The organism is Hoeflea prorocentri, from assembly GCF_027944115.1.
Lineage (GTDB): Bacteria > Pseudomonadota > Alphaproteobacteria > Rhizobiales > Rhizobiaceae > Hoeflea_A > Hoeflea_A prorocentri.
The window spans coordinates 4,411,370-4,526,712 of record NZ_JAPJZI010000001.1; the positions used below are offsets into that span (position 1 = coordinate 4,411,370).

General features: G+C 58.7%; 100 protein-coding genes, 1 tRNA gene and 2 pseudogenes (2 of these 103 running past the window's edge). 61 read left to right on the forward strand and 42 right to left on the reverse strand.

Features of this window, described 5'->3' with window-relative positions; translation table 11 throughout:
- From OQ273_RS20765 to htpX, 3 genes are all read right to left on the reverse strand, one after another.
- Nucleotides 1-660: the 5' portion of a heparinase II/III family protein gene (locus tag OQ273_RS20765; protein WP_425493398.1), read on the reverse strand. The gene continues 1,050 nt to the left of window position 1, outside the view; the window shows 660 of its 1,710 coding nt (coding positions 1-660); its start codon is at nucleotides 658-660; its stop codon lies off the left edge, out of view.
- Nucleotides 661-754: 94 nt separating this feature from the next.
- Entirely contained in the window at nucleotides 755-2,125 is a 1,371-nt protein-coding gene (locus tag OQ273_RS20770; RefSeq protein ID WP_425493433.1) for an RsmB/NOP family class I SAM-dependent RNA methyltransferase, read from the reverse strand.
- A complete protein-coding gene (gene htpX, locus OQ273_RS20775) occupies nucleotides 2,116-3,057 on the reverse strand; it encodes a zinc metalloprotease HtpX (RefSeq protein WP_267992834.1) in 942 nt (313 codons plus the stop codon). The genes OQ273_RS20770 and htpX overlap by 10 nt, the downstream gene beginning before the upstream one ends.
- A 163-nt stretch (nucleotides 3,058-3,220) precedes the next feature.
- On the opposite strand from htpX, the gene OQ273_RS20780 reads away from it, so the two are divergent.
- The 4 genes from OQ273_RS20780 to OQ273_RS20795 all read left to right on the forward strand — a co-directional run bounded on the left by OQ273_RS20780 (nucleotide 3,221) and on the right by OQ273_RS20795 (nucleotide 8,491).
- Nucleotides 3,221-3,388: a DUF1674 domain-containing protein gene (locus OQ273_RS20780; RefSeq protein WP_267993171.1), complete on the forward strand. Its 168-nt coding sequence runs from the start codon at nucleotides 3,221-3,223 to the stop codon at nucleotides 3,386-3,388.
- Nucleotides 3,389-3,825: 437 nt separating this feature from the next.
- Nucleotides 3,826-5,274, forward strand: coding sequence for a VWA domain-containing protein (locus tag OQ273_RS20785; protein ID WP_267992835.1), 1,449 nt, complete (start codon nucleotides 3,826-3,828; stop codon nucleotides 5,272-5,274).
- Nucleotides 5,275-5,587: 313 nt separating this feature from the next.
- Nucleotides 5,588-7,009, forward strand: a complete 1,422-nt coding sequence (locus tag OQ273_RS20790) for a TadE/TadG family type IV pilus assembly protein (protein ID WP_267992836.1) — start codon at nucleotides 5,588-5,590, stop codon at nucleotides 7,007-7,009.
- A gap of 180 nt (nucleotides 7,010-7,189) precedes the next feature.
- Nucleotides 7,190-8,491: an SAM-dependent methyltransferase gene (locus tag OQ273_RS20795; RefSeq protein WP_267992837.1), complete on the forward strand. Its 1,302-nt coding sequence runs from the start codon at nucleotides 7,190-7,192 to the stop codon at nucleotides 8,489-8,491.
- Between the two features lie 51 nt (nucleotides 8,492-8,542).
- Here OQ273_RS20795 and acs read toward each other — a convergent pair whose 3' ends face one another.
- Nucleotides 8,543-10,492, reverse strand: coding sequence for an acetate--CoA ligase (gene acs / locus OQ273_RS20800; RefSeq protein ID WP_267992838.1), 1,950 nt, complete (start codon nucleotides 10,490-10,492; stop codon nucleotides 8,543-8,545).
- Between the two features lie 243 nt (nucleotides 10,493-10,735).
- Between acs and OQ273_RS20805 the strand changes: the two genes are divergently transcribed.
- The 3 genes from OQ273_RS20805 to OQ273_RS20815 all read left to right on the forward strand — a co-directional run bounded on the left by OQ273_RS20805 (nucleotide 10,736) and on the right by OQ273_RS20815 (nucleotide 13,060).
- Nucleotides 10,736-11,437, forward strand: a complete 702-nt coding sequence (locus OQ273_RS20805) for a DUF1013 domain-containing protein (protein ID WP_267992839.1) — start codon at nucleotides 10,736-10,738, stop codon at nucleotides 11,435-11,437.
- Nucleotides 11,438-11,605: 168 nt separating this feature from the next.
- Nucleotides 11,606-12,418 carry an SDR family NAD(P)-dependent oxidoreductase gene (locus OQ273_RS20810; RefSeq protein ID WP_267992840.1) on the forward strand — a complete coding sequence of 271 codons (813 nt, stop codon included), beginning with the start codon at nucleotides 11,606-11,608 and terminating at the stop codon, nucleotides 12,416-12,418.
- 189 nt (nucleotides 12,419-12,607) lie between these two features.
- Nucleotides 12,608-13,060: a chemotaxis protein CheW gene (locus OQ273_RS20815; protein WP_267992841.1), complete on the forward strand. Its 453-nt coding sequence runs from the start codon at nucleotides 12,608-12,610 to the stop codon at nucleotides 13,058-13,060.
- On the opposite strand, the gene OQ273_RS20820 is transcribed toward OQ273_RS20815, so the two are convergent.
- The gene (locus OQ273_RS20820) at nucleotides 13,031-13,288 is read right to left on the reverse strand and encodes a hypothetical protein (RefSeq protein ID WP_267992842.1); all 258 of its coding nucleotides are present in this window, start codon (nucleotides 13,286-13,288) and stop codon (nucleotides 13,031-13,033) included. The genes OQ273_RS20815 and OQ273_RS20820 overlap by 30 nt on opposite strands.
- Nucleotides 13,289-13,299: 11 nt before the next feature.
- Here OQ273_RS20820 and OQ273_RS20825 point away from each other — a divergent pair, with 11 nt between their 5' ends.
- Nucleotides 13,300-15,201, forward strand: a complete 1,902-nt coding sequence (locus OQ273_RS20825; RefSeq protein ID WP_267992843.1) for a methyl-accepting chemotaxis protein — start codon at nucleotides 13,300-13,302, stop codon at nucleotides 15,199-15,201.
- Nucleotides 15,202-15,427: 226 nt separating this feature from the next.
- Complete coding sequence (locus tag OQ273_RS20830) at nucleotides 15,428-15,961, forward strand: AAA family ATPase (protein WP_267992844.1); 534 nt, start codon at nucleotides 15,428-15,430, stop codon at nucleotides 15,959-15,961.
- A gap of 5 nt (nucleotides 15,962-15,966) precedes the next feature.
- Here the strand turns inward: OQ273_RS20830 and OQ273_RS20835 are convergent, their stop codons facing one another.
- Nucleotides 15,967-17,514, reverse strand: coding sequence for an AbgT family transporter (locus tag OQ273_RS20835; protein WP_267992845.1), 1,548 nt, complete (start codon nucleotides 17,512-17,514; stop codon nucleotides 15,967-15,969).
- Between the two features lie 258 nt (nucleotides 17,515-17,772).
- Between OQ273_RS20835 and OQ273_RS20840 the strand changes: the two genes are divergently transcribed.
- The 3 genes from OQ273_RS20840 to OQ273_RS20850 are packed head-to-tail and all read left to right on the forward strand — an operon-like array spanning nucleotide 17,773 to nucleotide 23,481.
- A complete protein-coding gene (locus OQ273_RS20840) occupies nucleotides 17,773-18,621 on the forward strand; it encodes an ImuA family protein (RefSeq protein ID WP_267992846.1) in 849 nt (282 codons plus the stop codon).
- Entirely contained in the window at nucleotides 18,521-20,131 is a 1,611-nt protein-coding gene (locus OQ273_RS20845) for a DinB/UmuC family translesion DNA polymerase (RefSeq protein WP_267992847.1), read from the forward strand. The genes OQ273_RS20840 and OQ273_RS20845 overlap by 101 nt, the downstream gene beginning before the upstream one ends.
- Nucleotides 20,128-23,481 (forward strand): error-prone DNA polymerase, encoded by a 3,354-nt coding sequence (locus OQ273_RS20850; RefSeq protein ID WP_267992848.1) that lies wholly within the window; start codon nucleotides 20,128-20,130, stop codon nucleotides 23,479-23,481. Before OQ273_RS20845 ends, OQ273_RS20850 begins: the two co-directional genes overlap by 4 nt.
- Nucleotides 23,482-23,783: 302 nt before the next feature.
- Here the strand turns inward: OQ273_RS20850 and OQ273_RS20855 are convergent, their stop codons facing one another.
- Together OQ273_RS20855 and OQ273_RS20860 are read right to left on the reverse strand one after the other, a co-directional pair.
- Entirely contained in the window at nucleotides 23,784-24,176 is a 393-nt protein-coding gene (locus OQ273_RS20855) for a YbaN family protein (RefSeq protein WP_267992849.1), read from the reverse strand.
- Nucleotides 24,176-25,600, reverse strand: coding sequence for a pyridoxal phosphate-dependent decarboxylase family protein (locus OQ273_RS20860; RefSeq protein ID WP_267992850.1), 1,425 nt, complete (start codon nucleotides 25,598-25,600; stop codon nucleotides 24,176-24,178). Before OQ273_RS20860 ends, OQ273_RS20855 begins: the two co-directional genes overlap by 1 nt.
- Before the next feature lie 277 nt (nucleotides 25,601-25,877).
- Between OQ273_RS20860 and OQ273_RS20865 the strand changes: the two genes are divergently transcribed.
- On the forward strand, nucleotides 25,878-26,705 hold the full coding sequence (locus OQ273_RS20865) for a sugar phosphate isomerase/epimerase family protein (protein WP_267992851.1): 828 nt from the start codon (nucleotides 25,878-25,880) through the stop codon (nucleotides 26,703-26,705).
- Between the two features lie 9 nt (nucleotides 26,706-26,714).
- Here OQ273_RS20865 and OQ273_RS20870 read toward each other — a convergent pair whose 3' ends face one another.
- From OQ273_RS20870 to OQ273_RS20885, 4 genes are all read right to left on the reverse strand, one after another.
- Entirely contained in the window at nucleotides 26,715-27,695 is a 981-nt protein-coding gene (locus tag OQ273_RS20870) for an aldo/keto reductase (protein WP_267992852.1), read from the reverse strand.
- 191 nt (nucleotides 27,696-27,886) lie between these two features.
- Nucleotides 27,887-28,801, reverse strand: coding sequence for an NAD(P)/FAD-dependent oxidoreductase (locus OQ273_RS20875; RefSeq protein WP_267992853.1), 915 nt, complete (start codon nucleotides 28,799-28,801; stop codon nucleotides 27,887-27,889).
- A gap of 251 nt (nucleotides 28,802-29,052) precedes the next feature.
- Nucleotides 29,053-31,284: a hypothetical protein gene (locus OQ273_RS20880; protein ID WP_267992854.1), complete on the reverse strand. Its 2,232-nt coding sequence runs from the start codon at nucleotides 31,282-31,284 to the stop codon at nucleotides 29,053-29,055.
- Between the two features lie 477 nt (nucleotides 31,285-31,761).
- On the reverse strand, nucleotides 31,762-32,454 hold the full coding sequence (locus tag OQ273_RS20885; RefSeq protein WP_267992855.1) for a Crp/Fnr family transcriptional regulator: 693 nt from the start codon (nucleotides 32,452-32,454) through the stop codon (nucleotides 31,762-31,764).
- A 221-nt stretch (nucleotides 32,455-32,675) separates the two neighbouring features.
- On the opposite strand from OQ273_RS20885, the gene OQ273_RS20890 reads away from it, so the two are divergent.
- The 3 genes from OQ273_RS20890 (at nucleotide 32,676) to OQ273_RS20900 (ending at nucleotide 39,086) form a co-directional block, all read left to right on the forward strand.
- Entirely contained in the window at nucleotides 32,676-34,352 is a 1,677-nt protein-coding gene (locus OQ273_RS20890) for a S8 family peptidase (protein ID WP_267992856.1), read from the forward strand.
- Nucleotides 34,353-34,446: 94 nt separating this feature from the next.
- Nucleotides 34,447-35,289 carry a hypothetical protein gene (locus OQ273_RS20895; RefSeq protein WP_267992857.1) on the forward strand — a complete coding sequence of 281 codons (843 nt, stop codon included), beginning with the start codon at nucleotides 34,447-34,449 and terminating at the stop codon, nucleotides 35,287-35,289.
- A 2-nt stretch (nucleotides 35,290-35,291) separates the two neighbouring features.
- Nucleotides 35,292-39,086, forward strand: a complete 3,795-nt coding sequence (locus OQ273_RS20900) for a hypothetical protein (RefSeq protein ID WP_267992858.1) — start codon at nucleotides 35,292-35,294, stop codon at nucleotides 39,084-39,086.
- 11 nt (nucleotides 39,087-39,097) lie between these two features.
- On the opposite strand, the gene OQ273_RS20905 is transcribed toward OQ273_RS20900, so the two are convergent.
- Nucleotides 39,098-41,986, reverse strand: coding sequence for an ATP-binding protein (locus tag OQ273_RS20905; protein ID WP_267992859.1), 2,889 nt, complete (start codon nucleotides 41,984-41,986; stop codon nucleotides 39,098-39,100).
- A 430-nt stretch (nucleotides 41,987-42,416) separates the two neighbouring features.
- Between OQ273_RS20905 and OQ273_RS20910 the strand changes: the two genes are divergently transcribed.
- Together OQ273_RS20910 and OQ273_RS20915 are read left to right on the forward strand one after the other, a co-directional pair.
- On the forward strand, nucleotides 42,417-44,717 hold the full coding sequence (locus OQ273_RS20910) for a methyl-accepting chemotaxis protein (protein ID WP_267992860.1): 2,301 nt from the start codon (nucleotides 42,417-42,419) through the stop codon (nucleotides 44,715-44,717).
- A 32-nt stretch (nucleotides 44,718-44,749) separates the two neighbouring features.
- The gene (locus tag OQ273_RS20915) at nucleotides 44,750-46,261 is read left to right on the forward strand and encodes an alpha/beta hydrolase (protein WP_267992861.1); all 1,512 of its coding nucleotides are present in this window, start codon (nucleotides 44,750-44,752) and stop codon (nucleotides 46,259-46,261) included.
- A 151-nt stretch (nucleotides 46,262-46,412) separates the two neighbouring features.
- Here the strand turns inward: OQ273_RS20915 and OQ273_RS20920 are convergent, their stop codons facing one another.
- Nucleotides 46,413-46,976, reverse strand: a complete 564-nt coding sequence (locus OQ273_RS20920) for a TetR/AcrR family transcriptional regulator (RefSeq protein ID WP_267992862.1) — start codon at nucleotides 46,974-46,976, stop codon at nucleotides 46,413-46,415.
- A 142-nt stretch (nucleotides 46,977-47,118) separates the two neighbouring features.
- Between OQ273_RS20920 and OQ273_RS20925 the strand changes: the two genes are divergently transcribed.
- The 4 genes from OQ273_RS20925 to OQ273_RS20940 are packed head-to-tail and all read left to right on the forward strand — an operon-like array spanning nucleotide 47,119 to nucleotide 50,823.
- Complete coding sequence (locus OQ273_RS20925) at nucleotides 47,119-47,577, forward strand: (2Fe-2S)-binding protein (protein WP_267992863.1); 459 nt, start codon at nucleotides 47,119-47,121, stop codon at nucleotides 47,575-47,577.
- 1 nt (nucleotide 47,578) lies between these two features.
- A complete protein-coding gene (locus OQ273_RS20930) occupies nucleotides 47,579-49,819 on the forward strand; it encodes a xanthine dehydrogenase family protein molybdopterin-binding subunit (RefSeq protein ID WP_267992864.1) in 2,241 nt (746 codons plus the stop codon).
- 10 nt (nucleotides 49,820-49,829) lie between these two features.
- On the forward strand, nucleotides 49,830-50,465 hold the full coding sequence (locus OQ273_RS20935) for a hypothetical protein (RefSeq protein ID WP_267992865.1): 636 nt from the start codon (nucleotides 49,830-49,832) through the stop codon (nucleotides 50,463-50,465).
- 16 nt (nucleotides 50,466-50,481) lie between these two features.
- Entirely contained in the window at nucleotides 50,482-50,823 is a 342-nt protein-coding gene (locus tag OQ273_RS20940; protein ID WP_267992866.1) for a hypothetical protein, read from the forward strand.
- On the opposite strand, the gene OQ273_RS20945 is transcribed toward OQ273_RS20940, so the two are convergent.
- The 3 genes from OQ273_RS20945 to OQ273_RS20955 all read right to left on the reverse strand — a co-directional run bounded on the left by OQ273_RS20945 (nucleotide 50,820) and on the right by OQ273_RS20955 (nucleotide 52,406).
- Complete coding sequence (locus OQ273_RS20945; RefSeq protein WP_267992867.1) at nucleotides 50,820-50,972, reverse strand: DUF3096 domain-containing protein; 153 nt, start codon at nucleotides 50,970-50,972, stop codon at nucleotides 50,820-50,822. The two genes, OQ273_RS20940 and OQ273_RS20945, sit on opposite strands and share 4 nt — an antisense overlap.
- 172 nt (nucleotides 50,973-51,144) lie before the next feature.
- The gene (locus OQ273_RS20950; protein WP_267992868.1) at nucleotides 51,145-51,489 is read right to left on the reverse strand and encodes an MmcQ/YjbR family DNA-binding protein; all 345 of its coding nucleotides are present in this window, start codon (nucleotides 51,487-51,489) and stop codon (nucleotides 51,145-51,147) included.
- Between the two features lie 80 nt (nucleotides 51,490-51,569).
- Nucleotides 51,570-52,406 (reverse strand): helix-turn-helix transcriptional regulator, encoded by an 837-nt coding sequence (locus OQ273_RS20955; protein WP_267992869.1) that lies wholly within the window; start codon nucleotides 52,404-52,406, stop codon nucleotides 51,570-51,572.
- A 208-nt stretch (nucleotides 52,407-52,614) separates the two neighbouring features.
- Here OQ273_RS20955 and OQ273_RS20960 point away from each other — a divergent pair, with 208 nt between their 5' ends.
- A complete protein-coding gene (locus tag OQ273_RS20960; protein WP_267992870.1) occupies nucleotides 52,615-54,150 on the forward strand; it encodes a YjjI family glycine radical enzyme in 1,536 nt (511 codons plus the stop codon).
- A complete protein-coding gene (locus OQ273_RS20965; protein ID WP_267992871.1) occupies nucleotides 54,122-54,988 on the forward strand; it encodes a YjjW family glycine radical enzyme activase in 867 nt (288 codons plus the stop codon). Before OQ273_RS20960 ends, OQ273_RS20965 begins: the two co-directional genes overlap by 29 nt.
- Before the next feature lie 24 nt (nucleotides 54,989-55,012).
- Here OQ273_RS20965 and OQ273_RS20970 read toward each other — a convergent pair whose 3' ends face one another.
- Entirely contained in the window at nucleotides 55,013-55,726 is a 714-nt protein-coding gene (locus OQ273_RS20970; protein WP_267992872.1) for a TetR/AcrR family transcriptional regulator, read from the reverse strand.
- Nucleotides 55,727-55,811: 85 nt separating this feature from the next.
- Nucleotides 55,812-56,360, reverse strand: coding sequence for a hypothetical protein (locus OQ273_RS20975; protein WP_271292124.1), 549 nt, complete (start codon nucleotides 56,358-56,360; stop codon nucleotides 55,812-55,814).
- A 293-nt stretch (nucleotides 56,361-56,653) separates the two neighbouring features.
- On the opposite strand from OQ273_RS20975, the gene OQ273_RS20980 reads away from it, so the two are divergent.
- The 7 genes from OQ273_RS20980 to OQ273_RS21010 are packed head-to-tail and all read left to right on the forward strand — an operon-like array spanning nucleotide 56,654 to nucleotide 64,530.
- Nucleotides 56,654-58,642 carry an acetoacetate--CoA ligase gene (locus OQ273_RS20980; protein ID WP_267992874.1) on the forward strand — a complete coding sequence of 663 codons (1,989 nt, stop codon included), beginning with the start codon at nucleotides 56,654-56,656 and terminating at the stop codon, nucleotides 58,640-58,642.
- Complete coding sequence (locus tag OQ273_RS20985; protein ID WP_267992875.1) at nucleotides 58,639-59,802, forward strand: thiolase family protein; 1,164 nt, start codon at nucleotides 58,639-58,641, stop codon at nucleotides 59,800-59,802. The genes OQ273_RS20980 and OQ273_RS20985 overlap by 4 nt, the downstream gene beginning before the upstream one ends.
- Nucleotides 59,799-60,230: a Zn-ribbon domain-containing OB-fold protein gene (locus OQ273_RS20990; protein WP_267992876.1), complete on the forward strand. Its 432-nt coding sequence runs from the start codon at nucleotides 59,799-59,801 to the stop codon at nucleotides 60,228-60,230. The genes OQ273_RS20985 and OQ273_RS20990 overlap by 4 nt, the downstream gene beginning before the upstream one ends.
- On the forward strand, nucleotides 60,227-60,679 hold the full coding sequence (locus OQ273_RS20995) for a MaoC family dehydratase (protein WP_267992877.1): 453 nt from the start codon (nucleotides 60,227-60,229) through the stop codon (nucleotides 60,677-60,679). The genes OQ273_RS20990 and OQ273_RS20995 overlap by 4 nt, the downstream gene beginning before the upstream one ends.
- A gap of 2 nt (nucleotides 60,680-60,681) precedes the next feature.
- Nucleotides 60,682-61,881 (forward strand): MFS transporter, encoded by a 1,200-nt coding sequence (locus tag OQ273_RS21000; RefSeq protein WP_267992878.1) that lies wholly within the window; start codon nucleotides 60,682-60,684, stop codon nucleotides 61,879-61,881.
- 25 nt (nucleotides 61,882-61,906) lie between these two features.
- Complete coding sequence (locus OQ273_RS21005; protein ID WP_267992879.1) at nucleotides 61,907-63,331, forward strand: aldehyde dehydrogenase family protein; 1,425 nt, start codon at nucleotides 61,907-61,909, stop codon at nucleotides 63,329-63,331.
- 23 nt (nucleotides 63,332-63,354) lie between these two features.
- Nucleotides 63,355-64,530: an acetyl-CoA C-acetyltransferase gene (locus OQ273_RS21010; protein WP_267992880.1), complete on the forward strand. Its 1,176-nt coding sequence runs from the start codon at nucleotides 63,355-63,357 to the stop codon at nucleotides 64,528-64,530.
- A gap of 95 nt (nucleotides 64,531-64,625) precedes the next feature.
- On the opposite strand, the gene OQ273_RS21015 is transcribed toward OQ273_RS21010, so the two are convergent.
- Nucleotides 64,626-65,537 carry a LysR family transcriptional regulator gene (locus OQ273_RS21015; RefSeq protein ID WP_267992881.1) on the reverse strand — a complete coding sequence of 304 codons (912 nt, stop codon included), beginning with the start codon at nucleotides 65,535-65,537 and terminating at the stop codon, nucleotides 64,626-64,628.
- A 151-nt stretch (nucleotides 65,538-65,688) separates the two neighbouring features.
- Here OQ273_RS21015 and OQ273_RS21020 point away from each other — a divergent pair, with 151 nt between their 5' ends.
- From OQ273_RS21020 to OQ273_RS21030, 3 genes and pseudogenes are all read left to right on the forward strand, one after another.
- On the forward strand, nucleotides 65,689-66,672 hold the full coding sequence (locus tag OQ273_RS21020) for a zinc-dependent alcohol dehydrogenase family protein (RefSeq protein WP_267992882.1): 984 nt from the start codon (nucleotides 65,689-65,691) through the stop codon (nucleotides 66,670-66,672).
- An 84-nt stretch (nucleotides 66,673-66,756) separates the two neighbouring features.
- Nucleotides 66,757-67,191, forward strand: coding sequence for an MAPEG family protein (locus tag OQ273_RS21025; RefSeq protein ID WP_267992883.1), 435 nt, complete (start codon nucleotides 66,757-66,759; stop codon nucleotides 67,189-67,191).
- Nucleotides 67,192-67,292: 101 nt separating this feature from the next.
- Nucleotides 67,293-68,048: pseudogene (locus OQ273_RS21030) on the forward strand (IS5 family transposase).
- A gap of 281 nt (nucleotides 68,049-68,329) precedes the next feature.
- Here OQ273_RS21030 and OQ273_RS21035 read toward each other — a convergent pair.
- Nucleotides 68,330-68,791 carry a hypothetical protein gene (locus tag OQ273_RS21035; RefSeq protein ID WP_267992884.1) on the reverse strand — a complete coding sequence of 154 codons (462 nt, stop codon included), beginning with the start codon at nucleotides 68,789-68,791 and terminating at the stop codon, nucleotides 68,330-68,332.
- 12 nt (nucleotides 68,792-68,803) lie between these two features.
- On the reverse strand, nucleotides 68,804-69,511 hold the full coding sequence (locus tag OQ273_RS21040) for a hypothetical protein (RefSeq protein WP_267992885.1): 708 nt from the start codon (nucleotides 69,509-69,511) through the stop codon (nucleotides 68,804-68,806).
- A 91-nt stretch (nucleotides 69,512-69,602) separates the two neighbouring features.
- On the opposite strand from OQ273_RS21040, the gene OQ273_RS21045 reads away from it, so the two are divergent.
- Nucleotides 69,603-70,457, forward strand: coding sequence for a hypothetical protein (locus OQ273_RS21045; protein ID WP_267992886.1), 855 nt, complete (start codon nucleotides 69,603-69,605; stop codon nucleotides 70,455-70,457).
- Between the two features lie 478 nt (nucleotides 70,458-70,935).
- Here the strand turns inward: OQ273_RS21045 and OQ273_RS21050 are convergent.
- A tRNA-Gly gene (locus tag OQ273_RS21050) sits at nucleotides 70,936-71,010 on the reverse strand.
- Between the two features lie 200 nt (nucleotides 71,011-71,210).
- On the opposite strand from OQ273_RS21050, the gene OQ273_RS21055 reads away from it, so the two are divergent.
- The 7 genes from OQ273_RS21055 to OQ273_RS21085 all read left to right on the forward strand — a co-directional run bounded on the left by OQ273_RS21055 (nucleotide 71,211) and on the right by OQ273_RS21085 (nucleotide 76,754).
- Entirely contained in the window at nucleotides 71,211-71,729 is a 519-nt protein-coding gene (locus OQ273_RS21055; RefSeq protein ID WP_267992887.1) for a prolyl-tRNA synthetase associated domain-containing protein, read from the forward strand.
- 86 nt (nucleotides 71,730-71,815) lie between these two features.
- On the forward strand, nucleotides 71,816-72,799 hold the full coding sequence (trxA, locus tag OQ273_RS21060) for a thioredoxin (RefSeq protein WP_267992888.1): 984 nt from the start codon (nucleotides 71,816-71,818) through the stop codon (nucleotides 72,797-72,799).
- A 69-nt stretch (nucleotides 72,800-72,868) separates the two neighbouring features.
- Nucleotides 72,869-73,702, forward strand: a complete 834-nt coding sequence (locus OQ273_RS21065) for a helix-turn-helix domain-containing protein (RefSeq protein ID WP_267992889.1) — start codon at nucleotides 72,869-72,871, stop codon at nucleotides 73,700-73,702.
- An 85-nt stretch (nucleotides 73,703-73,787) separates the two neighbouring features.
- Nucleotides 73,788-75,182 carry an amidase gene (locus OQ273_RS21070; RefSeq protein ID WP_267992890.1) on the forward strand — a complete coding sequence of 465 codons (1,395 nt, stop codon included), beginning with the start codon at nucleotides 73,788-73,790 and terminating at the stop codon, nucleotides 75,180-75,182.
- Nucleotides 75,183-75,257: 75 nt separating this feature from the next.
- Complete coding sequence (locus OQ273_RS21075; RefSeq protein WP_267992891.1) at nucleotides 75,258-75,935, forward strand: LON peptidase substrate-binding domain-containing protein; 678 nt, start codon at nucleotides 75,258-75,260, stop codon at nucleotides 75,933-75,935.
- 28 nt (nucleotides 75,936-75,963) lie between these two features.
- Nucleotides 75,964-76,188 carry a Trm112 family protein gene (locus tag OQ273_RS21080; protein WP_267992892.1) on the forward strand — a complete coding sequence of 75 codons (225 nt, stop codon included), beginning with the start codon at nucleotides 75,964-75,966 and terminating at the stop codon, nucleotides 76,186-76,188.
- Entirely contained in the window at nucleotides 76,185-76,754 is a 570-nt protein-coding gene (locus tag OQ273_RS21085) for a TetR/AcrR family transcriptional regulator (RefSeq protein WP_267992893.1), read from the forward strand. Before OQ273_RS21080 ends, OQ273_RS21085 begins: the two co-directional genes overlap by 4 nt.
- Nucleotides 76,755-76,763: 9 nt before the next feature.
- Here the strand turns inward: OQ273_RS21085 and OQ273_RS21090 are convergent, their stop codons facing one another.
- From OQ273_RS21090 to OQ273_RS21110, 5 genes are all read right to left on the reverse strand, one after another.
- Entirely contained in the window at nucleotides 76,764-77,891 is a 1,128-nt protein-coding gene (locus OQ273_RS21090; RefSeq protein WP_267992894.1) for an ABC transporter permease, read from the reverse strand.
- 3 nt (nucleotides 77,892-77,894) lie between these two features.
- On the reverse strand, nucleotides 77,895-78,845 hold the full coding sequence (locus OQ273_RS21095; RefSeq protein WP_267992895.1) for an ABC transporter ATP-binding protein: 951 nt from the start codon (nucleotides 78,843-78,845) through the stop codon (nucleotides 77,895-77,897).
- Nucleotides 78,835-79,791, reverse strand: a complete 957-nt coding sequence (locus OQ273_RS21100) for an HlyD family secretion protein (RefSeq protein ID WP_267992896.1) — start codon at nucleotides 79,789-79,791, stop codon at nucleotides 78,835-78,837. The genes OQ273_RS21095 and OQ273_RS21100 overlap by 11 nt, the downstream gene beginning before the upstream one ends.
- Nucleotides 79,788-80,441, reverse strand: a complete 654-nt coding sequence (locus tag OQ273_RS21105) for a TetR/AcrR family transcriptional regulator (protein ID WP_267992897.1) — start codon at nucleotides 80,439-80,441, stop codon at nucleotides 79,788-79,790. Before OQ273_RS21105 ends, OQ273_RS21100 begins: the two co-directional genes overlap by 4 nt.
- 114 nt (nucleotides 80,442-80,555) lie before the next feature.
- Entirely contained in the window at nucleotides 80,556-81,782 is a 1,227-nt protein-coding gene (locus OQ273_RS21110; protein WP_267992898.1) for a ubiquinone biosynthesis hydroxylase, read from the reverse strand.
- 118 nt (nucleotides 81,783-81,900) lie between these two features.
- Here OQ273_RS21110 and tesB point away from each other — a divergent pair, with 118 nt between their 5' ends.
- The 7 genes from tesB (at nucleotide 81,901) to xth (ending at nucleotide 90,703) form a co-directional block, all read left to right on the forward strand.
- The gene (gene tesB / locus OQ273_RS21115) at nucleotides 81,901-82,767 is read left to right on the forward strand and encodes an acyl-CoA thioesterase II (RefSeq protein WP_267992899.1); all 867 of its coding nucleotides are present in this window, start codon (nucleotides 81,901-81,903) and stop codon (nucleotides 82,765-82,767) included.
- 306 nt (nucleotides 82,768-83,073) lie between these two features.
- The gene (locus OQ273_RS21120) at nucleotides 83,074-83,412 is read left to right on the forward strand and encodes a P-II family nitrogen regulator (RefSeq protein WP_267993172.1); all 339 of its coding nucleotides are present in this window, start codon (nucleotides 83,074-83,076) and stop codon (nucleotides 83,410-83,412) included.
- A gap of 20 nt (nucleotides 83,413-83,432) precedes the next feature.
- On the forward strand, nucleotides 83,433-84,776 hold the full coding sequence (locus OQ273_RS21125) for an ammonium transporter (RefSeq protein WP_425493399.1): 1,344 nt from the start codon (nucleotides 83,433-83,435) through the stop codon (nucleotides 84,774-84,776).
- 275 nt (nucleotides 84,777-85,051) lie between these two features.
- The gene (locus OQ273_RS21130) at nucleotides 85,052-86,275 is read left to right on the forward strand and encodes an ammonium transporter (RefSeq protein WP_267992900.1); all 1,224 of its coding nucleotides are present in this window, start codon (nucleotides 85,052-85,054) and stop codon (nucleotides 86,273-86,275) included.
- A gap of 154 nt (nucleotides 86,276-86,429) precedes the next feature.
- A complete protein-coding gene (locus OQ273_RS21135) occupies nucleotides 86,430-89,033 on the forward strand; it encodes an FtsK/SpoIIIE family DNA translocase (RefSeq protein ID WP_267992901.1) in 2,604 nt (867 codons plus the stop codon).
- A 70-nt stretch (nucleotides 89,034-89,103) separates the two neighbouring features.
- Nucleotides 89,104-89,766 carry an outer membrane lipoprotein carrier protein LolA gene (locus OQ273_RS21140; RefSeq protein ID WP_267992902.1) on the forward strand — a complete coding sequence of 221 codons (663 nt, stop codon included), beginning with the start codon at nucleotides 89,104-89,106 and terminating at the stop codon, nucleotides 89,764-89,766.
- Between the two features lie 124 nt (nucleotides 89,767-89,890).
- The gene (gene xth, locus OQ273_RS21145) at nucleotides 89,891-90,703 is read left to right on the forward strand and encodes an exodeoxyribonuclease III (protein WP_267992903.1); all 813 of its coding nucleotides are present in this window, start codon (nucleotides 89,891-89,893) and stop codon (nucleotides 90,701-90,703) included.
- A 17-nt stretch (nucleotides 90,704-90,720) separates the two neighbouring features.
- Here xth and OQ273_RS21150 read toward each other — a convergent pair whose 3' ends face one another.
- Both OQ273_RS21150 and OQ273_RS21155 read right to left on the reverse strand, forming a co-directional pair.
- Nucleotides 90,721-91,194: a cyclic nucleotide-binding domain-containing protein gene (locus OQ273_RS21150; protein WP_267992904.1), complete on the reverse strand. Its 474-nt coding sequence runs from the start codon at nucleotides 91,192-91,194 to the stop codon at nucleotides 90,721-90,723.
- A gap of 43 nt (nucleotides 91,195-91,237) precedes the next feature.
- Nucleotides 91,238-91,921, reverse strand: coding sequence for a response regulator transcription factor (locus tag OQ273_RS21155; RefSeq protein ID WP_267992905.1), 684 nt, complete (start codon nucleotides 91,919-91,921; stop codon nucleotides 91,238-91,240).
- Nucleotides 91,922-92,046: 125 nt separating this feature from the next.
- Here OQ273_RS21155 and OQ273_RS21160 point away from each other — a divergent pair, with 125 nt between their 5' ends.
- The gene (locus tag OQ273_RS21160; protein WP_267992906.1) at nucleotides 92,047-92,595 is read left to right on the forward strand and encodes a L,D-transpeptidase family protein; all 549 of its coding nucleotides are present in this window, start codon (nucleotides 92,047-92,049) and stop codon (nucleotides 92,593-92,595) included.
- On the opposite strand, the gene OQ273_RS21165 is transcribed toward OQ273_RS21160, so the two are convergent.
- Genes OQ273_RS21165 through tsaD form a run of 5 tightly spaced genes read right to left on the reverse strand, consistent with a single transcriptional unit; the run spans nucleotide 92,592 to nucleotide 96,097 of the window.
- A complete protein-coding gene (locus OQ273_RS21165) occupies nucleotides 92,592-93,245 on the reverse strand; it encodes a class I SAM-dependent methyltransferase (protein ID WP_267992907.1) in 654 nt (217 codons plus the stop codon). The genes OQ273_RS21160 and OQ273_RS21165 overlap by 4 nt on opposite strands.
- A gap of 18 nt (nucleotides 93,246-93,263) precedes the next feature.
- Nucleotides 93,264-93,692 carry an EVE domain-containing protein gene (locus OQ273_RS21170; protein ID WP_267992908.1) on the reverse strand — a complete coding sequence of 143 codons (429 nt, stop codon included), beginning with the start codon at nucleotides 93,690-93,692 and terminating at the stop codon, nucleotides 93,264-93,266.
- Between the two features lie 2 nt (nucleotides 93,693-93,694).
- Nucleotides 93,695-93,988: a YciI family protein gene (locus OQ273_RS21175; protein ID WP_267992909.1), complete on the reverse strand. Its 294-nt coding sequence runs from the start codon at nucleotides 93,986-93,988 to the stop codon at nucleotides 93,695-93,697.
- A gap of 19 nt (nucleotides 93,989-94,007) precedes the next feature.
- Complete coding sequence (locus OQ273_RS21180) at nucleotides 94,008-95,003, reverse strand: NAD(P)H-dependent glycerol-3-phosphate dehydrogenase (RefSeq protein WP_267992910.1); 996 nt, start codon at nucleotides 95,001-95,003, stop codon at nucleotides 94,008-94,010.
- Nucleotides 95,000-96,097, reverse strand: coding sequence for a tRNA (adenosine(37)-N6)-threonylcarbamoyltransferase complex transferase subunit TsaD (gene tsaD, locus OQ273_RS21185; RefSeq protein WP_267992911.1), 1,098 nt, complete (start codon nucleotides 96,095-96,097; stop codon nucleotides 95,000-95,002). The genes OQ273_RS21180 and tsaD overlap by 4 nt, the downstream gene beginning before the upstream one ends.
- A gap of 72 nt (nucleotides 96,098-96,169) precedes the next feature.
- Between tsaD and hemC the strand changes: the two genes are divergently transcribed.
- From hemC to OQ273_RS21215, 6 genes and pseudogenes are all read left to right on the forward strand, one after another.
- Nucleotides 96,170-97,099, forward strand: a complete 930-nt coding sequence (hemC, locus tag OQ273_RS21190; protein WP_267992912.1) for a hydroxymethylbilane synthase — start codon at nucleotides 96,170-96,172, stop codon at nucleotides 97,097-97,099.
- Nucleotides 97,100-97,102: 3 nt separating this feature from the next.
- Complete coding sequence (locus OQ273_RS21195) at nucleotides 97,103-97,849, forward strand: uroporphyrinogen-III synthase (protein WP_267992913.1); 747 nt, start codon at nucleotides 97,103-97,105, stop codon at nucleotides 97,847-97,849.
- Between the two features lie 108 nt (nucleotides 97,850-97,957).
- Complete coding sequence (locus OQ273_RS21200) at nucleotides 97,958-99,457, forward strand: mitofilin family membrane protein (RefSeq protein ID WP_267992914.1); 1,500 nt, start codon at nucleotides 97,958-97,960, stop codon at nucleotides 99,455-99,457.
- A 1-nt stretch (nucleotide 99,458) separates the two neighbouring features.
- Nucleotides 99,459-101,045: pseudogene (locus tag OQ273_RS21205) on the forward strand (heme biosynthesis HemY N-terminal domain-containing protein); the annotation flags it as partial.
- A gap of 441 nt (nucleotides 101,046-101,486) precedes the next feature.
- Nucleotides 101,487-101,954 carry a tellurite resistance TerB family protein gene (locus OQ273_RS21210; protein WP_267992916.1) on the forward strand — a complete coding sequence of 156 codons (468 nt, stop codon included), beginning with the start codon at nucleotides 101,487-101,489 and terminating at the stop codon, nucleotides 101,952-101,954.
- Entirely contained in the window at nucleotides 101,954-102,730 is a 777-nt protein-coding gene (locus OQ273_RS21215; protein WP_267992917.1) for a glutamine amidotransferase, read from the forward strand. Before OQ273_RS21210 ends, OQ273_RS21215 begins: the two co-directional genes overlap by 1 nt.
- Nucleotide 102,731: 1 nt before the next feature.
- Here the strand turns inward: OQ273_RS21215 and OQ273_RS21220 are convergent, their stop codons facing one another.
- On the reverse strand, nucleotides 102,732-103,970 hold the full coding sequence (locus OQ273_RS21220; protein WP_267992918.1) for an MFS transporter: 1,239 nt from the start codon (nucleotides 103,968-103,970) through the stop codon (nucleotides 102,732-102,734).
- Between the two features lie 151 nt (nucleotides 103,971-104,121).
- Between OQ273_RS21220 and OQ273_RS21225 the strand changes: the two genes are divergently transcribed.
- The 4 genes from OQ273_RS21225 to OQ273_RS21240 all read left to right on the forward strand — a co-directional run bounded on the left by OQ273_RS21225 (nucleotide 104,122) and on the right by OQ273_RS21240 (nucleotide 106,533).
- Complete coding sequence (locus OQ273_RS21225; protein WP_267992919.1) at nucleotides 104,122-104,412, forward strand: YggT family protein; 291 nt, start codon at nucleotides 104,122-104,124, stop codon at nucleotides 104,410-104,412.
- 41 nt (nucleotides 104,413-104,453) lie between these two features.
- Nucleotides 104,454-104,735, forward strand: coding sequence for a DUF167 family protein (locus tag OQ273_RS21230; protein ID WP_333781706.1), 282 nt, complete (start codon nucleotides 104,454-104,456; stop codon nucleotides 104,733-104,735).
- An 80-nt stretch (nucleotides 104,736-104,815) separates the two neighbouring features.
- Complete coding sequence (locus OQ273_RS21235) at nucleotides 104,816-105,181, forward strand: BlaI/MecI/CopY family transcriptional regulator (RefSeq protein WP_267992921.1); 366 nt, start codon at nucleotides 104,816-104,818, stop codon at nucleotides 105,179-105,181.
- Nucleotides 105,178-106,533 (forward strand): M23/M56 family metallopeptidase, encoded by a 1,356-nt coding sequence (locus tag OQ273_RS21240; RefSeq protein WP_267992922.1) that lies wholly within the window; start codon nucleotides 105,178-105,180, stop codon nucleotides 106,531-106,533. Before OQ273_RS21235 ends, OQ273_RS21240 begins: the two co-directional genes overlap by 4 nt.
- Before the next feature lie 18 nt (nucleotides 106,534-106,551).
- On the opposite strand, the gene ppa is transcribed toward OQ273_RS21240, so the two are convergent.
- The 4 genes from ppa to typA all read right to left on the reverse strand — a co-directional run bounded on the left by ppa (nucleotide 106,552) and on the right by typA (nucleotide 111,117).
- Nucleotides 106,552-107,079, reverse strand: a complete 528-nt coding sequence (gene ppa / locus OQ273_RS21245; RefSeq protein ID WP_267992923.1) for an inorganic diphosphatase — start codon at nucleotides 107,077-107,079, stop codon at nucleotides 106,552-106,554.
- A gap of 101 nt (nucleotides 107,080-107,180) precedes the next feature.
- A complete protein-coding gene (locus OQ273_RS21250) occupies nucleotides 107,181-108,371 on the reverse strand; it encodes a hypothetical protein (RefSeq protein ID WP_267992924.1) in 1,191 nt (396 codons plus the stop codon).
- A 108-nt stretch (nucleotides 108,372-108,479) separates the two neighbouring features.
- Nucleotides 108,480-108,986 (reverse strand): GNAT family N-acetyltransferase, encoded by a 507-nt coding sequence (locus OQ273_RS21255; protein ID WP_267992925.1) that lies wholly within the window; start codon nucleotides 108,984-108,986, stop codon nucleotides 108,480-108,482.
- A 307-nt stretch (nucleotides 108,987-109,293) separates the two neighbouring features.
- Nucleotides 109,294-111,117: a translational GTPase TypA gene (typA, locus tag OQ273_RS21260; protein ID WP_267992926.1), complete on the reverse strand. Its 1,824-nt coding sequence runs from the start codon at nucleotides 111,115-111,117 to the stop codon at nucleotides 109,294-109,296.
- A gap of 424 nt (nucleotides 111,118-111,541) precedes the next feature.
- Here typA and OQ273_RS21265 point away from each other — a divergent pair, with 424 nt between their 5' ends.
- Nucleotides 111,542-113,131, forward strand: coding sequence for a globin-coupled sensor protein (locus OQ273_RS21265; protein WP_271292125.1), 1,590 nt, complete (start codon nucleotides 111,542-111,544; stop codon nucleotides 113,129-113,131).
- On the opposite strand, the gene OQ273_RS21270 is transcribed toward OQ273_RS21265, so the two are convergent.
- Both OQ273_RS21270 and OQ273_RS21275 read right to left on the reverse strand, forming a co-directional pair.
- Nucleotides 113,128-115,179, reverse strand: coding sequence for a M3 family metallopeptidase (locus tag OQ273_RS21270; protein ID WP_267992927.1), 2,052 nt, complete (start codon nucleotides 115,177-115,179; stop codon nucleotides 113,128-113,130). The two genes, OQ273_RS21265 and OQ273_RS21270, sit on opposite strands and share 4 nt — an antisense overlap.
- Nucleotides 115,180-115,275: 96 nt before the next feature.
- Nucleotides 115,276-115,343, reverse strand: partial view of an argininosuccinate synthase gene (locus OQ273_RS21275; RefSeq protein ID WP_267992928.1) — the end only. It continues 1,150 nt past the right edge of the window; 68 of the gene's 1,218 nt are visible here — the last part of the coding sequence; its start codon lies off the right edge, out of view; the stop codon is at nucleotides 115,276-115,278.

The window sequence follows — 115,343 nt, forward strand, 5'->3', positions numbered from 1 at the left end:
GAGATTTCGGGCGGCGGTTTTGATTGCCGCCGGCCTTGCCGGAAGCGCAAGCGTTGCCATGGCGAGCGCTATGCGCACACGGAACCGTTTTTCGCCGTCGCGCATGGCGGGGGCGACCTGGCGAAGATAGCGGATCTGAAGCGCGAGGCTCTTGATGAAACGCCGGTAAAACCCGCGATCCTGATTTTTCAGGATAATGGGTGAGTGGGAAAGCCATGCTATGACACGCTGTGCGGTGACGTTGGCATCCCAGGCGACACCAACATATTGCCGGCCCCAGAGGCTGATCCAGTCTTCGGTCAGCGACCGCGCGTCAGCGAATGCCTCCGGCGTATTGTCCGCCCGCAAATGCCGCAGCCAGCGAAAACTGTGCAGCATTTCGTCAAACCCGAGAGACGGTCCGGTGTAGAGAAAGGGTGATTTGCCATCCGTTTCGAGAACACGCCCGGCGAGCGGGAAACGACCGTGATGGACCTCGTGCGCTATATAGGGATCGGCAATGCGCAGATCCGTCGGCGCGACAACCAGCCGATCCGGTGCCGCACCCATGAAACGCCAGGGATTCAGGCGGCCGACTGCAATCCGGCGGGATACACGACGCCAGCTCTCACGGAAATACAACGGCAAAAATTGCCGGAAATGCACCAGTACTGCCGCCAATCCTAGTCCCCGTATACCCCATTCCTGGGGCCCCTTGGCTCAACTATACCACAAGACCATATGACCCGCAGGTATAATTTTCAGATACGAACAATCATTCCGGGCGGGCGATAACACAGGCAAAAAACCCATCCATTCCCGACAGTTGCGGATTGTCATCAGGGAGCATGTCGGGTGTTGTTCTTATGTCGCCCGCAGCCGTCACCATGCCCTCCAGGCCGCTCCACTGCTGTGCTTTGACGGGCAGGCGAACGGCCTGCGGATGAGAGGTCAGAACGCGCTGCACGACAGCTTCGCCCTCCAGGGGATCGAGCGAGCAGTTGGAAAAGACGACAACGCCGCCGGAACGCACGAGGGTCAGCGCGTGGCGCAACAAGCGCTCCTGAAGAGCGGCGAGTTTCTCTATGTCCTCGAGGCTCTTGGTCCATGGAATATCCGGATGTCTGCGGACCGTGCCGGTGGAAGAGCAGGGTGCGTCGAGTAAAACCGCGTCAAACGGCTCTTCGGGCTGCCAGTCAAGGACGTTCGTTTGCACGCACTGCGCTTCAAGCCCGAGGCGCTCCAGGTTTTCACGCAGGCGGCCGAGCCGGTTGTGCGACAGGTCTACTGCGGTGACCTTAGCGCCGGCCAGCGCAAGCTGGGCGGTTTTTCCTCCGGGGGCCGCACAAAGGTCAGCAACCCGTTGGCCGTCGATCCTGCCAAACAGGCGCGCGGGAATGGAGGCGGCTGCATCCTGAACCCACCATTGTCCTTCCGCAAATCCCGGAAGTTCGGTCAATGGTCCTTTCAGCGCGGGAAGGCGCACCGATCCGGTCGGCAGCACAATGCCGCCCAGACGGTCGGCCCAGATTTCCGGATCCTGTTTTGTTGTCAGATCAAGCGGCGGCTCTGTCGCGTGCGCGGCCAGAATGGCCTCCACTCGGTCGCCATAGGCTGCGGACAGTCTCTCGATGAACCAGGCCGGTGCATTCCGGGTGGACGACACGATCCGTGGCAGGAGTTTTTCCTTTTCACGCGCCAGACGTCTCAGAACAGCATTGACCAGGGCGGCGAAGCGGCGGTTTCTCGGATCGGACTGGGCCTGCTCTACGGCGAGATCGACAGCCGCCCGATCGGGAACATCCAGGTAGAGGATCTGTGCGGCGGCCACATGAAGCAGATGAGAAAGAGCCCTTGCACCGGCTGGTAACGGCCGATCGAGCATCTGCGACAGGGCCGCCTCGATGTGGCAGCGATGGCGCAGGGCCGACAGGAGAATGGCGCGCACAAGACTTCGGTCGACCGGCTCAAGCGCACGGAATGCCGGATTGCCGCCCGCTGGATCGAGCAGACCGTCCAGAGACGTTTTTTTGTCGACAACCGTCGACAACAACCGGGTCGCGGCCTTGCGGGCTGCAAGTCCCGGTTTGCTGTCGGGGCTGTGCGATTTGGGCCGAGACCCCAGCCTGGTCTTGTTCACGACCAGGGGCCCTTTTGCGGTCCGCTGTCGCGGTTGCGGCCCCAGGGGCCGCTGCTGGTTCCGGTATCGGGCGTTGCGGCGGAAGGAGTTGGCGCATCGCGGAACTCGGCTTCCATCTGCCTCAGTGCGGCAATCCTGTTCTCGGTTGCCGGATGGGTGGAAAAAAGCCCGTCCATGCGCTGTCCATGCAGGGGATTGATGATGAACATATGGGCGGTGGCGGGGTTGCGTTCGGCATCTTCATTGACAACCCGGCCAGCGCCGCCGGCGATTTTGGCCAGGGCAGAGGCAAGCCACATCGGGTGGCCGCAGATTTCGGCCCCGCCCCGGTCAGCGGAATATTCCCGTGTGCGGCTGACAGCCATTTGAACCATCATCGCGGCAAGCGGCGCAAGGATCATTGCCGCGAGCATGCCAATGAGGCCAAGCGCGCCGCTGCGGCCGCCGCGGAAGAAAAACGCAAAATTGCCGAGCATGGAAATGGCGCCAGCCAGCGTGGCCGTGATGGTCATGGTGAGTGTATCGCGGTGCTTCACATGGGCAAGTTCGTGCGCCATGACTCCGGCGACTTCCTCATGGCTGAGCATATGCAACAGGCCGGTCGTGGCCGCAACGGCCGCGTTTTGAGGGTTCCGTCCGGTTGCGAAGGCATTCGGCTGATCGTTCTTGATCAGGTAGACCTTGGGCATCGGCAGGTCTGCGCGTTCAGCCAGTTGCCGGACAATGCCGTAATATTCCGGAGCGCTGCGTTCATCCACTTCGATGGCATGATGCATCCGCAACACCATCTTGTCGGCGTTCCAATAGGAAAACATATTCATTGCGGCCGCGATCGCCAGGGCAATGAGCATTCCGCCGGTTCCGCCAATCAGATATCCGATTGCCATGAACAGCGCCGTCATGAAGGCGAGCAGCATTGCGGTACGCACCATATTCATGCATCTACTCCAAACTGCGGGCCGATGACCGGTCGGCCGCTTTCCCTATATGTTGGGAATATATTGCGACAGTTCAATGTGCGATCGGGAACCTGCGACCATGAATGACAAGCTGCAAACGCAAGATGGCCACAATGAAGGCGGCAAGAGCGGTGGGCGACGCATGGAAGATCTTCCGCCGGCAGCCCAGCGAGCTCTGAAAGAGGCCGAACAGCGTCGTCGCGCCGAACAGACGAATCCGCAGCCTGAAAGTGAGGTGGGCGGTCGCGGTGGCAAGGACCCGGCGCGTTATGGTGACTGGGAAATCGATGGTCGCGCAATCGATTTTTGACAGGCGAATAATCACCGGTAGCCGGTGATCCGCTGCGAAGAATTGCAGATGACGTTAATATTTGCGCAATCTGGCTGCGGTACACATAGCTCATTGACAACAGGTACGGATATTGGCGGGTTTTCCGGCTCAGGCGTTTGCCGTCTGTTTTGACAGGGACCTCGCCCTACACCATACGGGACAGAGTTTGCATAGGTGATTATGTGAAGGCGCGAATTACGGTCTGCGACTGATGGGATCCTCGCCGTAATTTAAAAGGGCCGTTTGCGGCCACCAACTATCAGAACAAATACATAAGCCGCAGGTCAGGCACATGCGTGACATGCGGCAGTATCGGGGCGAGTGTTCTTCAGACGTGGGACTATCTGAAGATGTACACCGACACGTTAAAACTGAATATTAGCCGGCTAATTAAGGATAAATCCGGCAATTTTGTGATGCTGTTCGCCTTGGCCATTGGCGTCGTTTTTCTTGCGACCGGTCTTGCCGTCGACTACTCCATGGGCCTTCTCAACAAGACTCGTGTCAACAACGCGCTGGATGCCGCGACCATTGCAACGGCCCGGGCCATTGCCGCCGGCGATGTCGATCCGAGCGTGTCCAATGAGGCTGAGAATTACCTGAAGGCCGTATTTGCCGCGAATCTGGGCGTTGATGATGTCGATGCAAGCAAATATGACGTGTCTGATATTGTCGTCGATACCGCCAGTCAGGAAGTCTCTGCGAAAGCCAGCGTGAACCAGGGGCTTTATCTGACGCAGGTTAAACTCGATGAAGATGCCATCAAGGTCGCCAGTTCTTCAGGCGTCAGCTACGGCATATCCGAGGTCGAGGTCGCCATGGTGCTGGACGTTACCGGGTCCATGAAAGGCAGCCGTTTGAAGAGCCTTAAAAAGGCAGCGCAAGATGCCGTTGAGACACTGCTGGCCGTTAACACGCCGACCGATACAAAGGTGCGGATCAGCATTGTTCCCTATGCGATCGGCGTCAATGTCGGCGCGGATCTTGCCGATTATGTCTATGCCGATTCCTTCAAGGCAAAAAGTGATGCGCCCGTTTATGACGCGTCGCAATACAGTGCCTCCAACAAAGCCTACTACGATGTCGAGGATTTCCAGGACGGTTATTCGACATGTCACAATTGGGATGTGGCGTACAAATCAGGCGGCTACTTCTATGATGGTTCTGCCGATGATTGCTGGCCGTTCGTCACCGAGTCGTCGGATAACAGCAACTCGGATTATTGTGCTTCGGAGAGAAAAGCGCCGCTGAGTTCGGGTAAGACCAACTATCAGTATACGGACAAGAACCCTTCTTTCGGGCTGATCAGCCGCGACGCCAGACTTAATGAAGACTGGTGCCCGTCTTCGCCGGTGGTTCTTTTGTCGGACAGTGAAACAACCCTCGACAATGCGATCACGGGCTTCAGGGCCAATGGCTGGACTGCCGGTCATATCGGTCTGCAATGGGGCTGGTACACCATATCCCACAACTGGTCAGACTATTTTCCCGCAGGTTCGAAGCCCGCCGATCACAAGGACCCGGATGAAGACGTCAGCAAATACATCATCATGATGACGGACGGCGTATTCAACACGGCCTATTCAGGCATCAATTCCTACGGTTTTTATTCCGGTTACCAGTCGGCAACGGCGTATGATCATTTCGAGTCGCTGTGTTCGCAGATCAAAAGTGATGGAATCACGATCTTTTCCATCGGTTACGGCTTGTCGGACGGAAGCACGGCAGAAATGGAGCTTGATGATTGTGCAACGGATGATACTGCGCTCACCCAGTATTTTTACGATGCCGATACATCGACAGAACTTGCAGCGGCATTTGAGGGTATCGCCGATACGATCCAGAACCTGCGGCTGACCCATTAGCAGCAGGACGGGGGTTCGGTTCCCGGTGATCCGGCCCCTTTCTCTTTCTTCCGTTCTGAGAAATAACTGCAACGCCGGCTATTAAAACCCTGAATAGGGGCTGATGCCGGCAGTGGAAAGCCCCTCAGGCGTGTTCTTGCTCATGAAAAAACAATTAAAAACAACATCTTGTGCATTTAACTAAAATGCAAGCATAAATTTTAATCCGGTTTCAATGCTGTGATGCCCATAATTCGCGATTGATGTTGCCCTGTCCGCGCCAGGAGGCCTGACGGGGAAGTGGTGTAATCGATTCGACCCTGGGAAGATGATCATGGGCAAGAAAAAACTGAGCGCATTGGGCAGAAAGTTCCAGCGCGACGAAAACGGCAATTTCTTGATGATGTTTGGTCTTGCGACCGCTGCAATATTCCTGACGATTGGCTTGTCAGTCGAATACGCGCAGTCAATCAACATGAAGACACGCGTGACCAATTCGCTGGATGCAGCGACGCTGGCAACGGCGCGTGCGCTGTCAATTGGCGATATCACGGAAGCGCAGGCGGAGAACTATCTCGAAGCGGTCTTTATCGCCAATATCGGTGTGGACAACATCGATGCAAGCAGGTTCAAACTCGACGACGTGACTGTCGATCCGGTGGCGAACACGGTATCTGCGAAGGCGAGCTTCGATCAGGATCTCAGATTCATAAGTGTCGGCACGTCAAGTGACAAGCAGGTTGTCGGCAGCCAGTCCGGTGCCACATACGGTATTTCGGATATCGAGGTCGCCATGGTGCTCGACATCACCGGTTCAATGGGCGGTTCGAAGATCGTGGCGCTGAGGCAGGCCGCAAACCTGGGTATTGAAGAGCTTTTGAGCGTCAATACACCGAACGACACCAAGGTGCGTATCAGCGTCGTACCGTACAGCTATGCGGTCAATGTCGGCAGCGATTTGTCGAAATATGTCTACCTGGATTTCCCCTACAGGAGGAGCCCCGCGCCCGCCTTCAGTTCGGCGCTCTACGATCAGACCGGTACCGGTTACGACGTCTCGGAATTTCTGGAGTATGGCAATATCAATCATCTCAATCCCAGAGATGGATATGCGGACGACCATTGCGCAACGGACCGCAAGCGGGCCAACCGTGGCGGTACCAACTACCAGTATACCGACGCCAATCCCGGATCGGCGATGATCCCGCGCGATTCTCGTCTGAATACCAGTTGGTGCCCGTCCGCAGCGCTGATGCCGCTCAGCGACGATGAAACGGCTCTCAAAAACCGCGTCAACAGCCTTGGCGCCAGCGGTTGGACTGCTGGTCAAATCGGATTGCAGTGGGCCTGGTATATGCTGTCGCCGAAATGGGCTGATTATCTGCCGGCAGGCTCAAAGCCCGGCGATCCGATTGCTGATGACGATCTGCAGAAATATATCATCCTGATGACGGACGGCCAGTTCAACACTGCCTATGCGGATGTCAGGCGCAGGAACTGGCGGGCCGGTTCTCAGGGTTCGACGTCGAGGACGCACACGGACAATCTGTGTGACAATGTGAAGAGCAACAAGATCAAGATCTTCACCATCGGGTTCCAGCTCTACAATTCAACCGCGCTCAATATGCTCAAGGATTGTGCGACGCCGGATGAGGGTGACGTTACCTATCATTACGAGCCTGAAACCGCTTCCGAACTTAAGGAAACCTACGAGGATATCGCACGCACCATTCAGACCCTGCGTCTTATCAACTAGGACCAGCAGGCAGAGTGTCTCGAACCGGCCGCCCTGTGCGGCCGGTTTTTTATTTGCTTTTTCCATATGATGCCACGTATGTGCATGACCGTTGACTACGGGCCGCCGGCAAATGCTTCCATTTAAATCAGGCGCGCTCTAGTTTCGGCGAAGCTTGATCGATCAAACGGAGCGTAGAATATGGGCGCCAAAGGCAGGCTGAAGTCGCTGGGAAGACTTCTCGGGCACGCGCGCGACGTCATGCAGATCGATGTCGGTTTTATCCTGTGGGACGGATCGACCGTTCCGGAAGACCTGGCGGACGATGCATTTGCCGTCAAACTCGCCGATGAAGGTGTTGTCTCCAGCCTGATGCGCAAGCCGCGTATGGAGACGTTGCTCAATCTATGGGTCTCCAAGCGGATCGACCTCGTAAACGGCAGTATTTTCGATTTGACGGCACAGAAGCCGAAGGTGCGAACGCGCGAGATCCGCAGCAAGCTGAGCAAGTGGACGGCCTTCAACGCCTTGCGCAAGTTCCTGTTTGTCGGGCGGGGCGGCCCCTGGCCGCTGGAAGACCAGTCCGACGATAAAACCAGCGACGGAAGCCGCGAGGAAAACGAAAAGAACATCCAGTATCACTACGATGTATCGAACGCGTTCTACGCGCTTTGGCTCGATGAGGAGATGGTTTACACCTGCGGCTATTGCACCGATTGGGACAATGATCTCGACCGCATGCAGCGCGACAAGCTGGAGATGATCTGCCGCAAACTGAGGCTCAAGCCGGGCGAAACGATGCTGGATATCGGCAGCGGCTGGGGCGCCCTTTGCATCTACGCGGCACAGAATTACGGTGTGTCGACACTGGGTGTGACGCTGTCGGAAGAACAGATCGAATATGCAAAGGCCAAGGCGGAACGGCTTGGCCTTTCCGACCGCGTCAAGTTCGAGCTGATCGATTATGCCGCGGTCCAGGGCCAGTTCGACAAGGTGGTTTCGGTCGGTATGCAGGAGCATATAGGTCTTGAGAACCATCCAACCTATTACGGGACCGTCAAACGGGTCCTGAAGCCGGAAGGGCTGTTCCTGAACCATGCCATTACGCGTCAGGCCCGCAGGGACGACAAGGCTTTTCGCAAGAGAAACGAAGAAACCAAGCTGATCACCAAATACATATTTCCCGGCGGCGAACTCGATCATATCGGGAACACGCTGGTCAATATGGAGCGGGCCGGTTTCGAGGTGCATGATGTCGAGGATTGGCGCGAGCACTACCAGCGGACCTGCCGGCACTGGCACGACCGGCTGCTGGCCAATTACGATGCCGCCGTTGCCGAGGTCGGTGAAGTCAAGACGCGCATGTGGCTGCTTTATCTGGGCGGATGTTCAATCACATTCGAACGCAATGGAATGAAGATCTACCAGACGCTCATATCGCACAAGCGGCGCGGCCCGAGCGGTTTGCCGCCGACGCGGGCCGATCTTTATCAGGACGACTAGAGCGTTTCCGGTGTAATTGGAATCATCTGATCCAACCAAACCGGATTTGCTCTAATGCCGGTTTTGCCGGTTCTTTATCAGATCATCGACAACAGCGGGTTCTGCCAGCGTCGACGTATCACCGAGGGAGCCGAAATCGTCTTCGGCGATCTTGCGCAGGATACGGCGCATGATCTTGCCGGAGCGGGTTTTCGGAAGTCCCGGCGCGAACTGGATTTTGTCCGGCGAGGCGATCGGGCCGATCTCATGGCGTACATGGGTGATCAGCTCCTTGCGCAGCTTCTCGCTTTCCTTGTCGCCGGCCATCAGGGTGACATAGCAGTAAATGCCCTGCCCCTTGATGTCATGCGGATAACCGACAACGGCAGCTTCCGATACCTTTTCATGGGCCACAAGTGCCGATTCGACTTCCGCAGTCCCCATACGGTGTCCGGAGACATTGATGACGTCATCGACGCGACCGGTGATCCAGAAATAGCCGTCTTCGTCGCGCCGGCAGCCGTCACCGGTAAAGTACTTTCCCTTGTAAGAGGAAAAATAGGTCTGAACGAAACGTTCATGGTCGCCGTAGACGGTTCGCATCTGACCGGGCCAGGAGTCGACGATGCAAAGATTTCCGTTGGTTGCGGTTTCCAGCACATTGCCGTCGCCGTCGACGAGTTGAGGCTGGATGCCGAAGAAGGGAAGTGTGGCGGAGCCGGCCTTCAGATCGGTGGCGCCCGGCAGAGGCGTGATCATGATGCCACCGGTTTCGGTCTGCCACCAGGTGTCGACGATCGGGCATTTCCTGCCGCCGACAACGTCGTAATACCAGTCCCAGGCCTCCGGATTGATGGGTTCGCCGACAGAGCCCAGCGTGCGCAGGGATTTGCGCGATGAGCGCAAGACGAATTCATTGCCGGCACCCATCAGGGCGCGGATTGCCGTCGGCGCGGTATAGAAGATGTTGACCTGGTGTTTATCGACAATATCCCAGAAGCGTCCGGCATCCGGATAATTCGGCACGCCTTCGAACATAAGGGTCGTCGCACCGTTGGCGAGCGGTCCGTATACGATGTAGGAGTGGCCGGTCACCCAGCCGACATCGGCGGTGCACCAGTAAATATCGCCCTCGTGGTAGTCGAAAACATATTCATGCGTCATCGAGGCGTAGACGAGATAGCCGCCGGTCGTGTGGAGGACGCCCTTGGGTTTGCCGGTCGATCCGGACGTATAGAGGATAAAGAGCGGATCCTCGGCTTTCATGCGGGCCGGGGGGCAATCCGGTTTGGCTGCCTGTATCGCCTTGTGATACCAGATATCGCGGTCGTCCGACCAGCCGATTTCAGCGCCGGTGCGCCGGACAACCAGCACGGTATCGACCTCGACGCCCTGTTTTTTGGCGATCTCGATAGCTTCGTCGGTGTTTTCCTTCAGAGGAACAACTCTGCCGCCGCGAATTCCCTCGTCGGCGGTGATGATGACGTTTGAATCGCAGTCGACGATGCGACCTGCAAGCGCGTCCGGAGAGAAGCCGCCAAAAACAATCGAATGGATTGCGCCGATGCGCGTACAGGCGAGCATCGCGTAGGCCGCCTCCACGATCATTGGCATGTAGATGGTGACACGATCACCCTTCTTGACGCCATTGGCCTTCAGCACATTGGCAAGACGGCAGACCTGTTCGTAAAGTTCGTTATAGGTGATCTTCTTGTCGTCATAGGGGTTGTCGCCTTCCCAGATGATCGCCACCTGATTGCCGCGCTTTTTTAAGTGCCGGTCGATGCAGTTGTAGGAAACGTTGGTGACGCCGTCCTCAAACCATTTGATGGAAACCTTGCCGGAAAAGGAGGTGTTCTTAACCTTGGTATAGGGCTTGAACCAGTCGATCCGCTTGCCGTGCTTTCTCCAGAATTTTTCCGGGTTCTTGATGCTTTGGCTATACCAGTCCTCGTAGATCTCTTTATCGATGAACGCCCGTTTTTTCGCGGCCTTGCGGACCCTGTGGATCTTTGCAGTCATATAATTCTCCTCCTTCGGCGTTCCGATATCAGCTTTCCGGCGCTGGATCGGATAGCACACCGACTGTCTCTTCATAACAGGTGTTTTTTCAAGAGCAATTAGACTAATGGGCTGATGCAGGCGTGATCGGCTTCCAGATTGCAATTTGCAGCGAACGGCGTTATAGAAGCGCCAATTCCCGGAAAATGTGGAGATACCCACGGCCCGCGCTCCGGAGCGGGCGGACAGGAGAGCTTTATTCCCATGGCCCAACAACTGCTGATGCCAAAGGCCACTGCCGTGTGGCTGGTCGACAATACCGCGCTGACCTTCGATCAGATTGCCCAGTTCTGCAAGCTGCACACGCTTGAGGTCAAGGCGATCGCAGATGGAGAATCGGCACAAGGCATCAAGGGGCTCGATCCGATACAGACCGGGCAGCTTTCGCGTGACGAAATTGCCAAGGCGGAAGCCGATCCGGCGTACAAGCTCAAACTGTCGAACCCGAAAGTCCATGTGCCGGAACTCAAGCGCAAGGGTCCCCGTTACACGCCGGTGTCCAAGCGCCAGGACCGCCCGAATGCGATCCTGTGGCTGGTACGCAACCATCCCGAACTACGCGATGCGCAGATCTCACGACTGGTCGGCACGACGAAGTCGACCATCGAGCAGATCCGCGAACGTACGCACTGGAACTCGGCCAACCTGACGCCGCTCGATCCGGTAACGCTCGGCCTTTGCAGCCAGATCGACCTTGATATGGAAGTGGAAAAGGCTGCCAAGGACCGGCCTTCCGAGGTTGTGGTACGCGAGGAGGAAACCTTGCTTCCGGCGCAGGAAACCGAAGGCTTTGCCTTCGACACGCCTCCGCCACCGAAAAAGGAAGAAGACGAGATCGATGCCGATGCCGTCTTCGCCAAGCTCAATTCGCTGAAGACAGACAAGCCGGAAGGCGACAGCGAGTAGGCGTTGCCGATCCGGCTCCGTGGCGCTCGATCTATATTCGGGCGTCACTTTTTACCAAAATCCCTTTAGACGTGATTTCAAACCTGTCCTCTTCCGCCGTCCTGTGATTGGCATGACGACCGGCGTGCGCCAGGCAATACGCCGCGTATCTGCAAAGGAGACCTGGCCTTGAAGAAAACTGTTCTGATTACCGGCTCAACCGATGGCATTGGACTGGAAACGGCCAGAATGCTTGTGTTGCAGGGTCATACGGTTCTTCTGCACGGGCGCAATGCGGACAAGCTGAAGACGGTGGAAGACGAGCTGCGGGCATTGCCGGGGGCCGGAAAAGTACACGGTCACGTTGCGGATTTATCGCATCTGCCGGATGTCGAGCGGCTGGCCAAGGCTGTGGCGCATCACCACGACGCGCTCGATGTGCTGATCAACAATGCGGGCGTCCTTGGTCCTGGCGGAAGCAGCTTTGAGGATGGTCTTGATGTGCGCTTTGTGGTCAATACCATTGCCCCCTATATGTTGACCTTGCGGCTTTTGCCGTTGATCGGCGTCGACGGACGCGTCGTCAATGTGTCGTCTGCGGCTCAGTCGCCGGTCGATCTGCCCGCATTGAGGGGTCAGGCAAGACTGGCCGATATGGACGCCTACGCGCAAAGCAAGCTGGCGCTGACCATGTGGTCGGCGCATATGGCCGCCCGACGGGAGGATGCCGGCCCGGTTGTCGTGTCCGTGAATCCGGGTTCGCTGCTGGGCACCAAGATGGTGAAGGACGGGTTTGGCGTCGCCGGCAGCGATATCCGCATTGGTGCGGATATTCTTGTCCGCGCCGCCCTGTCGGATGAATTCACCGACGCGTCCGGCAAGTATTTCGACAATGATTCCGGTAATTTCGCGTCGCCACATCCCGACGCCCTCGATCCGGCGAAATGTGACGAAGTTGTGGGCGTCATTGAGAGAATCCTTGCCGACAAGGCGTCGGCGTAGCAGGACAAAGCCAGTGCATCCGTTTTGTGATGAGATCAGGACGCTCAAGCCGGGCGTGACAGTTCCCGCTATTGCGGGAAGATCTCTCAAATTCAGCCAAAATTAACCGCCATCTGAAACCATAGGCTGAAATCAGAGTTGACCCGATTGCACGCTATTGATGCAGCGGGACCCTTAGGAGCACCGGCTATGGATGAACATGCGGAAATTATTTCATTTCGTTTAGGCGATCAGGATTTCTGTGTTGATATTGGCTCGATTAGAGAAATCCGGGGGTTTGCCCAGGCGACCGCGCTGCCAAATGCTCCCCGCCATGTGCTGGGTGTCATCAACCTGCGTGGATCGGTGATCCCGGTTGTGGATCTGGCGGCGATGCTTGGGTTTGCGACGATTGAGCCCAATGAACGCTGCGCCATCATCGTTACTGAAATCAGCGGAAAAATGGTCGGTCTCCTGGTGGAAAACGTTTCCGATATGGTGAGTGTTTCTGCTGACCAGATACAGCCGACACCCGATGTCGACGACGGCTTCGACCACCACAGCATCAAAGGTGTCGTGGCATTGGAAGACCAGCTTATTTGTTTCCTTGATCTGGATGTCCTCTTTCCCAGCTCAAACAAGGACTTTGAGGCCGCCGCCTAGAATTGATCGAAAAACTTCTCCGCGCTGCTTAGAAATCCCCGCCAAACCAGCGGGGATTTCTTTTGACCCATCAACCAGAAATAGAAGCTGGCTAAGCATATAATTAGCAATTGCTTTACCAATAGAAATCAAATTCAGGTTGCAATGCCAGTATTCCAATGCACGCCAAGATGAGCTTTGGTGGCCGAATTCGGTGAGCTTGCAAGTGCCTTTGACAGTATTGTTCATGGAACCCGATGATGCTTCGCAGCTTATCTATAGGTAAAAAATTTGCATTCGCCTTTGGCGCACTCATTACTCTCTTTCTCTTGATTTCCGGTTATTCACTCTATTCATTTACGCAGTTGAAGAACGCGGATGAATGGAACTCACACACATATGAGGTTCTTGATCATTCGGGCTCACTGATCGCGGCAATCGTGAATCAGGAGTCGGGTGTTCGCGGTTTCCTCGTCTCGGGCGACGAGAAGTTTCTCGGACCCTACATTTCGGGGGAAAAGACCTTCGAAACAGAGCTGAATACACTTCTGACACTGACATCCGACAATGCCAGCCAGCAGGAGCGCTTGCGGCGCATCCAGGCCGGCGCCGAGAAATGGCACAGGGATGTTATCGATCAGGAAATTGCGTTGGGCAAGAACCCCGATACGCTTAATGAGGCACGCGCAATTGCTGCGTCCGGAGCCGGCAAGGCCATAATGGATTCGATCCGTGCGGCTCACGCGGAATTCGAGGAAGCAGAACGCTCATTGCTGGTGACACGGTCCGCGACCAAGGACGAAACCATGCTGATCGCCACCATCGCACTGGTCGCCGGAAGTCTGGTTATCCTTTTCGTGGCGAGCGCCATGGGCTGGTTCCTGAACCGCAACATCGGAGGCGCGGTGTCGGATATGACGGTAGCCATGGGCGAGCTGGCAAGCGGCAACAATTCAGTCGAGATTCCCCATGCCCACCGGCAGGACGAACTCGGTGCAATGGCCGCAGCCGTTCAGGTCTTCAAGGACAATGCTTTGCGCAACGAGGAGCTTGTCAAAGAACAGGAAGCGCAAAAGGAACAGGCTGAGGCCGAGCGGCGACGCGCGCAGGAAGAGGCTATCCAGTCGGAACGCGCCATGGTCGTCGAAAGCTTCGGTACTGCCTTGTCGGCTATCGCCAACAAGGATTTGTCATCCAGAATTACCGATGATCTGCCGGCGGCCTATGAGGAGCTGAAAAGCGACTTCAACAAATCAATTGCCAATCTTGAAGAAGCGCTCGTCCAGGTTGGCTACAGTGCGGAAAGCATCAAAGGCGGAACCCATGAAATCCGTTCTGCCTCGGACCAGCTTTCCAGGCGCGCCGAGCAGCAGGCCGCATCGGTCGAAGAAACGGCTGCCGCTGTCGACGAGATAACGGCAACGGTCAAAACCACTGCTGAGCGGGCAGGTGAAGCCGGCTCGCTGGTTGTGAAAACACAGCAGGCTGCGACGGAATCGGGCGAGGTCGTTCAAGATGCAATCTCGGCGATGGGCGAGATCAAGGAATCTTCCGACCAGATCGCCAGTATTATCGGTGTGATCGATGATATCGCGTTTCAGACCAATCTTCTGGCTCTGAATGCCGGCGTTGAGGCCGCAAGAGCCGGGGACGCCGGCAAAGGTTTCGCCGTTGTTGCTCAGGAAGTACGGGAACTGGCTCAGCGTTCAGGCACGGCGGCCAATGAGATCAAGGAACTGATTACAAAATCAGGTGTTCAGGTTCAAAACGGCGTGGAGTTGGTTGACCGGACCGGATCGGCACTGCAGACGATTTTAGCCTCGGTGACCGAAGTTGCTGATCATGTCCGCGCCATCGCACAGGCGTCCCAGGAACAATCCAGCGGACTTCAGGAGATCAACTCGGCGATCAACTCCATCGACCAGGGCACGCAGCAAAGCGCTTCCATGGTTGAGGAGACCAATGCGTCCAGCCACACGCTCAATTCGGAAGTTGGGTCGCTTACCGGTCTGCTCGATTCTTTCCAAACCAGTTCCGAGCCGCGGCGCAAACCGATCAGTACAGCGGCGCCGGAAGTCCGGGAGGTCAAAAAGACAAATGTCTCCAGCTTTCCGATCGATGGAAACGCAGCGCTGGATACGGATAACTGGTCCGAATTCTGACCCGGACCGGATTACCCCAGAGTTAAAGCCGGGCAATTGCCCGGCTTTTTCTGTTGCTGCAGCTGATCAGGTTGAGCACAGCGGTTCTGGAGAGCTTGTCGCGGAGGTTTGAACAATCGTACAACGCGGTGGGACATGTATGTCACTTGCGGATTTGCGTGTGTCGATACTGACGTGCTGTTTGACGCCCATGTCCGGGTTGTGACGCCGCTAATTGGGACGGATCATGAAAGCCAACCGGTTTATTTTGATTTCGGGGTGCTCAAGCGGGGGCAAGTCGACGCTGTTGAGCGCGCTGCAGACGAAGGGTTATGCCGTGGTGGAAGAGCCGGGCCGCCGTATTGTCGAGCAGGAGACGAAGGGAGACGGTTCGGCGCTTCCCTGGGTCGATATGCGGGCCTTTGCGCGTCGCGCAGTCGAGATGGCGCGTTCGGATTTGGCTATGGCGGAAAGACAGTCAGGTCCGGTGTTTTTTGACAGAGGTCTGATCGATGCGGCTGTCGCACTTGAACATTCGGCCGGTGTGTCGCTGCGTGAGACGCTTGGCGATCGGCAATACTATTCCAGCCCCGTTTTTCTCGCGCCGCCCTGGCCTGAGATTTATGTGACGGACAATGAGCGACCGCACGATCTGGCCGAAGCGACCGCGGAATATGAGAGGCTGATCGTGGGGCTCGGCTCACTCGGATATGAGACGCTGATCCTGCCCAAGACGCCGGTTAAGGAGCGCGTCGAATTTGTCCTCGATGCGCTCAGCTAGGACCATTACCTGCCCGTTAAGGTGAAGTCGACCATCGCACCCGGCCCGAGCGGAATGTTAAGCGCTGTCCAGGCGATAATCATGATAACGCCGCTGATCATCAGCCAGATGGAATAGGGGATCATCACGGCCATCAGGCTGCCGATGCCGAATTCCTTGTCCCAGCGCTGACAGAAGATCAGGATGAGCGGGAAATAGACCATCAGGGGCGTGATGATATTGGTTGCCGAATCGCCGATGCGGTAGGCGGCGGTGGCCGTTTCGGGGCTGATACCGAGGAGCATCAGCATCGGCACCAGAATTGGCGCAAGCAGAGCCCATTTTGCCGATGCCGAGCCGACAAATAGATTGATGAACCCCGACAGGATGAGAAGGCCGGCAAGCAGAAGCGGGCCCGGCAGCGCCGTCCAGCGCAGGAATTCCGCACCGTCGATGGCCAGGATCAGGCCAAGGTTCGACCAGACGAACATGACAACGAAGTGGGCGGCGGCAAAGGCCAGAACGAGATAGTAGCCCATCTCGGACATGGATTCCTTCATCAGCCGCACAAGGTCGCGGTGATTGGCGATCACGCCGGTGATATGGCCGTAAACCCAGCCGCTGAGTAGAAACAGGAAGAAGAAACCGGCGACAAGCGACTGGTAAAACGGCGTCATGCGGGCTTCCGGCCGTGCATCATGGTCGATCAGCGGCGTACCCGGACCAATGGTCAGGAAAACCCATACGGCAATCACGGCAAGGATTGTCAGGGCGCCCCATATGAGGCCTTTGCGCTCATCATCAGTCAGCGGGCCGGAAATGGGTTCATCGGTATCCGCGACGGTGCCGCCTTCCCATTTGCCGAGGCGCGGCTCGACCTGACGGTCGGTGACGTACCAGATCACCGGCAGGTAGACGAAGAACAGCGCCATGATCAGATACCAGTTGCCGGCGATGTTGGCGTTCCATTCCGGGTCGAGGATTTCCGCGCCGGCCTCGGTGATGCCGAAGAGCAACGCGTCGAGCTGCCCCGGGAACAGATTGGCGGAAAAGCCGCCCGATACGCCGGCAAAGGCGGCGGCGATGCCTGCGACCGGGTGGCGCCCGGCTGCGGCGAAAATGACCCCGGCCAGCGGAATGAGGACCACATAGGCGGCGTCGGCGGCAAGGTTTCCGATCATGCCGACGGCAACGACAATCGGGGTCAGAAGCATTTTCGGCGCATTGCTGACGCCGGCGCGCATGGCCGCACCCAGAAAGCCGGTGCGTTCGGCAACGCCGGCGCCCAGCATGACGACCAGCACATAACCGAGCGGATGGAAATGGGTGAATGTCGTCGGCATGTCGGTGACGAGGCGGCGCAGATTGTCCGCCGAAAGCAGGCTTTTTGCGTCGACGGGATCGCCCGTGACCGGATGTATTGCCGAGAGACCGGCAAGCGAGGCGATGAGGCTTACCACCATGAGGATGCCGATCAGCCAGATGAAGATGAAGACCGGGTCAGGCAGGCGGTTTCCGGTGCGCTCAATGGCGGCGATGAAGCCCTTGTTAGGTTGGGTGGGGATATCGCTCATTGCTGTTCCAGTGCGGGTGTACCGGTTATTCCCGGCGGCCTCGGTGAGGACGATTTGAAGCTGTGGTAGAGCCGCATTTGGCAGAACCTGAAGGCAGTTTAACCGCTATCGTGCGGAGCGGGCAACGGCTGGTGACATTACCATTTCGTCACTTTGTCTTTTATCGCCGGGTTGCATTTCATCTCTTGGTGGTTGCTTGACTCCCGGTTTGTTTTTTGGAATCTATTGTGGAACAAAGCAAGAACATGTGGAAAAACAATGCAGGGCAGTCACGCGCGGCAAAGGATGGAGGCATTGCAGGATGCCGTGTCGAAGATCGACCGGCGCCATGCTGCTTTTGCACGTCATGAACGCTTGCGCGGAGAGGAAACGGGCGGTGTGGCCGCCTTTGGCATCGACAGCGTCGATGCGGTCTTCAAGGACGGGTTTCCGATCTTTGCTCTGCATGAGGTGCGTTGTGCGCTGACCCGCGATATTGCGGCGGCGTCCGGGTTCCTCGCCGGGCTGATCGCCGGCTGCATGAAGCGCCGCACGGGCCGCATCGTCTGGGTTTGCGATCCGGCCTGCCGGCTTGACGGCGGCCAGCTCTTTCCCGCCGGGCTTGCCATGTTCGGGATCGATCCGTCGCGGTTGCTCATGGTGCGGCCGCTGGACTTCAAGACATCGCTTTGGGCAAGCGACGAGGCGGCCAAATGCAGCGACCTTGCCGCCGTCGTCTTTCAGATCAAGGGCAACCAGCCGGCTTTCGACATGACGGCAACGCGGCGGCTGATGCTCAAGGCGCAGCAGAACGGCCTGTTTGTATGCATCCTGCGACAGGGTGGTGAAGAGGAGGCCAATGCGGCGGCAACCAGATGGCGCGTCAGTGCAGCGCCATCGGCGGCCGATCCGCAGCTTGAAAACGGCATAGGGCTTGTGCGGCTCGGTCTTGTGCTTGAACGCAACCGCAATGGTCAGACGGGGCAATGGACCATTCAATGGAACCATAACAGACACGGTTTTGAACATGTCCCAGCGGATCATGTCGATCGCCCTGCCGCAGCTTTCCACCGACCGGGTGGCGCGCCGCAAATGGGGCAGGTCATGGCGTTTGAACGGGCGTCCTGACGCCCCGCCCCTTGCCGCGATCGCAAAAGTCAAAAATGCCATGCGCCTCGTCGCGTTGGACGGCCATGGCCACAAGGCCGGTCTGAGGATCGAGCAGACGCTGAGCGATGCGCGCGCGTTGTTTCCCGATCTCGATGTTTTCGATCACGATATCAAGGCCGATGCGGCGCTGCTTGAAGCGGTTGCCGCCTGGTGCGACCGTTATACGCCGCTGGTGGCTGTTGAAGCGCTTTCGCCAAATGTTGCGGGGCAATGCGCCGGGCTTTTCCTGGATATTTCCGGCTGCGCCCATTTGTTCGGCGGCGAGGAGGCGATGCGCGAAGATCTTGTTGCCCGGCTGCGTGCCGCCGGTCTTCTGGCGCATGCCGCGGTCGCCGACACGCCGGGGGCGGCCTGGGCCTTTGCCCGTTATGGCGAGGCCGGGGTGGTTGCAACGGGCGAACATGACAAAGCGCTGCTCGATCTGCCGCTTGCGAGCCTGCGCCTTGAAACCGAATTGCTCGACATGTTGCGCAAGCTTGGCCTGCGCTCGGTCGGATGCATCGCCTCGTTGCCGCGCGCGCCGCTTTCCGCCCGGTTTGGCAATGGCCTTCTCCTGCATCTCGATCAGGCGCTTGGACGGCAGGAAGAAGCCATCTCGCCGCGCCTTCCAGTGCCTGAATTGTCATCGGAGCGTGTTTTTGCCGAGCCGATTGCCTTGCAGGACGATATCGAGCGCACCGCCGCGCAGCTTGCCGGCAATCTTAAGCCGCGGCTCGATGAACGGCAGTTGGGAGCCCGGGCGCTGGAGCTGAAATTGTTCCGGGTCGACGGCCATGTGGTGACCATTTCAGTGCGTGCCGCGAGCCCTGTCTATCATCCGGACCGCATCGTCATGCTTTTTCGCGAGCGCATCGCCGGCTTTCATGAGGATCTCGACGCCGGGTTCGGTTTTGACCTTGTGCGTCTGAATGTGACCGCCAGCGAGCCGCGCCCGGTGGAACAGGCCGATCTCGGCCGTGGCGGCGAAGGCAATGGCGAAGCCTTTGTCAGCCTTGTCGACAGGCTGGGCGCGCGTCTCGGCACAGACCGGGTCCAGCGTTTTGCCGCCGCCGACACCCATATCCCCGAACGCAGTTTCGGTCTTCTTGCACAGGCTGCCGGCGGCAGCGATGGGTCGTCTTTCCTGCCCGCCGGCGACGCCACGCTGCTGGACGGTGAAGCTCCGGTTGCGGTGCTGACCCGTCCGATGGTGCTGTTTGAAAGGCCCGAGCAGGTTGAAGCGATTGCCGAGGTGCCGGATGGTGCGCCGATCCGGTTCCGCTGGCGGCGCACGCTCTACCGGGTTGCGCGTTCCGAAGGGCCTGAACGTATTGCCTGCGAATGGTGGCGTGACGGGCGTGGCGGTCACAGCCGGGACTATTTTCGAGTCGAGGATGAAGAGGGCCACCGGTTCTGGATCTTCCGACAGGGGCTGTTTGAGCGCGAGACCGATAACCCGAAATGGTTCATGCACGGGCTCTTCGCATGAGCGCACGTCCTGATGAACCCGGCTATGTGGAACTTGCCGTCACCAGCAATTTTTCTTTCCTGCGCGGTGCTTCGCATCCCGAAGAGATGGTGGTCGAGGCCGCCCGGCTCGGCCTCAAGGGGCTGAGTGTCACCGACCGCAATTCGGTTGCCGGTCTGGTGCGGGCGCATATGGCGGCCAAGGAGGCAAAGATTGCCTTCGCGCCGGGTTGCCGGCTTGTCTTTTGCGACGGCACGCCCGACATTCTGGTATGGCCGCGCGACCGTGCCGCCTATGGCCGGTTGTGCGAATTGCTGACGGTGGGTAAACGCCGCGCGCCCAAGGGCGAATGTCATCTGTCGCTGACCGATCTCATCGACCATGGCGAAGGGCTGATCATGGCCGCCCTGCCAATGCCTGTCCTGCCGCTTGCGGTGCCGGATTGTCTTGAGACGCTAAAAGTCCACTTTGCCGGCGATCTCTATCTGGGGGCATCCTGGCGCTACGGGGCCGCCGATCAGCGCATGCTTGCGGCCATGGCGGAGCTTGCCGAACAGGCGAGCCTGCCGCTCCTGGCTGTCGGCGATGCGCTTTATCACGCGCCGGAGCGGCGGTTCCTGCAGGATGTGGTCACATGCATACGCGAACATCTGACGCTGCGCTCCGCCGGCCGGCAGCTTGAACCCAATGCCGAACGGCACCTGCGCGATGCCGTGCAGATGTATCGCCTCTTTAGAGGCTACGAGCAGGCGGTTTGGGAGACGGAAGCTCTCTTTAGCCGGCTTTCATTCTCCTTGGATGAGCTTCGTTACCTTTATCCGGAAGAGCCGACCGGTTCGGATGCACCGCCGCAGGATACGCTGGAACGGCTGACGGCCGAGGGATTGAAACGGCGCTATCCGGACGGTGCGCCGCAAAAGGTGCTGGATGCCCTCGATCACGAGCTTGGGCTTATCCGCGAACTGGACTACGCGCCTTATTTCCTGACTGTCTACGATATTGTGCGCTTTGCGCGCAGCAAGCATATTTTATGTCAGGGTCGCGGTTCGGCAGCCAATTCCGCCGTTTGCTATTGTCTTGGGATCACCGAGGTGAAGCCCGACAAAGTCGACCTGCTCTTCGAGCGGTTCATCTCCAAGGAACGCAATGAGCCGCCCGATATCGATGTCGATTTCGAGCATGAGCGGCGCGAAGAGGTGATCCAGTACATCTATGAGAAATACGGGCGCGACAAGGCGGGGCTTGCCGCCACGGTCATTACCTATCGCGGCCGTTCGGCGCTGCGCGAAGTGGCGAAGGTGTTTGAGCTTTCAGACGATGTGATCACGGCGATCTCCGGCACCCGCTGGGGATCTTCATCCGCAAAACTTGACGAGGAGGATGCACGCCGGGCCGGGCTCGACCCGCATGACAAATATCTCATGCAGGCCCTCGACATGGCGAGCCAGATCATCGGCTTTCCGCGTCATCTTTCCCAGCATGTCGGCGGGTTTGTCATCACACGGGACCGGCTCAGCTCGGTCATTCCCATCGAGAACGCGGCGATGGAGGACCGCACCGTCGTTGAATGGGACAAGGACGATCTGGAAAGCCTCGGCATGCTCAAGATCGATGTTCTGGGTCTCGGCATGCTGAGCTGCATCCGCAAGGCATTCGAGTTTCTGGAGAAGCATTACGGGCGAAGCGAAACCCTGTCTTCCCTGCCCGAGGAAGATCCAAGGGTTTATGACATGATCTGCCGGGCCGATACGATCGGTGTTTTCCAGATCGAAAGCCGGGCGCAGATGTCGATGCTGCCTCGGCTCAAGCCGCGATGTTATTACGACCTCGTTATCGAGGTGGCGATTGTGCGGCCCGGGCCGATCCAGGGCGACATGGTGCATCCCTATCTGCGGCGCAGGCAGGGCAAGGAAAAGGTGAGCTATCCTAAAAAGGAGCTTGAAGGTGTCCTGAAAAAGACGCTCGGCGTGCCGCTGTTCCAGGAACAGGCGATGAATATCGCCATTGTCGCGGCCAATTTCGAGCCGGGCGAAGCCGATAAGCTGCGCCGCGCCATGGCAACATTCCGCCGGGTCGGCACGATCCAGAATTTCCGCGTCAAGATGGTCGAAGGCATGGTTGCCAATGGTTACGAGCGGGAATTTGCAGAACACTGTTTCAGCCAGATCGAGGGCTTCGGCGATTACGGCTTTCCCGAAAGCCATGCCGCCAGCTTTGCGCTGCTCGTTTACGTGTCCTGCTGGCTGAAATGCTATTACCCGGATGTCTTTTGCGCGGCGATCCTCAACGCACAGCCCATGGGCTTTTACGCGCCGGCCCAACTGGTACGCGACGCACGCGAACACGGTGTCGAGGTGCGGCCTGTCGATATCAATGAATCAAACTGGCTCTCGACGCTGGAAGAAAACGATGTGACGAAGATAAAGCTGGCCCCACGCCATTCGGACATGGCGAATGTGGTGAAAAACAGATGCGCGGTGCGTCTTGGCCTGCACCGTGTCAAAGGCTTTGGCGAAGAGGAAGCGGATCTGCTCATCAAAAATCGCGGCGAGGGCTATGACAGCGTGCGCGATCTGTGGATGCGCTCCGGCCTGTCGCGCCGCGCCATGGAAAAGCTCGCGGATGCGGATGCCTTTTCCTCCATCGGATTGTCGCGCCGCGATGCGATCTGGGCGGTCCGGGCGCTTGATCCGCTGGGCGCTGCCGAACGTCTGCCCCTCTTTGCGATCGCCGATTCAAAGTCATTGCAACGGGAGCCGGAAGTCCATCTGCCGCCCATGCCGCTTGGCGAACAGGTCATCAATGATTACCGCAGCCTTTCCTTTTCGCTAAAGGCGCACCCGGTGTCCTTTGTCCGCGACCGGCTGAAAAAGGCAGGCTATGTGAAGACGGCCTGCCTGCCGGATATCCGCGCCGGCCGATTTGTTTCGGTTGCAGGGCTGGTTCTCGTGCGCCAGCGTCCGGGATCGGCCAAGGGCGTCGTTTTTGAAACGCTGGAGGATGAAACGGGCGTTGCCAATGCTATTGTCTGGCCGAAGATTTTCGAGCGTTACCGGACCATCGTCATCGGCAGCCGTTTTGTCGGTATCCGCGGGCCGCTGCAGTCGCAGGACGGGGTGATCCATGTGGTCGCCCGCCAGCTTGAGGATTTGACGCCGCTGCTTTCGGGCATTTCCGATATCGATGCGCCCGTTGACGGGCTGGCGCGGGCCGATGAGGTCAAGCGCGAACCGATCGATCCGAGACAGCGCAAGAAGCCGGCCTCACGCATTGGCCATCTCATCGAGCAGGCTCCGCAATTGCGCACTGTCGGCAATCAACATCATTCCGCTGCCCGCCGCATCCTGCCGAAGGGGCGGAATTTTCACTGATGTTCTGTCCTCACGGTTGAGCGCGGCTTCGCCGCTAACCTCCGGACGGGGCGGGCCAAAAGGCCTGATGCGCGGTCGCGCTTGCTGTGCTCCGCACCGAGTTCCTGTTCCATGATGTCTTTGCAAGGGAAAACAGTTCGAAGCTCGCAGGGCTTCGCAAGGCTGACCGGCCGTCGCCGCTCATGCGGCGCGCCCGCGCAGGCCAGCCGTGTAGCGGCGGTGCGGCCGTGAGCGATAAAATCAAGGCTCAACCGTGAGGACATAAATAAAACTGCGGTACGGCCGTGAGCGAAAACAACCCCCTAATTCCACCGCTCGTGCGGCGGATGCGGGCGGGTCAGGATAAAGAGGCTGACGGCGGACAGGACCACCGCCTGAATGGCGATGACATAGGTGGCGACGCCGGCGACGATGCTGATCAAGAAAACCGCGACGATGGCGATCATTGCCAGTGTTTTGCCGCGCTTTGATATGGCGCGGTAGGTTTCCCAGTCACGGATCGGCGGGCCGAGGCGCGGATGTTCGACCAGCCAGCGGTGCAGCTTGCGTGAGCCGCGGGCAAAACAGAAGGCCGCCAGAAGCAGAAAGGGTGTTGTCGGCAAGAGCGGGAGCGCGATGCCGATGATACCCAAAACCAGGCTGACAAGGCCGCCCGCCATCCAGAGCAGACGCATCAGCCGGTTGCGCCTTAGCATCAGGCGGGTTCCTGTCCTAGCGAGCGGGCAATGGTGCAAATCACCTCATAGGCCATGTCCGCATCGCGCTCCTGCATGTCGAAGGATCCGGCGGTGAAGCGGATCACCTGCCGGCCGTCATGCAACGTCTGGGTGAGATAGATGCGCCCGTCATCATTGATCGCATTGATAAGATCCCGGTTCAATGCGTCGAGGTCGCCATCAAAACCCGCCGGTGCGTAGCGGAAGGAAAACAGCGACAGGAGCGGTGGCGTGGTGATCTCGAAATCCGGCTCGTTTCCAAGGCGTTCCGCCAGGTTTTGCGACCAGGCGACATGGTCGCGGATGCGGCTGCGCAGGCCATCAAGGCCGTAGGCGCGCAGCAGGAACCAGATTTTCAGGGCGCGGAAGCGCCGGCCGAGCTGGATCGACCATTCGGAGAAATTGACCAGCCCTTCTTCGCCATAGGTCTTGAGATATTCCGGATGCATGGCGAGGGTACGGATGAGCTCTTCCGGACGGCGTACAAAATGCGCGGAACACTCCATTGGTGCGCCCAGCCATTTGTGCGGGTTGAAGACGATGCTGTCGGCTTCCTCAATGCCTTGCCACAGATGCCTGAACTCCGGGCAGATCATGGCGGAGCCTGCCCATGCGGCATCCACATGGATGTACAGATCATGTTCCTTTGCGACCGCGCAAAGCGCGGCGACATCATCCGTCGCGCCCGTTGACGTTCCGCCCACACAAACGACGAGCCCGGCAGGCCTGTGGCCTTTTTTCCGGTCGGCTATGATGGCCTCGGCCAGAAGGTCCGTTTGCATGGCCCCGTGCTCGTCGACGGGAATATGGACAAGATTGTCTTGTCCGAGACCGGAAATCCACATGGCCTTGTCGATTGAACTGTGCGTGCCCTTCGATGCATAGACACGCAAGGGAGCCTGTCCGAACAGGCCGGTTTTGTTCCCCGTCCATCGAAGCGCGCGTTCGCGCATCGTCAGGATGGCGCAGAGCGTCGCCGTCGAGGCCGTATCCTGGAACGTGCCGCCGAAACCGTCCGGCAGTCCGACCGCCTGACGCAGCCAGTCGATCATCTTGACTTCCAGCTCGGTGGCCGCCGGCGATGTCTGCCACAGCATGCACTGGGCGCCGATCGCGGTGGCCAGCTGCTCGGCAACCACGGCGGCGGGCGCGGCGTTGCTGCTGAAATAGGCAAAAAAGCGCGGATGTTGCCAATGGGTCATGCCGCCCGGAATAATCCGCTCGAAGTCTGCGAAAATGGTCTCCATATCCTGGGCATTTTCCGGCGCGGTCTGGTCGATCATCCGCGCGATATCGCCCGGTCTCACCTGGGCGCGAACCGGACGCTCCGCCAGCGTCTCACGATAGTCGGCGGACCAGTCACTGGCCCTGTGCGACCATTTGCGGAAATCGGAATCATCCATCGGCATCGTTCCCTTGCGGCCCGGCGAGACTACAGACGCACAGCATGCAAATCCATCCCGAATGTTGACCCGGCATGAGCAGTTCCGATGTGCGTATTGTTACGTCCGAAACGCAGAAAATAGGCCCGGTCATCCGACAGTCAAATCGGATGGCGTTGAAAACAAAGCGAGGTCTTCCGGTCGCAAACCTTCACGGGATTTTTTGCCGGTTTGCATGCTTGTCACAGATCCGTGCTCTGAAGGATGATGGTGTATCGATTTCTGGAAGGAGAATGTTTTGGAACAGGTTCAAAAGGATATTCCGGTGCTTGGCGCGGCATTGACGTTGCGCACGGCCTCGCATCTGAAAGAATGGCTGTTTGAAAGCGACCGCGATCTCGAAATCCAGGACTTTGTCCTGCCGCAGCTCCTCAATGGCAACTGGCAGGCCATTGCCGGCGAATACAAAAAGCTCCTCGACGGTTATCGCGGGCGTGTCGGCATCCACGGGCCCTTCTACGGTTTCGACATTGCGAGCAATGATCCAGAAATTCAGGCCATCATCGAAAAGCGCCTGCTGCAGGGCTTAAGCGTGTGCGAAGCGCTGGGCGCTACCCATATGGTGGTCCACAGCCCCTTCACCTTGTGGCAGCATAACAATTTCGGCGATGATCCGGGCTCGCGCGAGCGGCTCATCGGCCATTGCCATGTGACCATGAAAGAAGCGGTGCGGCGGGCCGAATCCATCGGTTGTGTTCTGGTGATTGAGAATGTCGAGGATGTCGACCCGCGCGAACGCGGCCTCCTTGCCGACTCCTTTGACAGCGAAGCAGTACAGATCTCGCTGGATACGGGCCATGCTCACAGTACCGGCGGGGCGCCGCCGGTGGACTATTTTGTCGAAGCTGCGGGGCACCGGCTCGCGCATGTGCATATCCAGGATACCGATGCATATGCCGATCGGCACTGGCTACCCGGAGACGGCACCATAAGCTGGCGCGCGTTCTTTGATGCGCTTCGGGTCCACGCGGACAATCCCCGACTCATCATCGAGGTCGGCAGTGCGCTTCAGGAGCGTATTCCCGCCTGTGTCCGCCGCCTGGAAAGCGAAGGCCTGGCGCGGTAGCCGTCCTCGTCAGGCCTGCCCTCCGGCCTCCTCCGACCGGTCGGTTGCGGGCGGCGGGGCCGGCGAAAAGGCCGCGATGCGCTGATAGAGGTCGGGCGTCATGTCGATGTCCAGTGCATCGAGGCTCGGCTTTATTTGATCGACGCTGCGGCCGCCGATGATCGGTGCGGTGACGGCAGGATGCGCGGCCACCCAAGCGATTGCCAGGGAAACGGGTGAATAGCCTTCCGATTTGGCAAAATCGCAGAAGTCGATGGCCGCCTGCGCCATCCAGTCTTGTCCGTATCGTGCCGCATAGCGTGCATCATCGGCCAGGCGTCCAATCCCGATTGGAGCGCCGCCGGCATATTTGCCTGTCAACAATCCGCCTCCGAGCGGGCTGTAGGTGATGACGCCGAGTTCCTCGGACAGCGCCATCGGCAGGATTTCAACTTCGGCCTGACGTTTGACGAGATTATACATCGGCTGAATGACATCGAAACGGGACCAGGCATTGCGGGCCGAGATCCCGAGCGCCTTGGCGACCTGCCAGGCGGCAAAGTTCGATGCGCCAAGATAGAGGACTTTGCCGGATGAGACGAGATCGTCCAATGCCCGCAGCGATTCCTCGAGCGGTGTGTGTGCGTCCCAGTGATGGATAAACAGAATGTCGAGCCGGTCTGTCTTCAGCAGCTTCAGGCTCTGCTCGACTGCGAGGACGGCATGCCGTCGGCTCGTGCCGCTTGAAGCGGGGCTGCCGGGCAGGCGGTAGCCGAACTTTGAGGTGATCACCAGCTCATCGCGTTCCGAAGCGATCAGATCACCGAGAATATCTTCCGAACGGCCATCATTATAGATGCGAGCGCAATCGAAGAAGTTGATGCCCCGCTCGCGGCAGGCGGCAAAAAGGGAGGCAGCGGTTTTGGCGTCCGCATCGCCTCCGAATGACATTGTGCCGAAGCACAGGCGAGAAACGTCAACGCCGGTCCGTCCAAGAATCCGATAATCCATCATGTCTCCATCGATTTACCGCGCTGCGTGAGGGTCGCGGCGGCCACAAGAAAGACGATATGCCGTCAGGCAGGGGGCGATTTCAACTGGAAAATGACGTTTATGGAGACGGGCTGTTCATGTCGAAGCCGCCACTCCAGCGGGGGCAGGGCTCATGAGCGATAAGGGGCTGCAAGCCGGCCCCCTATCGCTCAGGCAGGTTCCGGTACCCGTGTCTGACACAGGTCGAAAACCAGCCAGGCCGCCGCCATGTTGCCCATATGGATTGCGGTATTGGCGTTCTGATGGCCCCCATAGGTCAGATCGCCCGCGGCATAGATGCCGTTGCGGCCGGTGCGGTAGCAGTCGTCGATCTCCACATAGCCACCCTCACGAAGCGGCAGATCGAGAGATTTGACCAGGTCGCATTGTGTCTGGTGAGGCCACACAAGCAGTACTTCGCGATCGACCTTGACGCCGTCGCGAAGCACTACCTGCGTCAGCGCTCCTTGGGAGGACTGCAGCGCTTCAATGGATCCATTCACAATGCGAATATCGAGGGCTTCGATTTCTTTTGCCCGTTCCGCGGGAACATCGACCCGTGGATCGACAAACAGAACAAGATCACGTGTCCAGTTGCGGTAGATTTCGGCGGCTGCGAGAATTTCCGGCCGGTGGACATAGATGCCCCAGGGACGGTCCTTGAATTCGTATCCCTGACAGAAGGGACAATTGATGACAGAGGTGCCCCACAACCGGTTAAGGCCGGCGATCGGCGGGAAAATGTCCACCATGCCGGTTGTCAGCAAAATCCGCTTGGCGCTAAAGCGCGACCCGCCCTGTGTTGAAAGGACAAAGCCGTCACCATCGGGGACGGCGGATGAAATTTCGGCGGACTTGATCTGGGCGTAGCCGTATCCCTTGATTTCCTCGGCGATCCTTTCTCGCACCTGGGCGGGTGAGGACATGTCCATGCCGGGGAAGCCGCCGACATGCCGCGCCGCGTCGTTGCGCGGGGGCAGCGGGGAATCAAATACGATTGTACGCATCATCGAGCGCGATAGTGTCAGAGCGGCAGCAAGTCCTGCCGGCCCGCCACCGATGATCGCGACCTGATAATCCGTCATGGCGAGGACCTCCTTGACGTCTTGGCGGGGCGCGTATGTCGTCCCTTGTATCGCTGGGAGAATAGCAAAGTCGGTGTGTGATGTGCCATTTGGCTGTGGAAAACCGGCAATTGCCGGTGGATATTTTGACGGAAGTCGTGCGGCGACCCCACAAAATTATCCTGCTCCCCGAATTTATCGCATCCGAGGAATCACATTTTCAGATTTGGCGTATGAAGCGTCGCGCGCAGCTTGACCGCACGCGGCTCCTCTTAGCGCCGCCGTTCGAACCGGCGTGTGCTTGGTCTTTGCAGGCCGCTTCGGCCTCCGGAAAAAGATTCACGCCGCGATTCAAACCGCTGTGTGCTGCGCTGGCGCGAGATCTGTTGCCGGTCAAGCGACTGGCGCAGTTCCTTGACCCGCTCGGGGCGGGTCTTTGCGGACTTGTCACGTTCAGCCGCTGACTTGATGTTTTCCCAGGAGCCCTTGTTGTGCTGCTTCCAGTTGCCGTTTTCCTTGCGGAAGACATTGCCGTCGCGATCGGCGAGAATGTTCTGGCCGCGAGCGGATGATGTTTGTCCGCTTTTGCGTTTTTGCCATTGGCCCTGGGCTTTTGACGCGGTGTTTTCCCGCGACCACCTGCTGTTTGTGGTCACGCCGCGGTCCCAGGACTTGTAGATATTGCCGTTGACATCCGCGACCCAGTACCGGTTGCCGCCGGGCCCGCGAACCGCAATGTAGCCGGCCTGGTTGTAAGGCCCCCAGGCGCGCGCGCCGCGGATATAGCCGCCGGTGTTCTGGTTGTAGATGCCGCCTGCCGCGATGCCGCCATAGGGGCCGTATGCGCGGCCGTAGTGAGCCGTGAATGTGCCGCGTCCGGGCAGATAATAGGTTCCCGAGCCGTAGGTGACGCGCCATGGCCGGTAGATGGGCGGATAGCCGGGTGTATAGACCCAGTAGGGCGGGTAGTAATATCCGGTGCCGTAAATCAGCGTACCCCAGGCCAGGAATGCCCAAAGATAGCCGGAGGTGTACCCGTAGACGACATAATCCGGGGTCGTCTCGTAAACGCGGACATAGGTGACGTTGTAGACCGGCGACGAGGGTGGAATGGTGTACATCTCATCGGGAACCGTGTCGGCAACGGTGAACGGACCCGTCGGTGCGTCGCCGATGAACCAGACACCGTTGTAGAGCACGAAATATTTGCCGCCGACGAGGATGACGGTGAAGTTGGTGTTGACCGCATAGGCCATGTCGGTGCCCGTAATGCGCTCGAATTTGGGATCGCCGAAATAGGTCACGTCGACGCTGACATCGGAACGGCTGACACGCGCCGTTGTCGGGATCGATGCCGTCAGCCGCGCCTCCTGGCTTTCCGACGTGCCGGGGACGGAGGCGCGGACAATGGAATAGGGCTCGCCGTCGGGGATGTTGCGAAAATCATCCGGCAGGTTTTCTGAGGCAAAGGACCAGGGTCCCTTCAGGTCCGACGCGCTGAACCAGCGGCCGGAGGTCAGGAAATACCAGGTGTTGTTCGCGGTATCGCGAAACAGATCTGTGTTTGCGTTCGAGACCCATTCCAGATCCGTGCCGGCAATGGGCTGCAAAGCCGGTTCACCGTCAATGACGACCAGTTCCGCCGGCTTGTCTGAATAGTAGACGACAGGCACCGCATCGTCGGCAAGCGGCGCAGGTGGCATCGCCTCACGGGCCTCTTTCCAGTTCTCATCATCGGGCAGCTTTGCAAAGTCCGAGGGAAGTTCGCTGACGGGTTCCCAGGTGCCGTCGATCTTCTTTGACGTCAGCCAGCTCTTGTCGACACGAAGGTAATAGGTTGCCGGATCACCGACGGCCAGGAGATCCCAATTCGTATTGATGACGAATTCTAGGCCGCTTACGCCTTTTACGGGTGCTGTGGTTGGCTTGCCGTTGGTTTGCAGGAGGACCGCCGGTTTCTCGGAGACGAAAATGGTCGGAGCATCGGCGGTGAATCCGGGCGCATCCTGCAGGCGTTCATAATTTGCCAGGCTCGCCGTCAGGCGCGTCAGGGACAGGGTGAGGGTCTCGGGCGGCAGGAGCTTGCCGATCTCCAGCGAGGCGTCCGACAGCTGGTTGCGCGTAAGCGTTGAGAAATTGATGTTGGCAACGGTGAGATCCGACAGGGTGACCTCGTCATTTTCGCGGTCGGCGGCCGTTTTCGCGGTGACTTCGATAACGCCATAGGCCGGCTCTTGACTGCCCTTGGCCTTGTACTCGCTGGCGATCAGCGCGGTCATGCTGGTGTAGTTCTTCCATTCGGTCACCTGCGGCTGATGCAGCGTCATGATTGCGCCGGCGGGTGTCTCATAGTTGCGCGGCCAGGGCTCGGATGCCTGCGCGCCGGCCGGATTTTGCTGAGCGGCGCCCGTTTGCGCCTGGGCAAATCCGGGTCCTGTTCCGCTGACGGCAAGAAGCGCGGCAAGACCCAAACGAAGAAGGGACGATGCGGTAAGGCGGACCATCGGGTATCTCCTCATAGAAGCATAGTGGCTCAGCATACACCTTATTGAAGGATTCTATGCTGCCACCGTCATTTTTATCTTGAAATCTATTGGTCAGGAGAGTGGCGATACTTGGGCCGGTTTCAAGCCCGCCCGACGCACAATCGGTTCGCCAGCCGGCGCGCCGAGCGGCTCCCATCCGCGCGAGACTGGAGCATCACGCGGATGGGAGAGGCTTGGGAGTCGACTAAAGCAGGGGGCAAAACCTGCTCCGACCGGTCGCGCAGGGCTGCTGTCCGGTGCGGACTTCAAGCCTCCAGACCGGCGCATCGTTCGTGTTTGGGCTCACGGAGCGATGCGGCAATCGGTCTGAAGTCCCCCAATCGATGCGGTTTGACTGTGACTCCCTCAGCGCCATTTCGCTGTGGGAATTGTCACAATGTGCGAAAATGGGTGATGATCAGCCGGGGCGATGCGCCGAGGGCCTGAAGAGCGTGATTAATGGAACCCGGATTGCGCCATCTGCCGAAGCCGCTCAAGGTCGAGCACCTCGATTTTGCGCCGGCCGGAATTCACAATGCCGAGTTTTGACAGCCGTGCCAGTTCCTTGCTGACCGCTTCGCGGTGGGTGCTCAGCTTGGTGGCGATCTGATAATGCGAGGGCGCCGGCTCGATAAGATAGGGTCCGCCCGACGCGCTGGTTTCGATCATGCGCAGCAATTCCGTACAGATGCGCTGATGGACGGCCATGGTGCTGTATTCGAACATCCGATCCGTCAGGCTGCGGTTCTTGCGCACAAGCAGTTCGGCAAGTTTCAATCCAAGGGGCGGGTAATCGACAATAAGAGTGCGAAACTGCGCTGATTCCAGCCTTGCGAGATAGCTTTCTTCGAGTGCCTCAACCGCCGCAGAACGCGGCCGCTGGTCTATGGCGGAGAACTCTCCAAACACCTGGCCGGCCGAGATTTCGGCATAGGTGACTTCCTTGCCCTCCACGGAATAGCCCTTCGCCGCAACGCTGCCCTCGACGATGAAATAAACATCAGTCGTTTGCTGGTTCTGGCTGATGACTTCCTGTCCCTTTGAAACGCGAAGCCATTCGCAATGTTCGCCGATTTCGTTGAGTTGCCGTACATCCAGATCCGACAGCAAGTCGACCAGATACAATAGATTTTTCGCGCCCGGTTTCATCCACCTCACCCTGGATCAAGCTACCATAATCAAGATTAGCGTCATTGTTGAACGTATGCAGCAAGTTTTTCCGCAATTGCCCGATGTAACGGCGGGATTATCGCCTTTGTGAGGATTCTCACATTTTGCCCGATTGAACTGTGCCATGGATGAAAAATCGCCGGCATAGAGGCCATCCGGACCCGTCGGCAACGAAAAACGGGAACATCAGGCGCATGCATATGATGTCGTCAACGCAGACAATGTCATCGATAGGAACCCTTTCCCGACTGATCGGGCGACCGCGGGAAGGGGGCCGCAGCGCTGCGCGCAACAAGGCAAACAATGCGCTGCCGGCCGATGAGCTTGGGTTTGTGCTGCAATATCGCCGCCAACCCGATCTTGAACAGGCGCGCCGGCAACTCGTTTCGATACTGGATACTCTGGATTTCCTGTTACAACCGCTCTTTCCGATGGGTGCAGACGAACTGGCGCATTTTGCAGTGCTGCGTTTTCCAGGGGTCGGTGCCGGGCGTGCCTCGGACGCGCTGTTCTCAATCGCCTATGAGCTTGGCGAGGCGCTCGATCTCGTCAGTTGTGAGCCCTGTATCGGCGAATACATCATGACATTCCCGGAGCCGCCGCAGGCGGATGCGGGACCTGCTCAGATGAGCAGTCTTTGCTGGGTCAACAGCCCCGCACCTGTGGACAAGAAATGGGCGCTGGAAAATACGCGTGTCAACTCGGCCTGGCATTTGTCGCCAGGTCTCGGCAAGGGGATTTTCATTGCCCAGCCGGATACAGGCTTTGCGGCTCACGATGAAATCGGATCGGATGCGCTGCGCCTCGACCTTGCCGCCGACATCCTTGAGGGCGACGGCGACCCGACAGATCCGCTTGATCCGGCTACATCCAATCCGGGCCACGGAAGTGGCATGGCAAGTGTTGCGGTCGGGTGCCGAAGTGGTGAGATCAGCGGTGCTGCACCCGGAGCGCACCTCGTGCCGATCCGGTGCGCATCGGACGTACAGATGATCAATCCTGCACCGCTTGCCCGGGCAGTGGATCATGCCCGCATGTCGGGCTGTCATATCGTATCCTTGAGCCTCGGAGGGCTGGGGAGCGCTGCGCTCAGGACGTCCATCAGGAAGGCGGTTGAATCCGACCTGATCGTCGTTGCTGCAGCCGGCAATTGTATCGGCCTGACCGTTTATCCTGCCCGCTACCCGGAAGTCATCGCCGTTGGAGGCACGAATATCAATGATCGTATCTGGCGTGGCAGCAGCACCGGTCCGGCTGTCGACATCGCCGCACCGGCGGAAATGGTCTGGCGCGCCAAGCACGATATGGCCAAGGGCGGCAAACCGATCGTTTCAGAGGGACAGGGGACATCCTATTCGGCGGCCCTTGTTGCCGGAATTGCGGCGCTATGGCTTGAACATCACGGACGCGACAACCTGATCGCCGAAGCCCGCTCCCGGCATGTCACGCTACAGGAACTGTTCCGTTCGGCGTTGTGCCGGACCGCGCGGGTTCCGACCGGCTGGAACAGCAGCCGTCTTGGCGCCGGAATTGTCGATGCGGAAACTTTGCTGCGCCTGGCGCCAAAGGACATTCCGGACCCTGCATGGCCGGCCAAATCCTATCGGCCGTGTTCGACCGAAATCCAGCGCCTCGTGTTTGAGGCAACGCACAAGAAACCGGAAGACAAGGAATTCGACTGGTGCCGTTACGGGGCGGAAATTGCAAACCTTGCCCTGCGTCTTGCCCATAGCAGAACCCAGTGGAACGGAATGGAGGGGCAACGGTCCGCCCGGCGCATTGCCGTTTCGGAACATCTTCGAAGGGCCGTGAGGAAGTCAGGCGATTCAGCCCTTGCGTCCCTGACCGAGAGTTTTGAGAATATATTGTGTGAATAGGTCGCTGAAAGAGTGACCGCCCGTTATTGATACGATCACGGTTCGATGGCGCAGCCCGTAGCCTGCCCGTGACTGCTACCCGGGGGGTAATTTCTTGGAACAAGAGCTTCTAGACTGGACCATGTCCGCCTCCTTGGGCGGTGTCACCGAAATCGCCGTCATGGCTCCCATCATCAAGGGTCGTGTGCCCGGAGAAAGGCTGACTTACGAGGAAAAACTGCGGCGTGTCATCGCATCGATCAGCGATCGGGCGCAACGCGGCATACCCCATCAGCTCAGCACGATACCCAGTATTCATTTCGGGCGGATGATGATCATCCGTCCCGAACAGTATCTGACCAATTCCAACGTGCCGGGCCTGGCTTATTATGAGCCGGATGACCATGACGGCAGCGCCGCCGATGCGGGGTTTCGTGTTCCCAAACAAATCGATGACTTCAAGATTTCCATCCAGTTTGCCGGCGGACAGTCGGAGGGGCGCAACGGTGCGCGAGAGCACGACGGTGCTGCAAACGCCCAACCCAGCTTTCACTCATGGCTGTTGACGATCGTCTCTTTCGACGGGGATCTGAAGGTTTATTTCCGCGATATCGCGGAATTCCTGGCGCGCGATTTCGACGATGTGTTTGTCAATTGCGTCGACTTTCCCTCAACCGAGAATTTCGAGAGTTTCTGGCAGTGGATCCGCCGGTACCAGGTTCCCGTTGATCTGTTCCTGTGCGCCTACCCGGATGTTTCCGTCGTGCGCATCAAACAGCTTGAGGATTTCAAACACAGCTTCGACGCCTTCGTTGCCAAGGTCCGGACGCCGGGCGGGCGCCGGGTTGAGAACATGGATGAACTGTTCGACGAGTTCCTGCGCAAGACGGGGCAATACGCTTCGGATTTTCCAACGCCGGGCGGAACTTACCGCCGGAAATCGGACGGAGGCCAGTAATCATGCCGGATATCTACACACGCCCCGCCGGATCACAATCGGGCGATGCCGCGACCCGAATCCAGGCCCATCTCGGGCAAGCGTCCAAATTCGCCAACGGGAAGACTCGAAACTGGTCGTTATTCTTGTTCTTCAGGATCCTCAGCAAGGCCGAGATGGACAATTCACGCCTGCTCATGGCCCGTCTGGCGGATGCTGTGTCGAACGCAGAGGGAGGCGTTCCCGACAGTGCGCTCGATCTGGCAGCCGATCTCGGCGCGCCGCAGGTTGGCCGCTGCGAACCGCCGACCGGCGATCCGGCACATCCCGACCCCGCCGACCCGTTTCCGCCGGCCGATCCATTGACAGACAATTTTGCCTCCGACGCGTTCCGCGCCTGGCTCGCTCTTTTATCGAAAGGCGATGTCGGTCCGCTTATTGCCAATCTCTCGGCCTTTTTCGACCTGGACAGTGGCAAACCGCCGAGCGAGGCGGTCTTGAAACTTGCGGGATCCCTGGCTGCCGAGCTCAAAAAGAAAAGGGGTGTTTATGCCGCCCTGGACTGGCTGCAAAAGAAATTCGACGGCGGGCTGTCGAATGAGACCGTGCTGATATCGCTGATAATGGCGATCGCCGTGCTCATGCGTCACCCCGATGCGAAGGTCAAAGCGGCGATCGATTCGATTTTCGACTTGACGGCATTTGGCGATGTGGTTGGCGAGGCCGGGCAGAAAGTCGTTTCGCAAGGTCTTGTAGCGGTATGCGCCTATGAGTTGCTGCGCCAGGCGAAGCTGGCAAGGGACGGCGCCGAGCAAAAGGGCCATCCGTCCCCGGTTCGCAGTGAACGGGTGCAGGTCAACGGTCATCATGCGGACAAGGCCGTTGTCTATGACCCCGTTCCGGTCAACATCGCCTTTACATATCCGGGCCTTGAAAAACTCGATCTCGATCCGACCACATTGCGTTCGTTTCCGGATGCCTACCGTCAAGGCATGGCAGCCCGCGCCGGGCGCCTCGGCGATACCGGGCCGAGTGCGCCGGAAAACTGGCACGGAGAACTCGGCCTTCCCTCCGTCAGCGGCTATTTCACAGGCGGTTTCCAGGTCGGCGCCATGGCACAGGGCGACAAATGGGATATGGGGCCGGAAGAGGACTGGGAGCGGCTGCGACGGCAGGTCGACGATTTCAATCACAGGTCCGGCCCACGTGGAAAACTGCTGCGCACAATTCTCGGCGGTCTGTTTCGGCTGGTCGGCATGGAGATCGTTCATATCGAACTCGGCCAGGATCCCTATTTCGTTGAAAATGGCCGCGCCGTTGCCTCCGGGTTCCGCAAGGAGCATTTTGGCTTTCGCGATGGTGTGAGTCAGCCTTTTGTGGACATGAAGCTTGGCAAACCCATGCCGGGCGGTGCCACGCCCGGCCGCAATGGAACCTGGGCGCCGGTTGCGCCCGGCGAAATCTATCTCGGCTATCCCGACGAGGACGGAAACCGCGCCCAGCAGCCGACAAATGCGCTCTTGCGCGATGGCGGCACGTTCATGATTTTCCGCAAGCTGGAACAGGATGTAACGGGATTTCGTGCGTTTCTTGCCGAACAACGGCCCGGCGATCCGGCCGCGCAGCAGAAGCTGGCTGCGCAGTTCATGGGCCGCTGGCAAAACGGCACGCCGCTGATGATGGCACCGGACAGTCCGCGCGATATCGGTCCGGACAGCGACCGGCTGATCAATGATTTCCTGTTTGTCCGGGACGATCCGCGCGGGGAAAAATGCCCGCTCGGCTCGCATATCAGGCGCAGCAATCCGCGCGATATCGGCGGACGCAATGATGTGCGCCGGCATCGTATCCTGCGGCGGGGCATCGGTTACGGCGGACCGCTGCTCGACAACGGCTCGCGCGGCGACGGCAAAAAGCGCGGGTTGCTCTTCATCGCCGCCAATGCCCGGATCGATCTCCAGTTCGAGGTTATTCAGGCAGACTGGATGAATGGCGGTGAATTCATGGGACAGGCTGGCCTTGGCAAATGTCCGATTGCGGGAACGAATTCCGGCGGGCTGCAAGACAGTTTCCATGAGGCCGGCGCGACCGCGCCCGTTACCAATATTCCGGCCTTTGTGACGACACGCGGTGGCGACTATTTCTTTGCGCCCGGCCAGGACGCGCTGATTGCAATGGCCGAAGGCGAGCGGTTCGAAACGGATGCGGCGGACCTGGTGTCGGGCGGGCACAGCATGAGCGATCCGCAAACCCCGGGGCTTTTCACGAGGCCAAGAATAGAGGCGTTCACCCGTCTCTTTCTTAATCCCCGGGGCGCGGCGGAGCTTATCCGTGTGACCCCGCCCGACATCCCGCCGGCTTCACCCTATCCGGATGGGTCCACGCTGCATGAGCCGGAAACGCTGGGACGTGATGTATGTTTCGTCGGCAAACATCGCCATGTCAGTGATGTGCTGCGGCTGATCGATGCTGACGGAAACAGGCGTTTCTCCGTCGCCCATTACAGCGAGGCCGGCAGGCGGGTACTGCGCGGTGACGATATGGTTATCGGTACCGAAACAGGAGGTCCGACCGAGGCGCAGCGCGAACGGCTGTATTGCATCCTTGGCGAAGCCTGGATGGCGCTTGACGAAGCAAGCAGCGAATCCGGCGGTGTGCGCGGGCGTCTGGCAGGCATCGTGTCGTCCCGGCTGGAGGCGGCGCTGGAGCGCACCGGTGACAGCCGCGGCATCGACCTTGTGCGGGATCTTGCGACGGATGCATCCTATGCGGTGGTGGACGAGTTGTTCGGAACGCCGGGGCCGGGCTGGGTCAGCGAACTGGGCATTGCGCTGCCGTTCGCCCGTCAGCATGTCGGCCACCTGCATCCGGACTGGCTTTCAGTCTCAAAGGGCAGAATGCCGCGGAACCCCGGTCTTGCAACAATGCAGATCTGGTCCATCCTGACGCTCGGCGATGTCTTTGGAAACGTCATCGCCTACAGAACTCTGAGAGATCTGTCGGCACAGGCCGGTGCGGAGCTGATGAACCATTTGAACCGGCTCATTACGGATGCCTGGACAAAACGGCCGCAGGAGGCCCGCACGCTCGTCGATGCCTTTATCCGGATTGAAGACAGGATGTTGGAGACGTTTGAGGGTTATACGCGCGAACAGTATCATGGCGATGTCGGCGCCATATTGTTCGAGCTGATCGCCTCGGCAATGGCCGCGATTCCGTCAACCTTCGGCAATGTCATGGACACGGTGCTGCGGTTCAGGATTGGACTGCCGGAACTCTTTGACCGCATGAGCCGCCTTGGCGTGGCTCCGCTGGACAATGTGGGCGGCGGGCCTTCCCTCGTGACGCGGCTGATCTACGAGGCGGAACGGTTACGGCCGAATTTCAAGATCCTGATGCGCCAATGCGCCCAGGATACGGAACTGGAGCCGGGCCTGGCTCTTTCCGAGGGGGACTGGGTGGCGGCCTTGATAACGGCAGCCAATTTCGATGCCACGGTCTTTGACGATCCGTTTCGCTTTTCACTGCATCCGTTTGTACCCGAACACCCGGAGCGGCCCTTGGCCAATTACCTGCTGTTTGGAGCGGCGACAATGCCGCGTGAAGGAGAATCCGATCTGCAGGCGCGGGTGCGCGGGCGCCACTGCTGGGGGCGTGACGCGGTTGCCTTGCATATACTCGAACAATGCGTGCTCGCGGCGGGCCGCCTGGACGGGTTGCGTAATGTGGCCGGGCATGCCGGGGAGATGCAGGAGATTGCCGGTGCCAAAACCGGTCTTCTGGCACGCTTTGCCCGGCTGCGGCCGAGGCAGTTCTGACCGGCTACAGGTCAGGCCAGCGCCTTGAAGCCATGCGTCTCGCATAGAGCGCGGTGTTCGTCGATATCCTTGCTCAGCAGCGGGCTTGACGGATTGATCTGTGCCGTGAGCTTTGCCCTGATGGCCAGTCCCTGAGCCGTCAGGCCGGGATTGTTGATGCCGCGACCGATGGCGATTGCCTGGTCAATTGCCGGAATGCAGCGTTCAACGGCACCGGAGTGAAACAGCGCCTCTGCATAGCCGGCATAGAGATAGAAGATTTCCAACCGGCCCGTGCGCAGGTGCAATGCGTTGTTGAAACAGTCCTGCGCCATCTCAAGCGCTTCATCAGCCTGTCCATTGCGCGCCATCGCCATGGCCAGCAGACCGATTATGTGCGGTTTGGGCGCATCGTAACCGTGGCGCTCGATCAGGGCGATTGCCGCGTTCAGGGTTTCAACCGCCTCCTTGTACCGCTCCATCATGATGAGCGTGCGGCCAAGCGCGTTGAGTGCGACCACTTCGGTGTAGGGATCCTTGCTGGACCTTGAGATGTCCAGGGCCCGCCTGCCATATTCCAGGCTTTCCTCATAGGCTCCCGTGTCGGTCAGAAACCAGCCCAGGAACGCGCGGGATATGGCGCCGGGAATGCCAGCGGATCCAAGCCGTGCGGTTTCGACGTCACCGGTCAGTTGTTCGCAGAGCGAGCGTTCGAGTTCAATCGCCTTGGCAAGATCGCCCGTGGCGTGGTTGAGCACGGCCAGCAGATGCTGCGCGGCAAAGGTATGTGGCAGCGAATCCATCTCGCGCGCCATCTCCAATGCCTCGGTCACGGTGGCCGCACCCTGTTTGTAACGCCCTTCGAACCAGTCGATCATGGCAATATTGCACTTGGCGGCACAGATTTTGTTTATCCTGTTCTGCTTCATCGCCAGTGCCATGGCACGGGGCAGGTAGTCATGCATCTTGGAAAACTCGCCAAGCTGCAACATGGTCGGGCACACCATCAGTGTGAGGTCGACAAATTTCTTTTCGGCGGGCTCGCCGATGCGCTCGATACATTCAAGTGCATGTTCGAACAGAAGCTGTAATGATTTGCCGGCAAAATTTCGTCGTGCCATGTCTGCGGCGCGTGACAGATAATCCAGTGCCAGCTCGTCGTCTCCGGCTGATTCAGCGTGGAATACGAGGCGCTCATATTGTCCGGCAAGGTCCGGATAGGTTTGTGTGATGATGTCGATTGCCGAGCGATGTATCTCGGTTCGCCGTGCACGCGGCACCGTGATCGAGCAGGCCTCGGCTATGATGGCGTGACGAAACCGGACGGTTCGCCGCGACATGCGGCTTGCTATGGCAAGTTTCTCCAGCGTATCGATTTCAGCGTCGAGTTGTCCGCCGTCTTTTCCGAGCACCTTTTGCGCAAAATCGAGATCGACTTCCTCGCCAAGGATGCTCAAAGCCTGGGCGCAATGTTTTGCCGAGCGCGGGAGACGATTTAACCGGGCATGGATCATGGACTGCACGCCATGGGGAACCGAATGAATGGACTCGGGATCGTCCGAATCGATCGAGCAGAAAAACTGTTCCAGAACAAAAGGAATGCCGTCGGCCTGGTCCAGCGCCTTCTCAACGCTGAGATGTTCAGGTGCTGACCCCGCGATGAGCTGATGGGCCATTTGGCGCATATGCGCGCGGTCCATGGGTTCGAGGCGCATGACGGCATCGGTGATCTGCTGTGCGTCGTAAGCAGCCTCCGGCCGTCCGGTCACAAGGAGAAAAAGGGTCCGGCTGTCATTGATGTCCTGCAGCATTTCAAGACAAAGCTGACTTTCAGGGTCAACGATATGAAGGTCTTCGACGAGCAGCACGGTCCGTCCCCTGATTGCCAGATTGCGGAAGGTGCGGACAAGGGCAGTTGCCGTTTCCTTCAAGGACAAATGCGGGGTGCTGCCGGAGGGGCTTCTGCTCTCCGAACTCACTATGGCATCAAGGGCTGACAGCGCGTCCGGCTTTACGCCCACTGCTTCGGCCGCCAACCAGATCTCTTGTCGTGACGCCTGGTCGTCCAGATTCAAAGCATCCAGAATGAGGCCCTGCATGACGGCAAAGGGCGTGATGCGCTTTTGCATATCACCGCGGAACACCACGAGCCGGTCGGCAATATCATTGGACAAGGCCTCGTGGATCGCAGCTGCCGCCAGGCGGCTCTTGCCAATCCCGGGTTCTCCGATGATCGCCAGTGCACCATTTTTTGCCATACCGACCTTGATCGTGTCGCGCAGCATGGAGAGTTCGCGATCCCGGCCGACAATGGGCAGCTTGTATTGCTGAATCACATCCCTGCCCGCCGTGCGGTCCGCCAGCGCCGTCAGGGTGAAGACGCTTGAGCCGATCTCGTCGAGTATCTGCAGATCCGGCCGCGGACCGCACTTCTGATCGTAGCGGCAAAGCTCAAGGGTTTTCCCGCTGAGCAAAATCTCTCCCGGTTCTGCGGTTTTCTCAAGCCGTGCGGCCAGATGCACCGTGCCGCCCACAAGGTCGATCTGCGAGCTGCGCTCAAGCGTCAGATTGCGCAATCCCACGAGACCGGAGTGAATGCCGACCCGAAACTGGACGACGTTGGAGACCGGATCACGGATCGGCTCGCCCCTGTCACCGTAGTGCTGAATGTTCCATGCCGCATCACAGGCGCGATCGGCATGGTCTTCCATTGAATCAGGCCAGCCGAACACCGCCACTCCGCCGTCCCCGGCGAAACTGACAAGCAACCCGCCGGCCCGTTCGACTTCCGTGCGGATGTGATCGAGGACTTTATCCACCATGAGTTGTGCATCATCAGGGTCAACGGTGGCTATTCGACTGGTAGAACTGACTGCATCGACGACCATGACGGTCACGACACTACGCTCTGGATACGCCATCAAATGCACTGCGCATGCCCCCGAAACCGGCATATTCGACGCACGCTCAAACCCGGAAATGATCCAAACATATGCATGCGGCTATCAGGGCACCCGGCCTTCGGATGAAAGCCGGGTGCTCCCGCGCCATAATCATTCATCTGCAATTATTGACCCTAATTACCAAATATATCAAATTTTTGCGGCTTGTGACAGTTTGGCGCAGTTTGTCCGGCGTATCATTGATTGCCGGGATAGCTGACACACAACAGGAAGGGCACCGGCTCCAGGACGCCGCCAAATGTCGGCATGCGTGTTAATCGATCTTTTGCAATTGCCTCTTAACTTGTGCTTTGCCGGTCGTTCGCACTTATACCGCGAACTCGCATGAAGCATTTGATCCGGCCGCCGCTCGGCATTTTTTCCTATATTTTTCTCCGGATATCTTCTGATGCTCATTTCTCGGAAATTGCCTCTCGCCGCCGCCATTTTGACTGTCGTTTCCATCGCAGCGTCCAGTATCGGCGGTATGATGATCAGCTCCAATGCGCTTACCCGTGAATATAGCGAGAAGCTGTCGGCAATATCGGACGGGCGGCGCAATCAGATCGAGACATACCTAGAGGCGACTATAAAGGACATTGAGGAAATTGCCGTCACGCAGGACGTTGCTGCTGCACTCAACCTTTTCGGGATCGCCTTGACGATGGTTGAAGACGGTATGGAGAATGCCTTTCGCGACCTGGTGAGCGATCCGAATCTCAGCCTTGACGAAAAGGCTGCGCAAGGCAGGGCCAGCGGCGCGAGCATCTATCTCAACCACGAAGGCAAATTCGGTCCGGTCTTTGCGAAAATCGCCGAGGAGAACGGCTTTGAAGACATCTTCCTGGTGAAGGCGGACGGCCAGGTCGTCTATACGCTGAAAAAGAAAGATGACTTCAACGTCAGTCTCGCGGATGCGGCATGGAAGGATACGCTTTTGGCACAGGCGCAAAAACAGGCGCTTGAAAAAGGCGATGGCGATGGTGTGGCGTTCGTTGACTATGCGCCCTATGCGCCAGGTGAGCAGTCGATGACAGCTTTTGTCGCCAAACCGGTGATTGTCGGAGATGAGACGAAAGGCGCGTTCATCGTGGCGCTGCCGACCGGCCGTATCGGGGCGATCATGAACAACAGGACCGGACTTGGAAAGACCGGCGAAACCGTCCTGATCAATTCAAAGGGTTATCTTCTTACCGACTCTCCGCTGACACAAACAAACGATGTCGGCGTCGTAAAGCTTGATCCTGCCCAGTTCAGCCAGCTCGTTGGGCGTGAGATTGTTTCCGGCGTGGATGACAGCTACCGTGAGAACATGAGCGCCAAGGTTGCCTTTGCAGGCGTCGACTTCCTCAATGCCGGCTGGGTTGTTGCCGCGTTGGTCGACAGTCGTGAAGCAGGCGAGGCCGTGGCTTCCATGCGCCAGATCGTCATTCTTGCATCGCTTGTTCTTCTGGCTGTCTCTCTTGCCGGCGCATTGCTGTTTTCACGCAATCTTACCCGGCCGATCAACGCGCTCGTCGCCAATATGCGTGAGCTTAGTGAGGGGCGTACCGATTTCGACATCGACAATATGGACCGCAAGGATGAAATCGGCGACATGGTTCGCTCGGTTGCCGTCTTCAAGGAGGCGGCCATCGAAAAGCGGCGGCTAGAGGGCGAAGCGGAGGAAACCCGGCTTACCTCTGAGCGCGAAGCATCCGAGCGGGCGGCTGACAAGGCGCAAGAAGCACAGCAGATGCAGACAGCCGTCGATGCTCTTGCAGGTGGTCTGGAGCGCCTGTCGGATGGCGATCTCACGGTACGGCTGGATGAGCCGTTCATGGACAGCCTCGACCGTCTGCGTGTCGATTTCAACAAGACGGTGGTGCATCTGAACTCCACGCTCTACCAGATACAGGACGGCGCCGGATCGATTGACGGCAACGCCCGGGAAATGCGTGCCTCAGCCGACGATCTCTCACGCCGGACGGAACAGCAGGCGGCATCTCTGGAAGAGACATCGGCGGCGCTTGAAGAAATCACGTCTACTGTGCGTGAAACCTCGGAACGGGCCGCCGAGGCCGAGCAGATGGCCAACGCCGCCAAGGACGATGCCGACAGATCCAGTTCGGTCGTTGTAGAGGCCGTTGAGGCCATGGAAGGCATTGAAAAGGCGTCATCTGAGATTTCCAATATTATCAACGTGATCGACGAGATCGCCTTTCAGACGAACCTTCTGGCGCTTAATGCCGGGGTTGAGGCGGCGCGGGCCGGCGATGCCGGCAAGGGCTTTGCCGTGGTTGCCCAGGAAGTGCGGGAACTTGCCCAACGGGCCGCAGGCGCAGCCACCGAAATCAAGGACCTGATTACCAGATCGGGAAGCGAGGTCAGCAATGGCGTTTCTCTCGTCAAGGCCACCGGGCAGGCGCTCGATCAGATTTCGCAGCATGTTGCCGATATCAACAACCGGATTGCGACGATTGCGCAGGCCTCAAAGGAACAGCTCACGGGTGTCCAGGAGGTCAACTCGGCTGTCGTGCAGATGGATCGCATGACACAGCAGAATGCCGCCATGGTTGAAGAAACCAATGCCGTCATCCATAAACTTGCCGATGATTCCGCCGGTCTTTCCGCATTGGCGGGTGAGTTCAGCCTTTCTGGTGACACCGCTGACGCAGGGTCTTCCGACGGGTCAGTGGCAGAGCCTGCAGGGCATCGCCTTGCCGGTTGAGGGTGCTCCAGAATTCAGGATAGGAGCGTATTTTGCGCTGTAGCCGCTACGGGTTCGTGGGTCATATTTTCAGGATTGCCTTAGGGCTTTTTCTGATTTCTTTCCCCGGCGCCAAAGCGGATACGGTGTCCGGTTTTGCGAAAACCGAATGCTGGTTCGGTTCTTCGCGGGACCGCAAGGTCAGTTGCGGCATTTTGCGGGTTCCGGTCGATCATTTTGACCCGGACGGAAGGTTTTTTGAACTGCCGGTCGTTCGAATTCACCTGACAAAGGGCGCGAAGTCAAAGCCGCCGCTAATCTACCTGACCGGCGGCCCGGGAATGACCTCCCATATTCAGACCGCACAAGATGTCAGTCATTGGATGAACTTCGGCGCTGAAATCCTCTTTCGCCGAGAGCTTGTTGTTATTGAGATGCGGGGCTCGAGGGCAAGCAAGCCGTCAATGATGTGTCCTGCGTTAAATGATCCAACTCAGTTGTATGGTCTGACGCAAACCGGATCCAATGCCGCCGCAGAACCTATAAAGATTGAGGATTTGTGGAAGGCCTGCCGGGATGATCTGGCTCGAAAAGGGATCGATGTGGCGTCTGTAAACCGCCATCAGATCGCCCATGACATACGAGTGCTGGCACAAGGGCTCGGCGCGGACAAAATATCCTTATATGGGATATCTTACGGCACGACGTATGCAATGACGATAATGGAAGAGTTTCCGGAACTTGTTGCCGACGTTGTTCTGGATTCAGTATATCCGCCGGAGGCTACGTCAAATATAGCGCATACCCTGGCGCTAAGGCGTACGCTTAACAAGTACTTTTCTGCTTGCCAAAAATCCACGGAATGCGCTTCCAGGTACCCGGATCTTGAACGTCGCTTCTTTGACGGCGTTAAAAACCTATCAAACAGCCCGGTAGATGTGACCTTCTCCGCCGGTTCCGATAACTCGATTGTTCAGTCAGTTGTCGTCGATGACGAGCTCTATTTGGCTGCCTTGCGGGAAGCCATGAGCTGGCATGACATGCAGGGCTGGATACCCGCATATATTAACGCGGTTGATGACCCCGAAGGTTTCCCATTTGGCTGGCTGATTGAGCTCTATTTCAAGTTTGGCTTTTACAAGGATTTCAGTGCAGGCGCACATTACTCTTCGTTTTGTTATGACCTGCCGGCGGATTTCGATGGTTGCGGGATCGAAAATGAGTTTGAACGGGCCGAAATGGAGAGTTGGGGTCTACCGGCATGCAATATCTGGAGAGGCAAACGGGCTGATCGATCGGAGCGGAAGAAACTCATTTCGTCGATACCCGCATTGATTCTGGTCGGTGAACTAGACGCGGTTACGCCTCCATATCAGGCCCGAATGGCAGCGGCGGGATTGGAAAACAGTTTTCTCTTTGAGTTTCCCACGCTCGGACACGACATTTTATCAAGCAGTGATTGTGCCCGTCAGATTGTGCTGGACTTTCTTCGAGACTCCCGAGAAAGACCGCACAGAAAATGCCTGGATAGTGTTCCAGAACTGAGTTTTGAGACATTTTATTGACCACGCTCAGTAAGGCTTCGCGGCTTGCTGCCAACGGTGCGGCCGTTTTTTCCGCGCTGGTCCATCATGCCGTGATCTCAAGTGCTTCCGTCAATCTGGTGGCCGAGACTTCCGGAAGGCGATTAGCCGGGTAATTTCCGGCGGGCAGCCCCTAATCGCCCCTGATTATTACCAGGGTGGACTTCTTCAATGAAGCGAGCAGGCTCAACAGGTGATCTCGGCTTTTGGCGGTATATTTGAGATTGGCCGAGGCGGTGACGATGAAATCGGCGAACTGCGCCGGCGTCAGACCATTGGCCGCGAGCTTTGCCTCATAGGGTGAAAGAAGGTCCGCGAGCATGTCTTTTTTTCGGTCGTATGCCTTTTCCTGCTCGGCTTTGCCGACCGTGTTGTAGCCGGTTATCAGGTCTTCACTGTCCGGCATGCTGCTGAGAATGTCGTAATATTCGATAACACTGTGCTGAAAAAACGTGTCCAGCTTGTCCGATATCGTCTCATCCGTCCGCCAGTCCGCCGTGAGCGCCTCATGGGTGTTGTCCGTCATGTAACGGACGGCTGCCGCCAGAACCTCTTCCTTGTTGGAGTAGCTGGCATAAAGCGTTTGCCGGGATATGCCCGCCTCGGATGCTATATCCCCCATGGTCGTCTTGCGCACGCCGTAGCGTGATAAAAGGTCGATCGCGACTTTTGCGATTTTCTTTTCTTTTTCGTCCATTTTTACAACTTGACAATTTGTGTCGTAATGTCAATATCAGTCCAACAGGGCGTCTGTTGCGATATTGCTGCCACTCCCCCGAGAGACAATTCGTCGGTGAGTTAAAGCGCCCGATACCCAATCTGTAAAGGGAGCCTGTCCCATGAAGCTGACGGTGAACGGAATAGACCATGAAGTGGATGTTGAAGAAGACATGCCGCTTTTGTGGGTTCTCAGAGACGAACTGAACATTACCGGCCCCAAATATGGCTGCGGAATCGCGCAGTGTGGCGCTTGCACGGTCCATGTGGACGGCATGGCGGTTCGGTCATGCCAGTTGCCGGCCGGCGCGGTCGATGGCGAGATCACCACAATCGAGGGCCTCGGAACGCCGGATGCGCTGCATGCCGTACAAGCAGCCTGGGTGGAGCATCAGGTGGCCCAATGCGGCTATTGCCAGTCAGGCCAGATCATGGCCGCCGCGTCCTTTCTTGATCTCAATGATGACCCGACCGACGAGGATATCGATCTTGCGATGTCGGCCAATCTTTGCCGCTGCGGAACCTATCCTCGCATTCGTAAAGCCGTAAAGACGGCGGCAAAAACGTTGAGGAGTGCCTGATATGGGACGCGCTGCAACCATTGCCCGCCGGACATTTCTCATCGGCTCCATCGCGGTCGCCGGGGGCGTTGCCTTCGGGACTTACATGTACCGGCGCCCCGGCGAAAATCCGCTGATGACGGATCTTTCCGCCGACGGGGCGGCCATAACCCCTTACGTCAGGATCGATGCCGAGGGCGTCACGCTGATCACGCCGCGCACGGATCTTGGACAGGGCGCCTATTCCATGCAGGCGGCGCTGATTGCCGAAGAACTCGATATCGAACTGGATCAGGTAAAGGTTGATCCCGGCCGGCCGAGCCCGGCCTATTACAACACCGCCCTGTCTGAAGAAGGTGCGCCTTTCCGTTCGACCGATGACAGTTTCATGGCCGAATCGGTGCGCGGTGTCATGGACGTGCTGATGAAGTTCCTCGGCATGCAGGTGACCGGTGGGTCGACATCCGTGCCCGACGGCTACAACAAATTGCGTATGGCAGGTGCGGTGGCACGCGAGACGCTCAAGGCGGCCGCCTCGCAGCAGACCGGTGTGCCGGTCAGCCAGCTGAAGACCGGGAACGGCACTGTGCTCATGCCGGATGGCACGACGCTGACTTATATGGCGCTTGCCCCGGTCGCAGCAAAGATCAAGCCGGTTACCAATGTCGAATTGCGCGATCCGAGCGAGTGGCGGCTGATCGGTAAGCCGATGCAGCGGCACGACATAGTGGCAAAATCCACCGGAACGCTGCCTTATGGCGTCGATTTCAGGGTCGACGGAATGGTCTACGCGACGGTCAAACTCAATCCGCGCCAGGGCGGCGCAATGAATGGTTACGATGCCAGTGCCGCTAAAACCATGCGCGGTGTGAAACAGATCGTACCGGTCTCGGGCGGCGTCGGCGTTGTCGCCGACAATACCTGGCGGGCTTTCCAGGCCGCCGACGCAATGACCTTTGACTGGGGTGAAGCGCCCTATCCGGCGGAAATGGATGGCCATTGGGAGGCACTGTCCAATTCCTTCAATGACGATCAGATTGAGGCCCGCAATCGCGACGATGGCGATGTGGAGGCAGCGCTGGCCGAAGGCGAGGTGATCGCAGCCGAATATCGTGCGCCCTATCTTGCGCACGCTCCGCTTGAGCCGATCAGCGCGATCGTCCGCGTGACTGACGACCGGGCGGATGTCTGGACCGGTACGCAGATTCCGAGATTCGTACAGTCGAATGTGGCGCGCATGACCGGACTGGATGCCGAGGATGTTCACATACACGTCCTTTATGTCGGCGGCAGTTTCGGACACCGTCTTGAGGATGAAGTGGTCAAGCAGGCGGTCGAAATCGCCCGGCAGATGAAAGGCACACCGGTCAAACTGGTCTATAGCCGCGAAGAGGACATGATCCATGATTTCCCGCGTCAGATTGCGATGGCGCGGGGTCAGGGCACGGTGAAAGACGGCAAGGTCGAGGCCTATGATCTCGGCATTGCCATGCCGTCGGTGATCGCCTCGCAAATGGGCCGGCAGAACTTGTCCCTTCCCGGGCCCGATACACAAATCATCGCCGGCGCGTGGGATCAGCCCTTTGCCATACCCCACTACCGCATGACGGGTTACCGCGCGCCGGCGCTTGCTCCGATCAGCTCCTGGCGATCGGTCGGTGCATCGTCCAACGGTTTCTTCCATGACTGTTTCCTCGACGAGCTGATCGTTGCCGCGGGAGCCGATCCGCTGGAAGAGCGCATCCGTCTGATGTGGCACGATAATTCGCGCAAGGTGCTGGAGGCCGTCGGCGAAATGTCGAACTGGGGCAGCGATCTCGGGCCGAAGAGCGGTCGCGGCGTTGCCTTCTGCATGTCGTTTGGTGTCTCGACCGCCGAGGTGGTCGAGGTCACCGATACGGACGATGGTATCCGCATCGACAAAGTTTATGTCGCAGCCGAAGTCGGACGGGTAATCGATCCGGTCAACTTCGACAATCTCGTCAAGGGCGGCGTGATCTGGGGCCTCGGCCATGCGATGAACTGCGAGATCACCTATTCCGACGGCGTGGCCGAGCAGACCAATTTCCACGCGTTTGAGGGCATGCGGCTTTACCAGTGTCCGCAGATCGAAGTGCGTGGTCTTGAGAATGGCGAAAAGATTCGCGGGATCGGTGAGCCGCCCGTTCCACCCGCCGCGCCGGCGCTCGCCAATGCGATTTATGCCGCGACCGGCAAGCGGATTCGTGAAATGCCGTTCAACAAGCATGTCGACTTTGTGTGAGGGCGCTATCGTGAAGACATCTGCACTTGCCGCCATCTGGCTTGCGGCCTTCGGTTCGGTGGCTTTGGCGGCCGAGCCGGTCGGAACGGACCGGGTTCTCAATGAATTTGCCGAAGGGTCCGTATCCTTCGAAGAGGGGCTGGCGAACTGGCAGCTCTTTTATGACGTTGCCTCGCATCCGCGCTGCTCGAACTGTCATGTCGGCGCGGACAACCGGCCCATGTGGTCGGGACCGAGTTACGGGCGCACGCGGCCTCACGGTATGAACATCAATGCGGGCGAGAGTCGGATCGGCGCCGAAACATTGCTCTGCTCGACATGCCACACCGATGTGGAGGGTATGGCCTCGGCTTCGAATGACAGACCACATGCGGCGCCGCGGGTTTCCATGACCTGGCAGCTTGCACCGGTAGAGGCCGAATGGTTCGGCAAGTCGTCTGCCTATGTCTGCGAGCAGCTCAAGGACCCGGAACGCAACGGCAACCGCACAATCAAGGAGGTTGCGGCACATCTCGATCACGACCTTATCCTGCACTGGGCCTGGGAGCCCGGAGGCAATCGCGAACCCGCGCCGCATTCATTGCAGGCAACCATGGATGCGTTGATGAAGTGGGCGGCGGCGGGAACGCCGTGCCCGACCGAGTAAGCCGGAGGACTGCTCTGTGGATGCGTTTGCGAAGGGTTTGAAACTTGCCGGCCAGCTGCTTGTAGTCAGTGGATTGCTGCACTTTCTTGCATGGACCATTGACGGCTGGAGCGATGAAACGGTCCGGCACATCCCGTTCGGCGCGGCTTACATTGTTTTGGGCGCAGCCTTAATCTACCGGATCCGCTGGATCCGGTATCTTGCATTCATCATTACCCTGATCGGCGCATTGAGCGCTTATATGACGGCCGGCCCCTTCAGTGCATCAGCGTGGCTGACATGGCTATTCATTGCCTTTGATCTTGTCATCCTTGCCCTTATCGCCATCAGTATCTGGCGGGGCCAGCAGCCGGCCTAACCTGCAAAGATGTTCGGCCAAAGGCCCAGAACGCCAAACAAGATCAGGTAAAAGGCCACCACATAGTTCAGGATGCGCGGGGCGATCAGGATCAGTATGCCCGCGATCAGTGCGATCAGCGGCTGCATAGTGACGACATTGATTTCCATAGCCCATTCTCCTCGGTTTGTTTTATCCGGTCGAAGCGACCGGACCCGGCCCAACCAACGCGGCCAGAGGACAGCTTAATGGTACCTGAAGCGGGCGAATGACGGAATCGGGCGGTGCCGGCAATCCCCACCAAATGCCTCCGGTCATCGCAACAGCGTCCCTTGGAGACCTCTAGTCGAATGGAGCGAGTGCCGATTGCGCCTTCTTTGTCAGGCTCTTGCGCACCAGCCTGTAGGAGTTCTCAAGGCGGTAGCGAAGCTCGTCCTCGTCGGTTTCCCAGGGCAGGTTGATCCACGACCGATGAAAATAGGGTGCCTTTACGCCGACATTTGCATCAATCAGCATCTGTGCCGTTTCAATGCTGTCGGTCTTGACCGAGACGCCCGGGATCTTTGCGCCGATGCAGGCGAACATCTTGCCGCCGATCTTCCAGGCATCGTGGCCGCCGCCCCATGGGTCGGAAACCTCGGCGCCGGGGAAGCGTTTGCAGATGGCGTTGACGCGGTCTCTGCTCATGCCTTTATCTCCCGAATCTTGTGGTCTGATTTTCCATCAAATGAAGGGCGGAGCCAACCCTTGGCACCGACCTTCCGTCACTATCTGCCTTGCGTCTTCCTGAATGCGCTCGGAGACTGCCCGGCAATGCGGCGAAAATCCCGGCTGAAATGATAGGGGTCCGGATATCCGCAGCGTGCCGCAATGGGTGCGATACGGTCCTGCGTCTCGACAAGATACCGCTTTGCCGCGGTGATGCGCTCCCGCCGCAACCAGTCGACCGGCGATGTACCTGTGGCGACCCGAAATCGCCGGTGCAATTGCGAAGGGCTGAGCTCAGCGAGTTCAGCCATATCGGAAATGCGCCAATTGCGCTTAAGGTCGGACCGGATACGGCGCATCGCAAGGTCAATGGCGCTTTCGGGCGGCTCTTCGCCGACGCCGGCCCGCAGTTGGGTGAAGCAGGCAACCAGTTGCGAGACCACCAGATTGTTTTGCGCATCCATATCCGTTGCCGTTTGCTGCAGCCGGGCAATGACGGCCTCGAACTGTGTTGCGGTTTCTGCGGCATTGTCGGGCCGGACAACCGGATTTGCCCGCGCCCGGGTGAAGTCGAATATCCTGTCGAGGCCGTATCCGCGCACGCCCATCCACAAAAACAACCAGTCCCTGAGGCCCGGCGCGCAGCAATGGGCATAAACGCCCGATGTATCCAGCCAGGTTAAAGACCCCGCCGTCGCTGAAAACACGCGGTTCCCGACCTCGAGATGGCCGGTTCCGTCCAGTGTCAGAATAAGGACATGCTGGTTGAACCGGCGCCTTATGGGCGCTTCGTCCGGGGCCGCCCGTGTCCTGCCGGCGGCCACGACCTGATAGGGGAAAGCCTCAGCGCGGCGCCCGGGCGTGTAGAAGTAGATGTCCTCGTTGCGTCTCAGCATCGGGTCTCAGCGCTGAATCAATGATGCGATTATTATCCATCATATTGCGATTTTGGTCCATTCCAAAACGTCTTTGTCCCGCGTTACAATGCACTCATGGCCATATACGCTCGAAATCGTCGCCCGCAAATGACGCTGAATTTATCCATCATCATTAACGCTGGCGACGGGTATCGAGCAAGTCAGGCGAATGTGGGAGAGCGTGGATATGACACAGATTGACCCGGCATTGCGCGATATCGTCAACGATCCGGCATTGAACCCGTCCCAGAAAGCCCATCAGTTGGCGGTTGCCGCCGAAAACATGCTGGATTATCCGGCTCTTGATGCGGAGACCCGAAAGGCACTCGACGAGCGGGTCATCTGCGACATGTATGAGGGACACGCGCCCTATAAGCCGCGCTACGTTCTGCCCGACTACTCGGTTGTCCTGAAATCCGGCAGCGAATGGCTGGAACTGCCGGTGCCCAAGACGCTGGACGAGGCAGTCAACACGCTGATGATCGCCTATCACCATGTTCCCTCGGTGACTGGCATACCGGTCTATATCGGGCAACTGGACGATTTGCTGCTGCCCTTTACGGAAGGCGTGTCGGACGAGGCGCTCTACACAAAGATCAAGCTGTTCTGGCGCTATCTCGACCGGGTGCTTCCCGACGCCTTCATGCATGCCAATATCGGCCCGAGCGACAATCGGGTGGCGCGGGCCATATTGCGCGTCGATGCGGAACTCAAGCAGGTGGCGCCGAACCTGACATTCCTTTACGACCCGCAGATCAGCAGCGAGAGCATTCTGGCCGAGGCCGCTGCCAATATCGTTGCCTGTTCGAAACCGCATGTTGCTCATCACCCGACCCATGCGGCGGTGTTCGACGATCGGGGTTATGGCATAGTGAGCTGCTATAATGCGCTGCCGCTTGCTGGCGGGGCTTCAACGCTGACCCGGATCAACCTGCGCGAAGTGGCGATGCGGGCGCGCAATGTGGAAGACTTCCTGAATGAGATGCTTCCCCACTACGTATCGCTCAATTTCCGCCTCATCCGCAGCCGCGTCGACTACCTCTTCAATCAGTCCGGCTTCTTCGGCAGCTTCCTGGTTGATGAGGGGTGGATTGCGCGGGACCGGTTTACTGCAATGTTCGGCATCTTTGCCATGGCCGAAGCGGTCAACCTGCTGCAGGACAAAGCCGGGCTGGCCGGTCGTTACGGCCTGGATGACGATGCCAATACGCTCGGCTACCGTATCTCGGCGCGCCTTGCGGAGCTGGTCGAGGCGGAACCGCTGGAAAATGTCTGGCGTGGCCGTGCCATGCTGCACGCGCAGGCCGGCCTCAGCAACGACAGCAACGCGACGCCGGGGGTTCGTATCCCCTATGGAAGCGAGCCGGATCCCGTCAGTCATGTCAAAGCGCTGGCGCCCCACCACTGCTACTATCCGTCCGGCATCAGCGAAATCCTGACGCTGGACGAGACGGTCAAGGCCAATCCGGAAGCGGTTCTGCAACTGTGCAAGGGTGCGCTGGCAAGCGGTTTTAGAGAATTTACCGCCAATGTCGACAGCAACGACCTGGTGCGGGTGACGGGATACATGGTTCGCCTGTCGGATGTGGCGCGCCACAATGACAATCAGGGCTCGCGTATCAACACAACCGGGCTCGGTGCAGAGGCTGCCAATGTCACCGGCATCCTTGATCGCAAACCGCGGGTGGTCGCAAATGAACGTCTCACAGGCGAACGTCAGTAAGGTCCTGACCTGGTCCTGTGTAGACGGGCCGGGCAACAGGCTCGTCCTGTTCCTGCAAGGGTGCAATTTTGCCTGTCCGGGATGTCACAATCCCCATACGGTCGGACAATGCAATCATTGCGGCGACTGTATCGCCGCCTGCCACAGCAAGGCCCTGTCTTTGAAGGACGGGCGGATCGCTTTTGATGCCGATGCCTGCGATGCGTGTGACGCCTGCCTCGATGCCTGCCCGATCAGCGCCAATCCGATGGTCCGAACCATGGGTGTCGGAGACGTGCTTCAATTGTTGCGTGATCACCGGCCGTTCCTGAGCGGCATCACGGTCTCCGGCGGTGAGGCGACGCTGCAGGCAAAATTCATTATCAACCTCTTCGGGGCTATGCAAGACGATCCCGAGCTTGCTGGGCTTAGCCGTTTTATCGACACCAACGGGCACCTCGGCCCGAAAATGTGGGACCGGCTTTTGCCGGTGACCGATGGCGTGATGCTCGATATCAAAGCGTTCGATCCGGCCCTTCACCGTGAACTGACCGGGCGCGGCAATGAAAAGAGCCTGGCTTCTGCGCGGATCACATACGCGGCCGGCAAGCTCCACGAGCTGCGTTACCTGATGGTCCCGGACAAAACCGATACGCCGGCGGAGTTGACCCGGTTGAAGGGTTTTGTCCGCTCGCTGGGTCGTGATCAGCGTGTCAAACTCAACGCATTCCAGCATCACGGGGTGCGCGGCCGGGCGCGAGACTGGCCGAAGATGACGAAGGCAGGTGTTGTGGCTGCCGCTAATATGCTGCGCGCCAGCGGTTTGAACAATGTGGTCACACCGCCGGTCTGGCTCTGAAGCGCTGGCCTTGCGTTTCAGAAGCTACTCGGCGGTCAGGGAACGGATGATAAAACTGCTGAAAGCGTCGCCGATTTCGTCGGCGGTTTGTTTGCCGTTCGGATTGATCCATAAAAAGCTGTAGAAGAACATACCCATGAGACCTTTGACCGCCACCTTCTCAATGGGTTTGAACGCACCCGTGGCCACGCCCACGGCAATCGCGTCCTCCCAGATCTGCTGGTAGTCCTGATGTAGCTGGGTGACCTCGCGGTGACGCTCGCCCGACAAAGCGTGAATCTCGCGAAAGCACACCGTCATTTCCGGCAGGTGCTGGAAAACGGTGTCGATCATACGGCAACTTAACTGTTTGATGCGCTCTATCGGATCCGGTTCGCGGGCTGCAATCTGCCGTCCCTCTTCGACGAGTTGCTGAATATATGTGGACGAGATGTCGTAGAGCAGGTCTTCCTTGCAGTCGATGTGGTGGTAAAGCGCGCCACGGCCCAGTCCGGTCGCTTCGCCAAGTTCAGCCACGCCGACTGCGTTGTATCCCTTTTTGGCGAACAGGACGGCCGCCTGTTCCCGGATACTTTCATATCTCTTCGTCGTTTTCAGGTTTCGGCCCTCTCGTCGCCTTGATCGCCCCTGGGATGAACGGCAGTCCTGGATGATCCCGTATCGGTCTGGCAAACGGAATTTGGGATCGCGCCACACTCGGTTGAGATTGGCCGAATATGTATGGACCGATCCGTCCATTTTTTCAAGGGAAGGGGGATCCGTACCCTGTTTTGGGGATTGGTCGGCAGACCCGGAAACAAACTGTCAGCAGCCGCTCTGAAACTCAGTAGCCATATGTGCCGGTCTCATCGATCCGGATCGAATCAAGAATAACGCGTGAATCCTTGTTTTGTCCTTCCGCCAGTTCTCCGCCTTCCCGGCGTTTTAAGGCCTCGTCCACCTTGTCGTTATGTGAGCTTTCGGGGTCGATAATGGCTTTGACGAGCGTGTCGATGGTAATGCCAAGCTCGTCGAGACCGAGTTTCTTCTCGATCTCCTGAAGCATGATGTAACCGAGGGGCTCCCGTGTCATCTCCACAATGGCCTTGCGGATGGCCTCCCCATAGTCGGACATCGAGTCATATTCGCTCATCTTGATGCCAAACTCAGCTCCAAGACGCTCAAAAAGCCGCATTTTCAACTGGTTATGATCCACATGGTGGACGCTGAAGACATCGTCGACTGTCTTGGCTTGCGCTCCATTGGAAGCATTTTTGACGTTGTTGGCCGTCGCAATCAAATCGGGGCCCTTTGCATCCCGGTCGACAGCCGACGCGGACGGAAGTTGATCGTGACGCAGAATATGAAGGGCGGCTGAATTGACCGTAAGCACGATTGTCTCCAACGGCAGCCGCCCGCCTTTCATGAAGGTGCGGTTCCGAAATCAAAGCGGCGGCTTCATGCTGCGCATCAACAAGCAGGTACACGTATAAAGAGTATTTCGAAACACTTAACCGATTCTTACCGGCGACAGAACCGTTCAGACTTGCGCGGACCAAAAAAGGCTTGACTTGCCGCGTGTCCTATTTCTAGATTTCGACCGACCGAACGGTACAATTTTCGCCTGGCTACTTATTTGCCCTGCTTGGACCGTCGAACCGAGGCCGCTGGGGAGCCCGTCTTCCGATGAACGCAGACAACTTGGCGCAAGGAGAAAGCAGTTCCGGTGGCGGGCGCGATAATGACGTCCTGTGGATGCCAACGGTTGCGCAACGCAAGGAGACCGCGCTTTGGCAATTTGCCGAGGAAAACGGCTTCGATCCGGAAGATTACGACACGCTTCACCGCTGGTCGATCAGCCAGAAAGGAGCCTTCTGGTCGGCTGTATGGGACTTCTGCGGTGTTGTCGGCGAGCCGGGAGATGCAGCCTTCCAGAAGGACGAAGCGGCATGGATGACCGGAGCCCGGTTCTTTCCGGATGCCCATCTGAACCTTGCGGAAAACCTGCTGCGCAGCGACGGAGCCGATACATCGGTCATTGCCATTGACGAGGCCGGCGGGCGAAAGGACGTCTTGCGCAAAGAGCTGATATCGCGCGTTGCCCGTGTGGCGGCCGGGCTGCGTGAGGCGGGTGTTCGAATGGGCGATCGGGTTGCCGGTGTTCAGCCGAACAATGTCGACGCGCTGGTCGCGTTGCTCGCGACCCTGTCCCTTGGCGCCGTGTGGACGTCCTGCTCCCCGGACTTCGGTAAAACCGCCATTGTCGACCGGATTGGGCAGGTGGCTCCAAAGGTTCTGTTCGCGGCTGCGCGTTACCGCTATGGCGGTAAAGATCACGATGTCGGCGAACGCATTGCGGAGGTTGTTGGTGAAATCCCCTCGATCACGACGCTTGTCTTGAGCGGCGAGGGCGACATACCGGGCGTGGCATTTGTCCGCCAGGACGTGTTCGGCGGCGACGGTCCGCCGGAGTTTACCCGCGTCCCCTTCGATCATCCGGCCTATATTCTTTATACCTCGGGCACCACGGGCATTCCGAAAGCCATTGTGCATCGCACGGGCGGTGTCTTGATGCAGCATCTGAAGGAACATGTGCTGCATGGTGATGTGCGCCGCGGTGATCGTCTGATCTGGTACACCAATACCGCCTGGATGATGTATCACTGGACTGTCTCCGCCCTTGCCGCGCGGGCAACCATCGTCCTTTACGACGGGGCTCCGATCCTCAAGGCCGACAATGGTCTTGACTGCACGCCCCTTTGGAACCTTGCCGACAGTGCCGATGTCACGCATTTGGGCGTCAGCCCGAAATATCTGGCGACACTGGCGGCCGAGGGTTATCTCCCACGGGTGCGTCACAAGCTTTCAGCGCTGCGGTCGCTGTTGGTGTGTGGCGCGCCCACCCTTCCGCATCAGTTCGACTGGGTTTACCGCTCGATCAAACGCGACATGAGTTTTTCGTCCATATCCGGCGGGACCGAGATTCTCGGGTCCTTCCTGATCGGCTCGCCCATCCATCCTGTCAGGCGCGGGCAATTGACCGTTCCTGCCCTCGGCCACGCGGTCTCGGTTCTGGATGATCGAGGCGCTGCCGTGGTCGGAGAGCGTGGCGCACTGGTTTGTACGGAACCGTTTCCATCCATGCCCCTGACCTTCTGGGGCGAAGGCGGCGATGAGCGCTATCGTGACACCTATTTCAGCGCGCGCGCCGAAATCTGGACCCATGGCGATGTGGCGGAGCTGACATATACCGGGGGCGGCTATGTGCATGGCCGGGCGGACAATACACTGAAACCTGGCGGTGTGCGCATCGGCATCTCGGAGATCTATGCGGTTTGCGAAAGCTATCCCGACTTTGAGGATTTCCTGGTTTTCGGCGCGCTTCATGATGGCGACGAGGAAGTCGTTCTTTGCCTGAAGCCGGCGGAGGGCGTCACCGTCACGCCGGATCTCGTCAAAACCCTGCGAAGGGACATTCGCACCCAGGCCTCTCCGCGTCACGTGCCTGCCCGAGTTCATGTTGTGTCGGACGTGCCATACACCGTCAACGGCAAGCGTGTCGAAAGCGCCGCGCGCACAACGGTTGCAGGCGAAACGGTCAAGAATCTCGGTTCGATTGCAAACCCGGATTGCCTGGCCGAATATGCCGGACTGAAACGGGACGCCTCCCTATGAGACATCTGAGCCCCAGAGCCGTTCTGACCGGTATCGGCGAGTTAAAGCCGCAGCGCCGCACGCAAGGCGTGACCACAATGGAGCTTTTGATGCGGGTCTCGGCGGAAGCCATGACCGATGCGGCAATCGCGCCGGATGAGGTTGATGGTCTGCTGGTCGCGCCACAGGTTGGCGAAACCCCCCAGCATGTTCCAGCTACCGTTGCCGAATATTTCGGCATGCAGCCGACCATGTCCAACATGGTGGACCTTGGTGGCGCGTCCGGACCGGGAATGATCTGGCGTGCCGCAGCGGCGATCGCCGCCGGCCAGTGCGAGACCGTTTTGTGTGTGATCGGCAATCATCGCAACGATCCGGCGCCGCGCTCGCCCAACCGCAATCCGGCGCGCGAATTCGATACGCCGTTCGGTGCATCGGGAGCGAACACGTCCTATGCGCTGCTCATGCAGGCCCATATGGACGCCTATGGATGCACCGCGGAGGACTACGCATCGATTGCCGCCGGATCGCGTGCCAATGCGCAGTTGAACGAGATGGCGATCTTCTACGGCAAGCCTGCATCGGTTGAAGACATTCTGGCATCACCCATGGTCGCCTCACCCCTGCATCTGCTCGAGATCGTGATGCCGGTGGCGGGCGCTGATGCCGTGGTGGTCACGACGGCCGAACGGGCAAAGTCCGCGCCTCATCCGCCGGTTTATCTGCTGGGGGCCGGTGAGAAGATCACCCACCGCGCCGTCAGCCAGGCCCCAAGCCTGACGTCCGGCCCGCTGAAGCCTTCAATGGAACGTGCGCTGTCCCAGGCCGGCATGGCGGTCACGGATATGGATTTTCTGTCGTTCTACGATTGCTACACGATCATGGTTGCCGCGACGATCGAGGATGCCGGGCTTGCCAAGCCCGGGCAGTTCGGGGCGTGGCTGCGGGACAATGGCGGGATGGGCCCCGACGCGCGCCAGCCGATCAATACCCATGGCGGGCAGATCGGCTTCGGGCAGCCCGATCTTGCCGGCGGCATGACCCATGTCGTGGAAGCAGTGCGACAGATCAGGGGCAATGCACCGAACCGGCAGATCAAGGGCTGCCGGACATCCCTTGTCACCGGAAACGGAGCGACCATGTCCGAAGCCGTTGCTCTTGTCTTGGGGGGCGATGCATGACCGACTATTCGACACTGGAAGTTCCTGGACCGACCATCACCGATCTGACGGCGCCGTTCTGGGAGGCCGTATCGGAAGGGCGCCTGATCATTCAGCGTTGTGGCTCCTGCGGTGAAGCCGTCTTTTACCCGCGCGCCCTTTGCCCGCATTGCTGGGCGGATGCGCTGAAATGGGAAGACGCCAGCGGCCATGGCCGGCTTAAATCCTTTTCTGAAATCTGGAAGCCCGGCCATCCGGGCTGGCTGCCGGTCGCACCCTATTGTGTCGGTCTCGTGGACCTCGCCGAAGGGCCGACCATGCTCAGCCACATCATTCCCGCCGACCGCCCTGTGAAAATCGGAGCGGAGCTTGTCTTCGCGCCGACACATGCCGGCGGACGCGTTCTCCCCTTCTTCAAAATCTCAGATCAGGCAAGGAGCAGCACATGACGACGGCAGCAAAAGACGGTTGGGCCGGTGTGACAAACGGCAAGCCTAAATCAGGCCAGTTCTCGGAGCGAAGCCGCACTACGAAGATGAACGACATCGTGGCCTTCACCGAGATGACAGGCGACCGCAATCCGGTTCATTACGACGAGGAACTGGCCAAGAAAACGCCGTTCGGCAAGCTGATCGTCCAAGGTGGTGTGACAACCGGCATCCTCAATGCCTGCGTCGCCGAGGATCTCCCCGGCCCCGGCACGGTATTCCTGGGAACGAATCTTTCCTTCAAAAAGGCGGTTGGGGTCAACGAGGAGATCACCGGACGTGTCGAAGTCGTCTCGGTGCGTGACGACAAGCCGATCTGCGAGCTGAAGGTTTCGGTGGTCGACAGCGCAGGTGATATCTGTGTCGAAGGCACCGCGACAACCTATACGATGCCGCTACAGGGCCTTTAAGCATGCAGGACAACAAGTGGGGAGTGCTCTGCACGATCGGCTTTGCCCTGGTGCTGACACTCTCGACATGGTTTTCTGCAACGGCGGTCGCGACTGAGTTGCAACATGCGCTGGATATGACAGCCGGGCAGATTGCCTGGATGACGAATGGCGTTCAACTGGGCTTTGTGACCGGAGCGCTTCTGGCGAGTTTCTTCTCGATTGCCGATGTCTGGCCGATGACCCGGGTGCTGGCCATTGGTGCCGTGGCGGCGGGCCTTGCCAATGCCTCTCTTCTTCTCGAGCCGGGCGCAGGCTTTGCCATAGCGGCGCGGTTTATTACCGGAGCGTCTCTGGCGCTGGTCTATCCGACAGCAATGAAATTCATCGGCACATGGTTCAAGACCGGACGCGGTCTGGCCATGGGAGCCGTCGTCGGCGCGCTGACCCTCGGCTCGGCATCGCCGCATCTGATCCGCGCCCTTGAAGTCGGGTTCGACTGGCGTTTGATCATCGCGATCACGTCGGTGGCGTGTTTTGTCTCGGTTCTGATTTTCCTGACCCTCAAGGAAGGTCCCTATCCATTCAAGTCGGCACAGTTCAGTCCTGGGCAGATCCGCGCTGTTGTCCGGAACCGTCCCGCAATGCTGGCTAATTTCGGCTATTTTGGACATATGTGGGAGCTTTACGCCTTCTGGGGATGGCTGTTGGCATTTGTCGCAGCGGCACAGCTGAGCGGGCTTGACCTGCGCAATGCCTCCCTTTTGACATTCGCCGCGATCGCCATGGGCGCGCCCGGCTGCATACTGGCCGGTTGGCTTGCCGACCGGATCGGGCGCTGCCTGACGGCTGCCCTTTGCATGGCAATATCCGGCACCTGCGCCGTGTTGATCGGGTTTGTCTATGCCGGGCCTGCGATGCTGTTTGTCGCCATCGCCTTGGTCTGGGGTTTCACGACCGTAGCCGACAGCGCCCAGTTCTCGGCGGCCGTCAGCGAGGTCGCGGATCCGACGCTGGTTGGCTCCAGCCTTGCCTTCCAGATGGGCGTCGGTTTTGCGATCACGATTTTTACCATCTGGCTGATGCCGCAGATTGCCGAGGCGATCGGCAGCTGGCGATGGACCTTTCTGTTTCTCGCGCCCGGCCCGTTTCTGGGAGTCCTGGCAATGCTGAGCCTCAGAGCGCATCCCGAAGCAATCAGAATTGCCAACGGCAAGCGTTAAACCACATTCCCAGGGAGGATTTTACATGCGCAACAGCACGGACAAGTTTTACATCAACGGTGCCTGGGTGCGTCCGGTTTCCGAGGATGTTCATGAGCTGATCAACCCCGCGGACGAAACTGCTGTCGCCAAAATCCCGATGGCCAATGAAGCCGACGTCAATGCGGCTGTCGAGGCGGCCCGCATCGCCTTCGACTCCTATTCGATGACCACCCGCGACGAACGCCTCGACCTGCTGCGGAAACTGCTGGAACTCTACAATGCGGCCTATGACGAGATTGCCGATCTGATGGTGCTTGAGATGGGTACGACGCGGTCCTTTTCCAAGGCGGCTCAGGCCTGGGTCGGCACGGCGCATCTGGAAAATGCGATTGCCGCGCTGGAAAGGGAAGTCTTTGAAGAGATGCGCGGCTCGACCCTGATCTCCAAGGAGCCGATTGGCGTTTGCGCGCTCATTACGCCGTGGAACTGGCCGATGAACCAGCTTGTGGTCAAAGCCGCGCCGGCGCTTGCGGCCGGTTGCACGATGGTTGCCAAACCGTCTGAGTATTCCCCGCTTTCGTCGATCCGCTTCGCCGAACTGGTGCATGAGGCCGGGTTCCCCGCCGGGGTCTACAACCACATCACCGGAGCCGGCGAGGTGGCCGGTGAATGCCTGTCGCGTCATCCGGATGTCGACATGGTTTCGATCACGGGTTCGACCCGCGCCGGGGTGGCGGTTGCGAAGGCGGCGGCCGAAACGGTCAAGCGCGTCACGCAGGAACTCGGCGGAAAATCCGCTAATATCGTCATGCGGGATGTTGATGTCGAAAAGGCCGTGCGCGACGGTGTTGATGCCTGTTACATCAATTGCGGCCAGGCCTGCCGGGCACCGTCACGCCTGCTCATTCCGATGGAATATATGGAGCAGGCGAAAGTCTGGGCGAAGGAAGCCGCCGATGCGCATGATGTCGGCGATCCCATGTCCGACGTAAAGCTCGGACCGGTGGTGAACGAACTTCAGTTCAAGCGCATCCAGTCGCTGATCCAGGCGGGCATCGATGAAGGTGCGACTTTGGTTGCCGGGGGAACCGGACTGCCGGAGGGGCTGCGCAAGGGCTTCTATGTAAAGCCCACGGTTTTTGCCGATGTGACCAATGACATGACGATTGCACGGGAAGAGGTGTTCGGGCCGGTGATTGCGCTCATCGGTTACGAGAGCGAGGACGATGCCGTGCGGATCGCCAACGACACGGTCTATGGTCTGTCAGGTTATATCCAGTGTGCGGACATGGACAAGGCAAGGTCAATTGCCCGCCGCTTGCGTGTCGGTTCGATCTGGATCAACGGTGCCGACTGGGAAGCCGAGGCTCCATTCGGCGGCTACAAGCAATCGGGCAACGGACGCGAGCATGCCGAGTGGGGCCTTGAAGACTATCTTGAGGTCAAGTCAACCGCCGGATACGCTTGAGGCACAGTTACGGACAGGTCGATATGGTCGAGATTTACATAGCCGCCGCCAAACGCACGCCGATCGGCAAACTCGGAGGCGCTCTGGGCGAGATGTCGGCTGCCGATCTCGGAGCTGCTGTCATTGACAGCATCATGTCTGAACTCGACCTTGGTCCGGACGCGGTTGACGAGGTGATCATGGGTCAGGTGCTTACGGGCGGCGCGGGGCAGAACCCGGCGCGCCAGGCCGCCCTGCAGGCCGGTTTGCCGAATACAATACCGGCGATGACCGTCAATCAGGTTTGCGGTGCAGGACAGCGCTCGATCCATCTCGCAGCGCAGGCCATCAAATGTGGAGATGCCGATCTGATCGTTGCCGGCGGTCAGGATTCCATGACCCGCGCGCCGCAGGTTGTCTACAATACGCGCAACGGCCAGAAGGCTGCGCCGCATATGGCCGATTCGATGATTGTCGACGGTCTTTGGGATGTCTTCAACGATATCCATATGGGCGAAACCGTCGAACAGCTTGCGACCCGTTTTCAGATCACACGCGAAGATCAGGACACATTCGCCGTCCATTCCCAGGCAAAGACGGCCAAGGCCGTCGAGGAAGGGCGTTTTGAAAGCCAGATTGTTCCGATCAGGCTCAAAGGCGCAAAGGACGAGCGGATCGTCTCGGCAGACGAGCACCCCCGTCCGGGCGCCACGGCGCAAAAACTGGCCGCGCTCAAACCGGTGTTCTCGGAAACCGGGACGATTACGGCCGGAAACTCTTCCGGGTTGAACGACGGAGCCGCAGCCGTGCTGGTCGGCAGCGAGGAAAAGCTGTCGGAACTTGGATTGGAGCCCCTGGTGCGGGTCGTGTCCTACGCTTCGGCGGCGCTTGATCCGATGGATATGGGACTGGGGCCGGTCCATGCGATCAATGCGGCGATAAGAAAAGCCGGCTGGAGCGCGGACGGCGTCGACGTCTTCGAAATCAACGAGGCATTCGCAGCTCAGGCGATCGCGGTAAACAAGTCCCTGGGTGTCGATCCGGCCAAGGTGAATGTCAATGGCGGAGCCATTGCACTCGGACACCCTCTGGCGGGGTCCGGCGGCAGGACGGTCGTCGCACTGATCCACGAGATGCTTCGGCAGAATGCATATCGCGGCGTTGCCTCGCTCTGCATCGGCGGCGGGCAGGGTGTCGCGATCTGCCTGGAGCGCCCATAGTCCGCACGGTGCCTCGAACGTGAATAGACGATGTTCGCCGAAATTGGCCTCGGCGTCTTGAAGATGTGCCGCAACCCTGGCTGTGTCACGCACAGTTAATCCGGTTGTGCCACCAGATGATCCAGCAGGAAATCGACTGCCGCCCTGATTTTGTTCAGGCGGTATTTTGGCTGATGATAGAGAAGGTAGATGCCTGGCGAAGGGCTTCTTGTCAGCGACAGATTGGCATCCTTCAACGCAATGGCTTTCAAGGAGCCATTGGCCAGCTGGTTTCGAACGCCCCATCTTGGAACGAGCGCCAGACCTGTCCCGCTGACCGCCTCGGCAACGAGCTCCTGTCCGATATTGCAGATGAAGGCGGGGCGGGTTCGGGCTTCGACCCATCCGCCATCGGTGTCCGCCTGCCAATGAATGATCCGTCCGGGAGCACGGTAGAGAATGGTTCGGTGTTTCTCCAGGTCCGAGAGTGTGTCCGGGAGACCGTATTGGTTCAAATATGCCGGCGCTGCTGTCAGGACATAGTCTTCATCGGCCAGTTTCCTGGCGATTGCGCGGTCCGGAGGATTTGCTGTTGCCCTTACGGCGATATCCACCTCGTTGCCCGACAGATCCGACAGCTGGTCGGTGAGCTCCACATCGACGACAAGGTCAGGATATTTCCGCCTGAGTTCCTTGATCGCCGGCAGGAGAAGCAAACGGCCATATCCGGGTGTTGCGGTTATGCGCAGCGATCCCGAAGGTGAAGCCGCCCGATCCTTGATAAGGTCTTGCGCGTAATCAAGTGCCTCGATGCCGGATCGGACATGCTCGAGATAGAATTCACCCAGCTCGGTCAGACGCACCACGCGGGTGGTGCGGTGTAGAAGCGAGACGCCGAGTTCGGTCTCCAAATCCTGTATCCGGCGGGAGATGGACGAAGCGGGCACACCGGTGGCTGCAGCCGCGGCAGTGAACCCCCCGAGATCGGCGACCTTGATGAAATAGTTGATGGCGCGCAGCCTATCCATTCCGCTTCGGCAACCTAAACGTTTCTTGGTCCAAGATTGCTTATTATTGCTATAAAGACAATACACATCGCAAATATCGCAGGATTATCAGCGATATTCGTACTCCATATAATAAAAACGACAATAATTGGCAATTGCAGGAGTACGATCGATGAAAGTCATAGAGTTTTCCGAGTTGGGTAATCCCGCCGATGTTCTCAAGCTGAAGGAACGGCCTTCCCGGGCTCCCGGCGCCGATGAGGTGCGTGTGAGAATCCTGGCAACGCCGATCCATCCGGCGAACCTGCTGCAGATAGCCGGACAGTACGCGGCGACACCGCAACTGCCTGACATACCCGGTGGCGAAGGTATTGCCGAGGTCCTGGAGGTCGGGGACGGTGTCGAGCATATCCGTCCCGGGCAGAAGGTGCTTTTGGCAGGTGCAGGAGGCTCCTGGCGTGATGAACTCACGGCCCCTGCAGGGGCGTTTATCCCGGCCCCGGACGGCGATGTTGAACAGCTCTCGATGCTGGTTGTCAATCCACTGACGGCGCATCTTCTTTTGTCCGCGTTCAGGGAACTGAATGACGGGGACTGGATCATCCAGAGCGCCGCCAACTCCGCCGTGGGAGAAATGGTTGTCCAACTTGCCGCAAAACGCGGCATCAGAACGGTCAATATTGTGCGCCGGGAATCCCAGGTGGAACATCTGAAAACCATTGGCGGCGATGTTGTATTGACCGATGGACCGGATTTGTCAGAGCGCGTTACAGCGGCAACCGGCGGTGCGCCCGTCCTGCTCGCACTGGACAGTGTCGCCGGAGCTACGTTCGAGCGCCTTTTAGGCACTCTGGCCTATGGTGCGACCATCGTTTCCTACGGTGTTCTGTCCGGTCAAATGCCGCAACTGAACCTGCAATCGATGATCGCCAACGGAATCCACGTGCGTGGTTTCTGGCTCGCCAAATGGTTTGAAACGGCAACGGCTGAGGACAGGCAGGCCGCGTTCAGCGTCCTCATGCCCTTGATCGCAAGCGGCCAGGTGAAAACCCGGGTCGATTCCCGTTTTCCGTTGGAGGAAATCAGGCAAGCCGTGATCCGGGCCTCCGAAAGCGGCCGCGACGGCAAGGTCCTGCTTATGCCTGGTGCCAGTTGAGGCCAGGCGTCGGACACCGGACAAGTCGTTCATGAAACCAGACCGCCGAGCAGCGGAAGGGATGAAACAACAATGGAGACCATGATGACACTGCCCATCTACTCGGCGCTGCTTGGCGCAGCACTGCTGGTGGTTCAGAATCTGCTGATGCTGACGGTCGGCATATACCGAACACGTACCGGCAAGAGTGCCGGCGTCGACGGCGATATCAAGCTGGAACGCCTTGCGCGGCGCCACGGCAACCTGGCGGAAAACGCAGCTATTTTTGTGGCGGTGCTGACGCTTTATGAACTGCTTGCGGGTCAGACGGCTTTTGCACTTTGGATAGCGCTTCTGTTCGCCTTTGCCCGCTTGCTGCATATTGCCGGCTTCTCCGATCAGGCCGGCTCGCATCTGGTTGGCGCTGAGGGATCAAAGAAGATATTCGTCATGATGCGTGGCGGTGGCGCGGGCCTCTCGGCTGTCGCATCGCTTCTGCTGGGAATTAATCTGGCCCTTGCAGCGATGGCGGTGTTCTGACCGCCCTGCAGATATTTTGTCCTAGGCTGAGAACTCATACAATTCTCTGATTTGTCTTGTCTTTTTTTCCACTGAATGGGTTTGCTTTGATGGAGAAGATCATGGCCAACTTGTTTTGGCTTTCAGATGAGGCATGGATAGCACCAGAACCGCATTTGCCTAAGGCTAAACCTTGCAAGCCCCGTGTTGATGACTGCAGGGTGATTTCCGGTACTCTTCATGTTCTCAAGACCGGTTGCCGCTGGCGTGACGTACCGGCCGCCTATGGTCCACCAACGACGGCCTATGACCGTTACAATAGATGGTCGCTGCGTGGCACCTGGCAACGGATATTTGCAAGAATGGCCGCCACCGGTACTGTTCCGGAAGAACTTTCAATCGACAGCACATACGTCAAGGCCCATCGCTCGGCATCCGGCTCAAAAAGGCGGAGTACACGGAAGCGGTTGGCCGCTCACGTGGCGGAAGAACGAGCAAAATCCATGCTTTGGCCGACGATCAAGGCAGACCGGTCGCCACTGCCCTGAACCCAGGCAATATTGCTGATATCTCCATGGCGATCCCATTGATGGAAGGGGTGGAGTGCCCAAAAAAGGCTGCTGGCCGACAAGGCCTATGATGCAGACAAGTTCAGGACTTGGCTATCAAACCGAAACACCCAGGCCGTCATACCGTCAACCGCATCACGCAGAACACCCTATCCGATCGACCGCTGCGCATATCGACGCAGAAATGTGATTGAGCGGCTGTTCTGCAAACTCAAAAGTTGGCGCCGCATTGCAACCAGATATTATCGCCACGCACAAAATTACCTGTCAGCCATTGCATTAGCGGCGCTCATAATTGAGTGGACCTGAATGAGTCCTCTACCTACCGCTTCATGTTCACAATAAATCTATTGGGAGCGACAATTTTGAATCGCTGAAGACTGTTTTGCTACCAATTGTCAAACGGCTGATCTCGACAATGCGGCGAGCTTATCTGAACCATTTGTATAAAATCCCAAAAAAAATTCCGATCATCTGGAAGCTATCTGCGACGCCATTCTTGGTGAGGTCAAGACAGAGTTCGCCAAGGGCCTTACGGAACCAGAGTATGTCAGAAAGATTGGAGTTTTTCTGATGGTTCACCCGCAGGATTATGCAACCGAAAGATCAGAACTGGATCTGTTCTCATCATTCTGTTTTCCGAACAGATCATCAGAAATAAGTCCAATATAAGCTCCAAAGCATGTTTCGATTGCACCCAATACAAGCGTGAGACCTTCGATTCCAATGTTACCGATTCCATGATGAACCATATAAATCAGGCCAAGGACTGATACGATGAGCACCAATGGCAAACCCAAGACCGTTGAAAAGTAAAACGCATTTACTTTTTTCCCCCGGCGTTTGTGTGTCGCTGTGGACAAGATGTGCTTCAATCCAGCCATAGCAGTTATTGCCAATACTGGACTCGCCATCAGCACCACCTGGATACCTTTCTGTATGTCTTGAAAGGGTGAAAACAATACCAACATTAAAATGCCGTAAGCGACAATCGCGAAATGGCCAATCAAGATTATCGCAGCCGCCATGAGCCGCGTTTCACGCTGATACATTGCATCGCTCCACTAGAGTCTACAGTCCCCAACAATTCGCTGAACTTCTTCAAGTCGGTTTGCATCAGGCCTGTAGTAATCAAATCTGCCCTCCTCATCATATGCAAATTCTACTCTGCATTCATCATCTGTAAGGAAATGCTCATCAAATACGAAGAAATAGGCGAATACATTAGCCGCTAATCCAACGGCACGTGCTCCACTGGAGCTTATGCCCGTTTCACCAGGACCGATCAAATCCAATCCCTCCAAGAAGCTAACGACAATAATATCTTTCGTAGGATCGGCATGTTGAGCGCAGTAAATTTCTCCAAAGAAGTCCTCCCGTTTAGGGTCCTTTGGAAGTAATCGGTATCCCATCTTTGCAGTATATTCTTTACGGAGGAATGGATCCGTAGCACTCCCATTGAAACGCACAGCTTTTCCATCAAACCCCGGAAGGGAGCTGAATTGAATTCTATCCGGGAGCTCTAGAATTGTGGCTAGGTGCCGAGAATACGGATCTCGCATCTCGACTAACACTTCATCCAAAAATCTGCCACAACCCTCCAAAGAATCCTCCTCTAACATCTCCAATGAGATCGAGTGTTGCCATCGTCTATGAAACACGCGGAACTCAGCTTCTCGGGTTGAAAACTGAACCGGGACAGTCTGGCTATTGTCGACAACGGGAAGATAAAACAGGCTGAATAAAGTCGCTGCAAACCCAAGTACTAACATTCCTGTTCAACTCCGTTGCAGCAACACTGCAGGTGTGTATCATGCATTTACGTCAAAGAACCTAGTTGTAATTTAGTATTTGGGATATCTTGTGTACTACATCTCAATAGTTTTACTCCTGATAGTTTTTGTCAACGCCGCCAAGGCTGAAGACTCAAGCCTTGCGGCAAAGGTGCTTACCGTAAATCGATGTGGTCCGAACGATGGGATTCTAGTTCTGCGGCCCAACAAAGAAATGACGAATTCTGACAAAGTGGCACGTCTCGAAGATCTCGACACTTTCCTTAGGGATTTGCCATCTCGCAAACATGGCACACTTAAAAATGCTGTTTTGAACGGTGCTGAAGAATTTATGATCAGGGTGCCAACCGGAACAACTCCGGTTGTTGCGACTAAGCTGAGAAACTCGAAAATATTCTCATTTGTCGATCTGCCCCTTGACCCATGCGGCAGTGCACAACAACGCTTTAATAATTATCGTTTTGGTAGTGCGGAACAAGCGGACTTAGTACTGTACAGCGAAGATGCTCTCGTAGAAATCGTTGAAGCCCTGTTCGACGTTCTGAAGGCAGAATCCAACGCCCACGTTAAATCCGAGGCCGTCGAGATGGAGGTCATCAGCACAAAAAGTAACCCTGAATACCAGACAAGTTCTGTTGATTTCTCCGTAGCTCTGCCGTCGGAAACAACCAGGGGAAAAAATGGATTTTGGGATCGAATTGAATTCGGCATTACGATCTTCAGAAGCATAACGGCCAATACAAGCGAGCTTACATTTTCTATAAGCACGTACAATTCCCTGACCAGGGTGCGAACCAGCACGGACAAGATTCCAACAAAAAATCACTTTGTTGATTCACTACGTATTCGGGATGAAATTGTTCTCAACAAAAGACTCGTAAGCCAACTGGATACCGCCATTAGAAACTTTGTCGAAACACATTAGCCGCCAGTCTTTTGGGGCGCTATCTGCCCAACCACACTGCACCAAGTCCGGGACGAACCACTCTGTATGACCCGTCAATGAACGGGCATGTTTTGAAGCCCGCAATTTTGGGCTCAACTGACAAGCGGATTGCAGAGTTCTTCGGAACAAACGAGTGCACACTCTAAAGATGGACGCAGCGTCATACCGCTATTTGTCAATCGCTCAGGAAAGGTACGCTCACAACAGATGCGGAGGTCGCCGACAGCCTGTACCAAACTGCCAAAGGCGCAGGTGGTAACAGGGCTGCAATTGCCGCTGTCCGAATTTGGCTCACCAACCGGCAGCGTGAAATAGGCTCATTTAGGCTAATTCCGCTTCACTAAAGTAGTGAAAAATAGTGAACACGAGCGCTTCCTCGACAGTGGCGACACGAACAAAGTACGAATTGTTCTGACGACTAGTCAGCTCAATAAATATTTGTTTTTATTAGTGAATATGGAGCGGGCGATGAGATTCGAACTCACGACCCCAACCTTGGCAAGGTTGTGCTCTACCCCTGAGCTACGCCCGCTCGGCATGGTCTGTTTCAGACCGGGTAAGGTGCGCCTGGCGATGCCCGCGCCCGGCGGTATATGGCGCAAGCCGGCGATAAATGCAACAGGAAAATGATGCAGGGTCGTGACGCCGTTTTCGATTGCGATTTCCGGTTGCCGCGCCTATCACAAGCGGCCATGAACTCTTCAAAGCACATGACAAAAACCGGACCGAACGATGGATGACGCAATCGCACAGGCTCAGCCGAAATCAGATAAGGATCTTTACGCGACGCTGGATGGGATGGGCATTGCCCATACGACAAGGGAACATCCGGCCGTCTTTACGGTGTCGGAATCCCAGGCCCTGCGGGACGAGATCCCCGGCGGTCACACCAAGAACCTCTTCCTTAAAGACAAGAAGGGCAATTTCTTCCTGGTCACCGCGCAGGAAGATGCCGAGGTCAATCTGAAAGCCATCCATACGGTTATCGGCGCAAAAGGCCGGGTCTCGTTTGGAAAGCCGGAGCCGCTCATGGAACTGCTTGGCGTGGTGCCGGGCTCTGTTACGCCGTTTGGGGTGATCAACGACACGCAACAAAGGGTGTCCATGGTGCTTGATGAAAGCCTGATGAAACACGATATCATCAACGCGCATCCGCTTCGCAACGATGCGACCACATCAATCGGCCGCGATGATCTGTTGCGGTTCCTTGAATCGACAGGCCATAAACCGCTAATAGTTGCGTTGGGCTGATTGCGCCTTGAAAATCGGCGTGTTCCTGCCGATTTTTAGGGAAGTTTGATTTCCGGCCGATGGCCGGCATATTTCGGAGAGACCAGATGCAGGACGGTGACAATCCCTATGGCGGCTCGTTTGGTAACCAGATGGGCGGCACTGTGACATTCGGTGGCGAGCCGGAAGCGCAGGCTCCGGCTGGTCCGGCCGGTGGCGGACCGCTGATCAAGGACACGACCACAGCCGATTTCACCAATGATGTGATCAATGAATCGCGTAACCAGCCGGTGCTGGTTGATTTCTGGGCGCCCTGGTGCGGCCCGTGCAAGCAGCTCGGGCCGATCATCGAGCGGGTCGTGAGCGAGCAGCGCGGGCAGGTCAAGCTCGTCAAGCTGAACATTGACGATCATCCGGCGATCCCCGGCCAGATGGGCATTCAATCGATCCCGGCGGTTGTTGCGTTTTCGGACGGCAAACCGGTCGATGCATTTATGGGCGCGGTGCCGGAAAGCCAGATCAAGCAGTTCATCGACAAGCTCCTGAAGGAAAACGGCGCCGGACCGGACATTGATGCGATCCTCGCCGAGGGCCGCGCCGCGCTGGATGCGAACGATCTCAATCAGGCGGCGCAGATTTTCGGAACCATCCTTCAGGCGCAGCCGGACAATGTGAAGGCCATGGCCGGTATGGCGGAATGCATGATTGCCGCCGGTCAGGTCGACCGGGCCAAGGAGCTGATCGAAGGCCTTGACGAGGAGCAGAAGCAGGTACCGGAAGTCGCTAGCATCCTCGCCCGCTTTGCGCTTGAAGAAGAGGTGGCTGAGCTTGGCGATCCGGCGCAGCTCGAGGCGCGTCTTGCAGCCAATGCCAACGATCACGAGGCACGCTTCGATATGGCGAAGATCCTCAATGTCCGGGGCCAGCGCGACGAGGCTGCCGATCATCTTCTGGCGATCATGAAGGCTGACCGCACCTGGAACGACGATGGTGCGCGCAAGCAACTTCTGACGTTCTTCGAGGCCTGGGGGCCGACCGACCCGGCGACGCTGGCGGCCCGGCGCAAGCTGTCCTCGCTGATGTTTTCGTAACGGGCCTGCTGCACTTTGCGGCAAAACGATCATCTCAGTCACACAAGGGCACGGCTGGAACGTGCCCTTTTGTTTATCGAGGAAGCGCTTGGTGAGCCGCTGACAGCCGGACGCATCGCGCAGCATGCGCATCTGTCGCCGTTTCACTTCCAGCGCCTTTTTGTTGCTCATATGGGCGAGACCGTCGGCGGCTATGTAAACAGCCGGCGACTTGAATATGCCGCAAGGTTGATCGAGGCCTCGCCGAAGCAGAAAATGATCGCCGTTGCGCTGGATTGCGGTTTTGAAACACATAGCGCCTTTTCCCGCGCCTTCCGCCGGCACTTTGGCTGTACGCCATCGCAGTTTCGCGACAATCCCGATCAGGCCCGCCGGCAAAGGAGCCTGACGCGGCCCTATCTGCTAACCCAGCCGGCGGATCAGCCGATCCCGGAACCGGTCATGGAGGATCAGCCTGACATGGCGTTCGTCTACCGGACTTTCACCGGGACCCTCAACGGCAGTTTCTTCCAGGGCGGTGCATCGATCTCTCGGGATCTCATCAACGGTCTTGTCCATGAGGCCGGAGACCGGCTGATGGCGGTTGCGGGGAGTTTTCCGGACGAGCCCGGTCAACTGAACGACACCCGGGTTACGGGCTATTTTGGCGGGCTGGTGGCAAAGCGATATCACAGCGTCTGGGGCGAGGACTGGCAGAGTTTCCCGGCGGGCCGCTGGGCGGTGTTCGAGCATTATGGCCGCTACCAATATCTGTATCAAAGCTGGAACCGCATCTACCGCTCCTGGGCGACCGAAAATGAAACAGCGCTCAGGGACGAATGGCCGTATGAATCCTATCTGCCGGATCCGGATTTTTCCGACAACAAACGCCCCACCGCACTCATTTACGTTCCGGTGCTGTAGTTGGCAAAACCGCACGATCGGGACAGAACCGCCCATCGTTCCGTGAGATCCTGGCTTCCAGATCAGTTTCTGGAGACCAATCATCATGGACAATGCTACGGATGTTCTGGCGGCTCTGAAGGCCGGCAAGACCACTCAGCAGGAGATGCTGGGGAGCCTTTCCGCGCGGCGGCAAGCCGTTGAACCGCACATCAAGGCCTTTATTCATATCTGTGATCCCGTCGCACCGGCCTCGATTGAAACACCACTTGCCGGGTTGGCGATCACGGTCAAGGATCAGATTCATGTCGCAGGCATGCCGTGCACGTTCGGCGTGAAAGAGAGGCGGCCACCGGTTCCCGAAAACACCGCAAGCGCGGTGCAAAGGCTGGTCGATGCCGGTGCGACGGTCATCGGCAAGACAAGCCTTCCGCCGTTCGCCATGGATTTTCAGACCAGCAATGACCTTGTCGGCACAACGAACAATCCCTGGAATTTGGCTTATACCGCCGGCGGCAGCAGCGGCGGCGGTGCGGCAGCGGTGGCGTCCGGGATGAGCCTCGCCGATATCGGAGCAGACCTTGCCGGGTCCCTGCGCATCCCGGCTTCGTTTTGCGGGGTGTTCAGTCTGTTGCCCGGTGCAGGAGCCTTGTCCGGGGACGGCATGCTCAAAAAGGAAGGGGCTCAATTGCGCCACTTTGCACGCATCGGACCCATTGGCAGATCGGTGGACGATCTGGCGTTGCTGTGGGCGCATATGAGCCAGACCGTCCAACCCGCAGTGCAGGATGACAACCGGCAAATACGCTTGGCTGTCAGCGACGGGGCTTCGGTGATGCCGGTCGAAAGCCGGGTTCGGCAGGTCTTTGGAGATGCGATCGGGGCGTTCAGCGCCAGCGACGTCAACGTCACGTCGGCGCTGCCCGAAAACCTTCTTGTCTACGCCAGCTGGTCGGCCTACGGGACAATCATGGGACATGAAACCGGCGCGCTCATGAATCCGGTCCAGCGGTTCCTGGCGCGGATTTTCGGCCGCTCGGCTGCCCGGCAGTCACCACGGTTTCTTGCACCCGTACACAACGGTTATCGTAGAAACAAGGCGGCCTATCGCCATGCGCTGGACCGGCAAGCAATGGTGACGCGGGATTTGGAGGCCTTTCTGGACGCCTATGATGCATTGCTGCTGCCGGTGTGCTGCGTGGGTGCTTTCGAACACCGGGAGCCAGGCTCAGTCACCGGGCCGGTACGCAACTATACCGAACCGTTTGATATTGACGGTAAACCGGTCAGCTATCTTGATGCGCTGACATCCTTTGCCACTCCGGTGTCGCTTGCCGGAAATCCGGTTGTGACCATGCCGCTCGGTCTGGACCGGCTGGGCTTGCCGGTCGGTGCCCAGCTGGTCGGTAAAACGGGGCACGAATGGCAGCTTCTCGATGTGGCGCGGCGGCTGTCCGGCATGCTGCCACGGATAACTGCACCCGATCTGGTAACCAAATGACAGCTATGCCCTTGAGAATTGCGCGAACGGCCCCAAATCCTCTACAGTGCTGCGTGGAAATCGAGGTTTTGGACTGTGCAAGTTGGAAATGTACATTACCGGACGGAAAATGACATTCCGTCGAGTGTGCCTCTGTTTCCCCTATCGGGCGCGTTGCTTCTGCCCTGCGGCCAGATGCCCCTTAATATTTTTGAGCCGCGCTACCTTGCCATGATCGACGACGTGATTGGCGCCGACAGGATTATTGCAATCATCCAGCCGCAGTTCGACCTTGGCGAGGAGACAAGGAGCGGAGACTGTCCGACGCTTTGTTCCGTCGGCACACTTGGCCGTATCACCTCGCTGTCGGAAACGGGTGACGGGCGCTACATCATATCGCTTGTGGGCATTTGCCGGTTTCGGCTGCTTGACGAAGCGCCGTCGCGCAAGGCATATCGCCAGGGCCGCATCGCGCCTTTCCTCAATGATCTCTCGTCCGACAATGGCGACGACAAGGTCGACCGCAATGCGTTGCTGGAGAGTTTCCGCGCCTATCTTGAGGCCAATCAGCTTGAAGCGGACTGGGAGAGTGTTGGTCAGGCCAGCAATGCGACACTGGTCAACACAATGTCCATGATGGCGCCCTACGGGCCGGCGGAAAAGCAGGCGCTGCTCGAAGCGCCCGATTTGCGGACGCGCGCCGAAACGCTGGTGGCGATCACCGAGATCGCCCTGGCGCGCGACAGCGACGATTATGATACGGTTCTTCAGTAACCCAGCAAACCTCCGGATTGCCTGAACCATGTCCGACACAAGACCATCCGCGACCATCGATCATAAATTGCTCGAACTGCTCGTCTGCCCGCTGACAAAGGGACAGTTGAAGCTGGATGAAGATACGAATGAGCTGATTTCCAAATCGGCAGGACTTGCCTACCCCATTCGGGACGGCATTCCTATCATGCTGCCGTCCGAGGCGCGGCAGCTGGACGACGAGGAAAGGGCCGCTCTGAAGGCCGGCACGTGAGCAAGCGCGGCGATATGCGACGGAGGCGGCTGCTGGCTGCTGCCGCAAGCCGTTTCTGGCATCAGGGTTATGGCAGTACCAGCCTTGCGGACATCGCCCGCGATGCCGAAGTGCCGCTCGGCAATGTCTACTATTACTTCCGCACCAAGCAGGATATTGCCGCAGGTGTCGCTGATATATTTGTCGCCGAGACGCAGACGATGCTGGAAGAGGTCGCTGAAGCCGAGAGCGACCCGCGCCGGCGTGTGATCAGCCTTTTGCGCCGGCTGTCGCAGTCAAGCCGCAGCCGGGTCGAGCACGGCTGCCCCATTTCTCTGGCGGTAAGGGATTTCAAGGCGGATGCGCCGCAGGCCGCTTCGCGGGCGGCGCAGTCCTTCGAACTCCTGACCGGATTTATCGGCCGGGAGCTTCAGCGCACGGGTTCGCGGCCCTCCGTGGCGCTTGCCAAGGCGCGGGAAATCATCGTCGAATGGCAGGGCGGCATCTCTCTGGCCCACGCGCTTGGCGATGCGACCGTCCTGGCCGAGAGCTTCCGCCGGGCCGAGCAAAGGCTCCTGAAGGTCTGAGCAAACTGGTCAGTCGAGGGTGCGCCTGTAGCGCAGCATAGCGAGCAGCGAGATAACAACGAGAATGATTATCAGGGCGCGCAGGTCGGGCACGATGTCCGCCAGATCAGCACCCTTCAGCATGATCTTGCGGATGATGCGGATGAAATGGGTGGACGGCAGCATGGTCCCGAGCACCTGTGCCCAGCCGGGCATCGCTGCAAAGGGAAACATGAAGCCCGACAGAAGGATCGACGGCAGGAGGTAGAAAAACGACATCTGCATGGCCTGCATCTGGTTCTTGGCGACGGTGGAGAACAGGAAGCCAAGCGCCAGATTGACGATGATGAAAATGTTGAGGCCGATGAGGAAGGGTCCGATGGGTCCCGCAAACGGGACACTGAAAACCCAGAAGGCGAGGATAAAGAAGACGCAGGTCTGCACATATCCGATCACCACGTAAGGGATGATCTTGCCAAGCATCACCTCCGGCGCGCGCGCCGGTGTTGACAGCAGTGTTTCCATCGTGCCGCGCTCGCTTTCGCGCACGATGGCGATTGCGGTGATCATCACCATGGTCATGGAAATGATGATGGCGAGCAGGCCGGGAACGATGTTGTAGCTGGTCTTGGCCGCCGGGTTATAGCGCTGGTGCGCGATGATGGTGAAGGCGTCCTGAGAGCCGGCGAGATAGGAAAGTGGCCCGATGGCAAGGGTTTCGATGGTGTTTTGCGCCAGCACCGTGAGCGCTCGTGAGGCAGAACCGGATGTCGAGGGGTCGGAGGCATCGGCGGCAACGAGCAGCGCCGGCTTTTCGCCGCGCACGATGTCCCGCTCGAAGTTTTCCGGGATGGTGACGACGAATGTGGCATCGCCGGTCGTCAGCGCCCGGTCAACTTCGGTGCTGTTGGCGACCGTTCCGCGAATGTCGAAATAGGTCGACGTCTGCATCGCGGCGAGGAAGCCGCGCGTGAAAGGCCCGGTATCGTGAACCTCGACGAGTGTCGGCAGGTGGCGCGGATCGGAATTGATGGCGAAACCGAACAGCATGAGCTGGACGATCGGAATGACGATCATCATGGCGAAGGTCATGCGGTCGCGCCGCATCTGAATGAATTCCTTGGTGAGGATTGCCAGGAACCGGTTCGCCGATACCATCGCCTAACCCGCCTTAGCCCGCGCGAAATTGTCGGTCGACCCGCTCATCAGATGGATGAACACCTCCTCGAGACCGGCCTGACGCCGCGACCATATGCGCCGTTCGTCCTTGCGATAGGGCGCGATGGCGGCCTCGAGCCTTTTCTCATCCATGCCCGATACATGCAGGGCGGAACCGAAGCGGGCGACTTGCTCGATGCCGTCCTCGCCTTCAAGTGAAACGGCAAGATCCGCGAGATCCGGACCTTCCACCCGCCAGGTGTTCAGACCGACCATATCGGGGATGTCGGCCGCCGGTCCGTCGATCAGCTTCTTGCCATAGGCGATATAGGCGATGTTGTCGCACTGGATCGCCTCATCCATGTAGTGCGTCGAGACGAGAACCGTGACGCCGGCATCGGACAGACGGCGGATTTCGTCCCAGAAATCCCGGCGGGCCTTCGGGTCGACACCGGCTGTCGGCTCGTCCAACAGCAGAAGATCGGGCCGGTGCAGAAGGCAGGCGGCAAGCGCCAGGCGTTGTTTCCAGCCACCGGACAATTCGCCGGCAAGCTGGTGTGAACGGTTGGCAAGGCCGAGTTCCTCAAGTGCACCATTGACCTTTTCGCGCCGCTCCGGAACCTTGTACATGCGGGCCATGAAATCGAGGTTTTCGCGGATCGTCAGATCTTCATAGAGAGAAAATTTCTGGGTCATGTAGCCGACATGTTCCTTGATGTTGTCGGATTGGCGCACGATGTCATAGCCGAGACAGCGGCCGGTTCCGGCATCGGGGGTCAGCAAGCCGCACAGCATACGGATCGTGGTCGTTTTCCCGGAGCCGTTCGGGCCGAGAAAGCCGTAGATCGCACCTTTGGGAACAGAGATGTCGAACTCGTCGACCACGGTCTTGTCGCCAAAGGTTTTGACAAGGCCTTTAACTTCGATGACCGGTTGTGCGCCGTCAGCGGTCATTTGACGGCCTCACATCAATTGGTTGACCGGGCAGAAGGGCGGTCGGCTCGTCGGGCAGGGCTTCGGCCATGAAGACCAGCTTGGAACGGTCCTCCAGGCTGTAGATCACCGGCGGCGTGTATTCGGCGGAGGATGATATATAGACAATGCGGGCCTTGATCGGTTCGATGCAACTGTCGCAGCCGATCAGCACCTCAGTCCCGATGGTCATGCCGGCGCGGTCGGGCTCGCCGATATAGAAGCGGAACTTGATCTCGTCCGGCGGCAGGATTGAAACGACGGGCCTGCCTGCCGCCACATATTCTCCGGGAAGATAGTAGGTCTGCTGGACATAACCGTCTGACGGCGATGCAAGGAGCCGGTCTTCCAGATCAATGCGGGCCTTGTCGGCGGCAAGTTCCTTGGCTTTGACGGATTGCCGCGCTTCGTCGAGTTGCGCGCTGCGTGCCGGCAGGCGGGCAACTGCGAGATTGGCGCGCTGCTCGCCGACGCTGGCGGCCGCCTCATCGAGGGTCGCCGCAGCCTGATCCAGTTGGCTTGGCGAGACGAAATCGTTCACCGACAGTTCGCGATAGCGCTCGTAATCGGCCTTGGCGAGGGCGAAACTTGCCTCCGCGCTGCGCAACTGTTCTTCGATGACCTGTATTTCTTCAGGCCGTTTGCCGGTGCTTTCATCCAGCAACGTGGCTTGCGCCATCATGAGGTCAGCTTGAGCCTCACCGAGTGCGATGCGCTGCTGGTCGCTGTCGAGGGTAAAGAGCTGTGCCCCGGTGCGGACCGTATCGCCACGCGTGACCGACAGCGTTTCCAGAATGCCGCTCTGCTTGGCGGCGACGTAGACATATTCGCCCTCGACGTAGCCGAAATAGGTTTTGCCGGCCTCATCGGCGGCACCCGGCCACAGCGCTGAGAAAACGGCAAGGATCCATGCATAGACGGTGTTCATTGCGGTTCTCCGGTCTCCGGTTTCATCAGGCCCCGCATCAGGATGTCGTAGTGGCTTTCAATGAAGCTATGTGGAGAGGCGGATGCTTCCCGATCAATGCCGAAAGTCTGTCCGAGAAGAAAATGGGCGAGCAGCGGGCCGATGACATTGCGGACTGCAAGGCGGGCGTTGACGGGTCTAAAATCTCCCCGGGCGATGCCTTTCTCGATGATTAGTTCAAGAGCCCCGATGGCGCGGTCTATCACCTGCCGCCGATAAGTCTGTGCCAGCTCGGGAAAGCGACTTGCTTCCTGCAGGACGATGCGCGGCAGAGCCAGCGTATCGGGATCGGACAGTTTGGTCGCCGCGACCGTCAGCACCGCCTTCAGAAGAACCGCTGAATCCTCATGGGATGTCCGCGCGAGGTCCTCTGTGCGCTCTGCGATCGGCGCGATGGCGCGTTTGACCAGCGATTCGAAGATTTCCTCCTTGCTGGAGAAATAGCGATAGACCGCGCCCTTCGAGATGCCCGCCTCGGTGGCGATGTCCTCGACCTTTGTTGCCGCAAAACCGTTTTGGGCAAACAGTTTGAGTGATGCATCAAGCACCTCGTCGGGCCTGTCCTCAGCCCGGCGGCGCCATTTCGGTTCTGACTGCCCGGTATCCATCATCGCGGCATCCAATAAGTAAATGACTGGTCATTTACTTATATTGTGCAATGCAGGAAAATGTCAAGCGGCCGGAAAAATCGAATTCTTTCAGTCTATTGTGGTGTCAGGGCCGGATCAGATCGGCTCGCCGCGCAGCAGCCTCGGGCCGTCGGAGCCGGGAACACCGGAGGCCTGGCGGATGAAGAAGGATTTCAGCGCCGGCATGCGGTCGACGAGGCCGAGGCCAAAGTCGCGCAGCGCCCTGACCGGAGTGGAGTCATTGGAAAAGAGCCGGTTCAAGACGTCGCTCGTCACGCCCATCTGAAAGGTGTCGAACCGGCGCCAAAGCTGGTAGCGCTCCAGGACGGAGAGCGAACCGATGTCGAGGCCGAGGCGGTCCGCCTCGACAATCGTCTCGGCGAGGGCCGCAACATCGCGGAATCCCATGTTCAGGCCCTGACCGGCGATCGGATGAATGCCGTGGGCTGCGTCTCCGGCGAGTGCAATGCGTTCGCGGACGAATTCGCGGGCAAGGGTCAGACCGAGCGGATAGGCGCGCCGTGCGCCGACAACCTCAAGCGCGCCGAGCTTGTGTCCGAAACGGCGTTCAAGCTCGGCTTCAAAGACGAGATCGTCTTCCTTGATCAGCCGTTCGGCATCTTCCGTGCGCTCCGTCCAGACCAGTGAGGCGCGGTTGTCTTTCAGTGGCAGGATTGCAAAGGGGCCGGCCGGCAGGAAATGTTCTTCAGCGCGGCCATGATGTGGGCGCTCATGGGCCACTGTCGTAACAATCCCGGATTGGCCATAAGACCAATGGACGGTTTTGATCCCGGCCATGTCGCGCAGGCGCGAGCGCACACCATCGGCGGCGATCAGCAGTCGGGCGACCAGGGTTCGTCCGTCTCCGAGCAGAACATGCGTGGATGCGTTCTGATTTTCAAAACCTTCAACCGTTACGCCCTGCTCGATCGTTATGCCCAGCTCCTCGGCCTTACGGCGCAGCGCGCCAACCATCACATAATTGGGAACCATATGAGCAAAAGGCTCGCCGGGTGCGATTTCGCCGTCAAAGGTTAAAAAGATCGGCCTGACTGGATCGGAGGTGCGTGAATCCGTGACGATCATGTCGGTGATCGGTTGGGCTTCCTTCAGGATCTCGTCCCACAGCCCCATGCTTGTGAGCATCCTGCTGGCTCCGGCCGCGATGGCGGAAGCGCGCTGATCCTTGCGCCAGACCTGTGCGGGAGCAGCGTCAATGACCACGATACGCAGGTGCGGGGCTGCCGAGCGGATCGCCACGGCCGCCGCGATGCCGACATAACCGCCGCCGCCGACAACGATATCGTATGTTTCCTGTGCCAATGCGCTATTCCCTGCTTTGCCTCGGGCGCCTTGACCCTTGCGATTGATCGGGCCGTCCCTGTATGACGGATCATATAGGCTGCTCTACAGAACAAAAAGACCCGGCAGGAGGTTCAATATGTCGCGCGCCATGGAAAATCTGCTGTCGATCCTCGATCTGGAGCGGCTGGAACACGATCTTTTTCGTGGCAACAGCCCGAAGGTTGGCTGGCAACGGGTTTTCGGCGGGCAGGTTATCGCGCAAGCGCTGGTGGCCGCACAGCGCACCATCGACGAGGACCGGTTCGTTCATTCGGTGCATGCCTATTTCATGCGTCCGGGCGATCCGGACGTGCCGATCATCTACGAGGTCGACCGGATCCGCGACGGCTCAAGCTTCAATACGCGGCGTGCGGTCGCGATCCAGCACGGCAGGGCCATCTTCTCACTGTCCGCGTCCTTCCAGCGCGATGAACCCGGACTGGACCATCAGATCGGCATGCCCGATGTGCCGGAGCCTGAATCACTCATCGGCGAGGAGGACCTGAAAGAGAAATTTCTGAAGAATGCTCCGGACAATGTGCGCCGTTACTGGGAGCGCGAGCGGCCCATAGAGATGCGTCCCGTTTCGCTGACGCATTATATCTCCCGCGAAAAGCTCGAGCCGGTCCAGAATATCTGGGTTCGGGCCAATGGCAGCGTACCGGACGACCGCTGCATTCAGGCGGCGGTGCTTGCCTATCTGTCCGATATGACGCTGCTTGACACATCCTTGTTTGCCCATGGGCTTTCGGTCTTCAGCAACAAGATCCAGGCGGCGAGCCTTGATCATGCCATGTGGTTTCATCGCAGATGTGCGCTCGATGACTGGCTGCTCTACGCCCAGGACAGCCCCAGCACCAGCGGTGGGCGGGGCCTGACGCGGGGCGGTCTTTATACGCGTGACGGTGTTCTGGTAGCCTCCGTTGCGCAGGAAGGGCTGATCCGCCAGCGTTCACGAGATTAAATCTTGAGCATATATTAATCTCTGCACATAAATTGTGCATATGGTGTCTTGGTGTCACTAAACATCAAGTCATGACTTTGAAATATCCCATATAAAACAAATGGATGTATGCCAGTGACTCAAACTGGCACGATCCTTGATTCTTTTCTGGCAGAGCGAATGACCGTTGATCTGTGGTCGCTGCTCCGCCGCATCGTCCAGGCTGCCTCCACGCCGGACGATGTGGCAGCAAAAGCCGGAAACGGCGGTGTGCAATTTCGGGGGGTTCGGTTGCGCATCGGCCGTGGAGAAAAGGATGAAACCCGGATGAAAATCGTAATGGCAATCATCAAGCCGTTTAAACTTGACGAGGTCCGCGAAGCCCTGACCGAAATCGGCATTCAGGGTCTGACGGTCACCGAGGTCAAGGGATACGGCCGCCAGAAGGGGCACACGGAAATCTACCGCGGCACCGAATATGCCGTCGCCTTCCTGCCCAAGCTCAAAATCGAAATCGCCGTAGCGGCGGACGTGGCTGACAAGGCCATAGAGGCAATCGCCAATGCGGCCAAGACCGGCCAGATCGGCGATGGAAAAATCTTCGTCTGCGACCTGGAGCAGGTCATGCGCATCCGCACGGGCGAAACCGGCGCCGATGCGCTTTGAGTACCAAGGAGTCACTACAGATGAAATCTAATTCTTTCCTGAAGCCGGGCGCTGTCCTGGCGATTGCCGGTGCCATGGTCGCGCCGGCGGGGGCACAGGATGCTGCGGCGCCGGAACTGGTGTCCACCCATACGGTCTTTATCCTTAACTCGCTGCTGTTCGTGGTATCGGGCTTTCTTGTCATGTGGATGGCCGCTGGCTTTGCGATGCTTGAAGCCGGGCTCGTCCGGTCGAAAAACACGTCGATGCAGTTGACCAAGAACATCTCGCTGTTTTCGATCGCGGCGATCATGTACTACCTCATCGGTTACAATCTGATGTATCCGGGCGACGGCTGGTCAATCTCCGGTATCCTTGGTGCCTTCGGCGTCGCGGTCATGGAGCCGGTCGGCGTTGCGGCTGATGCCGTTTCCGATCTGTCCTATGCATCGGTGGGTTCGGACTTCTTCTTCCAGCTGATGTTCTGTGCAACGACGGCGTCTATCGTCTCGGGCACGCTGGCTGAACGCATGAAGCTCTGGCCCTTCCTGATCTTCACGGTCGTCCTGACGGGCATTCTCTATCCGATCCAGGCTTCCTGGAAATGGGGCGGCGGCTTCCTTGATGCCGAGTTTGGCTTCCTCGACTTTGCCGGTTCGACCGTTGTTCACTCAGTCGGCGGCTGGGCTGCCTTGACCGGTGCGATCATTCTTGGTGCGCGTAAGGGCAAATACGGCTCAAAGGGTGAGGTTCATCCGATCCCGGGTTCAAATATGCCGCTCGCAACGCTCGGCACGTTCATCCTGTGGCTCGGCTGGTTCGGCTTTAACGGCGGCTCGCAGCTTGCCATGGGTTCGGTCGGCGACGTGGCTGACGTCTCGCGCATCTTCGCCAACACCAATGCCGGTGCCGCCGGTGGTGCGGTCGCTGCGCTGCTTTTGACCCAGTTCATCTACAAGAAGGTTGATATTACCATGATCCTGAACGGCGCGCTTGCCGGTCTTGTATCGATCACCGCTGAGCCGCTGACGCCTTCGCTGGGTTCGGCTACGCTGATCGGCGCCGTTGGCGGTGTGATCGTCGTCTTTGCGGTTCCGATGCTCGACAAGTTCAAGATCGACGATGTTGTCGGCGCCATTCCGGTCCACCTTTTTGCCGGTATCTGGGGCACGATCGCCGTGCTCTTCACCAACTCCGATGCAACGCTCTACGGACAGGTTGCCTCGATCGTTATCGTCGCCGTGTTCATGATCGTGACGTCCAGCGTTGTCTGGCTGATCCTCAACGCGACGATGGGCCTTCGGGTCAGCGAAGAGGAAGAGCAGGTCGGGCTCGACAAGGCCGAGATCGGCATCGAGGCCTATCCGGAGTTCACCAAGATCTGACCGGCATGGCCGATCAGACAACAATGAAATTGATCGGGGCCCGTTCGCGCGGGCCCCTTTCCTTTTGTCATCTTATCCTGCCAGGCCCAGACAAGCGGCACCTGCAATATGTGCCCATAATTTGATCAGCCCGCATATGTACTGATTATATTTTGTGCATTTGCACAGTGTTTGGCGCAGCCTGCCTATCAATTCGGCAGTTTTTGCCGAATTGGCACAAAAATTGACTCTTCTCGACCAGATCAACGGTCATTCATCTCGATTGGAGTCAATTCATGGATCAGTCTCAGATAGGCGGCGACGTCTTTTTCGTGCTTCTCGGCGCGATTTTGGTGTTCGCCATGCATGGGGGGTTTGCCTTTCTCGAAGTCGGCACGGTCCGTCACAAGAACCAGGTCAATGCGCTGGTCAAGATCCTCGTCGATTTTGCCCTGTCGACCATTTCCTATTTCTTTGTCGGTTTCGCCGTCTCTTACGGCGTGACGTTCTTCGTCAATGCGACCATCCTTTCGGGTTCCGGTGGCGGCGAGATTTTCCTGCCGCAGGGCTTTACGCTGGTGAAGTTCTTCTTCCTGACCACCTTTGCGGCGGCCATTCCGGCCATCATCTCCGGCGGAATCGCCGAGCGGATGAAGTTCCAGCCGCAATGTTTTGCGACGGTTGCACTGGTCGCGCTGGTCTATCCGTTCTTTGAGGGCATGGTCTGGAACGGCAACTGGGGTTTCCAATCGGTCCTAGAAAATGCGTTCGGCGCGCCGTTCCACGATTTTGCCGGTTCAATTGTGGTTCACGCTGTCGGCGGCTGGATTGCCCTGTCGGCGGTTATCGTGCTCGGCGCGCGGATGGGCCGCTATACGGAAGCCGGTGGTTCCCATCCGTTCCCGCCCTCATCCATCCCGTGGCTGGCGCTCGGATCCTGGCTGCTGTGCATCGGCTGGTTCGGCTTTAACGTCATGAGCGCCCAGTCGGTCGGCGGCGCCACCGGCCTTGTCGCCCTCAACTCGCTGATGGCGATGGTGGGCGGCATTGCGGTCGCTGTGCTTGCCGGACGCAACGACCCCGGATTTGTCCACAATGGCGCGCTTGCCGGCCTCGTCGCCGTCTGTGCGGGATCGGATGTCTTCCACCCGATCGGTGCGCTTGTCGTCGGCGGAGTAGCGGGCTTTCTCTTCGTCAAAGGGTTCAGCTGGTGTCAGGAAAAACTGAAGATCGACGATGTGCTCGGAGTCTGGCCGTTGCACGGCATTTGCGGGGTCTGGGGTGGCATTGCCTGTGGCATCTTCGGGCTTGAGGCGCTTGGCGGCATCGGCGGTGTTTCTCTGGCCTCGCAGATAGTCGGCTCGGTTGCGGGGGCGGCCTATGCGGCGGTCATGGGCTTTGTCGTTTATGGCCTTCTTGACCGAACAATCGGTCTTCGGCTGTCACAGGAAGAAGAACATCGCGGGGCGGACCTTTCCATCCACCGGATTGGCGCCAATCCGGAGGCGGAAATCCGCTAGGGCGCATCAATAAGGTCAGCCGTCGCCATCGGGCGGCGGCTTTTTTATATACCCAGCGCGCATGGTTAATGCGCCATTAACTCCGCCCCGCATAAAATCATCGCAACTATGAGCGGACAATCCGCTGTGAGCGTGTGCGAGTTGGAGCGTTTCCATGCAGACAAGTGGTCCATTGGCGTTTGGTGGCCATTTTATTCCCAGCATCCGGATACCGGTGTTCTTGCGGGGGCCTTTGAAGATCCTAACCGGTCTTTGCGTCCTGTTTACCGTGGCACTGGCTGTCGCCGCGCTTGCGACCTGGAATGCGGCCGATCCGAGTTTCAGCCACGCGACAGGTGACGCACCGGTCAATGTGCTGGGCTTTGGCGGTGCGGCCTTTGCCGATCTTGCCATGCAGTTTTTCGGACTCTCTTCCGTGGTTGCGCTGCTTCCCGTGGTGGCCTGGGGCCTTTTTCTGACACGCAATCGCCCGGTCGACCGAGTTTTTTCGCGGTTCTGCGCCTGGTTTGGCGGTTCGGTTCTTGCCGCTGCCGTCCTTGCCTGTATACCCGCGCCAGCCGGCTGGTCCCTGCCGACCGGTCTTGGCGGTGTGTTCGGCGATATGATTCTCAAAATGCCCGCCGTCCTGATCGGTGATTATCCGTCGGGCATCCTGGCAATCGTGCTGGCGGCGGCGCTCGCCATCCCGGCTGCTTACCTGCTGCTGTTCGGCTCGCTGCTGATCGCGACGCCGCAGGAAGACACCAAGCAACGCAAGGCCCGCAAGCCGCGGACAATCGAGATCGAGGATGATACGGACGGAGAAGACGCCGAACGAAGCTCCGGCGCCGCGCTGATCCTCGGTGCGCTCACCCATCTGGCGTTCACCGCGCGGGCGCACTATCGCCGTATTACCGGGCGGGTTGCGGACCAATGGTCTGCCCAGCCCGAAGCGCCTTACGACTTCAATAATGATGATTTTGCCGGCCTCAATGGTGATGCGCGCGTGGAACCGGCGTTTGCCGGAAGCGGCGCGGCCGGGCCCATGCATGCAGCACGGCGCGATCTTCAGGATGATGCGCCGCCATTCGATATGGACGATGCACCGGGCCATGGCGACGCCGATGGAGAGTGGATGCCGCAGGAGGCGCCTGCACGCGCAGCCGGGCCTGACATGCAGCAGCGGGTCGTTGCGCAGGCCAAGCGCCCTGCGCCGGGCAAGCGGGTTCAGCACGAAGCGCAGACAACGATGCTGAAGTCCGGCGGCTTCGAACTGCCGCCCCTGAATCTGCTGTCTGAAGCCAAGAACGTTGCCAAGGACCCAAGCCTTTCGCCCGAAGCGCTGGAGCAGAACGCCCGCATGCTGGAAGGCGTGCTTGAAGATTTTGGCGTGCGCGGGGAGATCATCCAGGTTCGGCCGGGTCCCGTCGTCACACTTTATGAGCTGGAACCGGCACCGGGGATCAAGTCTTCCCGTGTTATCGGCCTTGCCGACGACATTGCCCGTTCCATGAGCGCGATTGCGGCGCGTGTCGCCGTGGTGCCGGGCCGCAACGCCATCGGCATTGAATTGCCCAATCAGGGCCGTGAAACCGTCTATCTGAAAGAACTGCTTTCCAGCCGCGATTTCGAGACAAGCAAGGCGAAACTCGCCCTTTCACTCGGCAAGACGATCGGCGGCGAATCCGTCATTGCCGATCTCGCCAAGATGCCCCACCTGCTCGTTGCCGGTACCACCGGCTCGGGCAAGTCCGTCGCCATCAATACGATGATCCTATCGATCGTCTATCGTCTACCGCCGGAAAAATGCCGGCTGATCATGATCGATCCGAAGATGCTGGAACTCTCCGTCTATGACGGCATTCCGCACCTGCTCGCGCCGGTCGTGACCGATCCGAAGAAGGCTGTTGTCGCGCTGAAATGGACTGTGCGGGAGATGGAAGACCGCTACAAGAAGATGTCCAAGATCGGCGTGCGCAACATTGACGGCTTCAACAACCGGGTCGAACAGGCCCGCAAGAAGGGCGAATCGATCACCCGCACGGTCCAGACCGGGTTCGACCGGGATACCGGCGAAGCGGTCTATGAGACCGAGGAATTCGATCTGAGCCCGATGCCTTATATCATCGTCATCATCGACGAGATGGCCGACCTGATGATGGTGGCCGGCAAGGATATCGAGGGCGCGGTCCAAAGGCTTGCACAGATGGCCCGTGCCGCCGGCATTCATGTCATTATGGCGACGCAGCGGCCGTCGGTGGACGTAATCACCGGTACGATCAAGGCGAACTTCCCGACCCGTATCTCCTTCCAGGTGACATCGAAGATCGATTCACGCACCATTTTGGGTGAGCAGGGCGCCGAACAGCTCCTCGGCATGGGCGATATGCTCTATATGGCCGGCGGCGGTCGCATCCAGCGTGTCCATGGACCGTTCGTGGCCGACAATGAGGTCGAGGAGATCGTCAGCTTCCTGAAGGCGCAGGGCGTGCCGGAATATCTCGATGCGATCACCGAGGACGATGAGGAAGAGGGCGGCGAGGGCGGCGGCGGTTCGGCCGGCAATCTCTCGGATTCAGCCGATCCCTACGACCAGGCCGTTGCGGTTGTCCTGCGTGACGGCAAGGCCTCGACGTCCTATATTCAGCGGCGGCTGGGAATCGGCTACAACCGCGCCGCCTCCCTGATCGAGCGGATGGAGGAAGAGGGTGTTATCGGCCCCGCCAACCACGCCGGAAAACGCGAGATCCTCGTGCCGACGGAAGAGGATGTGCTTTAGGCTTCGATGCCCGCGACCACACTCATGCCGCAGTTTGACAACATAGGTTCCTGGCCATCAGGAGATGCAAATGAACCAGACTGATTCACCCGTTCCGACCCGCAAGACGTCGCGACGTTTCGTCCTGCGCGCAATGGGTTTGGCCGCCGCTGCGGTCCTCCTTAGTGTCGGCGCTCCGCAGGCTCATGCCCAGGATCAGGCCGCGCAGAGAATCGCCGATCATTTTTCAGCCGTCAAAACCATGACCGGAGAGTTCGTCCAGTTCAGCCCCAGCGGCAAGCAGATTGGCGGAAAATTCTTTATCGAACGCCCCGGCAAGCTGCGGTTCAACTACGAAGCCCCCTCTCCCGTGCGGGTGATCGCGGACGGCAAGTCTGTGGTGATCGGAAACCGCAAGCTTCAGACCTGGGACATTTACCCGCTCTCAAAAACACCGCTCAAGCTCCTGCTTTCCGAACGGATCAATCTGAAGGGCGATACGGTGAAATCCGTCAAGGTCGAGCCTGATTTGACGACGATCGTACTGGGAAACAAATCCATTTTCGGTGATTCCACCATCACCATGATGTTCGACACCAAATCGAACGAGCTGCGGCAATGGACCATCACCGATGCGCAGGGCAAGGCGACGTCGGTCATGATCTTCAATGTGCGCACGGATGTGAAGTTCGCGGATAATGTATTCGAGATCCCCTATTACCAGGTTCACCGGAACCGCGGAAACGATCGCTGAGGCGGGCTCTACCGCGATTTCCTCAATTTGTTGTGGTCATTTGCGCCAGAAGGCGCGATGCCGGCTGAACAATTGCGGTCAACCATATATCGTCCGGGCGATCTGAGTATCCCCGGAGGGAAATGTGAAGCACTTCTCCATCGCCACATGGAACATCAACTCGGTGCGCCTGCGTCTGCCGCTGGTGCTGTCGCTGCTTGAGGATCAGGCGCCTGATATTCTGTGCCTGCAGGAAACCAAATGTCCGAACGATCTGTTTCCGACCAAGGAGCTGAAGAAACGCGGCTACGAGCATATCGAGATTCATGGCCAGAAGGGCTATCACGGTGTTGCTATCATCTCGAAACTGCCGCTTGAAAGCGTCAGCAGCATCGATTTTTGCGAGATGGGCGACACACGCCATATCTCCGCGATTGCCAGGGCTGGCGAGCGGGCCATCCGTGTTCACAATTTCTATGTTCCGGCAGGTGGCGACGAGCCGAACCGCGAGATCAATCCGAAATTCGCCCACAAGCTGGATTTCCTTGAGGAAATGAAGGCTCTCCACGCGGAGGCCGAACAGGATAGTGGCGTGTCATCCATCCTGGTCGGAGATCTGAATATCGCCCCGCTTGAGACCGATGTGTGGTCGCACAAACAACTTCTGAAGGTTGTCAGTCACACGCCGATCGAGACGGATGGGCTGAACGAGGTTCAGGCGCGGGGCGCGTGGGTCGACCTGATGCGCCAGCATATACCCGCGGAGGAGAAGATATTTACCTGGTGGAGTTACCGGGCGCGCGATTGGGATGTATCGGACAGGGGCCGCCGGCTCGATCACATCTGGTCTTCCGCCGATCTCTCGCCGGCGCTTTCGAACGTGACGGTCATGCGTGAAGCGCGCGGCTGGGAACGGCCGTCCGACCATGTGCCGGTTTTTGCGAGATTCAACTTTTAGCAAAGAGGCTTTTTGGCCTATTTTTCGGCGGCGTGCGCCTCGAAGCGGGCAGAGAGCTCATTGATCTTGCCGAGCATGTCTCCGAGATTGGCTTTCACGCGGTCCTGCAGCATGCGTGCGATTTCGGGATATTCCTCCATCATGCGGCGGAACATCGGCCTTTGAATACGCATGACTTCGCTGTCTTCCAGGGCCATGGCCGTCATCTTGCGGTTTGCCGAGGAGATAATCGCCAGTTCGCCGAGCAGATCACCGGCTTCGGCCTCGCCGATCTGGGCGGGCTTTCCTTTCCGGTCGCGGCGCAGGAGCTTGAAGCGGCCGGACATGATGACAAAGGCGCAGTCGGCCGAAGAGCCCTCGTGGAACAGCGGCCGGTTCTTTGCAACGTTTTTGCGTTCCGCGCCAAAGGCGATCAGGCGCAGCATTTCGTCGCTGAAACCTTTGAACAGCGGCACTTTCGAAAGCAGCGAGATATCGTCTGTCAGGGCCATCTTTGCAGCAACTCCGGGAATTCAGCGGGTTCGGACCGATCCCCTACGGAACGATCTTGTAACCGCCACTTTCGGTGACCAGGATCTCGGCGTTCGAAGGATCGCGTTCGATCTTCTGGCGCAGCCTGTAGACGTGTGTTTCAAGCGTATGGGTCGTGACGCCGGAATTGTAGCCCCACACTTCTTCAAGCAAGACATCGCGCGTCACCACTTTTTCGTCCGCGCGGTAGAGGTACCGGATAATCGCCGATTCCTTTTCCGTCAGCCTGATCTTGCTGCCCTTGTCATCGACCAGAAGTTTCTGGCTCGGCTTGAAGGTGTAAGGCCCGACGGTAAAGGTCGCGTCCTCGCTTTGCTCGTGCTGCCGCAACTGGGCGCGCACACGGGCCAGAAGCACCGCAAAACGGAAGGGTTTTGTGACATAGTCGTTGGCGCCCGCCTCAAGGCCGAGGATCGTGTCAGAGTCGGTGTCGTGACCCGTCAGCATAATGATCGGTGCCTTGAAACCGCCTTTGCGCAGAAGCTTCACGGCTTCCCTGCCATCCATATCCGGAAGGCCCACATCCATGATCAGAAGATCGATATGGTTGCCCCGGGCCGCCTGAATGCCCTTTGTCGCCGACGATTCCTCAATGATCGAGAATTCCTCGTAAAGAGAAAGCTGCTCGACTAAGGTTTCGCGCAGATCGTCGTCGTCGTCGACGAGAAGGATGGTTCTGGCCGTCATGCAATGCCTCCGCATGCGAGTGTGGTGCGTTTCATCTCTGGCATCTAAATAGTCCTGTTCGCGTGAATGTAAAAGTGCTGTACACGCTCAGCACACCCAGCTGTGATCCGGGAGAGCAATTCGTGATGAGCACGATAGACACTGATTGCGTCAAAAACCAAGCATTACGGCATGTTATTGTTAACCGCAGTCCGCAGTCCGGCACACAGGCGCGGCTCATGGCAGGCGGCATGAGCTTCGAGGCCTTTATCGGCCGTTCGGGACGAACGGCGTTCAAGGTGGAAGGTGACGGGGCGACGCCGGTCGCGCGCATGCGGCTTTGTCACGGCTATTTCCGCAGCGACCGGGTACGCCTGCCGCAGACCCGATTGGCGATGCAGGCCATACGCCCCAATACGGGCTGGTGCGATGCTCCGGGCCATGGCGCTTACAACAGGCAAGTGCAACTGCCCTTCGGTCCGTCGCATGAACAGCTTTGGCGCGAGGACGGTCTTTACGATATCTGCCTTGTGCTCGACTGGAACATGAGCGAACGGCGCAGATCGCGCGGCTGTGCAATCTTTTTCCATCTGTCGAAAGGAAAGCCCACCGAAGGGTGTATCGCGGTCAGTCGCCGTGCGATGCTTCGCCTGTTGCCGGTGCTGGACCGGCAAACGGTTGTGACGGTGCGTTAGCGCGCATCCAGTTGCCAGACAGTCGTCTTCTTGATTTCCGAATCTTCAAGCGTTCTGGAAACGGCCACCTCGTATTGCGTCAGCGGCGTCAGGCGGTCGGCGGGGCAGTAGGACCTGCCGGGATCGCCGATCAGCACATGCGCACCACGCCTTGCGAGGCCCTCAAACCAGGGCAGGAGCGTCTCGGCAAGAGACTGGTCGTAAAAAACATCGCCTGCCAACACGATTTGCCAGCCGTCGTCGGTTGCCAGGATATCGTCGGCGCGGGTGGCAATCGACACGCCATTGTGGCGCGCATTCATCGCCGTTGCCATTGTGGACCATGAATCGATGTCGCAGGCTGTCACGGAGCCGGCACCCGAAAGGGCGGATGCTATCGCCACGAGGCCTGAGCCACTGGCGAAATCAAGCACCGACTTATCCCGGACGATGTCGGGGTGATCGAGTATATAACGGGCAAGGCCCTGGCCGCCCGCCCAGGCAAAGGCCCAATAGGGCGGTGGCAGGCCGATCTGCTCGAGCTCTTCTTCCGTGCGCTGCCACAGATCATGCGCTTCGCTGGCAAGATGCAACTCGATTTCCGGTACATGCGGTGGGCGAATGAGAGCCGTGTTCTTCCTGATGAAGGTCCCGGATTCCGATCTCGTCACCACCCCGACCGACCCGGTTCAGCGCGGCGGCTTTTCAAGTCCGCCCATGCGGCAGACCTCGAGATATTCATCCTCGGTCACCGGCTGGACGGAGAGGCGCATGGAGTTGACCAGCGCCATCTGATCCAGTGCCGGATTGGCCTTGACGTCCTTGAGCGTCACCGGGTTCGGCATATCACACACGGCCTTGACGTCGACGCATTCCCAACGTTCGTCGTCGGTGGTCGAATCGGGATGGATTTCGGCGCAGACCTCGACAATGCCGACAACCTCAAGTCCGATATTGGAATGGTAGAAGAAGCCTTTGTCGCCTGTTTTCATGGCGCGCATATTGTTGCGGGCCTGGTAGTTGCGAATGCCATCCCATTCCTCGCCGGCATCGCCCTTGGCCTTCTGGTCGTCCCAGGACCATTTGTCGGGTTCGGATTTAAAAAGCCAATAGGCCATGTTCATGCTCCGGGTTTGTTGAAGATCCAATTGTAGGGCCGGATATCGACCGAGGCGAACAGACCGGCTGTTGCATAAGGGTCTGCATCGGCGATCTCTTGTGCCGCATCTGCATCGTCTGCCTCTATGATAACGAGGCTGCCGCAGGCATCGCCGTTACCGTCGAGAAAAGGCCCTGCCATTTTGAGGATGCCGTTGTCGTTGAGGCCGTTCAGATAGTTCACATGATCGGGCCTGACCTTCAAGCGAAGATCGAGACCGCCGTGTTTGTCATTGCAGATCAGGGCATAGAGCATCGTTTCACGGGTTCCTCGACTATTCGGATTTGAGCGGACGGTTCATCAGGCCATCGATTGCTTCATCGACGGCAATCTTCCCGTCCAGTATGGCGGCGACCGCCTGTGTGATCGGCATATCGATGTTTTTCTCCATGCTGATCCGCGCGGCAACGCCGGCGGTGAACGCACCCTCTGAGAGCGGCGTGCCGGGCGCCATCAGTTCGGCCGTTGTCCGGCCTTCGCCGAGCGCTATGCCGAAACGCAGGTTGCGTGACTGATGGCTGGTCGCCGTCAGCACCAGATCGCCCAGTCCGGACAAGCCCCGGATGGTTTCGCGCTCGCCACCATGGGCCTCGGCGAACCGCATCAGTTCGGCCAGTCCGCGCGCAATCAGAGCGGCGCGCGCCGATTCACCAAGACCCCTGCCCTCGACGATACCGCAAGCGATTGCCAGTACATTCTTGAGCGATCCGCCGATTTCGACACCAATGACATCGGTGGAGGCATAAAGCCTGAACGTGTTGCCCGAGAGTTGCCGGGCTGCCTTCTTTGCAACGTCCATATCGGACGCGGCCAGGGTCATAGCCGTTGGCAGCCCGCTGGCGATATCGGTCGCAAAGCCGGGGCCGGACAGAACGGCGACGGGATTGTCAGGTGATTCCTGCCGAACAACGTCGGCCAGAAACTGGCCGCTCTTGCGCTCGATCCCCTTGGCGCAGACGACAAGACATGCGTGCCCGGGGATGTGGTTGCGAGTATCCTGGAGGGCCTGGCGCAAATTCTGTGCCGGTACGGCAAGCAGGATCAGATCTGCAGAACTCAGAGCGCGCGGTTCGGCGGATGGAATGAGGCTTGCCGGAAGTTTCACGCCGGGAAGCGCCTTTTCATTTGTCCCGCCGGTGCGGATTTTTTCCATTTGCAGCGCATCGCGGCCGATGAGCGAAACGGCATTTCCGCGCGCGGCGACCACGGCGGCGAGTGCCGTTCCGAAAGCGCCGGCACCGAGTACGGCGACATTTGCGGTGTCATTCATGCCTTTGCACCCCGCTTGCCGTGTCCGACGAGGGCCGCCGACTGGTTGTCCAGCGGCCAGCGCGGCCGAGGCGCCACATCCAGGCCGTCGGGTGGCAGGCCAAGCGCCATCCGTTCCGCCGCTGCCCATGCAATCATCACGGCATTGTCCGTACAGAGACGGTGCGGGGGGGCGACAAACCGGAAGCCTTTTTCGCCACACAATTGGGTCAGCATGTCGCGAATGGCCGTATTTGCTGCAACGCCGCCAGCGACCACGAGGGTCGGTGTTGCGCCGGAAGCCGCGGAGTCGCCAAGCAAGCGCTCAAGGCTTCGGCCGATCCGTTCGCGCAACGTTTGGACAATGGTGTACTGAAAGGATGCGCAGATATCGGCAATGTCCTGATCAGCGACAGGTGCGATTGCCTGCGCGGTCTGGCGCACGGCCGTTTTCAGGCCGGAAAAAGAAAAATCCAGACGCTTTTCTCCGCGCAGCGGGGTGGGCAGGTCGAACCTGGTGACATCGCCCCGTTTGGCGGCTTCTTCCACGGCCGGGCCGCCGGGATAGGACAGGCCGAGCAGCTTGGCCGTCTTGTCAAAGGCTTCGCCGAGCGCATCGTCGATTGTCGTGCCCCAGCGTTCATAGTTGCCGACACCGCGCACCAGGACCATCTGGGTATGACCGCCGGATACCAGAAGCAGCAGATAGGGAAACTCCAGCCCGTCCGTCAGCCGGGCCGTCAGCGCGTGCCCTTCCAGATGATTGATGGCGTAGAGTGGCTTGCCCGATGCCGCCGCCAGCGCCTTGGCCGTCATCAGGCCGACGATCAGGCCGCCGATCAATCCGGGGCCGGCGGTTGCGGATATGGCGTCAACGGAACCCAGCGGAGTGCCGGCTTCCTTCAGGGCTTTCTCGACAAGACCGTCCAGCATCTCCACATGGGCGCGGGCGGCGATTTCGGGAACGACCCCGCCGAAGGCTGCGTGCTCGTCGAGCTGGCTGAAGACCACATCGGACAGGATTTCACCGCTGCCGTCGTCGTGACGGCGCACGACGGCCGCTGCCGTCTCGTCGCAGCTCGTTTCAATCCCAAGAATGCAGATTGAGGTGTCCATCGGCCGTTTCGGTGATTGCGGAACGCTTCATTCCTGTTTACCTGTGCCTCTGGTAATAACGGAACTCGACAGATGCAAACAAAACCTTTCCGTATCGGCACGCGGGGAAGCCCTTTGGCGCTGGCCCAGGCGGAGGAAACGCGCGACCGGCTGATGGCGGCGCACGGTCTGGAAGCCGATGCATTCGAGATTGCCGTCATTTCGACAAAGGGCGACCGCGTGACCGACAGGCCGCTTGCCGAAATCGGCGGAAAGGGGCTTTTTACCGAGGAAATCGAAGCGCAGCTTTCCGATGGGCGCATCGATATCGCCGTTCATTCATCCAAGGACATGCCGACGGTGCTGCCCGACGGGCTCTATCTGTCGGCATTTCTGCCGCGTGAGGACGTACGCGATGCGTTCATCAGTAAAAACGCGCCCTCGCTGGACGCCCTGCCGGAAGGTGCGGTTGTGGGCACCTCATCGCTCAGACGCCAGGCGTTGGTTCGCCGCCTCCGGCCCGATCTGAAAGTGGTTTCGCTTCGCGGCAATGTTCAGACCCGCATGCGCAAGCTGGAGGAAGGCGCGGTTGATGCGACACTGCTTGCGATGGCGGGTCTGAGGCGCCTCGGCCTTGAAGCCCATGCAAGCGATGTCCTGGAGCCTGACCGGTTCCTGCCGGCGCTTGGTCAAGGTGCTATCTGTATCGAGAGCAGGATGGACGACAGCGTTGTGGACGACATGCTTGCGCCGATCAATGACGAGGCGACCAGCCTTTGCCTTCTGTGCGAACGGTCATTTCTTGCCGCGCTGGACGGTTCGTGCCGGACGCCGATTGCGGGCCTGGCGCGCATTGCTGGCGACAACCTGTCCTTTGCGGGCATGGTTCTCCATCCGGATGGAACACAAGCCTTCGACATTGCAGCCGGCGGTGCGGCATCCGATGCGGCCAGCCTCGGCCATGAGGCCGGTATGGACATCCGCAGCAAGGCCGGTGAGGCTTTTTTCGAAAGCTGGATTTAAGCCGTGCGCGTGCTGGTGACGAGACCCGAGCCCGGCGCCTCGTCGACCGCTGAACGTCTGCGTAACCTCGGGTACGAACCCGTCTTGATGCCCCTGACGCGCATTGTCGACATGCCGGCCGACTTAAGCGAGCTCGCTGACGCACCGGCCTTTGCCGCGACCAGCGCGTCGGCCATCCGGTCCTGGCGAGCGCGCGGCATTGAAGCCGAATATCTTCACCGGCCATTCTATGCGGTTGGAGAAAGGACTGCGGCCGTGGCACGGGACTGTGGTTTCGAGATTGTTTCCGCCGGCGGTGGTGACGGAGCAGATCTGGGGCGCCTCGTCGATGATGATGTGCGGTCCGGCAAGCTGCGGCTGAGTGAACAGGCACCATTGATCTACCTTGCCGGTGCCGTCAGGCATGGCGGTTTTGAATCTCAGCTTCTTGAGAGAAATATTCCCCACAGAACCGTTGAAATCTATAAAATCGGGAAAATAAGTTATTCAACTGACTATATTCTTGAAGCTCTATCCACCGGCGGACAATCTGCTGTCTTGCTTTATTCGCGTGTGGCCGCCGATTGCTTCTTTCGGCTGATCGATACATCGGCAAATTATAACAATTTGAAAAATATATCTTTTCTTTGCATGAGTGATAATGTTCTGGACGCCGTGCCGGAAAATGTCAGGCCCAAAGCCATCGTATCGGCCGCGCCTGACGAGAAAAGCCTTCTTGCGCTGCTTGGCGGCAGCGACAAAATGTTCTGACGAAATCAGGCGTCGCATCTTCCATCGTATTTCGACCGATACTAATTTCCGAACGGACCATTGCCGTCTCCCATTTCGCTTCGTCAAGAAACTCCAAGAGGATCACCCATGGCACAGGGCAGCAAGCCGCGCCATTCGCGCAGGACCCGCAAACCGGTCACCATCGATCTTGAGCCGGAGGCTGTCAGCAAAGGGGATCCGGAGACGAATAACGGCGCCGCGAAGGCCGCTTCCGACAGCAAACCCACCAGTGAATCCGCGGCAAAGACGCCTGATACGAAGGCCGATGCAGGTAAGCCGAAAGAGGCTGAAAAGGCAGAGCGGGTGACGGAGCAGGCCGCGCGCGCCGCCAAAGCGATGCCCGAGGCAACGGATAAAAAACCAACCGCTGCCCAAGCAGCAAAGCCGGCTGAAAAGCCCAAGGCTAAGACGGTGCCGGATTCGTCCAAAGGATCGCCGGATCGCACCGGTGATGCGAACGGAGGTTCAAATCCTCAAAAGCCGGGTGGTGGTGGCCGGTCGATTGTTGTCGGCCTTGTCGGTGCCGTGATTGCGCTTGCCGCATTTGCCGGCCTTCAATGGTCAGGCGTTTTGCCCGCACCCTCCGGATCAGGTGGCAGCTCAAGCGAACTCGCTGAGCTGAAACAGACGGTTGCCGCGCTGGAAACCCAGGTGTCGGATGCCTCAGCTTCCGTCGGCAGCGCCATCGAGAGCCGCCTTTCCGCTTTGGAAAACACCGCGTCGACGTCCGGCGGGCAGGATGTCTCCGACCTTGATGCCCGTGTCTCCTCCCTTGCAGACAAGGTCGAGGCGCTTGGCGGTGTAGGCGGAGACAACGGTGGTCCGAAACTGGCGGAAAAGGTTTCTTCTATCGAAGGTGCCCAGACAGCGCTGCAGGCCGATGTTCAAAAACTGACCAGTGAGTTGTCGGCGCTGACGACACGCATCAGCACGGATGAGGGAAAGCAGGATCAGGCGCTCAAGTCGCTGGAAGATCGTGTAGCGTCCGTTGAACAATCACTGTCCAGTCCAAGGGAAGACATCAAGGTTGCCCGCGCATTGGCGGCCGCGAGCCTCAAGGCCGCGATCGACCGCGGCGGGTCCTTCATGGCTGAACTCGAGGCTTTTGCGAGTGTCGACGGCGATAGCCCGGCAATCGGTCAGCTGCGGTCGTTTGCTGCGAGCGGCGTACCGTCGCGGACCAGCCTGACCAATGAGTTCCCGACCGTCGCTGCCGCCATGATCAAGGCAGCGGATGGCTCAGGCGCCGACAGCGGATGGTTTGGCCGGCTGGTGGACAGTGCGTCTTCGGTCGTCAAGGTCAGGCCGGTGGGCGATGTCTCGGGTGACAGTGCCGATGCGATCGTTGCCCGCATGGAGTTCAAGTTGAACAATGGCGATCTCCAAGGTGCCATCGACGAGTGGAAAACACTCCCGGAAGCCTCACAGGAAGTGTCTCAGGATTATGAAAAGAACCTTCAGGCCCGCCTGACGGTCGAGAAGATCGTGGCCGGAACGGTGAATGCCGCCCTGCCGGCGGACAATGCGGGCGCAGCCGCCGCATCTTCCGATACAAAACAGCCGAGCCAGGCTGGGGACGGTAACTGATATGATCCGCTTGCTAATTTATATCGCCCTCGTTCTGATCCTGGGCTTCGGCTTCGCCTGGCTCGCCGACAGGCCCGGCAGCCTGTCAATCACCTGGCAGGGCCAACTGATCGAAATGTCGCTCATGGTGGCGGTTTCCGGCATTGTGGGCCTGATTGCCATCATCATGATCGGCTGGTGGCTGATCCGGACGATTGTCGCCTCACCCCATCTGATGTCGCGCTATTTCCGCGCCCGCAAGCGCGACCGCGGCTACCAGGCGCTGTCGACAGGTCTGATCGCGGCCGGTGCCGGCGATGCGGCGACGGCGCGCAAGATGACGCAGCGCACGATGGGACTGCTCAGCGCCGATCAGGAACCGCTTATCCATCTGCTGGATGCCCAGACGGATCTGATCGAGGGCAAGAACGATTCGGCACGCGCCAAATTCGAAGCCATGGTCGAGGATCCGGAGACGCGCGAATTGGGATTGCGCGGCCTTTATCTTGAAGCACGGCGGCTGGGCGCCATGGAGGCTGCTCAGCACTATGCGGAGGAAGCGGCCGAAAAGGCTCCCCACCTGCCATGGGCGGCCGAGGCTGCGCTGGGTTTCCGGTCCGCCAGTGGGGATTGGGACGATGCAATCCGGCTCTTGGAAAAACAGCGTGTGGCGCGCGTGCTGGCCAAGGTGGAGGCCGACCGTAAGAAGGCCGTGCTCTTGACCGCCCGCGCCATGCAAAGGCTGGACGGCGGGGAGGTTGCCGGCGCGCGCACCGACGGCGTCGAAGCCAACAAGCTGGCACCCGACCTGGTGCCCGCCGCGCTGATTGCGGCGCAGGCGCTCTACCGGGAAAACAGCCTGCGCAAGGGATCGCGGATCCTGGAGAAGATGTGGAAGAGCGAGCCGCATCCGGATGTGGCGGATGCCTATATCCGGGCAAGGCCGGGCGATTCGACCCATGACCGGCTCAAGCGGGCGCAGAAGCTGGAAGGTTTCAAACGAAACCATGTCGAGGCGCTTTATGCAGTGGCCCGGGCGGCGCTCGACGCGCAGGAGTTCAGCCTTGCCCGCGAGAAGGCGGAAGCCGCCGTGCGGGTTCGAGCAAGCGAAGGCGTGTTTCTGCTTCTTGCCGATATCGAGGAAGCCGAAACAGGCGATCAGGGCCGCGTTCGCCACTGGCTGGCACAGGCAGTGCGTGCGCCCAGGGACCCGGCCTGGACGGCTGACGGATATGTTGCCGACCATTGGGCGCCTGTCTCGCCCGTGACGGGTAAACTGGATGCGTTTGAATGGAAAGTGCCGGTTGAGCAGATTGCCGGCCCTGTGGAGGATGCAGACGCACGCCACACCAATGCCGAGCAGGCGCTGAAATCGTTGCCGCCACTGGCGGCATCAGCGCCCGTTGTTGAAGAACCGGTGGCTCCGGAACCTGTTATAGAGATTGAACCGGAACCGGTGCCGGAAGACCCGCCCGCCGAACCGGAGGTTGCTGCCGAGCCCGAAATCGAGCCGGCGCAAGAACCCGCGCCTGAGCCGAAACCCGAAGAGCCGGTCAAGCCCGATGTTTCCGAAGCGGAGGTGATCGAAGAGCCTGCCGTGGAGAAGCAGGATATCGTGGCAGAGACACCGCCGCGGGTTCAGGAAACCGAGCCCCTAGCGAACGGGAAAGACGCTGAGCCTGTGGCCGAGCCGGCTGCGACCGAGGTTCCTGTCAAACCGGATGTGATCGAGACGGTTGAGAAGGAACCGGCTGTCGAAAAGGCGGCAAGCGAAGGCGAAACGCACATCGTTACCGATGCAGTCGGTGCGGACAAGGACAAGGCGCGTGAGGCCGCATTTCTTGCCAAGCCGCCGGACGATCCGGGTGTCAAGGAGGGCGCCGAGCCCGAGGAGCCGAAGTCGCGCTTCAGGCTGTTTTAGCCAGTTTATGCTTGCGGTCGCATGCAGGCGGCCTAAATTCGATGCTGTTGGTATGTCTTGGCACACGGCACGGTGCGATGCTATTTGCATTTCTTTCGGGGCACTGAGCCTTAACCATCAGGATCGGGAATGTTTGAACAGTTTCAGAGATTCATACAGTCGCTGGGCGGCGAAGAGCAGAGAGATGTGACGCATGACGACCCGCGTGTCGCGGCCGCTGCGCTTTTCTTCCACGTCATCGACGCGGATGGCGTGTCCGACCCGGCGGAACGCGAAAAGCTCAGCGAACTGCTGGAGCAGCAATATTCCCTGAACAAGACCGAATTGCAGAAGCTGATTGATGCGGGAAAACAGGCTGAAGACGAAGCGGTTGATTTTTACGCGTTCACCAGTGTCCTGAAACGCTCGCTCGATGCCGAACAGCGGGTCAAGTTCATCGAGCTTTTGTGGGAACTCGTCTATGCCGACGGCGAACGCCATGAGCTTGAGGACAATGTGGTGTGGCGCGTTGCCGAGCTTCTCGGCGTTTCCGATCGTGACCGGGTGCTGATGCGGCAGCGTGTTGCCGCTCGCCTCGGTTCGGGAGAGGATGGCTGATGCTTTTCGATCCCGGCGCTGAGCGGCCCGGACCCAATCGCATTCTCGTGGTGCTCCACCAGGAAACATCAAGCCCGGGCCGGGTCGGGCAGATGCTTGAGCTTGCCGGATTTGACCTCGACATACGGCGTCCCGTCCTCGGCGATCCACTGCCCGACACGCTGGCCGATCATGCCGGCGCGGTTATCTTCGGCGGTCCGATGAGTGCCAATGACGAGGATGAATTTGTCCGCCGCGAGATTGATTGGCATGCTGTCCCTCTTGCCGAGAACAAGCCTTATCTTGGTATCTGCCTGGGCGCGCAGATGCTGGTCCGCCATCTGGGCGGAACGGTGGAAGGGCACAATGACGGGCTGACTGAAATCGGCTGGTACCCGCTGCAGCCGACACAGGACGGTTCACAATTGATGGACTGGCCGGATACGGTCTATCAGTTTCACCGGGAAGGCTTCAGCCTGCCGAGCGGCGCACAGTTGCTTGCAACGGCGCAGTCCTATCCCAATCAGGCCTTTCGTTATGGCGAAAACGCCTGGGGCATCCAGTTTCATGCGGAGCTGACCCAGGTGATGATGCAGCGCTGGGTGGTGCGCGGCGCCGAGCGGTTCACTCTTCCCGGCGCGCAGCAGGGTGACGAGCATCTTAAAGGGCGGTTGATTCACGATGCGCGGCTGCGATATTGGCTGGCACAGTTTCTGAGGATGGTTTTCAGCCGGGAGATCCCGGGTGAACAAGCGTGGGCCGACCGGGTGCTGCAGCACCATTCCGCAACGGGCTGATCTATTCCACGCGGCGCAGGCGCTGGATTTTCCGCAGGCCCGGAAATAGAAGTGCCCATATTCCGGCAACACCGATCGCACCGATGCCGCCAAGAGCAACGGCCGGAACGGCTCCGATGAGGGCCGCCATGCCGCCGGCGCGGAATTCGCCAAGCTCGTTGGATGCACCGATAAACACCATGTTGACCGCACTGACCCGGCCGCGCAGCTTGTCGGGTGTCCACAACTGGATAAGCGTCTGACGCACATAAACGGAAATCATGTCAGCGGCTCCCATGACGGCGAGGGCCAGAATTGACAGCCAAGCTATTGTCGACAGGCCGAAGACCGTGGTCGCCGCACCGAATACGCCCACCGCAATCAACATGGAATGTCCAGCGCGGCTCTGGAATGGGTGGGCCGTCAGGTAGATTGCCATGGCAACCGCACCGACCCCCGGCGCTGCGCGAAGCAGGCCGAGACCCCACGGGCCGAGATCCAGAATGTCGCGTGCAAAGACCGGCATGAGGGCGACCGCGCCACCGAGCAGAACGGCAAACATGTCGAGCGAAATGGCGCCGAGGACAATTTTTTCGCGCCAGATATAGCGAAAGCCGGCAGAAAGGGTCTTCCAGCTTTGATTGCGGACCCCGCGCTGCTGGTGTGGCCTTGGTATTGTAAAAATGAGGATCGACCCGCACAGAAACAACACGGTGCTGGTGATGTACGGAACCGACGCGCCCAGACCATAGAGCAGTCCGCCCGCGACCGGGCCGAGGATCGTTGCGCTCTGCCAGGACATGGAGTTCCATGCAATGGCGTTGGCCAGATCCTCCTCCGGTACCAGGTTGGGCGCGAGCGAGGTTGAGGCCGGCGCGAAGAAGGCGCGGGCCGTTCCGAAAACCACCAGAACCACAAAGACCGGGAGCGGTGAGGTCAGGCCGCGCAGGGTGAGAAACACCAGCGCCAGTGCCGAAAACAGGGCGACAATCTCGCAGATTCCCATGATCATGCGGCGACCAAAGCGGTCCGCCACAGCCCCGGTCACCAGAATCAGCAGCAGCGAAGGCAGAAACTGCACCAGACCGATCAGACCGAGATCGAAAGGGTCGCGCGTCAAGTCGTAGATTTGCCAGCCAACGGCGACGCTGATGATCTGAATGCTGAATGTGGAGAGGAATCTCGCCAGCCAATAAAGGGTGAAAGAGCGATGACGGAACGCTGCGAAACGCTCTGTGGCGGCTGGTTCGTCAGGGCGCATGGCGACTGGATGTCGTGGAGGCAGGCATTGCGCCTTTATAGGGCGCTGATGGAAATTGCAAAAGCCGCAATTCGTCCCGATTGCCGGCGAACGGACTTGCCGCGGGCCAGAGCAATGGCTACATAGCGGAAATCACAGTTTGGAGACCTCGATGTACGCCCTTTTTTCGACCATCGATCTTGCGCTCGGCATTTACACCTGGATCATCATCGGCAGTGCCATCTTCTCGTGGCTCTACGCATTCAATGTGGTCAATACAGGCAATCGTTTCGTCGGTATGATCGGCGATTTTCTTTACAGGGCGACCGAACCGGCACTGCGGCCCATCAAGCGGATCATGCCGGATCTTGGCGGTCTGGATATTTCCCCCATCATTCTCCTGTTGATTATCTTCTTTTTGCGCCGTTTCCTTTGGACCAGCATCTATCCAATGGTCAGCTAGGAGCAGCTGCCGGCTGGCTTCGTTGCGTGGACGGCGGATTGGTGTTGAATGTCCGGCTGACGCCTGGTGCGTCCGTTGATGATCTTCCTGGTATTGAATCCGGTGCCGATGGCCGCTCCTACCTGAAGGCCAGGGTGCGCTCCGTTGCTGAAAAGGGTAAAGCCAACATGGCCCTGATCACGCTTTTGTCGAAACGAACCGGCCTTGCCAAAAGCAGTATCCACATCCGCTCCGGTGGCAAGAGCCGGTTGAAGACTGTCTTTCTTGCATGCGCGGCTGGCCGGATGAAGGATATTCTCGCGCGCCTTGAAAACCGGTCATGACCGGCGTGTAACAAGAGTTGAATTGACTTCATGTGACACTTGTCGCGTAGATGTGACATCTGCCGCAAGGAGTCGACGTCATGCAACCCTCGCCCAGCGAACTGCCGCTTTTGAAGGCGCTCTGGTCCAACAGCGAGCTCAGCGCCCGCGAACTGCACGAAAAGATTGCCGACGAGCTTGGCTGGTCGCTTTCATCCACGCGCAAGACGATTGACCGGATGATCGAGAAGGGTCTCGTCACAGCCGACGAGCGGCACGGTATCAAGGTTTACCGCGCGGCGGTGGACAAGATCTCGACGCTTGCGGGGCTCACCCGACAATTTGCAAGAGCGGTTCTGGAAATCGACGGGCCGCTGCCTGCATCCTCGTTCACGGGAAGCCGGATACTGTCGTCAGAGGAGCTGGATGAGTTACAGCGCTTTCTTGATGAGGAGGCGGACCGTTGAGCATCCTGGCGGCATGTTTGTTCAGCCTTGTCTGGGCGGCTGCTGTCTGGGCTCTTGCGGCGTCTACGGGTGGTGACAGGTTCAGGACGGTCTGGAGCCCGGGCCTTTTGCTGGCTGTGATCGCCGCCAGTGTTTTGCCCTGTGTTGTCTTCGTCATCGGTTGGCAGTGGCCTTTCGAAAGGACCATTTCTGCCTCAGGACCAATCGGTATGGCTGGAGAAGAGTTTCGTGCGATCTCAGGCATTGCGGACCGCACGGTTCTGGTGTCCGGCGGTTCGGCGTTGCAGCTCGAAAGCATTGTCGTGGCGTTGTACCTTTCCGGTGTTGCCTGGACGGCTGTGCGTCAGGTCTACGGGACGGTACGCGTACTGCTGGTATTGCGTAGCGCACAAGCCCTTGGGCATACGCCCGGCGGATGGCCGCTACGCGCGACGGACCGACCGGTTCCGCCCTTTGCGGTCGGCGGTCCGATGGCATCGGTTGTGATGCCTGAAGGAATGCTCAAAGCTCTTTCAAAGGGACAGATGGCGGCAATTGTCGCACATGAGGAATCTCATTTGCGTCACCGCGACCCCCTGGTTTCTCAATGTTTGACGGTTCTCGGCATAGTTTTCTGGTTCAATCCCTTTGTGAAGGATCTCATCGGACGCTGGCGCAGCGCCGTCGAACTACGGGCCGACAGCGATGCCCTCAAACATGCCGGGAGCATCGAACGCCGGGCTTATGCCCAAGTGCTGATTGGTGCATTGCGCGGCGGGGTAAACCCGCTGCCGGTCTCTTTTTCATCCCGCAATATAAGGAACGACAAGATGCGTATCAGTGCGATTGTAAAAGGATTCGAGTTCGACCGCGCAGGACGGGCAAGGCTTTTCGCCTGCTGCGCCGCATTGATGCTTTTGGCCGCAGGAACTGCAGGTGCCTTGAGCGCCAATACAGGCGCGGCCACGACGCTGGAGGAATTTATTTCCGGTGGCCGAGTGGTTTCGGCTTATGGCGTCAAGCGCAAGAACCTGAGGGTGCACACGGGTGTTGATGTCGCGGCGCGCCTTGGAACCGAAATCCTGGCGCCCAACGACGCGCTGGTGACACAGGCGACCGACCTCTTTCGCGGCAATCCGCGATGGGGCAAAGCGGTTGTGCTTGAATTTGAAGACGATGTCGTTGTCTGGCTGACCCACCTCGATAGCTACACGGTGAGCCCCGGCGACCGGGTTGCCGCCGGGCAGGTCATCGGCACCGTCGGCAGCACCGGGCAATCCACCGGGTCGCACGTGCATGTCGAGACGTATAAGGATGCACGGCGGGTCGACCCCGTGACGATATGGCCGTTTCTGCAACAGGCTGCAAAATAGAAAGGCTTTCAGCCGGTCCTATTTCTTAGCGCGATCAATGGATTCGGTAATCAGCCGCTTGGCGATATCAACGCCCTGCCAATCGCCTATTTTGACCCATTTGCCGGGCTCGAGATCCTTGTAGTGCTCGAAGAAATGTTCGATCTGCTGCAGGGTAATGTCCGGCATATCGCTGAACGTGACGACCTTATCGTAGCGCTTGGTCAGGCGCGAGGACGGAACGGCAATGATCTTTTCGTCCTGTCCGGCATTGTCTTCCATGATCAGAACACCGATCGGCCGGGCATTGATGACACAGCCCGGAACCAGAGGCCGCGTGTTGCAAACCAGTACATCGATGGGATCGCCATCCTCTGACAGCGTATGGGGTACAAAGCCGTAATTGCCGGGATAGGCCATCGGCGTATAGAGGAAGCGGTCAACGACCAGCGTGCCGGCATCCTTGTCCATCTCGTATTTGATCGGCTGTCCGCCGACAGGAACCTCAATAATGACGTTGACGTCATCCGGCGGGGTATCGCCGATGCTCACTGCGTCGATGCGCATAACGTATCCTGTGTTTTATCGTTTGCGGCGGGGATAACGTTTTGTAGGTTGCAGTGCAACATATCTTTGGTCTGACGCGCGTTTTGCCGCGCACAATCAGCCTATACCGTCTCTTCCTCCTGCAGCGGGGACTGCGAAAAGAACACGGAGCGGCGCTCCTTGCCGAAGATGGTGATCAGAATAAGCGCAAGCGTGATCAGATAGGCGAAATAGAAGCGAGAATCATAGAGCGGGAAGACGATGAACTTGGCCGGGATCGTCACAAGCAGCGATGTCAGCGCGACGGTTTCGCGCCGGGTTATCGCGTAATTGCTGCGCAGCATCAGGGCCAGTGCGAAGACCAATGACAGCAGGACGGCCAGCCACTGTTGCTCGACCAGCGTCCGCACAACGGTCTGAACGACAATCTTGAGATAGACGGCTATGGAGAACGGCGGATCGAACCCTTCAAGCGTCGGCACATATTCCACGCTTGTGAACCACATCTGGATCCACCATCCGGGGTGCCCGCCGGTTTGCGATATGGTGATATAGGCCGCCAGTCCGGCGACGAAACTGATGATAACGCCCTTGCTGATCGGTCTGATGACGATCGACATCACCGCAAAGACGCCAACAAGGGCGAGATGGTCCGGCCGCGCGAGGACAGCCAGGAACAAGGCGATTCCGGCGCTCAGACCTCGCTCCTGAAGGTACAGCAAAACGCCCGCGACCACGAATACGGCGGAAAACAGATCGGGGGTGACGTAACGGGCGGCATCTCCAAACCCGGTCGCCATCAAGGCGATAATCGCCAAGGGCGCGTAGGGCAGGCACCGCTGGTCGTAAAGCCAAAGCAGCGTGAACAGCCCAAGCGCGGCGGCCGACATGACCGAAACCCAACGCAAGGCGGTGACCGCATCCGTTGTGCCGGTGAGGAACTCGGCAAATTCGATATACAGCATCTTGACCCGATAGAAGCCGAGCATGGTGATGAAGGCGTCGGGGTCCGTGTGCTGGGCAATGCGGTAGGGCCGGTCGGCGGTCAGGATCAGAAACTCGCCGTCGCTGATACTGCGGCGCACCAGATCATAGGTCGTGCTGTGAAGCTCGTGGCCGAGATAGCCATTGTTCTCCAGGACCGAGGCGACATAGGCGATCATGTCCCAGTTCGACAGCGGAAACACCAGGGCCACCGCGCAGATTGTCGCGACGTACAAAATAAGCAGAAATCCGCCCGCAAGGTCTGCGGGTTGTCTGAAAACGCGCAACAATGGATAGTCCCCCTCGAAAACCGCGCCAAACCGGTTCATGGCAATTGTGCACAATAGTATCGTCGCGCAAAGCGCTGCCGGACAATTGCTGGCGGTTTGGTAAACCTTTCCTGTCGCGCCTTCGTCGAACTGAACCTGTGCCGCGGCCTATGGCCAGACGAAGGCGATCTTTCTCAGCGGATGTTTGTCAAACGTCTCGGAGCCTTCTGCGATGTCGATGCCGCCGAGGGCCGAGTAGAAGTTGACCGCCCGATCGTTTTCTTCAAGTGTCCAGACGACCATCCCCTTGCAGCCCAAAGATCCAAGCAGGCGCCGCGCTTCGCTGAACAGGCGGCTTCCAAGACCGATACCTTGATATTCGGGCCGCAGGTAAAGCTCGTAAATCTCCCCCTCCTGCGGCAGCGACCGTGCCCGGTTCAAGCCGAGAGTGGCATAGCCGGCGATGGTGTCTTCCACCTCAAGAACGAGAATGCTTGTCGAGCCGCGGATGGCGCGCTGCCACCAGGAATGACCGCGCCTCTCCACCATGGAAATCAGCGTGCGATAGGGGATCAATCCGGAATAGGCATGCTGCCATGCGGCACGATGGGTCTCGGAAATCGCGACCGCATCACCGGGTTCTGCCCGCCTTACATCCACTGCCAGCGTCGTCATGACCAATCCTAACTGTTTCCGTACGCCGGGCGAAGGGTTCCGAGCCTCATGCCGGACCCTGCCCACAGAATTAAACTCTCTGGTCAAAAAAGAGATTAACGGATTGTTAATCAGTGGGGCAAGTGCCGAGGGCGAAACAGCTGAAATTCTTCTTGAAAGTTGTGGTTTTGTTCACACACAACGCGTTGTGGAAGGCGTTTAGTTGCTGTTTTTGTAACATAATCTCACCCTTGCCGCCCCGGTTCGGGGCGGTTTGTTTCGCTACGTGCAACGCTGTGCGCCACACCGCATCCGCGGCGGACATCGCCTAGGCCACGTTGGCGCGGGATTTTTCAAACCGTTTGCGCTCGTGAGGATCGAGATAGAGCTTGCGCAGACGGATGGATTTCGGCGTCACCTCAACCAGCTCGTCGTCCTGTATCCACGAAAGGGCCCGCTCCAGTGTCATGCGGATCGGTGGTGTCAGCTTGACGGTCTCGTCCTTGCCGGCGGCCCGGATATTGGTCAGCTTCTTGCCCTTCAACACGTTGACCTCAAGGTCATTGTCACGGGTGTGGATGCCGACGATCATGCCCTCATAGACCTTTTCGCCTGCATCGATGACCATCGGTCCGCGATCCTCGAGGTTGAAGAGCGCATAGGCGACGGCTTCGCCGGCCTCGTTTGCGAGAAGCACGCCGCTGGAGCGGCCACCGATCTCGCCCTTGTAGGGCTGGTAATCGTGGAACAGCCGGTTCATGACGGCTGTGCCGCGCGTATCGGTAAGCAGTTCGGACTGATAGCCGATCAGCCCGCGTGTCGGCGCCAGGAAGACAAGCCGGACGCGGTTCCCGCCGGACGGGCGCAACTCGGTCATCTCGGCCTTGCGCTCGGACATTTTCTGCACGACGACGCCAGAATGTTCCTCGTCGACGTCGATCACGACTTCCTCTATCGGCTCAAGCAGCGAACCGGCATCGTCTTTCTGCATGACCACGCGAGGACGTGAGACGGCAAGCTCGAAACCTTCGCGGCGCATGGTTTCGATGAGCACAGCAAGCTGCAACTCGCCGCGGCCCGAGACATGGAAACTGTCCTTGTCTTCGGCTTCTTCGATGCGAAGCGCAACATTGCCCTCCGCTTCCTTAAAGAGACGCTCGCGGATCACGCGGCTTGTGACCTTGTCGCCTTCCGTTCCGGCAAGCGGCGAGTCGTTGACGATGAAAGACATCGTCACGGTGGGCGGATCGATGGGCTGGGCCTGCAAAGGCTCGTCCACCTCCGGTGCGCAGAACGTGTCGGCCACGGTTCCCTTGGTCAGGCCGGCAATCGCTACGATGTCGCCGGCCTTGCCCTCGTCGATCGGCTGGCGTTCGATGCCGCGGAACGCCAGGATTTTCGAGACCCGGCCCTGCTCCAGAAGCTTTCCGTCCCGGTCAATGACCTTGAGTGGCTGGTTCGGCTTGATGCTGCCGGAATGAATACGGCCGGTGATGATGCGGCCGAGGAACGGGTTTGCTTCCAGGATGGTGCCGATCATGGAAAATGCGCCCTCGGCGACCGTCGGCTCTGGAACGTGTTTGACGATCAGATCGAAGAGCGGCGCCAGGCCCTCGTCGGCCGGACCTTCCGGGTTGACGTTCATCCAGCCGTCGCGGCCCGAGCCATAAAGGATCGGGAAATCCAGCTGTTCGTCATCGGCGTCCAGCGCTGCGAAAAGATCGAACACCTCGTTGACCACCTCATCGGCCCGGCCGTCGGGCCGGTCCACCTTGTTGACAGCAACGATGGGCCTGAGCCCGACCTTCAAGGCTTTGCCGACAACGAATTTGGTCTGTGGCATCGGACCTTCCGCAGCATCGACGAGAACGATGGCGCCATCGACCATGCTGAGGATACGTTCGACCTCGCCGCCAAAATCGGCGTGGCCGGGTGTGTCGACGATGTTGATGCGCACATCGTTCCAGACAACGGAGGTCGCCTTGGCAAGGATGGTGATGCCGCGTTCCTTCTCCAATTCGTTGGAGTCCATGACGCGTTCCACGACGCGCTGGTTCTCGCGGAAAGCACCGGACTGTTTCAAAAGCTCGTCGACAAGCGTCGTTTTCCCATGATCGACATGGGCGATGATCGCAATATTGCGCAAGGACATGAGTTCTACCTGGGGGTTTGCCGCCTGTGCGGCCTATAACATTTGCAGCGCTCATACAGGGTTTTGAGCATCTGCGAAAGGGGCTAGCGCAACAAGCGCGGAGATGGTGCAGCCCAGGCCGTGAATGATAAAATGTCGCAGGCACGCAGAGCCAGGGATGCTCTATTTAAACTTATGGTTAACAATTTCAGCGCAAAAGATTACAGGTTGCAATTGAACGGCCGGGATGATCCGGCCGGGATTTCAGGCATGCCGTAATCATGATGACGCCGGTGCGCCCTGTCCATTTTGGGGCGGGACTGCGTTGCAGCGCCTTTGTCCGGATCACGTCATGCGCGGGTTTGTACTGACCGAGTGATGCGCGTTGCGGTTTTGATGGAAGACGTGCCGACGCTTATCCCGAACACATACGGGAGCATTTGCCATGCAGAATTCGGCAGACACGATAGATATCACGGCGCGTATGGAATTTATGGGCCTGGACGATAGCAGGGTTGAGCGGATCAAGGCGCACAAACCTGTTATCGAGCGGGCTCTGCCGATCGGGCTCGATCGGCTATACGAGAAAATTCAGGAAACTCCTGAAACCGAAAGCTTCTTTTCCTCAACGGCGCATATGGACAGCGCCCGCGGGGCACAGGCCGAGCACTGGTCAAGAATCTCCAATGGCCAGTTCGACGATGCCTATCTTTCACAGGTCGAGCGCATCGGCGCTGCGCATGCCCGTATCGGTCTTGATCCGCAATGGTATGTCGGAGCTTATGCGATTGTTATCGAAGAGCTGCTTTCCGCTGTCGTTTCCGAGCATTGGCCACGCGGACTTGGTGGCAGGCGCAAAACCGGCGAGGACGATCTCCTGCAGGCCATTGTCAGCCTTGTGAAGGCGGTTTTCCTGGATATGGACCTGACCCTTTCGGTGATCGCACGGGTTGGCGAGGAAGAAAAACTCAGGGTTCAGGAAGAAGCCATCGCCGGGGAACGGCAACTGGTTTGCAGTGTATTCGGCAAAGCGCTTGAAAGCCTTGCCGCAAAGGATTTGTCCTACCGGATCGCCGATGACGTGCCCGATGCCTACGATACGCTGAAAGGCGATTTCAACGGATCGCTGGATGTGCTGATGGCGGCTTTGCGTCAGGTCGGCATCGATGCGGGTTCGATCATGAACAGTTCCAACGAAGTACGGGTTTCGTCCGATGCGCTGTCGCAACGCACGGAGCAGCAGGCAGCTTCCGTGGAGCAAACCGCGGCTGCCGTGGAACAGATTACCACCACCGTCAAATCCACGGAGACGCGGGCCGAAGAAGCAAGGCAGCTCGTGGAGCGGGCACAATGCGCTGCGGAGGATTCCAGCACCGTGGTCAACAACGCCGTATCGGCCATGGCGGAGATAGAAGATTCCTCAGGCCAGATTGCCGACATTATCGGCGTGATCGATGACATTGCCTTCCAGACCAACCTGTTGGCCCTGAATGCCGGCGTGGAGGCCGCCCGTGCCGGAGAATCGGGCAAGGGTTTTGCCGTCGTGGCGCAGGAGGTGCGTGAACTTGCGCAAAGATCGGCAAAGGCCGCGCGCGAAATCAAGCAGCTCATCACCACGTCCGGCGAACAGGTTAAATCGGGTGTCGTCCTCGTCAACGAGGCCGGCGAAGCACTGAATTCCATTGCCGGGCAGGTGCAGGAGATCGACGAACATGTCGCCACTATCGTGGAGATTTCGCGCGAACAATCGTCCGGCCTCGTGGAAATCAATCAGGCCGTTGCCACCATCGATACCGGCACGCAACAAAATGCAGCCATGGTGGAAGAATCGACGGCCGTAAGCCACGAACTGGAGAAGGATGCGTCATCGCTGGCTGCGTTGCTCGGGCAGTTCAGACTTGCCGGGAATATCAGCAGCGCCGTGCCTGACACAAACAGCAGGCCGACACCCGCGCCTGCCGAGCGAAAGAAATCTCCAGAGGCCATGACAAATGGTTCGACCGCTCTTGCCGAAGAGGGCTGGGCCGAGTTCTAGGTCCCGACTGTCGTCGCAAGGCCCTTCTTCTTCAACATGGCGCCGGCATCGGGCATTTTTCCGCGAAAGGCGACATAGGTCTCCTCCGGATCGATGCTGCCGCCAGCCGAATAGATGTGTTGATGGAGCCTTGTGGCGGTCTCGTCGTGGAATACGTCTCCGGTTTCCTCGAAGGCGCTGAAAGCATCGGCGTCGAGGACCTCGGACCACATATAGGAGTAGTAGCCGGCAGAATATCCGTCGCCGGAGAAGACATGCAGGAAATGCGGCGTACGGTGGCGCATGACGATGGCCTTCGGCATGCCGAGTTCAGCGAGCTTTTCCTCTTCGAACTGAAGCGGGTCTTCGATGCTGCCGCTGGTGTGAAACGCCATGTCGACCAGTGCCGATGCCGTATATTCGATGGCCGCGAAGCCGCCATTGAAGTTACGCGCCGCCAGAACCTTCTCAAGCAGTTCCGGCGGAATGGCCTTGCCGGTTTCGTGATGCACCGCGTAGGTCTGCAAGATCTCGGGCACGGTCAGCCAGTGTTCGTAAAGCTGCGAGGGCAGTTCGACAAAATCGCGCGACACGGACGTGCCCGAAACCGAGGGGTGATCGACATCGGAGAGCAGGCCGTGGAGGGCGTGACCGAATTCATGGAACAGCGTTCGCGCATCGTCGAGCGACAGCAGCGCCGGCTTTCCCTCGGGCGGCTTGGCGAAATTCATGACATTGTAGATGATGGGCGCTTGCCCGTCACCGAGGCGGTGCTGTGACTGGAAGCTGCTCATCCAGGCGCCGGACCGCTTGCTTGCGCGGGCAAAATAGTCACCGAGGAAAAGGCCGATGCGCCTGCCGCTCTCATCGAAAATTTCAAACACCCGAACATCAGGGTGATAGGCTTCAATGTCGCTGCGTTCCCTCGCCGTCAGGCCGAACAGGCGATTGGCGACGGAAAAACACGCTTCAATGATCTTTTCGAGCTGCAGATAGGGTTTCAACTCGGCTTCGGAGAAGTCGAATTTCCTGGCGCGCAGCTTTTCCGAATAGTGACGCCAGTCCCACGCCGCGACGCAGTGATTATGCCCTTCTTCGGCAATCAGCGAGGCAATATCGTCTTCTTCCTTGCGCGCCCGCAACAAAGCGCGATCCCAGACCTTCATCAGGAGGCTGTTTACCGCTTCGGGCGTCTTGGCCATGGTGTCGTCAAGCTTCAGTTCGGCAAAATTGGTGTAGCCGAGCAAACGGGCTTTCTGGGCCCGCAGCTCCAGAATCCGCGAAACGGTTTCGGAGTTGTCCGTCTCGTTGCCATTGTCGCCGCGCGAGATCCATGCGGTGAAAGCCTGCTCACGAAGGTCGCGGCGTTCTGAGAAGGTCAGGAATGGTTCTATGATGGAGCGTGAGAGCGTAACGGCATAGGGTTCCGACAGTCCCCGCTCGCGAGCCGCTGCCGCCATGGCGTCGCGCAGGAAATCCGGAATGCCCTCCAGGTCCGTATCCGACGACAGTCCGAGGAACCATGATTTTTCATCAGCGAGAACGTTCTGGCTGAACTTTGCGCCAAGGCCTGCGAGTTCTTCATTGATAGTGGCAAGCCGGGACTGATCCTGTGGCTTCAGTTTTGCGCCGGCACGTACAAAGCCTTTCCAGTGGCGCTCCAGAACGCGTGCTGCCTCTGCGCCAAGTTCCAGTTCGGCGCGGGTGTCCCACAATCGATCGATGCGGGCAAAAAGTCCTTCATTCATTGCGATCGAGGAATAGTGGCGCGCAAGTTTCGGCGCGATCTCCCGTTCCAGCGACTGGATCGTGTCGTTGCTGTGGGCGCCTGCGCGGTTCCAGAAGATCGCTGAAACCCGTTGCAACTCGTCGCCGGAGGTTTCGAGGGCAACAATGGTATTGTTGTAATCCGGCGGGGCGGGATCACCTGCGATACGGTCGATCTCGGCGCTGTGAAGCGCAAGCGCCGCGTCGAATGCCGCTTTCAGATCGCCATCGTCAATGCCTGCGAAATGCGGCAGACCCGCCGGTCCGGTCCAATTGAAGACGCGGGAGTTGACTTCACCCATCACCTATCCCCTTTGCAAAAGGTAGGATGCGATGTAGGCGGCGGCCCGGCCCGATACAAGGGCCGGGATAAAAGTGTGATCAATGGACCGTGAGGCCTATTTGTCTCGCGCGGCCAGAGTGCGCAGCCGCAGAGCGTTCAGTTTGATGAACCCTGCCGCATCCT

Coding starts and splice junctions, on each gene's coding strand:
- htpX (WP_267992834.1), bottom strand. CDS start 3,057: ATGAATATGGTGCGTACCGCAATGCTGCTCGCCTTCATGACGGCGCTG.
- OQ273_RS20780 (WP_267993171.1), top strand. CDS start 3,221: ATGGAAGATCTTCCGCCGGCAGCCCAGCGAGCTCTGAAAGAGGCCGAA.
- OQ273_RS20785 (WP_267992835.1), top strand. CDS start 3,826: ATGCTGTTCGCCTTGGCCATTGGCGTCGTTTTTCTTGCGACCGGTCTT.
- OQ273_RS20790 (WP_267992836.1), top strand. CDS start 5,588: ATGGGCAAGAAAAAACTGAGCGCATTGGGCAGAAAGTTCCAGCGCGAC.
- OQ273_RS20795 (WP_267992837.1), top strand. CDS start 7,190: ATGGGCGCCAAAGGCAGGCTGAAGTCGCTGGGAAGACTTCTCGGGCAC.
- acs (WP_267992838.1), bottom strand. CDS start 10,492: ATGACTGCAAAGATCCACAGGGTCCGCAAGGCCGCGAAAAAACGGGCG.
- OQ273_RS20805 (WP_267992839.1), top strand. CDS start 10,736: ATGGCCCAACAACTGCTGATGCCAAAGGCCACTGCCGTGTGGCTGGTC.
- OQ273_RS20815 (WP_267992841.1), top strand. CDS start 12,608: ATGGATGAACATGCGGAAATTATTTCATTTCGTTTAGGCGATCAGGAT.
- OQ273_RS20820 (WP_267992842.1), bottom strand. CDS start 13,288: ATGAACAATACTGTCAAAGGCACTTGCAAGCTCACCGAATTCGGCCAC.
- OQ273_RS20825 (WP_267992843.1), top strand. CDS start 13,300: ATGCTTCGCAGCTTATCTATAGGTAAAAAATTTGCATTCGCCTTTGGC.
- OQ273_RS20830 (WP_267992844.1), top strand. CDS start 15,428: ATGAAAGCCAACCGGTTTATTTTGATTTCGGGGTGCTCAAGCGGGGGC.
- OQ273_RS20835 (WP_267992845.1), bottom strand. CDS start 17,514: ATGAGCGATATCCCCACCCAACCTAACAAGGGCTTCATCGCCGCCATT.
- OQ273_RS20840 (WP_267992846.1), top strand. CDS start 17,773: ATGCAGGGCAGTCACGCGCGGCAAAGGATGGAGGCATTGCAGGATGCC.
- OQ273_RS20845 (WP_267992847.1), top strand. CDS start 18,521: ATGTCCCAGCGGATCATGTCGATCGCCCTGCCGCAGCTTTCCACCGAC.
- OQ273_RS20850 (WP_267992848.1), top strand. CDS start 20,128: ATGAGCGCACGTCCTGATGAACCCGGCTATGTGGAACTTGCCGTCACC.
- OQ273_RS20855 (WP_267992849.1), bottom strand. CDS start 24,176: ATGCTAAGGCGCAACCGGCTGATGCGTCTGCTCTGGATGGCGGGCGGC.
- OQ273_RS20860 (WP_267992850.1), bottom strand. CDS start 25,600: ATGGATGATTCCGATTTCCGCAAATGGTCGCACAGGGCCAGTGACTGG.
- OQ273_RS20870 (WP_267992852.1), bottom strand. CDS start 27,695: ATGGATTATCGGATTCTTGGACGGACCGGCGTTGACGTTTCTCGCCTG.
- OQ273_RS20875 (WP_267992853.1), bottom strand. CDS start 28,801: ATGACGGATTATCAGGTCGCGATCATCGGTGGCGGGCCGGCAGGACTT.
- OQ273_RS20880 (WP_267992854.1), bottom strand. CDS start 31,284: ATGGTCCGCCTTACCGCATCGTCCCTTCTTCGTTTGGGTCTTGCCGCG.
- OQ273_RS20885 (WP_267992855.1), bottom strand. CDS start 32,454: ATGAAACCGGGCGCGAAAAATCTATTGTATCTGGTCGACTTGCTGTCG.
- OQ273_RS20890 (WP_267992856.1), top strand. CDS start 32,676: ATGATGTCGTCAACGCAGACAATGTCATCGATAGGAACCCTTTCCCGA.
- OQ273_RS20900 (WP_267992858.1), top strand. CDS start 35,292: ATGCCGGATATCTACACACGCCCCGCCGGATCACAATCGGGCGATGCC.
- OQ273_RS20905 (WP_267992859.1), bottom strand. CDS start 41,986: ATGGCGTATCCAGAGCGTAGTGTCGTGACCGTCATGGTCGTCGATGCA.
- OQ273_RS20910 (WP_267992860.1), top strand. CDS start 42,417: ATGCTCATTTCTCGGAAATTGCCTCTCGCCGCCGCCATTTTGACTGTC.
- OQ273_RS20920 (WP_267992862.1), bottom strand. CDS start 46,976: ATGGACGAAAAAGAAAAGAAAATCGCAAAAGTCGCGATCGACCTTTTA.
- OQ273_RS20925 (WP_267992863.1), top strand. CDS start 47,119: ATGAAGCTGACGGTGAACGGAATAGACCATGAAGTGGATGTTGAAGAA.
- OQ273_RS20930 (WP_267992864.1), top strand. CDS start 47,579: ATGGGACGCGCTGCAACCATTGCCCGCCGGACATTTCTCATCGGCTCC.
- OQ273_RS20945 (WP_267992867.1), bottom strand. CDS start 50,972: ATGGAAATCAATGTCGTCACTATGCAGCCGCTGATCGCACTGATCGCG.
- OQ273_RS20950 (WP_267992868.1), bottom strand. CDS start 51,489: ATGAGCAGAGACCGCGTCAACGCCATCTGCAAACGCTTCCCCGGCGCC.
- OQ273_RS20955 (WP_267992869.1), bottom strand. CDS start 52,406: ATGCTGAGACGCAACGAGGACATCTACTTCTACACGCCCGGGCGCCGC.
- OQ273_RS20960 (WP_267992870.1), top strand. CDS start 52,615: ATGACACAGATTGACCCGGCATTGCGCGATATCGTCAACGATCCGGCA.
- OQ273_RS20965 (WP_267992871.1), top strand. CDS start 54,122: ATGAACGTCTCACAGGCGAACGTCAGTAAGGTCCTGACCTGGTCCTGT.
- OQ273_RS20970 (WP_267992872.1), bottom strand. CDS start 55,726: ATGGACGGATCGGTCCATACATATTCGGCCAATCTCAACCGAGTGTGG.
- OQ273_RS20980 (WP_267992874.1), top strand. CDS start 56,654: ATGAACGCAGACAACTTGGCGCAAGGAGAAAGCAGTTCCGGTGGCGGG.
- OQ273_RS20985 (WP_267992875.1), top strand. CDS start 58,639: ATGAGACATCTGAGCCCCAGAGCCGTTCTGACCGGTATCGGCGAGTTA.
- OQ273_RS20990 (WP_267992876.1), top strand. CDS start 59,799: ATGACCGACTATTCGACACTGGAAGTTCCTGGACCGACCATCACCGAT.
- OQ273_RS20995 (WP_267992877.1), top strand. CDS start 60,227: ATGACGACGGCAGCAAAAGACGGTTGGGCCGGTGTGACAAACGGCAAG.
- OQ273_RS21000 (WP_267992878.1), top strand. CDS start 60,682: ATGCAGGACAACAAGTGGGGAGTGCTCTGCACGATCGGCTTTGCCCTG.
- OQ273_RS21005 (WP_267992879.1), top strand. CDS start 61,907: ATGCGCAACAGCACGGACAAGTTTTACATCAACGGTGCCTGGGTGCGT.
- OQ273_RS21010 (WP_267992880.1), top strand. CDS start 63,355: ATGGTCGAGATTTACATAGCCGCCGCCAAACGCACGCCGATCGGCAAA.
- OQ273_RS21015 (WP_267992881.1), bottom strand. CDS start 65,537: ATGGATAGGCTGCGCGCCATCAACTATTTCATCAAGGTCGCCGATCTC.
- OQ273_RS21020 (WP_267992882.1), top strand. CDS start 65,689: ATGAAAGTCATAGAGTTTTCCGAGTTGGGTAATCCCGCCGATGTTCTC.
- OQ273_RS21025 (WP_267992883.1), top strand. CDS start 66,757: ATGACACTGCCCATCTACTCGGCGCTGCTTGGCGCAGCACTGCTGGTG.
- OQ273_RS21035 (WP_267992884.1), bottom strand. CDS start 68,791: ATGTATCAGCGTGAAACGCGGCTCATGGCGGCTGCGATAATCTTGATT.
- OQ273_RS21040 (WP_267992885.1), bottom strand. CDS start 69,511: ATGTTAGTACTTGGGTTTGCAGCGACTTTATTCAGCCTGTTTTATCTT.
- OQ273_RS21055 (WP_267992887.1), top strand. CDS start 71,211: ATGGATGACGCAATCGCACAGGCTCAGCCGAAATCAGATAAGGATCTT.
- trxA (WP_267992888.1), top strand. CDS start 71,816: ATGCAGGACGGTGACAATCCCTATGGCGGCTCGTTTGGTAACCAGATG.
- OQ273_RS21070 (WP_267992890.1), top strand. CDS start 73,788: ATGGACAATGCTACGGATGTTCTGGCGGCTCTGAAGGCCGGCAAGACC.
- OQ273_RS21080 (WP_267992892.1), top strand. CDS start 75,964: ATGTCCGACACAAGACCATCCGCGACCATCGATCATAAATTGCTCGAA.
- OQ273_RS21090 (WP_267992894.1), bottom strand. CDS start 77,891: ATGGTATCGGCGAACCGGTTCCTGGCAATCCTCACCAAGGAATTCATT.
- OQ273_RS21095 (WP_267992895.1), bottom strand. CDS start 78,845: ATGACCGCTGACGGCGCACAACCGGTCATCGAAGTTAAAGGCCTTGTC.
- OQ273_RS21100 (WP_267992896.1), bottom strand. CDS start 79,791: ATGAACACCGTCTATGCATGGATCCTTGCCGTTTTCTCAGCGCTGTGG.
- OQ273_RS21105 (WP_267992897.1), bottom strand. CDS start 80,441: ATGATGGATACCGGGCAGTCAGAACCGAAATGGCGCCGCCGGGCTGAG.
- tesB (WP_267992899.1), top strand. CDS start 81,901: ATGTCGCGCGCCATGGAAAATCTGCTGTCGATCCTCGATCTGGAGCGG.
- OQ273_RS21120 (WP_267993172.1), top strand. CDS start 83,074: ATGAAAATCGTAATGGCAATCATCAAGCCGTTTAAACTTGACGAGGTC.
- OQ273_RS21125 (WP_425493399.1), top strand. CDS start 83,433: ATGAAATCTAATTCTTTCCTGAAGCCGGGCGCTGTCCTGGCGATTGCC.
- OQ273_RS21130 (WP_267992900.1), top strand. CDS start 85,052: ATGGATCAGTCTCAGATAGGCGGCGACGTCTTTTTCGTGCTTCTCGGC.
- OQ273_RS21135 (WP_267992901.1), top strand. CDS start 86,430: ATGCAGACAAGTGGTCCATTGGCGTTTGGTGGCCATTTTATTCCCAGC.
- OQ273_RS21140 (WP_267992902.1), top strand. CDS start 89,104: ATGAACCAGACTGATTCACCCGTTCCGACCCGCAAGACGTCGCGACGT.
- OQ273_RS21150 (WP_267992904.1), bottom strand. CDS start 91,194: ATGGCCCTGACAGACGATATCTCGCTGCTTTCGAAAGTGCCGCTGTTC.
- OQ273_RS21155 (WP_267992905.1), bottom strand. CDS start 91,921: ATGACGGCCAGAACCATCCTTCTCGTCGACGACGACGACGATCTGCGC.
- OQ273_RS21160 (WP_267992906.1), top strand. CDS start 92,047: ATGAGCACGATAGACACTGATTGCGTCAAAAACCAAGCATTACGGCAT.
- OQ273_RS21170 (WP_267992908.1), bottom strand. CDS start 93,692: ATGGCCTATTGGCTTTTTAAATCCGAACCCGACAAATGGTCCTGGGAC.
- OQ273_RS21175 (WP_267992909.1), bottom strand. CDS start 93,988: ATGCTCTATGCCCTGATCTGCAATGACAAACACGGCGGTCTCGATCTT.
- OQ273_RS21180 (WP_267992910.1), bottom strand. CDS start 95,003: ATGAATGACACCGCAAATGTCGCCGTACTCGGTGCCGGCGCTTTCGGA.
- tsaD (WP_267992911.1), bottom strand. CDS start 96,097: ATGGACACCTCAATCTGCATTCTTGGGATTGAAACGAGCTGCGACGAG.
- hemC (WP_267992912.1), top strand. CDS start 96,170: ATGCAAACAAAACCTTTCCGTATCGGCACGCGGGGAAGCCCTTTGGCG.
- OQ273_RS21200 (WP_267992914.1), top strand. CDS start 97,958: ATGGCACAGGGCAGCAAGCCGCGCCATTCGCGCAGGACCCGCAAACCG.
- OQ273_RS21210 (WP_267992916.1), top strand. CDS start 101,487: ATGTTTGAACAGTTTCAGAGATTCATACAGTCGCTGGGCGGCGAAGAG.
- OQ273_RS21215 (WP_267992917.1), top strand. CDS start 101,954: ATGCTTTTCGATCCCGGCGCTGAGCGGCCCGGACCCAATCGCATTCTC.
- OQ273_RS21220 (WP_267992918.1), bottom strand. CDS start 103,970: ATGCGCCCTGACGAACCAGCCGCCACAGAGCGTTTCGCAGCGTTCCGT.
- OQ273_RS21225 (WP_267992919.1), top strand. CDS start 104,122: ATGTACGCCCTTTTTTCGACCATCGATCTTGCGCTCGGCATTTACACC.
- OQ273_RS21235 (WP_267992921.1), top strand. CDS start 104,816: ATGCAACCCTCGCCCAGCGAACTGCCGCTTTTGAAGGCGCTCTGGTCC.
- ppa (WP_267992923.1), bottom strand. CDS start 107,079: ATGCGCATCGACGCAGTGAGCATCGGCGATACCCCGCCGGATGACGTC.
- OQ273_RS21250 (WP_267992924.1), bottom strand. CDS start 108,371: ATGAACCGGTTTGGCGCGGTTTTCGAGGGGGACTATCCATTGTTGCGC.
- OQ273_RS21255 (WP_267992925.1), bottom strand. CDS start 108,986: ATGACGACGCTGGCAGTGGATGTAAGGCGGGCAGAACCCGGTGATGCG.
- typA (WP_267992926.1), bottom strand. CDS start 111,117: ATGTCCTTGCGCAATATTGCGATCATCGCCCATGTCGATCATGGGAAA.
- OQ273_RS21265 (WP_271292125.1), top strand. CDS start 111,542: ATGCAGAATTCGGCAGACACGATAGATATCACGGCGCGTATGGAATTT.
- OQ273_RS21270 (WP_267992927.1), bottom strand. CDS start 115,179: ATGGGTGAAGTCAACTCCCGCGTCTTCAATTGGACCGGACCGGCGGGT.